This window comes from Streptomyces huasconensis, from assembly GCF_021028635.1.
Classification (GTDB): Bacteria; Actinomycetota; Actinomycetes; order Streptomycetales; family Streptomycetaceae; genus Streptomyces; species Streptomyces huasconensis.
On the sequence record NZ_CP086119.1, the window covers coordinates 6,646,888 to 6,757,887 of the forward strand.

102 protein-coding genes and 1 pseudogene (1 of these 103 only partly in view) are annotated in these 111,000 nt (G+C 72.6%); 55 read left to right on the forward strand and 48 right to left on the reverse strand.

Annotated elements, in window-relative coordinates:
• Both J2N69_RS29630 and J2N69_RS29635 read left to right on the forward strand, forming a co-directional pair.
• A protein-coding gene (locus J2N69_RS29630; RefSeq protein ID WP_127909322.1) for an SAV2148 family HEPN domain-containing protein crosses the window boundary here: on the forward strand, nucleotides 1-826 show its 3' portion. Its footprint begins 425 nt before the window's first position; 826 of the gene's 1,251 nt are visible here — the last part of the coding sequence; its start codon lies off the left edge, out of view; the stop codon is at nucleotides 824-826.
• A 136-nt stretch (nucleotides 827-962) separates the two neighbouring features.
• A complete protein-coding gene (locus J2N69_RS29635; RefSeq protein WP_230903421.1) occupies nucleotides 963-1,673 on the forward strand; it encodes a 3'-5' exonuclease in 711 nt (236 codons plus the stop codon).
• Nucleotides 1,674-1,676: 3 nt separating this feature from the next.
• Here J2N69_RS29635 and J2N69_RS29640 read toward each other — a convergent pair whose 3' ends face one another.
• On the reverse strand, nucleotides 1,677-2,540 hold the full coding sequence (locus tag J2N69_RS29640) for a phosphotransferase enzyme family protein (protein WP_230903422.1): 864 nt from the start codon (nucleotides 2,538-2,540) through the stop codon (nucleotides 1,677-1,679).
• A 180-nt stretch (nucleotides 2,541-2,720) separates the two neighbouring features.
• On the opposite strand from J2N69_RS29640, the gene J2N69_RS29645 reads away from it, so the two are divergent.
• Genes J2N69_RS29645 through J2N69_RS29655 form a run of 3 tightly spaced genes read left to right on the forward strand, consistent with a single transcriptional unit; the run spans nucleotide 2,721 to nucleotide 5,775 of the window.
• A complete protein-coding gene (locus J2N69_RS29645) occupies nucleotides 2,721-3,644 on the forward strand; it encodes a carbohydrate ABC transporter permease (protein ID WP_408056829.1) in 924 nt (307 codons plus the stop codon).
• Nucleotides 3,641-4,477, forward strand: a complete 837-nt coding sequence (locus tag J2N69_RS29650; RefSeq protein WP_408056830.1) for a carbohydrate ABC transporter permease — start codon at nucleotides 3,641-3,643, stop codon at nucleotides 4,475-4,477. The genes J2N69_RS29645 and J2N69_RS29650 overlap by 4 nt, the downstream gene beginning before the upstream one ends.
• Nucleotides 4,474-5,775: an ABC transporter substrate-binding protein gene (locus J2N69_RS29655; RefSeq protein ID WP_230903423.1), complete on the forward strand. Its 1,302-nt coding sequence runs from the start codon at nucleotides 4,474-4,476 to the stop codon at nucleotides 5,773-5,775. The genes J2N69_RS29650 and J2N69_RS29655 overlap by 4 nt, the downstream gene beginning before the upstream one ends.
• Nucleotides 5,776-6,374: 599 nt before the next feature.
• On the opposite strand, the gene J2N69_RS29660 is transcribed toward J2N69_RS29655, so the two are convergent.
• A complete protein-coding gene (locus J2N69_RS29660) occupies nucleotides 6,375-7,439 on the reverse strand; it encodes a hypothetical protein (protein WP_230903424.1) in 1,065 nt (354 codons plus the stop codon).
• 216 nt (nucleotides 7,440-7,655) lie between these two features.
• On the opposite strand from J2N69_RS29660, the gene J2N69_RS29665 reads away from it, so the two are divergent.
• The 6 genes and pseudogenes from J2N69_RS29665 to J2N69_RS29690 all read left to right on the forward strand — a co-directional run bounded on the left by J2N69_RS29665 (nucleotide 7,656) and on the right by J2N69_RS29690 (nucleotide 13,251).
• Nucleotides 7,656-8,057 carry a MarR family winged helix-turn-helix transcriptional regulator gene (locus tag J2N69_RS29665; protein ID WP_230904930.1) on the forward strand — a complete coding sequence of 134 codons (402 nt, stop codon included), beginning with the start codon at nucleotides 7,656-7,658 and terminating at the stop codon, nucleotides 8,055-8,057.
• A 27-nt stretch (nucleotides 8,058-8,084) separates the two neighbouring features.
• A pseudogene (mgt, locus tag J2N69_RS29670) lies at nucleotides 8,085-9,343 on the forward strand (macrolide-inactivating glycosyltransferase).
• A gap of 283 nt (nucleotides 9,344-9,626) precedes the next feature.
• Nucleotides 9,627-10,655: a CDP-alcohol phosphatidyltransferase family protein gene (locus J2N69_RS29675; protein WP_230903426.1), complete on the forward strand. Its 1,029-nt coding sequence runs from the start codon at nucleotides 9,627-9,629 to the stop codon at nucleotides 10,653-10,655.
• Between the two features lie 401 nt (nucleotides 10,656-11,056).
• The gene (locus J2N69_RS29680) at nucleotides 11,057-12,265 is read left to right on the forward strand and encodes a S8 family peptidase (protein WP_230903427.1); all 1,209 of its coding nucleotides are present in this window, start codon (nucleotides 11,057-11,059) and stop codon (nucleotides 12,263-12,265) included.
• Nucleotides 12,266-12,338: 73 nt separating this feature from the next.
• Nucleotides 12,339-12,890, forward strand: coding sequence for a DUF1697 domain-containing protein (locus J2N69_RS29685; RefSeq protein ID WP_230903428.1), 552 nt, complete (start codon nucleotides 12,339-12,341; stop codon nucleotides 12,888-12,890).
• Complete coding sequence (locus J2N69_RS29690) at nucleotides 12,883-13,251, forward strand: nuclear transport factor 2 family protein (RefSeq protein ID WP_230903429.1); 369 nt, start codon at nucleotides 12,883-12,885, stop codon at nucleotides 13,249-13,251. Before J2N69_RS29685 ends, J2N69_RS29690 begins: the two co-directional genes overlap by 8 nt.
• Before the next feature lie 16 nt (nucleotides 13,252-13,267).
• Here J2N69_RS29690 and J2N69_RS29695 read toward each other — a convergent pair whose 3' ends face one another.
• The 16 genes from J2N69_RS29695 to J2N69_RS29765 form a co-directional block, all read right to left on the reverse strand.
• Nucleotides 13,268-13,798, reverse strand: a complete 531-nt coding sequence (locus J2N69_RS29695; RefSeq protein WP_230903430.1) for a GNAT family N-acetyltransferase — start codon at nucleotides 13,796-13,798, stop codon at nucleotides 13,268-13,270.
• A gap of 75 nt (nucleotides 13,799-13,873) precedes the next feature.
• Entirely contained in the window at nucleotides 13,874-14,731 is an 858-nt protein-coding gene (locus J2N69_RS29700) for an SCO6745 family protein (RefSeq protein WP_230903431.1), read from the reverse strand.
• 11 nt (nucleotides 14,732-14,742) lie between these two features.
• Nucleotides 14,743-15,528 (reverse strand): sirohydrochlorin chelatase, encoded by a 786-nt coding sequence (locus J2N69_RS29705; RefSeq protein WP_230903432.1) that lies wholly within the window; start codon nucleotides 15,526-15,528, stop codon nucleotides 14,743-14,745.
• Between the two features lie 6 nt (nucleotides 15,529-15,534).
• The gene (locus J2N69_RS29710; protein ID WP_230903433.1) at nucleotides 15,535-16,473 is read right to left on the reverse strand and encodes an ABC transporter permease; all 939 of its coding nucleotides are present in this window, start codon (nucleotides 16,471-16,473) and stop codon (nucleotides 15,535-15,537) included.
• Nucleotides 16,460-17,251 carry an ABC transporter ATP-binding protein gene (locus J2N69_RS29715; protein WP_230903434.1) on the reverse strand — a complete coding sequence of 264 codons (792 nt, stop codon included), beginning with the start codon at nucleotides 17,249-17,251 and terminating at the stop codon, nucleotides 16,460-16,462. The genes J2N69_RS29710 and J2N69_RS29715 overlap by 14 nt, the downstream gene beginning before the upstream one ends.
• A gap of 81 nt (nucleotides 17,252-17,332) precedes the next feature.
• Nucleotides 17,333-18,436, reverse strand: coding sequence for an aliphatic sulfonate ABC transporter substrate-binding protein (locus J2N69_RS29720; protein ID WP_230903435.1), 1,104 nt, complete (start codon nucleotides 18,434-18,436; stop codon nucleotides 17,333-17,335).
• A gap of 246 nt (nucleotides 18,437-18,682) precedes the next feature.
• Complete coding sequence (locus J2N69_RS29725) at nucleotides 18,683-20,026, reverse strand: sulfate adenylyltransferase subunit 1 (RefSeq protein ID WP_230903436.1); 1,344 nt, start codon at nucleotides 20,024-20,026, stop codon at nucleotides 18,683-18,685.
• Nucleotides 20,026-20,964: a sulfate adenylyltransferase subunit CysD gene (gene cysD / locus J2N69_RS29730; RefSeq protein ID WP_230903437.1), complete on the reverse strand. Its 939-nt coding sequence runs from the start codon at nucleotides 20,962-20,964 to the stop codon at nucleotides 20,026-20,028. The genes J2N69_RS29725 and cysD overlap by 1 nt, the downstream gene beginning before the upstream one ends.
• 186 nt (nucleotides 20,965-21,150) lie before the next feature.
• Nucleotides 21,151-21,720, reverse strand: coding sequence for an adenylyl-sulfate kinase (cysC, locus tag J2N69_RS29735; protein WP_230903438.1), 570 nt, complete (start codon nucleotides 21,718-21,720; stop codon nucleotides 21,151-21,153).
• A complete protein-coding gene (locus J2N69_RS29740) occupies nucleotides 21,717-22,427 on the reverse strand; it encodes a phosphoadenylyl-sulfate reductase (protein ID WP_230903439.1) in 711 nt (236 codons plus the stop codon). The genes cysC and J2N69_RS29740 overlap by 4 nt, the downstream gene beginning before the upstream one ends.
• On the reverse strand, nucleotides 22,424-22,603 hold the full coding sequence (locus tag J2N69_RS29745) for a hypothetical protein (protein WP_127909339.1): 180 nt from the start codon (nucleotides 22,601-22,603) through the stop codon (nucleotides 22,424-22,426). The genes J2N69_RS29740 and J2N69_RS29745 overlap by 4 nt, the downstream gene beginning before the upstream one ends.
• A complete protein-coding gene (locus tag J2N69_RS29750) occupies nucleotides 22,600-24,297 on the reverse strand; it encodes a nitrite/sulfite reductase (protein ID WP_230903440.1) in 1,698 nt (565 codons plus the stop codon). The genes J2N69_RS29745 and J2N69_RS29750 overlap by 4 nt, the downstream gene beginning before the upstream one ends.
• Before the next feature lie 145 nt (nucleotides 24,298-24,442).
• The gene (locus tag J2N69_RS36575; protein WP_330166862.1) at nucleotides 24,443-24,526 is read right to left on the reverse strand and encodes a putative leader peptide; all 84 of its coding nucleotides are present in this window, start codon (nucleotides 24,524-24,526) and stop codon (nucleotides 24,443-24,445) included.
• Nucleotides 24,527-24,650: 124 nt separating this feature from the next.
• Nucleotides 24,651-25,238, reverse strand: a complete 588-nt coding sequence (locus J2N69_RS29755; RefSeq protein ID WP_230903441.1) for a GNAT family N-acetyltransferase — start codon at nucleotides 25,236-25,238, stop codon at nucleotides 24,651-24,653.
• 46 nt (nucleotides 25,239-25,284) lie between these two features.
• Complete coding sequence (locus J2N69_RS29760) at nucleotides 25,285-26,583, reverse strand: GAF domain-containing protein (protein ID WP_230903442.1); 1,299 nt, start codon at nucleotides 26,581-26,583, stop codon at nucleotides 25,285-25,287.
• 264 nt (nucleotides 26,584-26,847) lie between these two features.
• Entirely contained in the window at nucleotides 26,848-28,482 is a 1,635-nt protein-coding gene (locus tag J2N69_RS29765; RefSeq protein WP_230903443.1) for an acyl-CoA dehydrogenase family protein, read from the reverse strand.
• Between the two features lie 17 nt (nucleotides 28,483-28,499).
• Here J2N69_RS29765 and J2N69_RS29770 point away from each other — a divergent pair, with 17 nt between their 5' ends.
• Nucleotides 28,500-29,633, forward strand: a complete 1,134-nt coding sequence (locus J2N69_RS29770) for a YihY/virulence factor BrkB family protein (protein ID WP_230903444.1) — start codon at nucleotides 28,500-28,502, stop codon at nucleotides 29,631-29,633.
• Nucleotides 29,634-29,745: 112 nt separating this feature from the next.
• On the forward strand, nucleotides 29,746-30,471 hold the full coding sequence (locus J2N69_RS29775; protein ID WP_230903445.1) for a DUF6597 domain-containing transcriptional factor: 726 nt from the start codon (nucleotides 29,746-29,748) through the stop codon (nucleotides 30,469-30,471).
• Between the two features lie 160 nt (nucleotides 30,472-30,631).
• On the opposite strand, the gene J2N69_RS29780 is transcribed toward J2N69_RS29775, so the two are convergent.
• Both J2N69_RS29780 and J2N69_RS29785 read right to left on the reverse strand, forming a co-directional pair.
• Nucleotides 30,632-31,054, reverse strand: a complete 423-nt coding sequence (locus J2N69_RS29780; RefSeq protein ID WP_230903446.1) for a VOC family protein — start codon at nucleotides 31,052-31,054, stop codon at nucleotides 30,632-30,634.
• A gap of 77 nt (nucleotides 31,055-31,131) precedes the next feature.
• Nucleotides 31,132-34,017 (reverse strand): glycoside hydrolase family 2 TIM barrel-domain containing protein, encoded by a 2,886-nt coding sequence (locus J2N69_RS29785; protein ID WP_230903447.1) that lies wholly within the window; start codon nucleotides 34,015-34,017, stop codon nucleotides 31,132-31,134.
• A 185-nt stretch (nucleotides 34,018-34,202) separates the two neighbouring features.
• On the opposite strand from J2N69_RS29785, the gene J2N69_RS29790 reads away from it, so the two are divergent.
• Entirely contained in the window at nucleotides 34,203-34,895 is a 693-nt protein-coding gene (locus J2N69_RS29790) for a pyridoxamine 5'-phosphate oxidase family protein (protein ID WP_230903448.1), read from the forward strand.
• 19 nt (nucleotides 34,896-34,914) lie between these two features.
• Here the strand turns inward: J2N69_RS29790 and J2N69_RS29795 are convergent, their stop codons facing one another.
• A complete protein-coding gene (locus J2N69_RS29795) occupies nucleotides 34,915-36,180 on the reverse strand; it encodes a hypothetical protein (protein ID WP_230903449.1) in 1,266 nt (421 codons plus the stop codon).
• Complete coding sequence (locus J2N69_RS29800; RefSeq protein ID WP_230903450.1) at nucleotides 36,168-37,412, reverse strand: hypothetical protein; 1,245 nt, start codon at nucleotides 37,410-37,412, stop codon at nucleotides 36,168-36,170. Before J2N69_RS29800 ends, J2N69_RS29795 begins: the two co-directional genes overlap by 13 nt.
• 215 nt (nucleotides 37,413-37,627) lie before the next feature.
• Between J2N69_RS29800 and J2N69_RS29805 the strand changes: the two genes are divergently transcribed.
• Nucleotides 37,628-40,177: a polysaccharide lyase family 8 super-sandwich domain-containing protein gene (locus J2N69_RS29805; protein ID WP_230904931.1), complete on the forward strand. Its 2,550-nt coding sequence runs from the start codon at nucleotides 37,628-37,630 to the stop codon at nucleotides 40,175-40,177.
• A gap of 111 nt (nucleotides 40,178-40,288) precedes the next feature.
• Nucleotides 40,289-40,810 carry a hypothetical protein gene (locus J2N69_RS29810; RefSeq protein WP_230903451.1) on the forward strand — a complete coding sequence of 174 codons (522 nt, stop codon included), beginning with the start codon at nucleotides 40,289-40,291 and terminating at the stop codon, nucleotides 40,808-40,810.
• Between the two features lie 64 nt (nucleotides 40,811-40,874).
• Here J2N69_RS29810 and J2N69_RS29815 read toward each other — a convergent pair whose 3' ends face one another.
• Nucleotides 40,875-41,096, reverse strand: coding sequence for a ferredoxin (locus J2N69_RS29815; protein WP_230903452.1), 222 nt, complete (start codon nucleotides 41,094-41,096; stop codon nucleotides 40,875-40,877).
• Nucleotides 41,097-41,105: 9 nt separating this feature from the next.
• Complete coding sequence (locus J2N69_RS29820) at nucleotides 41,106-42,389, reverse strand: cytochrome P450 (protein WP_230903453.1); 1,284 nt, start codon at nucleotides 42,387-42,389, stop codon at nucleotides 41,106-41,108.
• Nucleotides 42,390-42,606: 217 nt separating this feature from the next.
• On the opposite strand from J2N69_RS29820, the gene J2N69_RS29825 reads away from it, so the two are divergent.
• From J2N69_RS29825 to J2N69_RS29835, 3 genes are all read left to right on the forward strand, one after another.
• Nucleotides 42,607-43,173: a GNAT family N-acetyltransferase gene (locus tag J2N69_RS29825; RefSeq protein ID WP_230903454.1), complete on the forward strand. Its 567-nt coding sequence runs from the start codon at nucleotides 42,607-42,609 to the stop codon at nucleotides 43,171-43,173.
• A 266-nt stretch (nucleotides 43,174-43,439) separates the two neighbouring features.
• Nucleotides 43,440-44,588: a ribosome small subunit-dependent GTPase A gene (rsgA, locus tag J2N69_RS29830; protein ID WP_230903455.1), complete on the forward strand. Its 1,149-nt coding sequence runs from the start codon at nucleotides 43,440-43,442 to the stop codon at nucleotides 44,586-44,588.
• A 139-nt stretch (nucleotides 44,589-44,727) separates the two neighbouring features.
• Nucleotides 44,728-46,224: a bifunctional transcriptional activator/DNA repair enzyme AdaA gene (locus J2N69_RS29835; RefSeq protein ID WP_230904932.1), complete on the forward strand. Its 1,497-nt coding sequence runs from the start codon at nucleotides 44,728-44,730 to the stop codon at nucleotides 46,222-46,224.
• On the opposite strand, the gene J2N69_RS29840 is transcribed toward J2N69_RS29835, so the two are convergent.
• The 3 genes from J2N69_RS29840 to J2N69_RS29850 are packed head-to-tail and all read right to left on the reverse strand — an operon-like array spanning nucleotide 46,160 to nucleotide 48,100.
• Nucleotides 46,160-46,531: a PPOX class F420-dependent oxidoreductase gene (locus tag J2N69_RS29840; protein ID WP_230903456.1), complete on the reverse strand. Its 372-nt coding sequence runs from the start codon at nucleotides 46,529-46,531 to the stop codon at nucleotides 46,160-46,162. The two genes, J2N69_RS29835 and J2N69_RS29840, sit on opposite strands and share 65 nt — an antisense overlap.
• Nucleotides 46,532-46,571: 40 nt before the next feature.
• Nucleotides 46,572-47,054, reverse strand: a complete 483-nt coding sequence (locus tag J2N69_RS29845) for a DUF456 domain-containing protein (RefSeq protein WP_230903457.1) — start codon at nucleotides 47,052-47,054, stop codon at nucleotides 46,572-46,574.
• A 41-nt stretch (nucleotides 47,055-47,095) separates the two neighbouring features.
• Nucleotides 47,096-48,100 carry a helix-turn-helix domain-containing protein gene (locus tag J2N69_RS29850; RefSeq protein ID WP_230903458.1) on the reverse strand — a complete coding sequence of 335 codons (1,005 nt, stop codon included), beginning with the start codon at nucleotides 48,098-48,100 and terminating at the stop codon, nucleotides 47,096-47,098.
• 528 nt (nucleotides 48,101-48,628) lie between these two features.
• On the opposite strand from J2N69_RS29850, the gene J2N69_RS29855 reads away from it, so the two are divergent.
• Nucleotides 48,629-50,131 carry a protein phosphatase 2C domain-containing protein gene (locus tag J2N69_RS29855; protein ID WP_230903459.1) on the forward strand — a complete coding sequence of 501 codons (1,503 nt, stop codon included), beginning with the start codon at nucleotides 48,629-48,631 and terminating at the stop codon, nucleotides 50,129-50,131.
• 97 nt (nucleotides 50,132-50,228) lie between these two features.
• A complete protein-coding gene (locus J2N69_RS29860) occupies nucleotides 50,229-51,971 on the forward strand; it encodes a pyruvate dehydrogenase (RefSeq protein ID WP_127912931.1) in 1,743 nt (580 codons plus the stop codon).
• A 31-nt stretch (nucleotides 51,972-52,002) separates the two neighbouring features.
• Here the strand turns inward: J2N69_RS29860 and J2N69_RS29865 are convergent, their stop codons facing one another.
• Nucleotides 52,003-55,089, reverse strand: coding sequence for an alpha-mannosidase (locus tag J2N69_RS29865; RefSeq protein ID WP_230903460.1), 3,087 nt, complete (start codon nucleotides 55,087-55,089; stop codon nucleotides 52,003-52,005).
• Between the two features lie 177 nt (nucleotides 55,090-55,266).
• Between J2N69_RS29865 and J2N69_RS29870 the strand changes: the two genes are divergently transcribed.
• The gene (locus tag J2N69_RS29870; protein ID WP_230903461.1) at nucleotides 55,267-55,752 is read left to right on the forward strand and encodes an ATP-binding protein; all 486 of its coding nucleotides are present in this window, start codon (nucleotides 55,267-55,269) and stop codon (nucleotides 55,750-55,752) included.
• Nucleotides 55,753-55,797: 45 nt separating this feature from the next.
• Here the strand turns inward: J2N69_RS29870 and J2N69_RS29875 are convergent, their stop codons facing one another.
• A complete protein-coding gene (locus J2N69_RS29875) occupies nucleotides 55,798-56,877 on the reverse strand; it encodes a DUF2637 domain-containing protein (RefSeq protein ID WP_230903462.1) in 1,080 nt (359 codons plus the stop codon).
• Nucleotides 56,878-57,056: 179 nt separating this feature from the next.
• Nucleotides 57,057-57,920 carry a (2Fe-2S)-binding protein gene (locus tag J2N69_RS29880; RefSeq protein WP_230903463.1) on the reverse strand — a complete coding sequence of 288 codons (864 nt, stop codon included), beginning with the start codon at nucleotides 57,918-57,920 and terminating at the stop codon, nucleotides 57,057-57,059.
• A gap of 166 nt (nucleotides 57,921-58,086) precedes the next feature.
• Between J2N69_RS29880 and J2N69_RS29885 the strand changes: the two genes are divergently transcribed.
• Nucleotides 58,087-58,743, forward strand: coding sequence for a GntR family transcriptional regulator (locus J2N69_RS29885; RefSeq protein WP_230903464.1), 657 nt, complete (start codon nucleotides 58,087-58,089; stop codon nucleotides 58,741-58,743).
• A gap of 199 nt (nucleotides 58,744-58,942) precedes the next feature.
• Here the strand turns inward: J2N69_RS29885 and J2N69_RS29890 are convergent, their stop codons facing one another.
• The gene (locus J2N69_RS29890; RefSeq protein WP_230903465.1) at nucleotides 58,943-59,704 is read right to left on the reverse strand and encodes a hypothetical protein; all 762 of its coding nucleotides are present in this window, start codon (nucleotides 59,702-59,704) and stop codon (nucleotides 58,943-58,945) included.
• Between the two features lie 219 nt (nucleotides 59,705-59,923).
• Nucleotides 59,924-61,600, reverse strand: a complete 1,677-nt coding sequence (locus J2N69_RS29895) for a PucR family transcriptional regulator (protein WP_230903466.1) — start codon at nucleotides 61,598-61,600, stop codon at nucleotides 59,924-59,926.
• Between the two features lie 367 nt (nucleotides 61,601-61,967).
• On the opposite strand from J2N69_RS29895, the gene J2N69_RS29900 reads away from it, so the two are divergent.
• The 5 genes from J2N69_RS29900 (at nucleotide 61,968) to J2N69_RS29920 (ending at nucleotide 68,716) form a co-directional block, all read left to right on the forward strand.
• Nucleotides 61,968-62,861, forward strand: coding sequence for an FAD binding domain-containing protein (locus J2N69_RS29900; protein ID WP_230903467.1), 894 nt, complete (start codon nucleotides 61,968-61,970; stop codon nucleotides 62,859-62,861).
• Complete coding sequence (locus tag J2N69_RS29905) at nucleotides 62,861-63,472, forward strand: (2Fe-2S)-binding protein (RefSeq protein ID WP_127912331.1); 612 nt, start codon at nucleotides 62,861-62,863, stop codon at nucleotides 63,470-63,472. The genes J2N69_RS29900 and J2N69_RS29905 overlap by 1 nt, the downstream gene beginning before the upstream one ends.
• A 4-nt stretch (nucleotides 63,473-63,476) precedes the next feature.
• Entirely contained in the window at nucleotides 63,477-65,864 is a 2,388-nt protein-coding gene (locus tag J2N69_RS29910; protein ID WP_230903468.1) for a xanthine dehydrogenase family protein molybdopterin-binding subunit, read from the forward strand.
• A 179-nt stretch (nucleotides 65,865-66,043) separates the two neighbouring features.
• Entirely contained in the window at nucleotides 66,044-67,501 is a 1,458-nt protein-coding gene (locus J2N69_RS29915; protein ID WP_230903469.1) for an NCS2 family permease, read from the forward strand.
• Nucleotides 67,502-67,546: 45 nt separating this feature from the next.
• Entirely contained in the window at nucleotides 67,547-68,716 is a 1,170-nt protein-coding gene (locus J2N69_RS29920) for an XdhC family protein (protein WP_230903470.1), read from the forward strand.
• Between the two features lie 44 nt (nucleotides 68,717-68,760).
• Here J2N69_RS29920 and J2N69_RS29925 read toward each other — a convergent pair whose 3' ends face one another.
• Together J2N69_RS29925 and J2N69_RS29930 are read right to left on the reverse strand one after the other, a co-directional pair.
• Nucleotides 68,761-69,195 carry an SRPBCC family protein gene (locus tag J2N69_RS29925; protein ID WP_230903471.1) on the reverse strand — a complete coding sequence of 145 codons (435 nt, stop codon included), beginning with the start codon at nucleotides 69,193-69,195 and terminating at the stop codon, nucleotides 68,761-68,763.
• A 29-nt stretch (nucleotides 69,196-69,224) separates the two neighbouring features.
• Entirely contained in the window at nucleotides 69,225-70,001 is a 777-nt protein-coding gene (locus tag J2N69_RS29930; protein WP_230904933.1) for a polysaccharide deacetylase family protein, read from the reverse strand.
• A 216-nt stretch (nucleotides 70,002-70,217) separates the two neighbouring features.
• Here J2N69_RS29930 and J2N69_RS29935 point away from each other — a divergent pair, with 216 nt between their 5' ends.
• From J2N69_RS29935 to J2N69_RS30000, 14 genes are all read left to right on the forward strand, one after another.
• A complete protein-coding gene (locus J2N69_RS29935) occupies nucleotides 70,218-70,895 on the forward strand; it encodes a UdgX family uracil-DNA binding protein (RefSeq protein ID WP_230903472.1) in 678 nt (225 codons plus the stop codon).
• A gap of 60 nt (nucleotides 70,896-70,955) precedes the next feature.
• A complete protein-coding gene (locus J2N69_RS29940; protein WP_230903473.1) occupies nucleotides 70,956-71,153 on the forward strand; it encodes a hypothetical protein in 198 nt (65 codons plus the stop codon).
• Between the two features lie 188 nt (nucleotides 71,154-71,341).
• Nucleotides 71,342-71,704 (forward strand): DUF6479 family protein, encoded by a 363-nt coding sequence (locus tag J2N69_RS29945; protein WP_230903474.1) that lies wholly within the window; start codon nucleotides 71,342-71,344, stop codon nucleotides 71,702-71,704.
• A gap of 269 nt (nucleotides 71,705-71,973) precedes the next feature.
• A complete protein-coding gene (locus tag J2N69_RS29950; protein ID WP_127912334.1) occupies nucleotides 71,974-72,390 on the forward strand; it encodes a CBS domain-containing protein in 417 nt (138 codons plus the stop codon).
• A gap of 232 nt (nucleotides 72,391-72,622) precedes the next feature.
• The gene (locus J2N69_RS29955) at nucleotides 72,623-73,594 is read left to right on the forward strand and encodes an NAD-dependent epimerase/dehydratase family protein (protein WP_230903475.1); all 972 of its coding nucleotides are present in this window, start codon (nucleotides 72,623-72,625) and stop codon (nucleotides 73,592-73,594) included.
• Between the two features lie 117 nt (nucleotides 73,595-73,711).
• A complete protein-coding gene (locus J2N69_RS29960) occupies nucleotides 73,712-75,412 on the forward strand; it encodes a carbamoyltransferase family protein (RefSeq protein WP_230903476.1) in 1,701 nt (566 codons plus the stop codon).
• Nucleotides 75,409-76,521 carry a glycosyltransferase family 2 protein gene (locus J2N69_RS29965; protein ID WP_230903477.1) on the forward strand — a complete coding sequence of 371 codons (1,113 nt, stop codon included), beginning with the start codon at nucleotides 75,409-75,411 and terminating at the stop codon, nucleotides 76,519-76,521. The genes J2N69_RS29960 and J2N69_RS29965 overlap by 4 nt, the downstream gene beginning before the upstream one ends.
• A 233-nt stretch (nucleotides 76,522-76,754) precedes the next feature.
• On the forward strand, nucleotides 76,755-77,696 hold the full coding sequence (locus J2N69_RS36730) for an HAD-IIIA family hydrolase (protein WP_408056831.1): 942 nt from the start codon (nucleotides 76,755-76,757) through the stop codon (nucleotides 77,694-77,696).
• Entirely contained in the window at nucleotides 77,693-78,808 is a 1,116-nt protein-coding gene (locus tag J2N69_RS29975; RefSeq protein WP_230903478.1) for a glycosyltransferase family 9 protein, read from the forward strand. Before J2N69_RS36730 ends, J2N69_RS29975 begins: the two co-directional genes overlap by 4 nt.
• The gene (locus J2N69_RS29980; protein WP_230903479.1) at nucleotides 78,805-79,770 is read left to right on the forward strand and encodes a glycosyltransferase; all 966 of its coding nucleotides are present in this window, start codon (nucleotides 78,805-78,807) and stop codon (nucleotides 79,768-79,770) included. The genes J2N69_RS29975 and J2N69_RS29980 overlap by 4 nt, the downstream gene beginning before the upstream one ends.
• Nucleotides 79,767-81,047, forward strand: coding sequence for a glycosyltransferase (locus tag J2N69_RS29985; protein ID WP_230903480.1), 1,281 nt, complete (start codon nucleotides 79,767-79,769; stop codon nucleotides 81,045-81,047). The genes J2N69_RS29980 and J2N69_RS29985 overlap by 4 nt, the downstream gene beginning before the upstream one ends.
• 143 nt (nucleotides 81,048-81,190) lie before the next feature.
• A complete protein-coding gene (locus J2N69_RS29990) occupies nucleotides 81,191-81,850 on the forward strand; it encodes a D-sedoheptulose-7-phosphate isomerase (RefSeq protein ID WP_230903481.1) in 660 nt (219 codons plus the stop codon).
• Entirely contained in the window at nucleotides 81,847-83,235 is a 1,389-nt protein-coding gene (rfaE2, locus tag J2N69_RS29995) for a D-glycero-beta-D-manno-heptose 1-phosphate adenylyltransferase (protein WP_230903482.1), read from the forward strand. Before J2N69_RS29990 ends, rfaE2 begins: the two co-directional genes overlap by 4 nt.
• On the forward strand, nucleotides 83,232-84,230 hold the full coding sequence (locus J2N69_RS30000; protein WP_230903483.1) for a glycosyltransferase family 9 protein: 999 nt from the start codon (nucleotides 83,232-83,234) through the stop codon (nucleotides 84,228-84,230). The genes rfaE2 and J2N69_RS30000 overlap by 4 nt, the downstream gene beginning before the upstream one ends.
• Nucleotides 84,231-84,730: 500 nt before the next feature.
• Here the strand turns inward: J2N69_RS30000 and J2N69_RS30005 are convergent, their stop codons facing one another.
• On the reverse strand, nucleotides 84,731-85,999 hold the full coding sequence (locus J2N69_RS30005) for an MFS transporter (protein WP_230903484.1): 1,269 nt from the start codon (nucleotides 85,997-85,999) through the stop codon (nucleotides 84,731-84,733).
• Nucleotides 86,000-86,499: 500 nt separating this feature from the next.
• Here J2N69_RS30005 and J2N69_RS30010 point away from each other — a divergent pair, with 500 nt between their 5' ends.
• The 3 genes from J2N69_RS30010 to J2N69_RS30020 all read left to right on the forward strand — a co-directional run bounded on the left by J2N69_RS30010 (nucleotide 86,500) and on the right by J2N69_RS30020 (nucleotide 89,419).
• Nucleotides 86,500-87,297, forward strand: coding sequence for an SDR family oxidoreductase (locus tag J2N69_RS30010; protein ID WP_230903485.1), 798 nt, complete (start codon nucleotides 86,500-86,502; stop codon nucleotides 87,295-87,297).
• A gap of 46 nt (nucleotides 87,298-87,343) precedes the next feature.
• On the forward strand, nucleotides 87,344-88,345 hold the full coding sequence (locus J2N69_RS30015; RefSeq protein WP_230903486.1) for an NAD-dependent epimerase/dehydratase family protein: 1,002 nt from the start codon (nucleotides 87,344-87,346) through the stop codon (nucleotides 88,343-88,345).
• A gap of 66 nt (nucleotides 88,346-88,411) precedes the next feature.
• The gene (locus tag J2N69_RS30020) at nucleotides 88,412-89,419 is read left to right on the forward strand and encodes a glycosyltransferase family 9 protein (protein ID WP_230903487.1); all 1,008 of its coding nucleotides are present in this window, start codon (nucleotides 88,412-88,414) and stop codon (nucleotides 89,417-89,419) included.
• A gap of 22 nt (nucleotides 89,420-89,441) precedes the next feature.
• On the opposite strand, the gene J2N69_RS30025 is transcribed toward J2N69_RS30020, so the two are convergent.
• The 4 genes from J2N69_RS30025 to J2N69_RS30040 all read right to left on the reverse strand — a co-directional run bounded on the left by J2N69_RS30025 (nucleotide 89,442) and on the right by J2N69_RS30040 (nucleotide 92,169).
• Nucleotides 89,442-90,206, reverse strand: coding sequence for a metallophosphoesterase family protein (locus J2N69_RS30025; protein ID WP_230903488.1), 765 nt, complete (start codon nucleotides 90,204-90,206; stop codon nucleotides 89,442-89,444).
• Nucleotides 90,203-90,457 (reverse strand): hypothetical protein, encoded by a 255-nt coding sequence (locus J2N69_RS30030; protein WP_127913069.1) that lies wholly within the window; start codon nucleotides 90,455-90,457, stop codon nucleotides 90,203-90,205. Before J2N69_RS30030 ends, J2N69_RS30025 begins: the two co-directional genes overlap by 4 nt.
• The gene (locus tag J2N69_RS30035) at nucleotides 90,454-91,077 is read right to left on the reverse strand and encodes a nucleotidyltransferase family protein (RefSeq protein WP_230904935.1); all 624 of its coding nucleotides are present in this window, start codon (nucleotides 91,075-91,077) and stop codon (nucleotides 90,454-90,456) included. Before J2N69_RS30035 ends, J2N69_RS30030 begins: the two co-directional genes overlap by 4 nt.
• A gap of 273 nt (nucleotides 91,078-91,350) precedes the next feature.
• The gene (locus tag J2N69_RS30040; RefSeq protein WP_230903489.1) at nucleotides 91,351-92,169 is read right to left on the reverse strand and encodes an SDR family oxidoreductase; all 819 of its coding nucleotides are present in this window, start codon (nucleotides 92,167-92,169) and stop codon (nucleotides 91,351-91,353) included.
• A gap of 165 nt (nucleotides 92,170-92,334) precedes the next feature.
• On the opposite strand from J2N69_RS30040, the gene J2N69_RS30045 reads away from it, so the two are divergent.
• On the forward strand, nucleotides 92,335-93,993 hold the full coding sequence (locus J2N69_RS30045; protein WP_230903490.1) for a catalase: 1,659 nt from the start codon (nucleotides 92,335-92,337) through the stop codon (nucleotides 93,991-93,993).
• Nucleotides 93,994-94,062: 69 nt separating this feature from the next.
• Here the strand turns inward: J2N69_RS30045 and J2N69_RS30050 are convergent, their stop codons facing one another.
• The gene (locus tag J2N69_RS30050; RefSeq protein WP_230903491.1) at nucleotides 94,063-94,584 is read right to left on the reverse strand and encodes a DUF1360 domain-containing protein; all 522 of its coding nucleotides are present in this window, start codon (nucleotides 94,582-94,584) and stop codon (nucleotides 94,063-94,065) included.
• A 47-nt stretch (nucleotides 94,585-94,631) separates the two neighbouring features.
• Between J2N69_RS30050 and J2N69_RS30055 the strand changes: the two genes are divergently transcribed.
• Entirely contained in the window at nucleotides 94,632-94,940 is a 309-nt protein-coding gene (locus J2N69_RS30055; protein WP_230903492.1) for a hypothetical protein, read from the forward strand.
• 319 nt (nucleotides 94,941-95,259) lie between these two features.
• On the opposite strand, the gene J2N69_RS30060 is transcribed toward J2N69_RS30055, so the two are convergent.
• On the reverse strand, nucleotides 95,260-95,751 hold the full coding sequence (locus J2N69_RS30060; RefSeq protein ID WP_230903493.1) for a DUF5709 domain-containing protein: 492 nt from the start codon (nucleotides 95,749-95,751) through the stop codon (nucleotides 95,260-95,262).
• A 227-nt stretch (nucleotides 95,752-95,978) separates the two neighbouring features.
• On the opposite strand from J2N69_RS30060, the gene J2N69_RS30065 reads away from it, so the two are divergent.
• On the forward strand, nucleotides 95,979-96,443 hold the full coding sequence (locus J2N69_RS30065; protein ID WP_230903494.1) for a DUF6098 family protein: 465 nt from the start codon (nucleotides 95,979-95,981) through the stop codon (nucleotides 96,441-96,443).
• 64 nt (nucleotides 96,444-96,507) lie between these two features.
• On the opposite strand, the gene J2N69_RS30070 is transcribed toward J2N69_RS30065, so the two are convergent.
• Nucleotides 96,508-96,975 carry an SPW repeat protein gene (locus tag J2N69_RS30070; protein WP_230903495.1) on the reverse strand — a complete coding sequence of 156 codons (468 nt, stop codon included), beginning with the start codon at nucleotides 96,973-96,975 and terminating at the stop codon, nucleotides 96,508-96,510.
• Nucleotides 96,976-97,585: 610 nt separating this feature from the next.
• Here J2N69_RS30070 and J2N69_RS30075 point away from each other — a divergent pair.
• The 3 genes from J2N69_RS30075 to J2N69_RS30085 all read left to right on the forward strand — a co-directional run bounded on the left by J2N69_RS30075 (nucleotide 97,586) and on the right by J2N69_RS30085 (nucleotide 99,720).
• The gene (locus tag J2N69_RS30075) at nucleotides 97,586-98,785 is read left to right on the forward strand and encodes a hypothetical protein (protein WP_230903496.1); all 1,200 of its coding nucleotides are present in this window, start codon (nucleotides 97,586-97,588) and stop codon (nucleotides 98,783-98,785) included.
• Nucleotides 98,786-98,792: 7 nt separating this feature from the next.
• Nucleotides 98,793-99,386: a hemerythrin domain-containing protein gene (locus J2N69_RS30080; protein ID WP_230903497.1), complete on the forward strand. Its 594-nt coding sequence runs from the start codon at nucleotides 98,793-98,795 to the stop codon at nucleotides 99,384-99,386.
• A 133-nt stretch (nucleotides 99,387-99,519) separates the two neighbouring features.
• Nucleotides 99,520-99,720, forward strand: coding sequence for a hypothetical protein (locus tag J2N69_RS30085; protein WP_230903498.1), 201 nt, complete (start codon nucleotides 99,520-99,522; stop codon nucleotides 99,718-99,720).
• 76 nt (nucleotides 99,721-99,796) lie between these two features.
• Here J2N69_RS30085 and J2N69_RS30090 read toward each other — a convergent pair whose 3' ends face one another.
• The 3 genes from J2N69_RS30090 to J2N69_RS30100 form a co-directional block, all read right to left on the reverse strand.
• Nucleotides 99,797-101,068, reverse strand: coding sequence for a phosphatase PAP2 family protein (locus J2N69_RS30090; RefSeq protein WP_230903499.1), 1,272 nt, complete (start codon nucleotides 101,066-101,068; stop codon nucleotides 99,797-99,799).
• Between the two features lie 196 nt (nucleotides 101,069-101,264).
• Complete coding sequence (locus J2N69_RS30095) at nucleotides 101,265-101,810, reverse strand: EF-hand domain-containing protein (protein ID WP_230903500.1); 546 nt, start codon at nucleotides 101,808-101,810, stop codon at nucleotides 101,265-101,267.
• A gap of 151 nt (nucleotides 101,811-101,961) precedes the next feature.
• Nucleotides 101,962-103,263: a phosphatase PAP2 family protein gene (locus J2N69_RS30100; protein ID WP_230904936.1), complete on the reverse strand. Its 1,302-nt coding sequence runs from the start codon at nucleotides 103,261-103,263 to the stop codon at nucleotides 101,962-101,964.
• Nucleotides 103,264-104,227: 964 nt separating this feature from the next.
• On the opposite strand from J2N69_RS30100, the gene J2N69_RS30105 reads away from it, so the two are divergent.
• The 4 genes from J2N69_RS30105 (at nucleotide 104,228) to J2N69_RS30120 (ending at nucleotide 108,481) form a co-directional block, all read left to right on the forward strand.
• On the forward strand, nucleotides 104,228-105,262 hold the full coding sequence (locus J2N69_RS30105; RefSeq protein WP_230903501.1) for a hypothetical protein: 1,035 nt from the start codon (nucleotides 104,228-104,230) through the stop codon (nucleotides 105,260-105,262).
• Between the two features lie 67 nt (nucleotides 105,263-105,329).
• Nucleotides 105,330-106,856: an amino acid permease gene (locus J2N69_RS30110; protein WP_230903502.1), complete on the forward strand. Its 1,527-nt coding sequence runs from the start codon at nucleotides 105,330-105,332 to the stop codon at nucleotides 106,854-106,856.
• 83 nt (nucleotides 106,857-106,939) lie between these two features.
• On the forward strand, nucleotides 106,940-107,740 hold the full coding sequence (locus tag J2N69_RS30115; protein WP_230903503.1) for a GNAT family N-acetyltransferase: 801 nt from the start codon (nucleotides 106,940-106,942) through the stop codon (nucleotides 107,738-107,740).
• Nucleotides 107,741-107,920: 180 nt separating this feature from the next.
• The gene (locus J2N69_RS30120) at nucleotides 107,921-108,481 is read left to right on the forward strand and encodes a hypothetical protein (protein ID WP_230903504.1); all 561 of its coding nucleotides are present in this window, start codon (nucleotides 107,921-107,923) and stop codon (nucleotides 108,479-108,481) included.
• Nucleotides 108,482-108,527: 46 nt separating this feature from the next.
• Here the strand turns inward: J2N69_RS30120 and J2N69_RS30125 are convergent, their stop codons facing one another.
• The 3 genes from J2N69_RS30125 to J2N69_RS30135 form a co-directional block, all read right to left on the reverse strand.
• Nucleotides 108,528-108,815 carry a hypothetical protein gene (locus J2N69_RS30125; RefSeq protein ID WP_330166839.1) on the reverse strand — a complete coding sequence of 96 codons (288 nt, stop codon included), beginning with the start codon at nucleotides 108,813-108,815 and terminating at the stop codon, nucleotides 108,528-108,530.
• A gap of 112 nt (nucleotides 108,816-108,927) precedes the next feature.
• The gene (locus tag J2N69_RS30130; protein WP_230903505.1) at nucleotides 108,928-109,782 is read right to left on the reverse strand and encodes an RNA polymerase sigma factor SigF; all 855 of its coding nucleotides are present in this window, start codon (nucleotides 109,780-109,782) and stop codon (nucleotides 108,928-108,930) included.
• Between the two features lie 535 nt (nucleotides 109,783-110,317).
• Nucleotides 110,318-110,758 (reverse strand): ATP-binding protein, encoded by a 441-nt coding sequence (locus J2N69_RS30135; RefSeq protein WP_230903506.1) that lies wholly within the window; start codon nucleotides 110,756-110,758, stop codon nucleotides 110,318-110,320.
• Nucleotides 110,759-111,000 lie beyond the last annotated feature (242 nt).

Below are 111,000 nucleotides of genomic sequence, written 5' to 3' on the forward strand. Positions count from 1 at the left end.
GCTGATGGTGCAGCACTGGCCGTGCTTCGAGCCGTATCTCGACGACCGGCGCGACGTCGAGCTGGCCCTCGACGAGCTGGAGGTCACCCGGAACGTCGTCTCGCGCAACCGCGCCCTGTCCGAGGCGGTGCTCGCCCAGGCCGAGCGCGCCTCGGCCCGGCTCCTGGACATTCTCGGCGCGGGTACGGACACGCCCTCCGCGCGACGCCTGCCCGTCGACGCCGTCGAGGACCTGGTCGGCGACCGGTACGCGGACGTGGTGGCCGTGCACGCGGACCGCGTGCGGCTGCTGCGGCAGTTTCCGGCCGAGGACATCTTCGGCGGCGCCCGCCGGCTCGACGCGATCGGCATCGGCCTCAACCTCCTCGTGCAGAACTTCTCCGGGCGCCGGCTGGTGCGGCTCGCCGAGTCCGGCTGCCGGGTGCGGCTGCTCTTCCTGAACCCGGCGAGCAGCGCGGTCAAGCGCAGGGAGCGCGAGCTGGGCATCAAGAAGGGCGAGTTGAGCCGCTCGGTCGAGATGAACATCCTGCACATGCGGCGGGTGCGGGCCCGGCTGCGCGATCCCGGCGCCTTCGAGATCCAGGTCTTCGACGAGACGCCGCGCTTCACCGCGTATCTGGTGGACGGCGACGGGGCGGACGGCATCGCCGTCGTCCAGTCGTATCTGCGCAGGACGCGCGGGATGGAGGCGCCGGTGCTGGTGCTGCGCGGCGGCGGCCGCGTGCTGAGACCGGGCGATACGGGCGATGTGGGGGAGAGCGGGCTATTCCCGACATACCGCGAGGAGTTCGAGGTGGCGTGGGCGGACTCGCGGCCGGTGTCCTGAGTGACGCCTGACCCCCGGTCCGGCCCCGGTCCGACCCAGCTGGGGCCCTGGAAGCGGAATGCGCCCCTCGGATTGTCAGTGGCGCATGGGATCGTGGTGGTCACTGGGGGAAAGCACCACGAAGAAGGGGGCGGCCATGGGCTGGCACCAGGAGCTGCTGATCGGGTTCGACCTGGAGACGACGGGGACGGACCCGGACGAGGCGCGCATCGTCACCGCGGCGGTGATCGAGGTCAAGGCCGGCGAGACGCTGGGGCACCGCACCTGGCTGGCGGACCCGGGGGTTCCGATCCCGGCCGAAGCGGTCGCGGTCCACGGCGTCACGAACGAACGCGCGGCGGCCGAGGGCAGACCCGCCGACGCCGTGGCGGACGCGCTCGCGGAGGTCCTCGTCGCGTACTGGCAGTCGGGCGTCCCGGTCATCGCGTACAACGCGGTCTTCGACCTGAGCCTGCTCTCCGCGGAGCTGCGGAGGTATGGCCTGCCGTCCCTGCGGGAGAGGCTCGGCGGCGCGGAGCCCGGCCCGGTCATAGACCCGTACACCATCGACCGCTCCGTGGACCGCTACCGCAGGGGCAAGCGGAATCTGGAGGCGGTCTGCACGGAGTACGGCGTGGTCCTGGAGGCCGCCCATGACGCGGCGGCCGACGCCCAGGCCGCGGCCCGCCTGGCCTGCGCGATAGCCGACCGCCATCCCAAGGTCGCCTCCCTCGGCCCGGCGGAGCTGCACCGCCGCCAGGTCGAGTGGTATGCGGAGTGGGCGGCGGACTTCCAGAACTTCCTGCGCAAGAAGGGCAATCCGGACGCGGTGGTGGACGGGACGTGGCCCCTGCGGGCGGTGGGCTAGCCCTCAGAAGGGGTGCCAGCGGACCGTCGCGTCACCGTCCCGCAAGGACGCGACCCGGCGCCGGAACTCGGCAAGCGCCTTCGGGTTGGCGGGCGCGTGCTGCGCGACCCACGCGCAGCTGGCGGTCTCCCGGGCCCCGCGCAGCACGGCGCACCCTTCCCACTCCCGCACGTCCCACCCGTACACCGACACGAACCCGTCGTACGCCTCGGGTGCGAGTCCGTACCGGTCGCGGGAGAGCGCCAGCACGACCAGGTCGTGTTCGCGCAGGTCGAGGGAGAAGGTCTCCAGGTCCGCGAGGATGGGGCCGTCGGGTCCGACCAGGACGTTGCGCGGCAGCGCGTCGCCGTGGATCGGCCCCGGGGGCAGGTGCGGGGTGAGCGCGGCCGCGGCGGAGGCGAAGCCGTCCCGGCGTGCGCGCAGATAGTCCGCGTCGGACGGGTCGATGGCGTCGCCCGCGAGCCGCAGCCAGCGCTCGACGCCGCCGAGCAGTTCGCGGCGCGGCAGTGGAAAGGAGGGGGGTTCGAGTTCGTGTACGAGACGGAGCAGCGCGGCGAGGTCGCGCGGTTCGGCGGGGCGCACGGCGGCCGGGAGCCGGTGCCAGAGCGTGACGGGATGGCCGTCCACGATCCGCGGCTCGCTCTCGGCGGCCCGTACGGCGGGGACGTCCGCCTGCTCCAGCCAGCGGGCCACGCCCAGCTCGCGCCGCGCCCGGTCGAGGAGTCCGGGGGCGGCGCGGCCGACCTTGACGACCAGTTCGCCGACGCCGAACACCGCGTTCTCGCCCAGCGCGAGCAACTCGGCGCCGCGTACCGGAACGGTCAGCTCCGCCGCGTCCAGTACGTCCCGCGCCCGTGCCTCGTCCATCCCCGTTCCTCCCGTTCTTGCCGCCCCCGGTGCCCCGTTCGCCGACAGTCTCGCATTCGCACAGGCCAACCACCGTGCGCGGGACGCCCAGCTGCTTGACGTAACAAGATCACATCAGCACGATGACGGGGGCCGCCGGGGCGGCCAGACCCGTACGAGCCGCCCGAAGGAGCCGATTCCGTGACATTGGCGACCGCGCCGAAGCGGCCGACGAGAGGCAGGCCGGGCCGCCCGCCCGCGGACCACGGGGCGTGGTTCCTCGTCCTGCCCGCGCTGATCCCGATCCTCGTCCTCAGCGTCGGCCCGCTCCTCTACGGCATCGCGCTGGCGTTCACCGACTCCCAGTCGGGCCGCACCGAACCCACCCAGTGGATCGGCGCCCTCAACTTCCAGGACCTGCTGCACGACACGCTGTTCTGGGACTCGTTCCGCATCGGCCTGCTGTGGGCGGTCGGCGTCACCGTGCCGCAATTCCTGCTCGCGCTCGGCCTCGCGCTGCTGCTCAACCAGAACCTGCGCTTCCGCTGGCTGGCGCGGGCGCTCGCGATCATCCCCTGGGCGATGCCCGAGGTCGTCGTCGGCATCATGTGGCGCCTCGTCTACCACCCGGACGCCGGCGTCCTCAACGAAACACTCGCCGACCTCGGCCTCGGCGACGGCAAGGACTGGCTGACCGGTACGGGCACCGCGCTCCTCGCCGTGATCGTCGTCGGCGTCTGGGCGGGTATGCCGCAGACCACCGTCGCGCTGCTGGCGGGTCTCCAGAACACGCCGCGCGAGCTGCACGAGGCCGCCGCGATGGACGGCGCGGGCACCTGGCGCCGCTTCCGCACGGTCACCTGGCCCGCGATCAGGCCGATCGCCCTCGCCATCACCGCGCTCAACTTCATCTGGAACTTCAACTCCTTCGCCCTGGTCTACGTCCTCACCCAGGGCGGCCCCGGCGGCCGCACCCGCCTACCCATGCTCTTCGCCTACGAAGAAGCTTTCCGCTACGGCCAGTTCGGCTACGCCGCGGCCATGGGCTGCGTGATGGTCGCCGTGATCTCCGTGATCCTCGCCTGCTACCTCGCGGGCCGGCTGAAGGGAGGCGACGAGGCATGATGCGCACGAAGAAGTCGACGCGCGCCGCGCAGTACGTGGCACTCGCCGCCTATCTGGTCTTCCTGGCCTTCCCGTTCCTCTGGCTGATCTCCACGGCCTTCAAGCCCGCGCGGGAACTGGGCAGCCTGCACCCCACCTGGATTCCGAAGGACCCGACGCTGGACAACTTCCGGCAGGCCTTCGACGAGCAGCCGCTCCTCCAGGCCGCGGGGAACTCCCTCGTCGCGGCGGTCAGCGCGGCCCTGATCGCCGTCGTCATCGCGACCCCGATGGCGTACGTCATGGCCAGACGCCGCACGCGCCTCGCGAAGGCGGCCACCGGCTGGGTGGTGATCAGCCAGGCGTTCCCGTTCGTCCTGATCATCATCCCGCTCTTCCTGATCCTGAAGAACCTCCACCTGATCAACTCCCTGCTCGGCCTGGTCATGGTGTACGTGGTGTGGTCGCTGCCCTTCGCGCTGTGGATGCTCGTCGGGTACGTCCGCGCGGTCCCCGCCGAGTTGGAGGAGGCGGCGGCGGTGGACGGCGCGGGCAGGGTCCGGACGTTCGTGTCGGTCGTCGCCCCGCTGCTGGCGCCCGGCGTCGTGGCCACGGCGATGTTCGCCTTCATCACCGCGTGGAACGAGTTCTTCTTCGCGCTCGTCCTGCTCAAGACCCCGGAGAAGCAGACGTTGCCGGTCATCCTCAACCGCTTCATCGGCGCCGAGGGCGTCGCGGACCTCGGGCCGCTCGCCGCCGCGGCGTTTCTCGCGACCATCCCCTCGCTGGTCATCTTCGCGATCATCCAGAAGCGGATCACGGGCGGCATGCTGGCCGGGGCGGTGAAGGCATGAGGCGCACGACACCCCGCCTGCTGGCCGCCGCCGTCAGCGCTCTCGCCCTGCTCCTGAGCGGGTGCGGCGGCGGCTCCGACGACGGCCACGACGGGAAGATCACCCTCCGGTTCCAGTCCCTCGCCTGGCAGAAGGAGTCCGTCGACGCCAACAAGGCCCTGGTCGAGGAGTGGAACGCCACCCATCCCGACGTCGAGGTCGAGTACGTCCAGGGCAGTTGGGACAGCGTCCACGACCAGCTGCTCACCTCCTTCGAGGGCGGCGAGGCGCCCGACATCATCCACGACGCCTCGGACGACCTCGCCGACTTCGCGTACGGGGGCTATCTCGCGGACCTCGGCGAGCTGCTCCCCGACCGCCTCAAGTCCGACATCCCGCGGCGCAGCTGGGAGACGACGACCTTCGGCGGCAAGGTGTACGGCGTGCCGTTCCTCCAGGAGCCGCGCGTCCTGATCGCCAACGCGAAGTGGCTGAAGAAGTCGGGCGTACGGATTCCGACCCCCGAAAAGCCGTGGAGCTGGCGGGAGTTCCGGGACGTCACCAAGGAGCTGGGTGACGGCGAGGACGGGAAGTACGGCGTCGCCTGGCCCCTGAAGGAACCGGTCTCCGCGACGCTCAACCTCTCCCTGTCGGCAGGCGGGCGGATGTTCCACCGCGGCGCGGACGGCAAGGTCGACGTCCGCTTCGGCAAGGCCGACGAGATCATGCCCCGCACGGTCCACGACCAGGTCAACAACGACAAGAGCGCCTCCGGCACGACCCTCGGCATGGGCGGCTCCGACACCCTGCCCGGCTTCTTCGGCGGCAAGTACGCGATGGTCCCGCTCGGCTTCTCGTACCGTCAGCAGATCGCGCAGCAGGCCCCCGAGGGCTTCGACTGGCAGGTGCTTCCCGCGCCCGCCGGGTCCGAGGGGCTCGCGCAGGGGGTCAGCCCGCAGACCCTGTCCGTCTCCGAGGACAGCCCGCACAAGAAGGAGGCGGCCGCGTTCATCGACTTCTTCCTCCAGCCGCAGAACATGGTGAAGCTGGCGCGCGGCGACTGGATGCTGCCGACCGGCGAGAAGGCCCTGAAGGACCCCGCCCTGCGCACGGAGAAGAACGACTGGGCGGTGGGCACGGCCCTCGCCAAGGCCTTGCGCCCGGCCCCCGCCCAGTCGGTGCGGGGCTACCCGGAGTGGAAGGACAAGGTCGCCACCCCCGCGTTCCAGGAGTACTACAGCGGGGCGATCGGCCTCGACGAGCTGCGGAAGCGGCTGGTGAAGGACGGCAATCTGGTGCTGGCGCGGTATCAGCGGTAGGGGGTTGTGTCTCGGGGGAGGGGGGTGCGCTGCCGGCGTCCCCCCGAGGGCCACTTCGCCTGCGTGCCGCTCCACGGCCACACTGGCGGGCCGGGACCACCGCGAGCGCGGCCGCCCGGACGACCGCCGCCCTGGCTCTCACCGGGCTACCGGGGCTGCCCGGCCTGCCTGGCCTGCTCGGCCTACCCGGGCACCCGGGCTACCCGGGCACCCGGCCTACCCGGCCTGCCTGGCCTACTTGGCCTGCTTGGCCTGCCTGGCCTACTTGGGCTGCTCGGCCTACCCGGGCACCCGGGCTACCGGGGCTGCCTGGCCTGCTCGGCCTGCCTGGCCTGCTCGGCCTACTCGGGCTGCCTGGCTTACTCGGCCTACCCGGGTCTACCGGGCTCCCTCTGCCTCCTCGGCGCATGCCTGACGGTCGTACAGACACGCCTGGCGCTCGTACAGGCACGCTTGACGGTCGTACGGACACGGTCCGGTCGAACCCACGATCTGCCGGGTACACGCTGCCGCCGCCCGACGCGGCTGTCGGACAGCGGCAGCGTGACGTACGCGCCTGGCGGGGTCCTGATGCGGCCGTCGGCGGGGAGCCGGAGTCGTCACACCCCGACCGACTCCTCCATCTCCTCCTCCTGGTCAGCCCGCTCCGCCGCGCGGGAGGCCGCGACCCGCGCCGCCCCGCGCCCGCGCCGCTCCCAGAGCCCCGCGACGGCGACGAGCAGCAGCCCGAGCGCCAGCCAGCCGGCCAGCGTCCAGACGTGCGAGCCGAGGTCGTGGCCGCCGAAGTAGAGGTGGCTGCGGACGCCCTCGACGAAGCCTGCGCCGTTCCAGAACGCGTGCAGTGAGCCGAAGAAGCCGTTCTGCAGCTCGGGCCGGAACAGGCCGCCGGACGTCGTGAAGTTGAGCATTACGAACAGCACCATCATCGTCAGCGTCGTCCAGCGCTTGAGGAAGGTGTGCAGGCCTACGCCGATGAAGAGGACCCCGGCCGAGTAGAGCCAGCACATCGCCCACACGCCCCACAGGCCCTGGTGCGCCAGGTGGAAGATCGGCCCCGCGAGCGCCGCGCCGATCAGGCTGACGGCGAAGGAGACCCCCACGACCAGGCCCGCGCGGGCCCGCATCCGCAGCCCCGCCCCGGCGGCGCCGAGCACGGCGACGGAGGCGTACGAGCCGATGCTGACGGCGACGAGCAGGAAGAACAGGCCCTGCCCCGTCGGGTCGTCGGCGACCGGCGCCGCCACATCGGTGACCTTCAGCGGAGCGCCCTGCTTCGCCGCGATCGGCGTGAAGATCTTCTGCGCCGCCAACGCGCTCATGTCGGACCCGGCGGAGGCCACGATCAGCTCGGGCGTCCTGGCGTCGGGCACGAAGGCCCCGGCGACGTCCAGGGACTTGAGCGCGTCGACGGCGTGCTCGCGGTCGGGGAGCGTGCGCACGTCGAGCGCGTCGCCCGCCTTGTCCTCGACGGTCTGCGCGAGGACCTTGGCCTGCGGACCCGAGCCGACGACGGCGACCGGCATGTCGTTCGGCTCGGGGGTGACGAAGGCGCCCATGTAGGCGAGGCCCATGCCGAGGCACATGAGGAGGGGTGTCACCAGGTGGAGGAGTACGTGACGCAGGACGTCGCGTGTTCGAGGGGCGGCTTCCGCGGTGGCGGACATGGAGCACTCCGGTTCGGGTGGTCGGGACAGATGGGCACGGCAGTCGGGTGCGGCAGATCGGCACAGCCGATGGGCGCAGATGGTTGGTATATGCAACCCTTCCTTATGTTGTACTCTACAACCATCTAGGGAGAGGGAGAAATCGTGACCCAGCGGGACAGGTCCGGGCCGGGCGGCGGGGCGCGGGACGACTCCATCGAGATCATCCAGCGGGAGATGACGGCCTTCGCCCGGCGGGCACGTGCCACCGCCGCTCGGATGCATCCCGAGCTGTCACTGGTCTCCTTCACGCTGCTCGGCCACCTGGAGCACCAGGGCGGCTGCCGGGCCACGGATCTGGCCGCGCACTACACCCTCGACAAGTCGACGATCAGCCGGCAGGTGGGGGCGCTGGAGAAGGCCGGTCTCGTCGAGCGGCGGCTCGACCCGGCCGACCACCGGGTGCACGTACTGCACCTCACCGAACGCGGCCACGAGGTGCTGGCGCAGGTCGGCGCCGCTCGCCGGGTGGCGTTCCAGGAGCGGTTGGCGGAGTGGAGCGGGCCCGACCTGGCGCGGTTCGCGGGGTATCTGCTGCGCTACAACGAAGCCGCGGAGCGCGAGGCGGAGGGCGAGTAGGCAGGGGCGGCGGAGGGGGACGACCGATTGCACGAGACGTCTCGTCTCGTTAGAGTGGGCGCATGACCACGCCTCGTGCTGCCCACATAGCCATGTTCTCCATCGCCGCCCACGGGCACGTGAACCCGAGCCTGGAAGTCATCCGGGAACTCGTCGCCCGCGGCCATCGCGTCACGTACGCCATCCCGCACGCCTTCGCGGCGAAGGTCGCCGAGACCGGCGCCGAACCCAGACCCTACGAGACGACCCTCCCGTCACCGGACGACGACCCGGAGGCCTGGGGCACGGAACTGGTCGACAACCTCGAACCGTTCCTCACCGACGCGATCCGGACGCTGCCGGAGCTGGCCCGCGCCTATGAGGGCGACGAACCCGACCTCGTCCTGTACGACATCACGTCCTACCCGGCGCGCGTCCTGGCCCGCCGCTGGGGCGTCCCCGAGATCTCCCTCTCGCCGAACCTCGTCGCCTGGGACGGATACGAGGAGGAGGTCGCCGCGCCGATGCAGGCGCAGCTGAAGGCGTCCGAGCGCGGACAGGCCTACCTGGCGCGCTTCACCTCCTGGCTCGCGGAGAACGGCATCGCCCAGACCCCCGACTCCTTCGTCGCCAGGCCCCCGCGCTCCCTGGTGCTGATCCCCAAGGCGCTGCAGCCGCACGCCGACCGCGTAGACGAGAGTGTGCACACCTTCGTCGGCGCCTGCCAGGGCGAGCGCGCGGAGCAGGGGGAGTGGCAGCGGCCCGCCGGCGCGCGGAAGGTGCTGCTCGTATCGCTCGGCTCGGCCTTCACCAAGCAGCCCGACTTCTACCGCGAGTGCGTCAAGGCCTTCGGGGACCTGCCGGGCTGGCACATGGTGCTCCAGATCGGCAAGCACGTCGACGCGGGCGACCTCGGCGAACTGCCCGCGAACGTGGAAGTGCACCCGTGGGTGCCGCAGCTGGCGGTCCTCAGGAAGGCGGACGCGTTCATCACCCACGCCGGCGCGGGCGGCAGCCAGGAGGGGCTCGCCACCGCGACCCCGATGGTGGCCGTGCCGCAGGCCACCGACCAGTTCAGCAACGCCGACATGTTGCAGGGGCTCGGTGTCGCCCGGCATCTGCCGAAGGAGGAGGCGACCGCCGAGACCCTGCGCGAGGCGGTGCTCGCACTGGTCGAGGACGCGGAGGTCGCCCGGAAGTTGGCCGGCATCCAGGAGTCGATGGCGGCGGAGGGCGGGACGCGGATGGCGGCCGACCTCATCGAGGCGGAGCTGGCGCAGGCGAAGGCACGGGTCGAGCGGTACTGAGGGGACGCCCTGCGGCGCGGCCTTGACGCGTCACCCTGCGACGCGGCCCCGGCGGGACGCCTCGCGACTCCGCCTCGACCTGACGCTCCGTAATGTAGTTGGCCGTTCCCGCCATTCGATAACGCTCTGGTAACGCACCAATGTCCTGGAATGGCCATGGACTCGATTCGAAAGGTTGACCGTTACCCCCGGTGAAAGGTTGCACTCCGTAGATCTTGTTCCTTGGGCGAAACCCTCCTTAGCGTGAGATGAACTTTCGTCGAACGCCAGGAAGTTGACCCCCATGCGTCGAGATATACCGCCCCTCGCCGAGGTGCGTCGCATCACTCAGAAGAAGCGCGACGCGTGGTGGACCGTGTTGCTTGTCGACCCGGTCGCCACGCCGCTCGTGCGGTTCACCGCGATGCACACGAGGATCACGCCCAACCAGATCACGTGGGGCGCGTTCCTTCTCGGTCTCGGCTCCGCCGCGTGCTTCGCGTTCGGCGACTGGAAGTGGCTCGCCCTCGGCGCCGTCATCTACCACCTGAGCTTCATCCTCGACTGCATGGACGGCAAGGTCGCCCGCCTCACCGGGCAGGGCTCGGTCTTCGGCGCCTGGCTCGACTTCGTCTTCGACCGCATCCGCGTCATGGTGTGCGGCGTCGCCCTCATGGGCGGCCAGTACGAGCGCACGGGCGACACCCTGTACATCTGGCTCGCGCTCGCCGTGGTCGCGCTCGACACCCTGCGGTACATCAACTCGCTGGAGATCTTCAAGATCCGCCACACCATGCGCAAGCAGATCAAGGCCCGCATGCGGGCCGCGCGGCGCGCGCAGAACGAGGCGGAGCTGGCTTTCATGGAGGACCTGCTGCGGGACAACCCCTCGGCGGACATCGAGCAGGACCTCCAGCGGGCCGCGGGCGAGGCGCCTTACGACCCGCAGGCGCCCTACGACCCGCAGGTACCCCATGACCCGCAGGCGCCCGGGGACGCCGGTGCCGACGGGGAGGCGGCACCGGTGGCCCGCAAGCCTCAGGTGATCGACCTGCACCAGGAGTTCCGGCGCAAGTTCCCGGCCTATCTGCGGGCCCGCTCCTTCCTGCTGCGCCACCGCATCCGCGCGCACCTGGTGAGCGGCATCGAGTTCCAGATGGGCGTCTTCATGATCGGCCCGCTCTTCGACGTGGTGATGCCCGCGACGATCGTGTCCGGCGCGCTCCTCCTCGTCTTCGAGCTCGCCATCATCTACAAGCTGCTGCTCTCCACCCGGGACTTCACGCGCACCATCGACTCCTTCGAGGAGCAGAAGGCGCCGGTCGCGGTCTGACCGTGCCGGGCCGGTGCGGCCGGTGCGGGCTGCGGAGCCGGTGCGATGCCGGGCTGCCGGGGACTTCCCCCGGCAGCCCGGCATCGCGCGTATGGCGCAAAGTGCTTGGCGCAAAGTGCTTCGTGTTACCCGGAGTTGGGGCGAGTGGGCCCCCGGATGTCCGTTCCGTAGCGACCGCAACCGGTTTGTGATTACAGAACCTTGTTGAGCAAGTCACAGCTGCATGTAGGTATTGATCTGCGCGCGTCAATCGGTCAGGGTTTCGTCCCAACACCCGGAGATCTTCCGGGCGTCAGGGCGCGTCGCGATGAACTTGTCGTGGCGGCACGCGCCCGACAAGACAGCTGAACATCTGAATACCCCCCACAACCCCCCACACAGCACTGAGGAGACCCCTCTTCATGGCAACACACAAGCGTGCCCGCACGATGAAGCTCACCGCCGCGATAGCCACCGCCGCCACCGCGGTCGGTGTGAGCGTCTTCGCCACCTCCTTCGCCGGCGCGGCCACCCCCGCCGAGGGCAAGGTCTACGGCGCGGACGCCAAGGGCGCCGTCGCCGGCAGCTACATCGTGATGCTCGACGAGAAGGCGGACAAGGACGCCAAGTCCGACCTCGCCGAGGAGTACGGCGGCGAGCTGAAGCGGAACTACTCCTCCGCGATCAACGGCTTCTCCGCCAAGGGCCTGAGCGAGACCGAGGCCAAGCGCCTGGCCGCCGACCCGGCCGTCGGCAAGGTCGTCCAGTCGAAGAAGTTCACCATCGACGCCACCCAGGACAACCCGCCGTCGTGGGGCCTGGACCGCATCGACCAGGCGGACACCGCGGCCGACAAGAAGTTCACCTACCCGGACGCGGCCGGTGAGGGTGCCACCGCGTACGTCATCGACACGGGTGTCCGCGTCAGCCACAAGGACTTCGGCGGCCGTGCCGTCTCCGGCTTCGACGCCATCGACAACGACGACAACGCCGACGACGGCAACGGCCACGGCACGCACGTCGCCGGCACCATCGCCGGTGAGGCGCACGGCGTGGCCAAGAAGGCCAAGATCGTCGCCGTTCGCGTGCTCGACGACAACGGCTCGGGCACCACCGAGCAGGTCGTCGCGGGCATCGACTGGGTCACCAAGAACCACCAGGGCCCCTCCGTCGCCAACATGAGCCTCGGCGGCGGCGCGGACGAGGCGCTCGACGCGGCCGTCCAGAAGGCGATCGCCTCGGGCGTCACCTTCGCGGTGGCCGCCGGCAACGAGTCGGCCGACGCCTCCCAGGGCTCCCCGTCCCGCGTGAAGGAGGCCATCACCGTCGCCTCCTCCACCAAGGACGACCAGCAGTCGGACTTCTCCAACTTCGGCTCCGTCGTGGACATCTACGCCCCGGGCTCGGACATCACGTCCGCCTGGAACACCGGTGACGACGCCACCAAGACGATCTCCGGTACGTCGATGGCGACCCCGCACGTCGTGGGCGCCGCCGCCGTCTACGTCGCCGCCCACCCGGACGCCAAGCCCGCCGACGTCGCCAAGGCCCTGACCGACGGCGCCACCCCCGACAAGATCACCAACCCGAGCGAGGGCACGCCCAACAAGCTCCTGAAGGTCGTCGAGTGACCCTCGGCACCCGCTGAGCCGCGGTTGTCGTGCCCACCCCCACGGGGCACGGCGGCCGCTCTATCGTGTGCGCATGGTGACGAAGACATATGCGGCGCTGCTGCGCGGCATCAACGTGAGCGGCCACAAGAAGGTGCCGATGGCCCGGCTCCGCGCGCTCCTTGAGGGGCTCGGGCACGGCGGCGTACAGACGTACCTGCAGAGCGGCAACGCCGTCTTCACCGCGGCCCACGGGGACGAGGAGTCGCTCGCCGCGCGGCTCGGGGCGGCGATCGAGGGGAAGTTCGGCTTCGCCGTGGACGTCCTGGTGCGGGACGGCGCGTATCTGCGGGCGGTGGCGGACGCCTGCCCCTTCCCGGCCGCCACCCTTGAGGCCAAGCAGCTCCACGTCACCTACTTCTCCGCGCCGGTCGACGCGGACCGTTTCGCCGCCATCGACCAAAGCACGTACCTCCCCGAGGAGTTCAGACTCGGCGACCGTGCCCTCTACCTCTACGCGCCCGACGGGCTCGGCCGCTCCAAGCTCGCCGCACAGCTGTCGCGGCCCGGCCTGACCAAGGGCCTCGTCGCCACCACCCGCAACTGGAACACCGTCACCCGGCTCGTGGAGATGACCCGTGACTGACCGCACCCCCGCCGTGGCAGCCGCCATCGAGGGCGAACTGCGCCTCTTGGACCCCGAGGTGCGCGCCTCGCCCGACCTCTTCGGGGCGCTGCTGCACCCCGAGTTCACCGAGTTCGGGGCGTCCGGGACACGCTGGGACCGGAACTCGATCGTACGGGTCCTCACGGCCGCCCCCGAGCCCGCGAGCCGCCCCACGACGACCTCGCGGATGCGGGGCGTCCAGCTCGCCGACGACCTGGTGCACCTCACCTTCGACACGGACGACAACGGCCGTCGGGCGCACCGCAGTTCGCTGTGGCGGCGCACGGACGACGGGTGGCGGCTCTGGTTCCACCAGGGGACGCCGTTCACCGAAGGCTGAGAGGTGCGGGGCGGTCTCAGCCGCCGACGGGCGGCGGCGCGGCCGGCCGGGAGGTGAGCAGCAGGGTGGTCCTGCCGTTGTCCTCGGGCACCGTACGGTCCTGCGTGTAGCCGAGCCGCTTGAGGACGGCGAGGGAGGCGGTGTTCTCCGAGTCCACGGTCGCGTGCACCTCGGTGAGCCCCAGCGTCTCATGGCCGTACGCCGTCAAGAGCTGCGCCAGCTCGGTTCCGAGCCCGAGCCCCCAGCTCTCCCTGGTCAGCCCGTAGACGATCTCGTGACCGTCGAGCCAGCTCTCCGGGGAGGGCTTGATCTCGGCGTGCCCCACATAGCGCCCCGCGTACCGGACCGCCCAGACGGGAAAGCGCTCCTCGGCGTAGACGAGGCTGAATATCCGCCCGAACAGAGCCCGGTCCTCGGCGGCACTCTGCACCCCGTCCCCGAACCAGCGGCCCACCGCCGCGTCCTGGAACAGCGCGACAAAGTGCGGCTCATCGGCGGCGACATAAGCCGAGAGCAAGAGACGTTCGGACCGCAGTTCGGGTGTCATCCGCGAGACGGTAGGGGGAGGGACGGGGAGGGGCAAGCGGTTTCACCGTGCCCTCTGGTCACCGGGCCGCGCCTTTCACCCCACCACCCGCGGCAACCCGATCGGATTGGGGAACGGCATGATGCCGGAGTTCACGATGGCGCGGGAGGCCGGGTGGAGGGCCTTCAGGAGGGTGTCCGTCGTGGGGGTGGGGAGGGGGCGCAGGAGGCGGTCGGTCAGGCGGTCCGTGTCGTCCTCCACCGACTCGCGTTCCGTCAGGCCCCGTTCGGTCACCCGGCCCGCCGCGTCGATCAGGCCCCGGCCGCGCAGGCGGTCCGCCGCGGTGTGCCACTCCTCCTCGGTCCAGCCGCGGTCCTGCCGGATGCGGGACGCGTCGACCCGGCCGGTCGCGGCGGCCAGGGCGAGGGCCTCGCGGGCGTCCAGGCCGTGGTCGGCGAGGACCGCGATGTGGGCGTCGCCGCGGAACTCCCGTACGCAGGTGACCAGTTGCCAGAGGCGCTCGACCGGGTCCACACGGTCCGTCAGGTCGCGGTTGGCGGCGAAGAGCGGACGGGCCAGCGGGGGAGCCTCCTCGACCAGGGCCGTCAGCGGGCCGTTGGCGGAGGTCGTCAACACGGCGATGTCCGGGACCAGTTGGCGCAGGGCGCGTGCCGCCAGGCGGGCCCGCTCCTCGACCACGCGGTCCGGCGAGGCGTACTCCCAGGCCGACGGCAGGGCGCGCGCCACCATGGCCGGCGCGAAGACACCGAGCGCCGCCGAGGCGACACCGGGCCCCACGCGGCCCATCGGCGCGGTGCGGGCGGCGAAGTACCCCATCCAGAAGCCCTTGAGGCCCACCGCCCGGCCGAGGCGGCGGCAGCGCTCATCGAAGTAGATCACCGCGTGCAGGGGTTCGGTCCGCAGCCAGAGCGTGCGGGAACGACTCGGGGTCATGAACCCACAAGCTAGGCCAGTGCGGGAATCCGCGCCAGAGGAGCAGCAGGGCAGGTGTCCGGCGCGTACGCCTCGTCGTAGCGCCGCACGAGCAGCCGGGCCACCGCCGGCGCGGGGCCGAGCACGTCCGCCAGCACGTCGGCCTCGGCGGCGCCCCGCGCGATGCGATCCGGCAGGAAGCCGGGCGCGAGGACATAAGGCGCGACGGCCACCCGCCGCACCCCCGGTACGTCGCGCAGCGCGCGCACGGCGTCTTCCGTGCGCGGCAGGGATGCGGAGGCGAACGCAGGCCGCACGGCGCACCAACCGGTGTGCCGCCACTCCCGCGCGATGTCAGCGATCACTGCGATCGCCTCCGGGTCGGAGGACCCCGCCGAGGCCAGCACGACCCCGGTCGAGGACTTGTCGGCGGGGTCGAGCCCCGCCTCGTACAGCCGCTGCTCCAGAGCGGAGAGGAGCAGGGGCGACGGGCCGAGGACCGGTGCCCGGCGGATGCGCAGGGAGGCGGGGGCCTCCCGCAGCACCGACGGGATGTCGGCCTTCGCGTGGAACGCGCGCGTCAGGAGGAGAGGGAGCGCCACGACGTCGCGTATGCCTTCCGCCGCGAGCCGGTCCAACGCGGCCGGTACGGAAGGGGCGTTGAAGTCCAGGAAGGCCGTCTCCACCCGCAGCCCCGGGCGCAGCGACTGCACCCGCCGCGCCAGCGCGTGCACGGTCGTGGCGTGCCGCGGGTCGCGGCTGCCGTGGGCGATGACCAGGAGCACGGGGCGGTGCGGGGCGACAGTGGCTCGGCGCATGGCGGGTCAGCTCTTCACGAGGAGCCCGCGGCCGCGCAGCACGCGCCGCTCCAGCGGGCTGAAGATGAGCAGGTCGATGGCGATGCCGACGATCAGGATGAGGAAGATGGCGAGGAAGATCATCGGCATGGAGCTGGCGTTGCGGCCGTTCTCCAGGAGCTGGCCGAGGCCCACGCCCAGCTCCGGCGAGGACGCGATGATCTCGGCGGCCATCAGCGAGCGCCAGGAGAACGCCCAGCCCTGCTTGAGGCCCGCGAGATAGCCGGGCAGCGCGGCCGGGAGCACGATGTGCCAGGTGTGCCGCAGCCCGCTCGCGCCGAGCGTGCGGCCCGCGCGCAGGAACAGCGGCGGCACCTGGTCGACGCCGGACACCAAGCCGTTGGCGATGGAGGGCACCGCCCCGAGCAGGATCACCGCGTACATCATCTGGTTGTTGAGCCCCAGCCACAGCACCGCGGGCGGCACCCACGCCACCGACGGCAGCGACTGGAGTCCGGAGAGGATCGGGCCGATCGCGGCCCGGATGAACCGCACCCGGGCGACGATCAGGCCGAGCGGCGTGCCGATCACCAGGGCGAGCAGGAAGCCGAGCAGGCCGCGTGAGACCGATGTCCAGATGTAGTCGAGGAGCGTGCCCGCAAGCCACGCGTCGCGCACCTCGTCCCACACCGCGGACGGCGAGGGCAGCTTGCTCGGGTCGTCGACGACGTCGAAGGCGACCAGCGCCTGCCAGACCACCAGGACCAGCAGCACCGCGGTGAGCGGCGGCAGTACCTTCTGGGTCAGGACCTGGCGCACCGGCGTGCGGGCGGGCCCGGCGGCCGTCTCCAGGGCGTCGAGGCCCGCCTCCAGGCCGGCGAGGTCCTGGCCGTCCGCGGGCTGCTTCCGCGCGCCCCCGGGCGCCGTCGTCCCGGCATCCGGACCGGTCGTCTCAGTGCTGGCCATGGCGGCGGATCTCCCCACGCAGTTGTTCGGTGATCTCGACGGACAGTTCCGCCACGGCGGAGTCCTCGATGCGGCGCGGGTGCGGGATGTCGACCCGCCACTCGTGCGCCACCCGGCCGGGACGCGACGAGAGGAGCACCACGCGCTGGGCGAGGCGCACGGCCTCGCGGACGTTGTGCGTGACGAAGAGGACCGAGACGTTCGTCTCGCTCCAGACCCGGGTCAGCTCGTCGTGCAGCACGTCGCGGGTGATCGCGTCGAGCGCTGCGAACGGCTCGTCCATCAGCAGGAGCCGGCTGTCCTGCGCCAGGGCCCGCGCCAGCGCCACGCGCTGACGCATGCCGCCGGACAGCTCGTGCACCCGCTTGCGGTACGCGCCGTGCAGCCGGACGAGTTCGAGCAGTTCCTCGGCCCGCGGGCGGCGCTCCGCCTTCGGCACGCCGCGCAGCTTCAGGGCGAGTTCGATGTTCTTGCCCGCGGTCAGCCACGGGAAGAGCGCGTGCTCCTGGAACATCAGGGCCGGGCGGCCGTCGGTCGTGATGGCGCCCGCCGACGGCTTGTCGAGCCCGGCGACCAGGTTGAGCAGCGTCGACTTCCCGCAGCCCGAGGCCCCGAGGAGGGTGACGAACTCGCCCGGCGCGACATCGAGCGTGATGTCGTCGAGGACGAGCTGTGACCCGGCGGGTCCGCCGAAGGACTTCGAGACGTGCTCGATCCTGGCGGCGTGCGTGGTCGCGGGGCTGATGTCCTCCGCGGCCTTGGCGAGAGCGGTCGCCATGGTCGTCACCTCCTGGGAACTCAGGAACTCGGGATCTCGGGGATTCGGGAACTCGGGAACTCGACGTCTGTTTTCTACGGGCTACTTGACGCCGAGACCGGCGTCGTCGACCGGGGACTCGCCCGCGGCCCGCAGGACCTTGTTCAGCGGCCGGAGGTCGTAGATGCCCCGCAGGTCCGGCTTCTCCAGGAGGCCGGCCTTGACCGCGTGGTCCGCCTCCGCCTCCAGCGTCGCGGCCAGCGGGTCGTCGGTCGTCCGGATGGACTTCCACGCCGGGTCGAGCACCTCGGCGGGCAGCGCCTTGCCGGAGTCCGCCTTGAGCTGGGCGTTCGCGGCGGCCTTCGCCTTGCCGGGGTTCTTCTCGATCCACGCGTTGGTCTTCACGGCGCCGCGCAGCACGGCCTCGACGGCCTTCGGGTGCTCCTTCAGGAAGCTCTGCTTCACGATGATGTTCGTGATCACGAACTTCTTGTCCGGCCACAGGTCCGCCTCGTCGAGGAGGACCTCGCCGCCCTCGGCGACCAGCTTGGAGGCGGTCGGCTCGGGCACCCACGCGCCGTCGATGGAACCGGACTTGTAGGCGTCCGGGGTGATCTTGTTGTCGGTGCGGACCACCGACACGTCACCCTTGCCGCTCTCCGCGTCGACGTTCCAGCCCCGCTCGGCGGCCCAGTTGAGGAACGCCACGTCCTGGGTGTTGCCGAGCTGCGGTGTCGCGATCTTCTTGCCCTTGACGTCGTCCAGGGACTTGATCTTCTCGGGGTTCACCACGAGCTTGACGCCGCCGGAGGCCGAACCGCCGATGATGCGCAGGTTCTTCCCCGCCGACTTGGTGTAGCCGTTGATGGCCGGGGAGGGGCCGATCCAGCCGATGTCGATCGAACCGGCGTTCAGCGCCTCGATCTCCGAGGGACCCGCGTTGAACTGCGAGTACTTCGCCTCCGTGCCCCCCAGCTCCTTCTGGAAGAGCCCCTCGCGGTTGCCCACAAGGGCGGTGGCGTGGGTGAGGTTCGGGAAGTAGCCGATCCGCACGCTGTCCAGGCCGTCGACCTTCTTCGCGCCCGCGGCGATCTCGGCCTTGCCCTCGTTCTCGACCGACTCGGAGCCGTAGCCGCAGGCGCCGAGCGTCAGGGCCAGCAGGGGCAGCGCCAGCAGGGCGGCGCGTCGGATGCGTGGTGCAGGCACGGGAGGTGTTCCTCTCGTCGGCCCGGGCGCACGCCGTCAGGTCGTGGCCGGGAGGTCGGCAGGTCTTCGTCTTCGCGTACGTCGTACGGGGCCACCCCGCAGGGCGGGGTGGCCGTGGGCGCGCAGGCGGTGCGCGTACGTCAGCGCGCACATCGCGCGACTCCGCCCTGCCCGCTGCCGAGGGCGCCGCTGCCGATGCGGCCGCCCTCCTTCGCGAAGGTCGAGAACATGTCGAGGCGGGCCATGTCAGAAATCCCAGCCCTCGTCGTCCGCGGCCGGCGCGGCCTCTTCGGCGGCGGTGGCGAACGCCTCGCCCGCCATGCCCGCCGCGAGCGTCGTGCCGTCGGCCGGGTCGATCAGGAGGAACGACCCGGTGCGCCGCGAGTCGGCGTAGGAGTCGAGCGCCAGCGGTTCGGCGGTACGGACCTTCACGCGCCCGATGTCGTTGGCGACGAGCCGGCCGGGCTCCGGGTGCTGGGACAGGTCGTCCAGGGTCAGCCGCGAGGGGATCTCCTTGACGATCGCCTTGACCGTGCGGGTGGTGTGCTTGAGCAGCACCCGCTGGCCGACGTTGAGCGGCGTGTCGGCGACATGGCAGACCGTCGCCTCGATGTCCTGCGAGGTCGGCGGGGTGTCCCCGCTCGGCACGATCAGGTCGCCGCGCGAGATGTCGATGTCGTCCTCCAGGAGCAGGGTGATGGACTGCGGCGTCCACGCCACGTCCACCGCCTTGCCCAGCAGGTCGATCCCGGTGATCCTCGAGGTGCGGCCCGAGGGCAGGACGGTGACCGACTCGCCGACGCGGAAGGTGCCGGCGGCGATCTGGCCCGCGTAGCCGCGGTAGTCGGGGTGCTCGGCGGTCTGCGGGCGGATCACGTACTGCACGGGCAGCCGCGCGTGGCACGAGGTCAGGTCGTGGCTGACCGGGACCGTCTCCAGGTGCTCCAGGACGGTGGGGCCGCCGTACCAGTCCATGGTGGCGGACGGCTCGACGACATTGTCGCCGGCCAGCGCGGAGATGGGGATCGCGGTGATCTCCGGGACGCCCAACTCGGCCGCGTACGCGGTGAATTCCTCGGCGATCTCGGCGAAGACCCGCTCCTCGTAGGCGACGAGGTCCATCTTGTTGACGGCGAGGACGACGTGCGGCACGCGCAGCAGGGCGGCGACCGCGGCGTGGCGGCGGGTCTGCTCGATGACGCCGTTGCGGGCGTCGACCAGGACGACGGCGAGGTCGGCCGTGGAGGCGCCGGTGACCATGTTCCGGGTGTACTGCACGTGCCCGGGGGTGTCGGCGAGGATGAACCGGCGCCGGGCGGTGGCGAAGTAGCGGTAGGCCACGTCGATGGTGATGCCCTGCTCGCGCTCGGCGCGCAGACCGTCGGTGAGCAGCGCCAGGTCGGGGGCGTCGGCGCCGCGGCTGGCGGACACGCGCTCGACGGCCTCAAGCTGGTCGGTGAGGACCGACTTGGAGTCGTGCAGGAGCCGCCCGACCAGGGTGGACTTGCCGTCGTCGACGGACCCGGCGGTCGCGAAGCGCAGCAGCGTGGTCGCCGAGACGTCGGCGAACTGCTCGGTGGACGTGCTCATTAGAAGTACCCTTCGCGCTTGCGGTCTTCCATCGCGGCCTCGGACAGCTTGTCGTCGGCCCGGGTCGCCCCGCGCTCGGTCAGGCGGGAGGCGGCGATCTCGGCGATGACGGCGTCCAGCGTGGTGGCGTCGGAGTCGACGGCGCCGGTGCAGGACATGTCGCCCACCGTGCGGTAGCGGATCAGCCGCTTCTCGACGGTCTCGCCGTCCTTGGGGCCGCCCCACTCGCCCGCGGTCAGCCACATCCCCGAGCGCTTGAACACCTCCCGCTCGTGCGCGAAATAGATCTGCGGCAGCTCGATGTCCTCACGGGCGATGTACTGCCACACGTCCAGCTCGGTCCAGTTGGACAGCGGGAAGACGCGGACGTGCTCGCCGGGGGCGTGGCGGCCGTTGTAGAGCTGCCACAGCTCGGGGCGCTGGCGGCGCGGGTCCCACTGCGAGAACTCATCCCGCAGCGAGAACACCCGCTCCTTGGCGCGCGCCTTCTCCTCGTCGCGCCGCCCGCCGCCGAAGACCGCGTCGAACTTCTCGCTCTGGATCTTCTCCGTGAGCGGCACCGTCTGGAGCGGATTGCGCGTGCCGTCGGGGCGCTCGCGCAGCTTTCCGGCGTCGATGTACTCCTGCACGGAGGCGACGTGCAGCCGCAGCCCGTGCCGGGCCACCGCCCGGTCGCGGTACTCGATGACCTCGGGGAAGTTGTGCCCGGTGTCCACGTGCAGCAGCGAGAAGGGGACGGGCGCGGGGGCGAACGCCTTCAGCGCCAGGTGCAGCATGACGATGGAGTCCTTGCCGCCGGAGAAGAGGATCACCGGCCGCTCGAACTCGCCCGCCACCTCGCGGAAGATGTGCACCGCCTCGGACTCCAGGGCGTCCAGGTGGCTGAGGGCGTAGGGGCTGCTGGTGCCCTCGCCGGTCGTCGTGGCGACGGTCGTCATGCTGCACCCCTTTCGTTCGCTTCTCCGCCTGCGCGGCGCAGGGGTGCGGGCTTCGTGGTCGTCCGCGGCCGGGCGGCCGCGCATGCGTCGCTCACAGGACACCCCTTTCGTTCGCTTCTCCGCCTGCACGGCGCAGAGGCGCGGGACTCGTGGTCGTCCGCGGCCGGGCGGCCGCGCATGCGTCGCTCACAGGACACCCCTCTCGGTGAGCAGCGTGTACAGGGCCGCGGCGGACTCCGCCACCGTCTGGTCCTGCGACTCGATGCGCAGGTCGGGCGAGGCGGGCTCCTCGTAGGGGTCGTCGACCCCGGTGAGCCCGGATATCTCACCCGCGGCCTGCTTGGCGTACAGGCCCTTCACATCGCGTACGGAGCAGACCTCGACCGGTGTCGCGACATGCACCTCCAGGTACGCGGTGCCGTTGGCCTGGTGGCGCTTGCGCACCGCCTCACGGCTGTCCGCGAACGGCGCGATGACCGGCACGAGCGCCAGCACGCCGTTGCGGGCGAGGAGTTCGGCGACGAAGCCGATGCGCTGCACGTTGGTGTGCCGGTCCTCGCGGCTGAAGCCGAGCCCCGCCGAGAGGAACTCGCGGATCTCGTCGCCGTCGAGGACCTCGACGCGGCGGCCCTCCGCGCGCAGGCGGCCCGCCAGTTCGTACGCGATGGTCGTCTTGCCGGCGCTGGGCAGGCCGGTGAGCCAGACGGTGGCTCCGGTCACGTGGTTCTCCTGAACTGCTCGTCGTGCCGCGGTCATCCGTGAATCCCGCACTCGGTCTTGGCGTTCCCGGCCCAGCGGCCGGCGCGCGCGTCCTCGCCCTCCAGCAGACGGCGGGTGCACGGAGCGCAGCCCACCGAGCCGTAACCGTCCATCAGGAGGGGGTTGGTGAGCACGCCGTGCTCGGCGACGTACGCGTCGACGTCGTCCTGCGTCCAGCGGGCGATGGGCGAGACCTTGACCTTGCGGCGCTTCTCGTCCCAGCCGACGACCGGCGTGTTCGCGCGGGTCGGCGACTCGTCACGGCGCAGCCCGGTGGCCCAGGCGGCGTACCCCTTGAGGCCGTCCTCCAGGGGCTGCACCTTGCGCAGCTTGCAGCACAGGTCGGGGTTGCGGTCGTGCAGCTTCGGGCCGTACGCGGCGTCCTGCTCGGCCACGCTCTGACGGGGCGTCAGCGTGATGACGTTGACGTCCATCACGGCCTCGACGGCGTCGCGGGTGCCGATCGTCTCCGGGAAGTGGTAGCCGGTGTCGAGGAACACGACGTCGACGCCCGGCCTGGCCCGCGAGGCGAGGTGGGCGACGACCGCGTCCTCCATGGAGGAGGTCACGCAGAACCGCTCGCCGAAGGTGTCGGCCGCCCACTGGAGGATCTCCAGGGCGGACGCGTCCTCCAGGTCGCGCCCCGCCTGCTCGGCGAGCGCCCTCGACTCCGCGTCCGTACGCATTGTCTGAGTGGACGTCATATCTGATCCCCTCCGCCGTCGGTGTGCTGAACCCCCCGGGCGAGGAGCCCGAGGAACTTCAGCTGAAAGGCCCGGTTGCACGCCGCGCATTCCCAGGCGCCGTGCCCGGTCTCGTTCGGGCGCAGGTCCTCGTCGCCGCAGTAGGGGCAGTGGAAGGGGGCGGCTCGCTCGCTCACTTCAGGGCCTCCTCGGAGGCGCGGGCGGTCCAGGTGGCGAAGCGCTCGCCGTCCTCGCGCTCCGCCTGGAAGCGCTTGATGACCCGCTCGACGTAGTCGGGAAGCTCGTCGGCGGTGACCTTCAGGCCGCGGACCTTGCGGCCGAAGCCGGCGTCGAGGCCGAGCGCGCCGCCCAGGTGCACCTGGTAGCCCTCGACCTGGTTGCCGTCGTCGTCCAGGACCAGCTGGCCCTTGAGCCCGATGTCGGCGACCTGGATGCGGGCGCAGGCGTTCGGGCAGCCGTTGATGTTGATGGTGATGGGCTCGTCGAACTCCGGGATGCGGCGCTCCAGTTCGTCGATGAGCGAGGCGCCGCGCGCCTTGGTCTCGACGATGGCGAGCTTGCAGAACTCGATGCCGGTGCAGGCCATCGTGCCGCGCCGGAACGGCGAGGCCTTGACCTTCAGGTCGAGCGCCTCCAGGGCGGAGACGAGCGAGTCGACCTGCTCCTGCTCGATGTCGAGCACGATCATCTTCTGCTCGGCGGTGGTGCGCAGCCGCCCCGAGCCGTGCGCCTCGGCGACCTCGGCGATCTTCGTGAGGGTGGCGCCGTCCACGCGGCCGACGCGGGGCGCGAAGCCGACGTAGAAGCGGCCGTCCTTCTGCCGGTGCACGCCGAGGTGGTCGCGCCAGGTCCCGGCGGGCTGCTCGGGCGCGGGACCGTCGGCCAGCTTCCGCTTCAGGTACTCGTCCTCCAGGACCTGGCGGAACTTCTCGGGGCCCCAGTCGGCGACGAGGAACTTCAGGCGGGCGCGGTTGCGCAGCCGGCGGTAGCCGTAGTCGCGGAAGATGCCGATGACGCCGCCGTAGACGTCCGGTACGTCCTCCAGCGCCACCCAGGCGCCGAGCCGCACGCCCAGCTTGGGGTTGGTGGACAGGCCGCCGCCGACCCAGAGGTCGAAGCCGGGGCCGTGCTCGGGGTGGTGCACGCCGACGAAGGCGACGTCGTTGATCTCGTGGGCGACGTCCAGCTGCGGGGAGCCGGAGATCGCCGACTTGAACTTGCGCGGGAGGTTCGAGAACTCGGGGTTGCCGATGAAGCGGCGCTGGATCTCGTCGATGGCGGGGGAGCCGTCGATGATCTCGTTCTCGGCGATGCCCGCCACGGGCGAGCCGAGGATGACGCGCGGCGTGTCACCGCAGGCCTCGGTGGTGGAGAGCCCCACGGCTTCGAGCCGCCGCCAGATCTCGGGGACGTCCTCGATGCGAATCCAGTGGTACTGCACGTTCTGCCGGTCGGTGAGGTCGGCGGTGCCGCGCGCGAACTCCTCGGAGATCTCGCCGATGACGCGCAGCTGCTCGGTGGTCAGCCGCCCGCCGTCGATGCGCACGCGCAGCATGAAGTACTCGTCGTCCAGCTCCTCCGGCTCCAGGATCGCCGTCTTGCCGCCGTCGATCCCGGGCTTGCGCTGGGTGTACAGCCCCCACCAGCGCATGCGGCCGCGAAGATCATTGGGGTCGATGGAGTCGAAGCCGCGCTTCGAGTAGATCGTCTCAATGCGTGTCCGCACATTGAGACCGTCGTCGTCCTTCTTGAACTGCTCGTTCCCGTTGAGCGGGGTGAAGTGGCCCACGGCCCACTGGCCCTCGCCGCGGTGACGGCTCGCCTTGCGGCGGGGCGTGGCTGGGGCGGGGTTCTCTGGGGTGGCGGGCATGGGAGTACGTCCTTCGGGGCAGCGGAAAGCCAGCTCTGACCTGCGGATACGGGCACATGCGGAGATGCGGACATGCGCGCGCGGCGCTGCGCAGGGAGGGAAGCGGGGAAGTCGAGTGATCAGATGTGCGGCGGTGCTGAGCTGGTCAGCGAGCCGGACACATGGCGCTGGACATGCGGCCGAGGTCGACGTGACGCCGACTCACCAAGGCAATTCCAGTGCGATCCATGACGGAAGCGTGTCACGGGACTTTCGGCCCAGTCCAGCATTATCCAGAATGTGGACACCCCTGTCCCGGATGATGGACAGGGGTGTCATGGGTCACAGAGATCAAAGGAGCGGGGCGGGGTGCGTCAGTCGCGCAGGGCCCCCGGCCACGGGCCCGGAGCGGCCACCTCCGGTTCCTGGTCGACCTTGGTGTCGAAGAGCTTGAAGCCGCGGCGCAGATAATTGTCCATGGCGTGCTCGCCGTCCAAGGAACAGGTGTGCAGCCAGACCCGCTCCGTCGGCGGCAGCTGTGGCCACCGCCCGGCCAGGTCCCAGGCGCGCGCCACCCCGTACGAGAGGAGGTGCCCGCCGATCCCGCGGCCCCGGAAGGCCGGCAGCAGCCCGAAGTACACGATCTCGACGACGCCGGGCGCCGCGTCCCCCCGCTCACCCCGCGCCGCCAGTTCCACGTACCCGGCGGGCGTCCCCCTGTCGTACGCCACCCACGTCTCCACACCCGGCCGCGCCAGCAGCTCCTGCCACTCGGCATAAGTGAGGGACAGCCGGTCGGTCCAGCTGATGTCCCCGCCGACGGACGCGTACAGGAACCGGCTGAACTCGGGCGAAGGGACTTCGGCGCGCACGATCCGTACGTCGCCCTCGGGCGCGGCGGCGGGCAGCAGATCGGTGGGAGACGTCTGCTCCAGCGACCACGTGGTGACAGTGAGACTCATGGGGCTCAGCGAATCACGGCCCCGCGACGGGACGCCATGAGGGGGCTCAAGGCTCCGCCACGCTCCGCGCCCGCCGGATCGCCGGCGCCGTCGAGTGCGGCAGGAGGTTCGCGGGGTGGTCCGGGAGGACCAGCTCCACCTCGACGTCCTCGCGGAAGCGGTAGGGGCGGTGGGCGAGCAGAGGGCCCAAGTAACGGCGCATACGGGAGAGTTCGGCCCGAACCGTCACCGTACGCTCCGGTTCGCCGAACATGTCCTCGGCCAGGCCCGACGCGGTGCGCCCCTTGCGGTGCGTGGCCAGGAGGTAGAGCAGCTCCGCGTGGCGCGGGCTCAGGTCGTGGGTCCAGTCACGGGCCCCGCCGAGCATCGCGAGCGTCCACCGGCGCGCCCCGCTCACGTCCAGCACGACCCGGGTCGCGGGCAGCGGCTCCGGCGTCTCCCACGGGTCCTCCGGACGCAGCAGCCAGCCGCCGGGCAGCGGCTCCACCCGGCAGGTGCCCAGCGACGGCAGCCAGGCGCGGCCCGCCGCGAGGGCCTTGGGCAGCCGCAGCCGGTCCGCCGCGGGCATGCCCGTCACCGCGGCGGTCCAGCCGTGCACATCCACGGCGAGGGCCCGGCCCGCCAGACGCGCGAGGACCGGGGCGGCCACCGCGCGCAGCCGCTCCAGCGCCGCCACGTGCCGCTCGCGCAGCCGGGCCTCGGCGAGCTTGGCCACCGAGTCGACCAGCGCCAGCGTCGCCGGATGCATGGTCCGCAGCGGGCCACTGACGTCGACGACGCCCAGCAGCGTGCCGTCCCGCGGATCGGTCACCGGCGCGCCCGTGCACGTCCAGGAGTGGTGGGTCCGCACGAAGTGCTCGGCGGAGAAGACCTGCACGGGGCGGCGCACCACCAGCGGGGTGCCGACGCCGTTCGTGCCGACGACGCCCTCACTCCAGTCCGCTCCGGGTTCAAAACCGAGCGTGTCCGCCTTGCGGAGCACCGCGGAGCTGCCCTCGCGCCACAGCACCCGGCCGTCCGCGTCGCAGACGACCATGATGTGCTGCGCGGCGTCCGCCACCGTCACCAGGGCCTCGCGCAGCCCCGGCAGGATCGGCAGCAGCGGCGAGGCGCGGCGGCGCTCCTCCAGTTCCTCCTCGCTCAGCAGCCGGGATCGGACGTCGCGGTCCGGGTCGACCCCGCCGGTCAGCATGCGCCCCCAGGACTCGCCGATCACCGGCCGCGGCATGACGCGCGGGCGCTGTCCGGAGAGCGTCGCGTCCCGCACCCCCTTCAGGAGCCGCGCGGCGTGCGCGAGGTCCATGGTGGAGATCCGCGCGAGATCGATCGTCGAAGGGGCGTTCATCACCACTGGGTCCTTTCCGGCCAGACCAGTGCGTACGAGGCGTCCCCTCATCGTGCCTTGTGCGCGCGGCCCGCAGTGATGGTTCGACGATGAATCAAGTGACGTCGGGCGCCGTCCACGTTGCAACCTCATGCAACTCTCGCGAACGGCTGTGCGGTGACTGAATCTGGTCACCACACCGCCCGTGCGGTGTTCATGCTCCTCAAGGGGCCTGAAGTGCGGGGGTGGTGCCGTGTCGGCGCGGCACCACCCCCGTGTCGGCGGTCAGGACCGCGGAGCGGCCCGTTCCACCACCGAGGCCAGATCCAGGCTGTGCGGCAGCGTGCCGAACGCCGCGCCCCAGTCCCCGCCGAGCCGCGAGGCGCAGAACGCGTCGGCCACCTCCGCGGGCGCGTACCGCACAAGCAGCGACCCCTGGAGCACCAGCGCCATGCGCTCCACGAGCCGCCGGGCCCGCGCCTCGATGCCCTCCAGGTCGGCCAGTTCGGTCAGCAGCCCCTTGATCGCGCCGTCCAGCCGGTGATCGGCGCCCCGGGCCCTGCCGACCTCCTGGAGGAACGCGTTCAGGGCCTGCGGCTCACGCTGGAGCGCCCGCAGGACGTCCAGGGCCTGGACGTTGCCCGACCCCTCCCAGATGGAGTTGAGCGGCGCCTCCCGCAGCAGCCGCGGCATCCCCGACTCCTCGACGTAGCCGTTGCCGCCCAGGCACTCCAGGGCCTCGCCGACCATCGGCGTGCACCGCTTGGTCACCCAGTACTTGGCGGCCGGCACCGCGAGCCGCAGGAACGCCCGCTCCTGCTCGCTCCCGTCGTCGTACGCCGCCGCCAGCCGCAGCGCCAGCGTCGTGGCCGCCTCCGACTCCAGCGCCAGGTCCGCCAGGACGTTGCGCATCAGCGGCTTGTCGATCAGCTTGCCGCCGAACGCCTCCCGGTACGTGGCGTGGTGCACCGCCTGCGCGACGGCCTGCCGCATCAGCGCGGCCGAACCCAGCACACAGTCCAGGCGGGTCGCCGCGACCATCTCGATGATGGTGCGCACCCCGCGCCCCTCCTCACCGACCCGCCGCGCCCACGTCCCGTCGAACTCGACCTCGCTGGAGGCGTTGGAGCGGTTGCCCAGCTTGTCCTTGAGCCGCTGGATCGCGAACGGGTTGCGCGTGCCGTCCTCCAGGACGCGCGGCACGAGGAAGCAGGTCAGCCCCTGCTCGGCCTGCGCCAGCACCAGGAAGGCGTCGGACATGGGCGCCGAACAGAACCACTTGTGGCCCTTCAGCTCGTACGTCCCCTCCTCCGAGAGAGCCGCTGCGCGCGTCGTGTTGGCCCGTACGTCGCTGCCGCCCTGCTTCTCCGTCATGCCCATCCCGAAGAGGACGCCCGCCTTCTGCGACGCCGGGCGCAGCCCCTGGTCGTAGATGGTGGAGGTCAGGCGCGGCTCCCACTCGGCGGCGAGCGCCGGATCGGCGCGCAGCGCGGGCACGGCGGCGTGCGTCATCGACACCGGGCAGCCGTGGCCGCCCTCGACCTGCGTCCACACCAGGAACCCGGCCGCGCGCCGCACATGCCCGCCGGGCCGCGACCAGGCCGTGGTCAGGCCCCCGCCGACCGCCTTGCCGAGCAGCCGGTGCCAGGACGGATGGAAGTCGACCTCGTCGATCCGGTTGCCGTACCGGTCGTGGGTGCGCAGCACGGGCGGGTACGCGTTGGCGAGTGCTCCCCACTCCTGCGCCTGGGCGGAACCGGCGCTGCGGCCGAGCAGCGACAGGTCCTCGCGGGCGGAATCGAGGAGCTCCGGGTCCAGATGCCGCTCGACGCCCTCCACGAGGGCCCGGTCGGACGCGAATACGTCATATCCGACCAGGGGCGGAGCCTGGTTGGTCACTGTGTGGGTGGTGGCTGCCATGCCGCTACGGTAAGGAGGTGCACCAGGCAAATGAAACACCCGGGCGGCCCTCCGGACGCTGGAAACGGGCCCGCGCTCTGTACCGCGACGTCTCCAAGCGCAGGACCGCCTGGCTGCTGCTCAAGGACACCGTCAACTCGTGCATCGAGTACCGCATCCTGGGGCTCGCGGCCGAGGCGGCGTTCTTCACGCTGCTCTCCGTGCCGCCGCTGCTCCTGAGCCTCATCGGGCTGCTCGCCTACGTCGACCGGTGGACCGGCGCGAACACCATCGCCAGCGTCGAGAACAACATCCTGGAGGCGTCCCGCACGGTCCTGTCCGACCGGGGGGTGAGCCAGATCGCGCAGCCGATACTGGAAGACGTCATGAAGGTCGGCCGTCCCGACGTGATCTCCATCGGCTTCGTCTTCGCCCTGTGGTCCGGCTCGCGCGCCGTCAACGTCTTCATCGACACGATCACCGTGATGTACGGCCTCGACGGCGTGCGCGGCATCGTCAAGACCCGGCTCCTCGCCTTCGGCCTGTTCATCGTGGCGCTGCTCATCGGCTCGGTCGCGCTGCCGCTGATGGTGGCGGGGCCCGACGCGGTGGTGAAACTGCTGCCCGGCTCGACGACGGTCGTCCAGATCCTCTACTGGCCGGTCGTCGTCATCCTCTCCGTGGTCTTCCTGACGACGCTGTACCACGTGTCGGTGCCGGTGCGTTCGCCGTGGGTCGAGGACATGCCGGGCGCGCTGATCGCGCTCGCCATGTGGGTGCTGGGCAGCTTCCTGCTCCGCATCTACCTCACCAGCACGGTGGAGGGCCCCACCATCTACGGCTCGCTGGCGGCGCCGGTCGCCGTGCTCCTGTGGATCGGCGTCTCGGCCTTCGCGGTCCTCGTGGGCGCGGCCGTCAACGCGGCGATCGACCGCGTCTGGCCGTCCGTCGCCACGGCCGCGGCGCGCGCCGCCAACGACCGCATAAGGGAGGCCCAGGCCGCCGAGGTCATCGCCCGCGCGGCCGCCGCGCGCGAGGGACTCGACCCCGACGACCCGGAGATGCCCTCCGAGTTCCCCGAGCGGTGGTCCCGCTTCCTGCCGCCGGACGACGTGACGGCGCGGCTGCGGACGCACGCGAAGAAGAACGGCACGGAGCAGCCTCCGGAGTGACGCGTCGGCCCCCCGGCGTTGGTGTGCGGGGGGCCGCACCCCCTCGGAGAGCACCGCGTTGCGGCCGTCGAGGGTCTGAAGTCGTCAGGTCGCGCGGCGTAGCCTTCCCTGCGTGGCGCACGAGACCGGCGACGAGGGAGCCTACCGGGAGCGGCCGTCCCGGCTGGCCGGCGCCGTCGTGTGGACGCGCACGGCCACCGGCACACCCGGCGACGACCGCCCCGTGCTGCCCGACGGCTGCATGGACCTGCTGTGGACGGAGGGCAGGCTGTTCGTCGCGGGCCCGGACACCCGTGCGTACGTCCCCGGCGCCACGGAGCCCGGCGCGCGCTACGTCGGCATCCGCTTCCACCCCGGCACCGCCCCCGCCTTCCTCGGCGTCCCCGCCCACGAGCTGCGGGATCGGCGCGTGGCGTTGGCCGACCTGTGGGGCACGGCGACGGCGCGCCGCCTGACGGACCGGGTGGACGGCGCGCCTGATCCGACGGCCGCCCTGGAGGCCCTCGCGATGCGGCGCGCCGCCGGCGCCGGGCCGCCCGACCCGTTTCTCGCGGAGGTGGTCAGGTCCCTGGACGCCGGCCGCTCCGTCGCCGGGACGGCGGCCGCCCTCGGCGTCCACACCCGCCTGCTCCACCGCCGTGCGCTGCCCGCCTTCGGGTACGGCCCGAAGACGCTCGCCCGCGTGCTGCGCCTCCAGCGGGCCCTCGCACTGGCCCGCGAAGGACTGCCGTACGCGGACACCGCGGCCCGGGCGGGCTTCGCCGACCAGGCCCACCTGGCGCGCGACGTCAGGGAGCTGACGGGCCGGTCGCTCACCGGGCTACTGGGCGGCTCCTAGGGCCTGTCTGACAATTCCCGTCTGCCTCGCGACGCCATGCACGCACTCTCGCCGCACCGGGCGCAGAGCCAAGTACATCCAGTACGAGGCCCTACGCCCGGCACGCCGAGAGCACGCACCTGACGCCGCGAGGCCGCCCTCCGGGCGACGACGGGAATTGTCAGACAGGCCCTAGCGGCGCGAAGAGGTCGACGCCGTTGCCGTCCGGGTCGAGCACGACCGCGTACCGCTGCCCCCAGGGCGCGTCGAAGGGCGTCAGCTCGCTCTTGTACCCGGCGGCCGTCAGCTCCTCGTGGGCCGTGTCGACGCCCTCCGGCGTCCCGCAGTGGAAGGCGAGCCCGATCCGCCCCCCGCCGCCGGGCGGACGCCGACCCTCGTGGAAGGACCGCACGGTCTCCTCCGTGTCGAAGGCGATGCGCAGGCCGCCGGGGAGCGCCGCCTCGACGTGCGGCGCGCTCTCGGAGCCCTCGGGGAACTCCAGGCCGAGGCGGCGGTAGAAGGCGAGCGACGCGGCCATGTCGGAGACGACCAGGCCGATCAGATCGAACCGGGGGGCGGGCGTGGGAGTGGGTGTGCTCTTCATGGTCGCGAGCCTATGAGCCCCCTGCTGACGGGTCTTGAAGGAATCGGACACGCCTCCCCACTGTCCGCGAGTCCTTCTTACCGGGCACCTGCCGGGGCGGGCGGCACGGCGGTGGAGAAGGTGACCCGCAGCTGTTCACGGCGGGCGTGCAGTCGGTACTTCGGCAGGGCTCCGGGACCGCAGGACCCGGAGCCGATGCCGTGCTGGCCGATGTCCAGGTTGACCCAGACGGTGTCGCCGGGGGTGAGGTCGGTGCGGTGCCGGGCGGCGTCGAGCTGCTCGGTGGTCCAGCGGCGGGCGGTGAACCAGGGGCCGTCGGCACCGCAGTCGATCCGCAGCCCGCCGACCTCCGCCCAGCGCAGACCGGGACGGGCGCCGTTCTCCTGCGGGCGGACGTACGGGGTGTGCAGGGCGTCGAGGTCCGCCTCCCAGACGCCGACGCGCGAGGCCGCCCCGGTGTCGGGGTACGCCTCGCCGGGGCCGCCGCCGAACCATCGGACCGGCCCGGAAGCGCCCGGCAGCCCGAAGCGGATGCCCACGCGCGGCAGCGGCACCGTCCACTCGCCCTCCGGCTCCACGTCCAGCGTGAGCAGCAGGCGGCTGTCGTCCGCCTGCCAGCGGTACGCCACCCGCAGGCCGAGGTCGCTCGCCGCGGGCGCCACCCTGGTGCGTACGGTCAAGGCGTCCTCGCCCAGCTCGACGCCCGTCCACCGGTGTCGCATCCGGTGGAGGCCGAGGGTCCGCCACTGCGCGGCGGGCGGGGTCTCGGGGCGCCAGGGCATGCCGTTGTCGTTGTCGGTGGGTGCCCGCCACACGTCCAGGCGCAGGTCTTCGATCTCCCTGCCGCCGAGGGACAGCAGTGCTCCGCGGGCGTCGAACACGGCCGGACCGAGGAGGAGGTGACGATCCTCGCGCACCGGAGCCGCGCCCCCCGGCAGCGGCGGCAACATACCCACGGCGTCCGGTAGTTGGGCCCACGCCACCTCATGACCGCGCCCCGCCCACGCCGTGTCGTCGGCGAGCACCGCCCGCACCGTCCACCGGGTCTCCGCGCCCCGGCCGTGCTCCGGGGCCGGTGGCAGCCTCACCTCGGCGCGCTCACCGGGGCCGGTCGCGGGCACCGGCAGAGTGCCGTCGGCGACGCTCACGCCATCCACCTCGTACGACCAGGTGAAGGCCAGGTGGGCGAGGTCCGCGAAGTCGTGCAGGTTGGTGACGCGGACGGTGCCGCCGCGGCCGTCGCCCTCGATGCGGACCGGCTCGATCACCTTCTTGTACTCGACGAGGCCCGGCGACGGCGTCCGGTCCGGGAACAGCAGGCCGTCGCAGACGAAGTTGCCGTCGTGTAGCTCCTCGCCGAAGTCACCGCCGTAGGCGTAGCCGTACGCGGGATGCGCGAGGCCGTGGTCGATCCACTCCCAGATGAAGCCGCCCTGGAGCCGCTCGTACGTCTCGAAGAGGCGCTGGTACTCGCTGAGGCCACCGGGGCCGTTGCCCATCGCGTGCCCGTACTCGCAGAGGAGGAACGGGAGTTCACGGCGCCTGCCGGGGCCCTCGTCCTCGCCCCGGCCGATCCGCTCGACCTCGGCGTGATCGGCGTACATCCGGGAGTAGAGGTCGGTGTCCGCGCAGGAGCTGTCACCCTCGTAGTGCAGGAGGCGGCCGCCGTCACGCGCCCGAATCCACGCGGCCATGGCGGTCAGGCCGCGGCCCGTCCCGCACTCGTTGCCCAGCGACCACATGATGACCGAGGAGTGGTTCTTGTCGCGCTCGACCATGCGGGCCGCGCGGTCCAGGAGCGCGGGTGTCCAGCGGTCGTCGTCGACGGGGTTGCCGCGCCAGCCGACCGCCTGGAAGCCGTGGGTCTCCAGGTCGCACTCGTCGATGACCCACAGGCCGTACTCGTCGCACAGGTCGAGGAAGGCGGGGTGGGGCGGGTAGTGGCTGGTGCGGACGGCGTTGATGTTGTGCCGCTTCATCAGCAGGACGTCCGCGCGCATGGTGTCGAGGTCGAGTGCGCGGCCGGTCCGCGGGTGGAACTCGTGCCGGTTCACGCCCCGGAAGAGGAGGGGCCGTCCGTTGACCTTGATGAGCCCGTCCTCCAGGGCGACCGTGCGGAAGCCGACGCGCAGCGGAACGCGCTCGCCCGCCGTCGCCAGGACCCCGTCGTAGAGCCTCGGCGTCTCGGCGGTCCACGGCTCGACGGGCACGGTGACCTCCTCGCCCGTCGCCACGTCGATGCCCAACTCGGCGACGCTGACCCGCCCTTGGACGTCCGCGTCGACCCGCAGCGTGCCCGTCCCCGCGCGATGGTCGTACGAGGCGTGGACGAAGTGATCGCTCACGCACCCCTCGGGCCGGTGCAGCAGCGTCACGTCGCGGAAGATGCCCGGCAGCCACCACTGGTCCTGGTCCTCCAGGTACGACCCGGCGGACCACTGGTGGACGCGGACGGCGAGGACGTTGCCCTCGGGGCGCAGCAGCGCGCCGACGTCGAACTCGTGGGCGAGCCGGGAGCCCTTGAAGTCGCCCAGTGCCGTGCCGTTGAGCCAGACGCGGGCGCAGGACTCGACGCCGTCGAAGCGCAGGACCGCGGTTCCGGTGGCCGGCCAGTCGGCGGGGAGGCCGAAGGTGCGCAGGTGGTCGCCGGTGGGGTTCTCGGTGGGCACCCGAGGCGGGTCCAGCGGGAAGGGGTAGAGCTGGTTGGTGTACTGGGGCGCGCCGTGGCCCTGGAGGACCCAGTGGCCCGGGACCGTGATCTCGTCCCAGGACCCGCTGTCGTGGGGGCCCGCGGCGGCGAACGTGTCGTCCTCGGCGTCGGCGGTGGGGGAGAGGCGGAAGCGCCAGGTTCCGTTGAGGGAGAGGGCGGGGGCGTCCGACGTCGCGTACCACGCGCGGGGCGGGAGGCTGCCGGTGCCGGGGGAGACGTCCTCGTGGTGGTCTTCGGGGGAGCGGAGATCCATGCGTTCCATCAGACCGCGCCGGGGCGGCGGCTCACAATTGTTTCGGAGCGGGAGTCGATGGACTCTTCGGGCGCCGTTTGGACGCGTGCGCACAGGAATGCGGATAGCGCGGCACGGGCCGCCGGGGGAGCCGGATTTCGTTGAAGTCTGGCCACTGCGACGCGGTATCGGTAACTTGTCGCCGTGTGAACAGACGATCTCAGCCGTCGGTGCTGCCCCCGGACCTGCCCGTGACCGACCGCACGCGCCTCCGCAGGCTCCGCGAGCAGGGCAGCTTGGCCCGCGCCGACCTCGAAGCGATCCTGGACGCGGGCTTCGTCTGCCACCTCGGAGTCGTCGTCGACGGACAGCCGATGGTCGTGCCCACCGTCTACGGCCGTGACGACACCGAGCTGTTCCTGCACGGCTCCGTCGCCAGCCGCAGCCTGGCCGCCGACCCGGCCGCGCCCGTCTGCGTCACGGTCACCCACGTGGACGGGCTGGTCCTCGCCCGCTCGGTGTTCGAACACGGCGTCAACTACCGCAGCGCTATGATCCACGGCGTCCCGCGCAAGGTGACCGACCCCGACGAGAAACTGCGCGGCCTGCGCCTGCTCACCGAGCACGCGGCGCCCGGCCAGTGGGACTACGCCCGCCGCCCCAGCCGCAAGGAACTCGCCGCGACCACCCTGCTCGCGCTCTCCCTCGCCGAGGCCTCCGTCAAGACGTCCGTCGGACCGCCGGAGGACGGCGAGGGCCCGGACGCCGCGCTAGGCATATGGGCGGGCAACCTCCCCCTGACCACCACCTGGGGCATGCCCGTCGCCGATCCACTGCTCCCACCGGGCATCGAACCACCGCCGCACATCGCGGGGCGCGGCGGCACCCGGCAGGGGTGAGGGGACCCACGGCGGCGGGTCAGGGCAGCGTCGGTGCCGCGCAGTCGTGGGCCTTGGTCGAGCGTCGGGCGAACTCCCGCAGCGCGGTGCGCTCGTAGGCCAGGTCGGCGGCGGTGGGCTTCGGGGCGCGGTGTTCACCGACCGACTCGTCCGTCCCGTACGCCTCTCCGTCCGTCGTGCCGCTCAGCCGCACCGTGAACAGGGCGGGCCCGGAGCCGTCGCGGCACGTGGCGGTCGCCCAGTGGCCGCCGCCCGGCAACCGCCCCGCCGGGGCCTCGCCGGGCACGGGCTTCTCGGAGTACCCGCCGTGCCGCTCCCGCTGACGCAGCCGCTCGGCCTGCGCGTACGGCCCGTAGTACGCGACGAGGCGGTGACCGCGCGCTTCACTTTCCGGGGCTCCGGCCGGCATGCCGGTACGGCCGCCCGCGACCACGCACACCTCCAACGGGCCGCCCACGGGCCTGCCCTCCCACGCCCGGGACACCCGCGCGCCCCGCCCGGGAACGCCGCGGCAGGAGCCGGACGCGTCGGCGAGCGGAACGTCCTCGTCGGCGTTCACCGGCAGGGCCACGGTGCGCAGCGGCTTGCCGAGCGGGGCGTCGCAGCCCCACTGCCGCGAGGCCTTCGCGGCCGTCGCCGTGGCGATCCGCGCGTAGGCGGTGCGGCGGCGCGGGTCGTCGAGCGTGCCGTCCTCCTCCTCGACCTCGACGGTGACGAGCAGGCCGCCGCGGTCGCGGGCGCAGTCCAGGAGCACCGTGGTGGTCACCGACTCCCCGTCGGCCCGGTGCGTGAAGCTCTCGCCCGTGGTGAACAGGCCCTGCCAGCCCCGGCCGAGCGCGGCGGGCGGCAGCTCGGCCGGCACGTCGGGGTACAACGGCCCATGGCCCTGCGCCACTTCGCCCGCGCCGTCCTCGGCGGAGCCGCCGCGCCGCTCCGGCACGCCCTGCACGGTGACCTCGACCGACGCGTCGTGCGTCGGATGACCGGCGTGGTGCTCGGTCGCGCGGCTGACGGCGCACGTCACCTGACGCCGGTCGCCGTGCGCCTCCCGCAGATCGGTCCGGCCGGGCCCGCTCCTGAGCGGCCCCTCACCGAGGAAGTCCAGCAGTTCGGCCGAGGGCAGCACGCCGTCGCAGGCCCCGGCGAGCACCTGCCGGGCCACGCGGCGCTCATGCGGCCCGCCCCACCAGTAGAAGCCGCCCGCGATCAGGGCCAGGGCGGCCAGCGCCCCGCAGGACGTGAGCACCACCCGCCCCGCCCTCGTCCCCCACGTCAGCCGCGCCACTGCGCCACCTCTCCCATGACCTTCGTGTCCCGGCAGTGTGCGCGTCGCGGCCAGCCGTCCGGCGCCGCGAGATAGCGGTCGAGCACGGCCCGTGCCTTCCGGGAGAGCTGCCGCCGCTCCTTCGGCTCCAGCACCGCCGTGCCCTCCCGCGTCCCTTCGGTGAAACTGAGCTGCGGGGTGACCGTGACGCGGTGATACGTCGGGCCCGCCACGCACTGCGACCGCGCCCACAGGGCGAGCAGCGGGTCGTCGCCGGACTCCTGGATGGTCACCGGCTCGCCGGCTGCGGCCGGGTCGTCGGCGCCGGGGACCCGGGCGTTGCCCCGATGGCTCTCGTACGCGCCGCCCGCGAGCACGCCCGACCAGCTCTCCGCGCCCACCGCCTTGACCGTCAGCTCCGCGGGGCTCCCGGCGGGGTCGTCCCACCGGCCGCCGCACGCCCCGGTGCGCCTGCTGTACGTCGACATGTTCCCGTCGAACGTCCACTCGCCCGGCGCGAGCGGCAGCGCCTTGGCGGAGAGCCAGGCGCAGAGCTTCGAAACCTTGGCCGGGGCGGCGGCGCCGGACGCCGACCGCAGGGGCGCGCCGCCGCAGCCCTGCTTCTTCGCCACCCAGTCGGCGACGCGCACCGCCGTGCGGGCCGCGAGGAGACGGTCGGCTTCGGGGACGTCGTACTCGTCCTCCGCCGACGGCAGGTCGACCGTGACGAGCAGGTCCCGTGAGGGACGTACGCGACCGGTGAGGCCCTTGGGGCAGTCGGCGAGCAGGGAGGCCGACACCGTGCTGCCGGTCAGCCGGTCGTCGGTCGACACGGTGCCGAGCGCGCTGTCCGGCAGCGGCAGCCCGAAGGAACCGTCGGACGGCGGCGGGGCGGTGCGGGTCAGCGCGGCCTCGGCCCGCACCCGCGCCTGCGCGTCGGGCTCCCAGGCGTCATCGCCGCCGCCCCACGACAGCGTGCAGTCGAGCAGCGCGCGGCTCTCCTCGCGGGGCGACAGCATCGTGCCGAACTCGTCCAGTACGCCGCTCTTGTCGTCCGGCACGAACGCACCCAGCTCCCGCGGGAGCAGCCCGGCACACGCCCGCGCCAGCTGCCGCTGATTGGCCGCGAGCCGTTCCTCGCGGTCCCCGGCCCGGGACACGACGAGCCATGTCACGGACGAGGCGACCACCGCCAGGGCCACCAGGCCGGAGACGATCCAGGTGCGCCGTCGCGCCGCGCCCACCCCGGGCATGGTGCTCCCCTTCCCCCGTGTACCGCAGCAAGATCAGGGAGGGACGGTATCAACCGCGGTCCGCGCGTCGGCGCCGGGACCCTTGTCGCGGCCGGGGGCATCTGCTTGACTCCGCCCGCCTGAAGACCCGCCTGAAGACCCGCCTGCACACCCGCCCGAGCCAGCCCCGCAGCAAGGAACACCAGAACGCCCGTACGCCGCCGGTGGAGGCCGCCATGGAGATCACCCGCAGACGCCTGCTGTCCGCCCTGTCGGCCGCCGGACTCCTGGCGGTGATCCCCGCCGGCCGCGCGGACGCCGCCACGGCCGCGAAGGGCCGCGTCCAACTGCTCGCCAACACCGTGGCGGTCCTCGCCGGGACCGCCGCGTCCAACGCCCGGCCGGAGACCGCCGCGAAACTCGCCGCCGTCGACCGCGCCGCGCGGGCGAACCTGAAGGCGATGGACGACGCGGGCGAGGGCGAACTCTTCGCCGGTCTCGCGCTCGGCACCGACGAGGCCAACCTGAACACCGCCTACCGCCGCCTGTACGAGACCGCCCTCGCCACCCGCACCCCCGGATCAGGCGGACTGTACGGCGACACCGCCGTACAACGCCGCGTGCTCGACGGCCTGGCCTGGCTCCACGAGCGCCACTACGGCGACCAGTCCAAGGGCTACTACGGCAACTGGTTCCACTGGGAGATCGGCATCTCCCAGCACATCACCAAGACCCTGGTCCTGCTCGCGGACGAGACGCGCGCCCACCGCCCGGAGCTGGTGCGCGCCTACGTCTCCTCCATGGACGCCTACCTGCGCAACGGCACCGACGGCGACGTCAACCTCGACTCGCGCTTCCACACCGGCGCCAACCTCGCCGACATCACCACCAACCGCGTCCTCCAGGGCGCCCTCCTGGGGGACGACGCGGGCGACGCCCGCATCCGCAAGGCCCTCACCGACCAGCTCACCGTCTTCCTCACCATCGACCCCTACCACCTGCGGCACGGTGTGACGGACGGCCACTACGCGGACGGTTCCTTCATCCAGCACGCCTCCGTCGCGTACACGGGCTCGTACGGCAAAGGCCTGCTCAGCCGGGTCGTGCAGACCCTCAAGATCCTCGACGGTACCGGGTTCGCGCACGGCGAGGAGCTGGTGCCGACCGTGTACGGCTGGGTGAAGGACGGCTTCGCCCCGCTGATCTTCGAGGGCTGGATGATGGAGATCGTCAAGGGCCGGGCCGTGGCGCGCACGGAGTCCGGGTACGCCGACGTGGCGGTGGTCGTGGAGGCCGTCGTCGACCTCGCCTCCCTCGCGACCGGCACCGAGGCCACCGCCCTCAAGAGCTACGTCAAGCACCTCAGGGCCACCTCGCGCACCCCGCTCGACCCGGCCCGCTTCGTCTCCCCGGTCAGCATCGTGCGCTACGCCGACATCATCGGCGACCCCTCCCCGCCCCCCGCCGACCTCAACCCGGCCACGCGCAGCGTCGCCTTCAACGCCATGGACAAGACCGTGCACCGCAGGCCCGGTTACGCCTTCGCGCTCGCCCGCAGCTCCGACCGGATCAGCAAGTACGAGTACATGAACGGCGAGAACCTCATGCCGTGGTTCCAGGGCGACGGCGCGCACTACCTCTACCTGTCGGGCCAGGACCAGACCCAGGCGTACGGCGTCGACTACTTCACGACGGTCTCGCCGTACGGCCTCGCGGGTGTCACGGCCCCCGTCGAACAGCGGCGCACCATCCCCGAGTTGTACGGCAAGGCGTACTACGACAACCCCGGCCACCCCCTCCACTTCACCTCGTCCTCCGAGTCGCAGAACACGTACCTCTACTTCCCGCGCGGCACGAACGCCTGGTCGGGCGGCGCGGTCCTCGGGGCGTACGGCGCGGCGGGCCTCGTGCAGTCCAGCGACGCCGCCTACCGCGACCGGGCGCTGCTCCCCGACGACTTCGTCGTGTACCGGGGCGCGCGGGCGACGAAGTCGTGGTTCCTGTTCGACGAGGAGATCGTGGTGCTCGCCGCGGGGGTCGGGGATGCCGCGGGGCGGGCCGTGACCACGACCGTCGACGCCCGCGTCGCCGCCCCCGACGACCGGGTCACGCTCACCGGGACGCGCCGCGACGGCCGCGCCTGGTCCGGCCCCGGCACGGCGGACCTGCGCCGGCTGCGCTACGCCAACGCCACCCAGAACACCGCCGTCGGCTACGTCTTCCTCGACACCCCGCCGGTGCGGGTCACCCTGGAGCGGGTCACCCGCAGCCGCCGGGCCGTGCGCACCGCCAACCCCGATACCGCCGTGACGCGTTCGGTGTGCGGCGTGACGGTCGACGGGGCCGCCGGGGCCCGGCCGGCGCGCCTGGCCTACGCGCTGGTGCCGAACGCCACCGAGGACTGGCTGCGCGCACACCACCACGGGCCGCTCAAGGTCCTCGCCAACTCACCGCGCCTCCAGGCCGTCTCCCATTCCGGCCTCGGCATGACCGCCGCCAACTCCTTCACGCCGGGGCGGCACGAGACGGCCGGGCTGTGCGTCGAGGGACCGGCCTCCGTCATCGTGCGCCGCCGGGGCCGCGGCGGCGCGGCCACCACCACCGTCGCCGTGTCCGACCCGACGATGGACCGGGACAGGATCACGGTCCTGCTCCGGGGCCGCCGCCTCGGGAAGGTCACCGCGGACGAGGGGGTGCGGGTGAGCCGGGACCCGGGCGGCACGCGGATCGACGTGGACACCCGGCACGCGTACGGCAAGAGCTTCACGGTCACGCTGCGCGGCTGAACCCCCCGGCCGCGGTGCCCCGTCCGGCGCATGGCCTCTCCGCCACGAGGGGGAGGCGGAGGAAACCACGGCCTGATGGCAGGGGGCATCGGGTCCACCATCGTGGATCACATGCCGAGAACGAACACGCCACCGAACGTTCCCCGTTGGGCCCGGCTCGCCGCCACCGGGGCCGCCCTGACCAACGTCCCCTCAGGGCTGTGGCGCGTCGCCATCGCCGCGGGTGTCCCCGTGGGGCTGGCCCAGTCCGAGTACGACCAGATGCACGCTCCCGGCTGGGGGTCCTTCTCCCTCATCGGCCTCAGCCTGATCGCCGAGGTCTTCGGGTTCCTCGCCCTGGGGCTGGTGCGGAACTGGGGGGAGACCTGGCCGCGCTGGGTCCCCGGCTTGCGCGGGCGCCGGGTGCCCGTCCTGCCGGTGACCGTGGCGGCGGGCCTCGGCGCGCTGGCCGTGACGGTCTACGGGGTGCTGTTCGTCTACACCTCCCTGGGCGCGGAGATGGCGGCCGACCCCTGGGGCATCTGGCTGCTCAACGCCGTCTACGCCCCGCTGCTCCTCTGGGGCCCGCTGCTGGGCGCGGTGACGGTGCACTACTACCGGCGCCGGACGCGCATCGACCCCGTACGGGTGTGAGGGGCCGCCGCCGAGAGGCCGGGGCACATGTCCGTGACCCGGCCCCTCGGCAGCCATGCGATGCCTAACCGGCCGTCCCCTCCACGCTGATGGCCTGCACCGGGCACGCCCGCACGGCTTCCTTCACCATCGGGTCGCCGCCTCCGTCCTCGCGGCCCGCCAGCACCTGGCTGAAACCGTCGTCGTCCTGCGTGAAGACACCCGGCGCGGTGAGCGCGCACATGCCCGCGCCCACACACCGGTCGCCGTCGACGCGGATCACCTGGCTCGTCATCTCGTTCGCCATGGTCAACTCCTACCAGGTCACGGGGAGTTCCAGCATTCCCTGGATCGTGTCGCCCGGCTTGAAGGGGATCTCCTCGGCGGGCGCGGCGAGGCGCAGCCCCGGCAGCCGTCCGAAGAGGGACCCCAGGGCGATCTCCAGCTCCATGCGGGCGAGGTTCTGGCCCAGGCACTGGTGGACGCCGAAGCCGAAGGCGAGGTGGTGGCTGGACCCGCGGTGCCAGTCCAGCTCGTCCGGGGACGCGTACGCCGCGTCGTCGCGGTTGATGAGGGAGGTGGAGAAGACGACGCCGTCACCGGCACGCAGGGTGCTGCCGGCGATCTCGATGTCCTCCTTCACCAGCCGCAGCAGCCCGTCCGCGATGGACAGATAGCGCAGCAACTCCTCGACCACGGCGGGCGCCATGGGGCGGCCGGCGCCGAGATCCGCCTTCAGCTCGGCCAGCCGCTCCGGGTGCTGGAGCAGGGTGAACGTACCGAGGGAGATCATGTTCGCCGTGGTCTCGTGGCCCGCGACGAGCAGGATCGTGGCCAGGCCGACCAGTTCCTGGCGGTCCACCTTGCCCTCCGCGAGCTGCCGGTGGATCAGCTCGTCGAGGAGCCCGTCGCCCGGCTCACGGCGCTTGCGGTCGATCAACGCGTAGAAGTAGTCGTCGAGTTCGTCCCGCGCCGCCTGCGTGTCCTCGACGGTCGGGCCGCGCAGCAGCCGCCGTGAGCTCTCCTCGAAGTGGTCGTGGTCGGCGTAGGGCACGCCGAGCAGGGCGCAGATCACCATGGACGGCACGGGCAGCGCGAACGCGTTCACCAGCTCCGCGGGCGGCCCCTGGGCCTCCATGGCGTCCAGGAGCCGGTCGACGGTCTCCTGCACGCGGGGGCGCAGCGCGGCGATGCGCTTGACGGAGAAGCTCGGGATCAGCATGCGGCGCTGGGTGTTGTGCCGCGGGTCGTCGACGCCGAGCAGCGCGGTGCCCCGCTTGCGGATGCGGGCGAAGCGTTCGTTGGGCGAGGGGAAGTCGGCGTGTCGGCGGTCGGTGGAGAGCCGGGGGTCGGCGAGGAGTTCGCGGGCCACGGCGTGACCGCTCACCAGCCATACCGGCCGCCCGTCGAAGAGGGTGACGCGCGCGAGCGGGCGGGCCTCCCGCAGGGGCGCGTAGCCGGTGGGCGGGTGGTAGGGGCAGGCGCGGTCCTGGGGGAAGGTGGTCGCGGGGGCGTCGACTGTGGGGGAGTCGGTCGCGGGGAGAGTGGTCGCGGGGGAGGCGGAGAGGGTGGTGGGTCCGGACTTCGTCGATTCCGTCATGGACGTACCTCACAAGCGCAGATGTTTCCGTACAGGCCCGATCCCTCATTCGATGCCTGGGGCATCTATCTCGTCCACGGCAAGACCGGCCAGATCGTCGCCGGGGCGGAACTGTCCGGAATTACCCTCTCCGTTCAACTGTTCCGCGTCCGCGCCCGCTCGGGGGTCATGCGAGGATTCCGGGGACCAAGTGCGGCCACTGTGGAGGACGAAGAGGATGTTCGCGATACCTCTGGGCGACGGAGCCGAACTGGGCCCGCTGGAGCCCTGGCAGGCGGAGGAGTTCCTGGCCCACATGGACCGCGGCCGCGACTTCATCGGCCGCTACGTGGGCCTGCCCGACATCACGGCCGACCTGGCGGCCGCCCGCCGCTGGCTCCAGGTGTACGCCGACAAGGCCGCCGCCGACACCGGCCGCCTCTACGGCATCCGGCTCGACGGGCGCCTCGTCGGCGGCGTCCTCTTCCGGGTCTTCGACACGGCGACCGGCACCTGCGAGGCCGGCTGCTGGCTGGAACCCGCCGCTTCCGGCCGCGGTCTGGTGACCCGTGCCGTGCGCGTCATCGTCGACTGGGCGGTCGACGTACGCGGCATGCACCGCGTGGAGTGGCTGGTGGCCTCCGGGAACCAGCCGAGCATCAACGTCGCCAAACGGCTCGGCATGACCCTCGAAGGGGTCCAGCGGGAGAACGACCCCTACCGGGGCGTGCGGCAGGACACCGAGATCTGGGCGGTCCTCGCACCCGAGTGGCGCGCGGCGCGGGCCGGGGGAGCGGGCCGCTGAGCGCCCGCCCGGTGCACCGCCGATAAATCGGTGGCGCGCCGCGGAAGGCCCGGTCTAAGCTGCGTCTCGTTCCTCGGCGGCCGATCTGTGGCCGCCGGTGTCAGCAGTTCAGGACCAGGAGGTGTGACCGATGGCTGTCGTTGCGACGGGCGCTGCCCGCATCCGGAAGTTCATCAAGTCCACCACCGTGGCCACCGGCTGACCGGACATCCTTCCCGCGCGTCTTCGTACGCGTGCGCCGGGGCCACCCTGTGAAGGGTCACCCCTTGTCCTACTCCTCTCTTCCGTTCTCCTCTCTCCTCGGTTCGTCCTCGCTTCCGGGCACGTCCGCTTCCGTCCCGCACCCCCTGGCCCCGTACGGCTGGGACGCGGAGTGGGAGGCCGAGTTCGCGCCGTACGCCGCGCAGGGGCTGCTGGCCGGGCGCGTCGTGCGGGTGGACCGCGGGCAGTGTGACGTCGTCACCGCCGACGGGACCGTGCGGGCCGACACCGAGTTCGTCACCCCGCGCGACCCGCTGAAGGTCATCTGCACCGGCGACTGGGCCGTCGTGGACCCGGAAGGCGGTGACCCGCGCTACGTACGCGCGTATCTGCCGCGCCGCACGTCCTTCGTGCGCTCCACCTCGTCCAAGCGGTCCGAGGGGCAGATCCTCGCGGCCAACGTCGACCACTCCATCATCGCGGTCTCGCTCGCCGCCGAGCTGGATCTCGGGCGGATCGAGCGGTTCCTCGCGCTCGGCTGGGAGTCGGGCGGGCAGCCGGTCGTCGTGCTCACCAAGGCCGACCTCGTGCCGGACGAGGCCACGCTCGCGCACCTCGTCCAGGACGTGGAGACCGCCGCGCCCGGCGTGCAGGTGCTGACGGTCAGCGCCGCGTCCGGGCAGGGCGTCGACGTCCTCGCCGCGGTCGTCTCAAATGGCACGTCGGTGCTCCTCGGCCAGTCCGGCGCGGGCAAGTCGACGCTGGCGAACGCGCTCGCCGGGGCCGACGTCATGGCGGTGCGGGCGATCCGCGACGTCGACGGAAAGGGCCGTCACACCACGACGACCCGCAACCTCCTGCCGCTGCCCGCGGGCGGCGTCCTCATCGACACGCCGGGACTGCGCGGCGTCGGCCTGTGGGACGCCGAGACCGGCGTCGGACAGGTCTTCGCCGAGATCGAGGAACTGGCGGAGGACTGCCGCTTCCACGACTGCGCCCACACGGCGGAGCCCGGCTGCGCCGTCCTCGCCGCGGTGGAGGACGGCACACTCCCCGAACGCCGCCTCGACAGCTACCGCAAGCTGATCCGCGAGAACCAGCGCATCGTCGCCAAGACCGACGTGCGCGCCCGCGCGGAGCGGCGGCGCGAATGGCGGCTGAAGATGGCGGAGGGGCGCGCGGCGGTGGAGATCAAGCGGGGGCGCGTGCGCTGAGCTCGGGCGGGTCAGGGTTGTGGGGAGCTGCGGGCCGGTCGTGGCTGAGCGCGCAGTTCCCCGCGCCCCTGCGGACGCTCAGCGCCGTGTCCGAATTCCGCCAGCCGGGGCGTCCTCGCGGCTCCACAATGGAGGCGTGATCGATGAGGAGACCCGGTACGAGGCCGTGCGCAGCAGGGACGCCCGCTTCGACGGCGTGTTCTTCTTCGCCGTCGAGACGACCGGCATCTACTGCCGTCCCAGCTGCCCCGCCGTCGCCCCCAAACGGCAGAACGTCCGCTACTACACGACGGCCGCCGCCGCCCAGACGTCCGGGTTCCGCGCCTGCCGCCGCTGCCGCCCGGACGCCGTCCCCGGCTCCGCCGAGTGGAACGTACGCGCCGACGTCGTCGGCCGTGCCATGCGCATGATCGGCGACGGCGTCGTCGACCGCGAGGGGGTGCCCGGGCTCGCCGTACGCCTCGGCTACAGCGCCCGGCAGGTACAGCGCCAGCTCACCGCCGAACTGGGCGCGGGCCCCGTCGCGCTCGCCCGGGCGCAGCGGGCCCACACCGCGCGCGTCCTGCTCCAGACCACGGACCTGCCGGTCACGGAGATCGCCTTCGCCGCCGGGTTCGCCAGCGTCCGGCAGTTCAACGACACCATCAAGGCCGTGTACGCCCTCACCCCGACCGCCCTGCGCGCCGCCGCCCCCCGGCGCGGCACCGCCCGAGCCACCCCGGCCGCCGGCATCCCGCTGCGCCTCGCCCACCGGGGCCCCTACCAGGCGGCGCCGGTCTTCGACCTGCTCGGCCAGGAGGCGGTGCCCGGCATCGAGGAGGTCACCGGCGAGCGCGGCGCCCGCACCTACCGGCGCACGCTGCGACTGCCCCACGGGACGGCGATCGTGGCCGTCGAGGAGGCGCCTTCGCCGCCGGCGGCCGCAGAGGGCCCGGGCCCGGGGGCCGTGCACCGCGGCGGCTGGCTCGACGCCCGGCTGCACCTCACCGACCTGCGTGACCTCACCACGGCCGTGCAGCGCCTGCGCCGCCTCTTCGACCTGGACGCCGATCCGTACGCGGTGGACGACCGGCTCGGCGCCGACCCCCGCCTCGCCCCGCTCGTCGCCGCCCGGCCCGGCCTGCGCTCGCCCGGCGCGGCCGACCCCGAGGAGTTCGCGGTGCGCGCCCTGGTGGGGCGGGCCGGCGCACAGCGGCTCGTGGAGCGGTACGGCGAGGCGCTGGACGCCGCGTGCGGGCGGCTCACCCACGCCTTCCCGACCCCCGCCGAACTGGCCGGCGAGCCCGGCCCGCTCGGCGCGCTGGCCACGGCGCTCGCCGACGGCACCCTGCGCCTGGACGCGGGAGCCGACCGGGACGACGCCGAGGCGGCGCTCCTCACCCTGCCCGGTCTGGACGCGCGTACCGCCGCGCTGATCAGGACGCGCTCCCTCGGCGACCCCGACGTGGCCCCACCCGACGAACCGGAACCCGTCCCTGACGCCTGGCGCCCGTGGCGTTCCTACGCCGTGAGCCATCTGCGCCACCTGCGTCATCTGCGCCACCCGAGCCCTCCGCGGCCGGAGCAGGCGCTCACTCCTCCCCGAGGCCCCAGCTGTGAATCCGCCGGGGGTGAATCCGGATCAGCTCCTCGCTGAAGCCGGGCCCCAACGCGTGCGGGCCCGTGAGGAGTTCGGCCTCGCCCCGGATGTCGATGCCCCGCACCCGCCACGGCTCCAGGCTCACGATGTCGTCGACGACGAGGGACACCTTCGGGTTCGCCTGGAGGTTGCGCCACTTCTTGGTGTTGCCGAGAGCGTGGCCGCCGACCAGGATCGTGCCGTCGTCCTGCGGGAAGAAGCCGACGGGGTTCGCCTGCGGCTGGCCCTTCGGGTCGACCGTGGCCATCCGCCCCAGCCGCTGGGACCTGAGATAGGCGCGCTCGGCCTCGCTGAATTCGGTCATGCGGCGAGCCTCGCACGCCGCCCTTCCCGAGGGCAGCCCCTCAGCCCCAGAAGACCGCCCCGAGCCACGCCCCCAGGATCAGCAGACACGCGAACAGCTCCGTCAGCACGCTGGTCCCGCCCATCCGCATCGCCGTCCGCGTCGCCGCCACCGCCTCGCCGTGGCCGCCGAGCCGCAGCCGCTCCCCGGTGTAGATCCCGCCGACGAAGCCCGGGATCGCGCCGATCACCGGCACCACGCAGAAGCCCAGCAGCGCCCCGGCGCCCGCGAAGACGGCCATCCGCCGCGTGGCGCCGCTCTGCCGCAGCCTGCGGGGCGGCAGCTGCCAGCGCACGGCCTGGGCGGCGAGCAGGACGACGGACGCGCCGACGAGGAGGCCCCAGGCGAGGCCGTTCGGATCGTGCAGCGCCCACCACAGGACGGCGGCCCACACCAGCCACGGCCCCGGCACTCCGGGCACCAGCACTCCGCACAGGCCGAGCATCATGACGACGCCGACCAGCAGGAGTTCCCACGCTCCCATCTGCCCAGGGTGCAGCAGATCCGGCGAAGGCGCAGGTCAGATCAGCCCTGGGAGGTACGCGGGCGGCGCGCCACCCAGCCCCGCTCATACGCGTGCCAGCCCAGTTGGAGCCGCGTCGTCACGCCGGCCAGCTCCATCAGCCGCTTCACCCGGCGCTGCACCGTGCGCAGCCCGAGGTCGAGCTGTTTGGCGGCGCTCGCGTCGGTCAGCCCCGCGAGGAGCAGCGAGAGGATCTCCAGATCCGTGCCGTCCGGACCCTCGGGGGCGTCCTCGCGAACCGTGCCGCCGTCCGCCCCGAGGCGCAGCGGCAGCGCCTCCCGCCAGACCGCCTCGAAGAGCCCCGTCAGCGAGGCGAGCAGCCCGCTGGCGTGCACGACGAGGGCGGTGGGCTCGGCGGTCCGCGAGGTGAGCGGCACCATGGCGAGCGAACCGTCGGCGATGACCAGCTTGGCCGGGACGCGGTCGACGACCCGCGCTTGTTCGCCGCGGCCGATCGCCGCCGTCAGCTCCCCCAGGCCGCCGGGCAGGTCGAGGACGGCGCGCTCGACCACCACGCGGCAGCGGACGCCACGGCCCGCGGCCTGCTCCCCGGCGCTGATCGCCATGCCGGTGACCGCGACGGGGCTGCCGGTCACCAGCGCGCACACCTCACCGCGCGCACCCAACTGCAACTGGCGGAAGCGCTGCGAGACCGCGGCCGCCCCGGTGACCACCTCGACCAGGTCGTGGACGGCGGGCTCGGCGGCCCGCGCGCGGTACTCCTCGGCGAGCAGGGCCGCCGCCAGCTCCGCCTTCTCCAGCTCGTGCCGCTGCCGGGTGAGCAGCGCGCCGAGCGCCACGCCGGGCGGCGCGGCCACCCAGCGGCCCGCCCTGCCGGAGGCCCGCGCGGCCAGGCCGTGCCGCTCCAGGCGGCGCAGCGTCCGTACGGTCTCGGGCTCGCCGAGCGTGAGCCTGCGGGCGAGATCGGAGACGTCGGCGGCGCCCACCGACACCAGCGCCCGGTAAGCGGCCTCGTGCGTCTCGTCCAGACCTATCGCTGCCAGCATGCGGCGACGCCCTCCTCGAAGCTCCGTTGCGACGGTGCGTGAAGCTCCGCCCCGACGGCGCCGTGGCGGGAAACAGCCACGGCGCGAACCCGCCCCGGACATCATTCCCGTACCGCCCTCCCCGATGACAAGGTGACGCCGCGCGGCGGATTGAACTCGGCGCCACGGGGCACGCGGGCTACAGGCCGGGTGCACTCACCGAGGTGACGTTGTCGTACCTCCTACGACGAGGGCGACACAGGGAAGGCGGCGACGACCGCCGAGCACGCCGGCAGGTGGAGCGCGACCGTGGACCACGCGGGCGCGTCCGGCGAACAGGTGCCGCTGAAGGCGCGCCTGACGGACGCTCACGGCGACTCCGAACTCAGACCGTGGCCCGCGCCTACGAACACGCGCCGGCCACACAGACGCCGCCGGGCGGTCCTCCTGTGGGGGGTGGGCCCGCCCGGCGGCCCCTTTCGTCGCCATGACCGCCGAAATCTCCGGATGCCCCGTTTTCGTACGGCCCCCGCGGTGGAAAATAGGGGCATGAGCCAGCAGGGGGAGAGGCGCACCGGCCGCGACGACGACTGGTGGGGGCAGCTGTACGACGACGCCACACAGGACACGGGCCCGGCACCCGCACCGGACACCCTCGACGACAGATTCGCCTCGGCGGCGGACGCGGTGAGCGAGGAACGCCCGCCCCTCCGCCCCGAACACCCGCCCCCGGCCCCCGAGTTCACCCCAGACCCTCGAAAGGCGCCGCCCCGCCCAGAACGCGCCCCGGCCGACGCGCCGCCACCCCCGGCGAACACGCCCGCCCCGTCGCCCCCACCGGCCGCTCCCACCTCAGCCGCGCCACCCGGCTCGCCAGACCCGTCCATCCCACCAAGTCCCTCCGCTTCACCCGCCCCACCCAAACCGTCCCCCCGCGCCCCCGCCCCCTCCGTCCCCGCCGCCCGCCGCGCCCCCTGGGAGCCGCTCACGGGGCCCAGGGGGCCGGTCACCTTCGGGGCCGGGGCGGGGGAGGAAGCGCCGGGGGTGCCCGGAGCGGGGCGGGTTCCCGTGCCGAGGCCTGGCCCCGCCGGGCCGGACCACGTCGGTGACGGGCCGCCCACCTACGAGGCCGAGCCCACCGCCCTGCCCGCCGCCGACCCGGACGACCTCGGCGACCTCATCGCCGACACCGTGCTCGACGGGGCCCGGTACGGAACGTCCACCCTGCGTGCGGCCTCCGTGCGCGGCGACTCCGCGCGGTTCCGCGGCGAGCCGCGCCGCGACTCCCTGCTGACCGCCCGCTTCGGCGACGGCGAGGACGCGCTGGTGCTGGTCGCCATGGCCACCGGCGCCCGCGCCGCCCCGGGCGCCCACCGCGCGGCCGCCGATGCCTGCGCGTGGATCGGCCGGGCCGTGGGCCGCAGCCACCAGCGGCTCGCCGAGGACATCAGGGCCGCCCGGCGCGGCGACCTCAAGTCGGGCCTGCACCGCCTCACCGACCGCACCCTCGGCAAGCTGCGGGCGCGCGCCACCGACCTCGGCCTGGCCCCGGACGAGTACGCCGCCTCGCTGCGCTGCCTCCTCCTGCCCGCCGACCCTCGGTGCCGTACCCGCGTCTTCTTCGGCGTCGGCACGGGCGGCCTCTTCCGGCTGCGCGACGGGGCCTGGCAGGACATCGAGCCCCGCGTCGCCGAGGCCACCGGCGACGCCGTGGTCGGCTTCGGCTCCCCGCCTCCCCGGACGCCCGAGGGCGACCACCTCACCATGGACCTCGGCATCACCACACCCCCGAGCCCCTACGAACCGGCGCCCGAGCCGCCCCGCGACCCGTTCCGCTTCCGGGCCTCGGTCGCCCGGCCGGGGGACACGCTCCTGCTCTGCAGCGGCGGCCTGGCCGACCCGCTGCGCGGCGAGCCCGCGCTGGCCGAGCACCTCACGGACAGGTGGCTCAAGGGCCCCGCCCCGGGCCTCGCGGCCTTCCTCGCCGACATCCAGGTCCGGGTGAAGGGCTACGCGGATGACCGCACGGCCGCCGCCGTCTGGGAGGCATGACCGCCGCACCTGTGAATTCATGGACCCGAGGGTGTTTGAACGCGATCACAGCGAGTACCGGGTCCGAGAGTTCCAAGGATGAAGAGGTGCGTGCAGCATGGCCAAGCAGAACGTCGCCGAGCAGTTCGTCGACATCCTCGTCCGCGCGGGCGTCGAGCGCCTGTACGGAGTCGTCGGCGACAGTCTCAACCCGGTCGTGGACGCCATTCGTCGTACGAAGGGCATCGACTGGGTCCAGGTGCGGCACGAGGAGACCGCCGCCTTCGCGGCCGGCGCCGAGGCGCAGATCACCGGGAAGCTCGCGGCCTGCGCGGGCTCCTGCGGCCCCGGCAACCTCCACCTCATCAACGGCCTGTACGACGCGCACCGCTCCATGGCCCCCGTGCTCGCCCTCGCCTCGCAGATCCCCTCCAGCGAGATCGGCCTCGGCTTCTTCCAGGAGACCCACCCCGACCGGCTCTTCCAGGAGTGCAGCCACTACTGCGAGCTGATCTCCAGCCCGAAGCAGATGCCCCGGCTGCTCCAGACCGCCATCCAGCACGCCGTCGGCCAGTCCGGCGTCAGCGTCGTGTCGCTGCCCGGCGACCTCGCCTCCGAGCCCGCCCCGGAGAAGGCCGCCGAGACCGCCCTGGTGACGTCGCGGCCCACCGTGCGCCCCGGCGACGCCGAGATCGAGCAGCTCGCCCGGATGATCGACGAGGCCGGCAAGGTCACCCTCTTCTGCGGCAGCGGCACGGCGGGCGCGCACGCCGAGGTGATGGAGTTCGCCGAGAAGATCAAGTCCCCGGTCGGTCACGCGCTGCGGGGCAAGGAGTTCATCCAGTACGACAACCCGTTCGACGTCGGCATGAGCGGCCTGCTCGGCTACGGCGCCGCGTACGAGGCCACCCACGAGTGCGACCTGCTGATCCTGCTCGGCACGGACTTCCCGTACAACGCCTTCCTGCCCGACGACGTCAAGATCGCCCAGGTCGACGTGCGCCCCGAGCGCCTCGGCCGCCGCTCGAAGCTGGACCTCGCCGTGTGGGGCGACGTCCGCGAGACGCTGCGCTGTCTGACGCCGCGCGTCTCGCCCAAGTCGAACCGCAAGTTCCTCGACAAGATGCTGAAGAAGCACGCGGACGCCCTCGAAGGGGTCGTCAAGGCGTACACCCGCAAGGTCGACAAGCACGTCCCGATCCACCCCGAGTACGTCGCCTCGGTCCTGGACGAAGTCGCCGCGGACGACGCGGTGTTCACCGTGGACACCGGTATGTGCAACGTCTGGGCGGCCCGCTATCTCACCCCCAACGGCAGGCGCCGCATCATCGGCTCGTTCAGCCACGGCTCGATGGCGAACGCCCTGCCGCAGGCGATCGGCGCGCAGTTCACCGACCGCAAGCGCCAGGTCGTCTCGATGTCGGGCGACGGCGGTTTCTCCATGCTGATGGGTGACTTCCTCACCCTCGTCCAGCACGACCTGCCGGTGAAGGTCGTCCTCTTCAACAACTCCTCCCTCGGCATGGTGGAGCTGGAGATGATGGTCGCCGGGCTGCCCAACTACGGCACGGCCAACCACAACCCCGACTTCGCCGCCGTCGCCCGCGCCGCCGGGGCCTACGGCGTCCGCGTGGAGAAGCCCAAGCAGCTCGCGGGCGCCCTCAAGGACGCCTTCGCGCACAAGGGCCCGGCCCTCGTCGACATCGTCACCGACCCGAACGCCCTCTCCATGCCGCCCAAGATCAGCTCGGACATGGTGACGGGCTTCGCGCTCTCCGCCAGCAAGATCGTGCTGGACGGGGGAGTGGGCCGCATGCTCCAGATGGCCCGCTCCAACCTGCGGAACGTGCCGAGGCCGTAAGAGCGTCGGCCCCGGCACCTGCCCGCCCCGGTCAGGCGGGCCGCAGCCGCAGCGTGACGATCTGGAACGGCCGCAGCGCCAGCACGAGCCCCGTCTCGCCCGTGTCGGCCTCCCGCAGCGGCCGTTCCAGGAGGTCGGTCACCTCCGCCCGCGCCACCGGGAACGACGTGCCGAGCGTCGCCGCCGCCCGCCCGCCGCGCGACTCGTAGAGCCGTACGATCACATCGCCGCTGCGGTCGTCGGCGAGCTTCACCGACTCGACGGTGACGGCCGGGTGGTCGACGCTCACCAGCGGCGCGAGGACGGGCGCGTCGGCCACCCGGAGCGGCAGGTTGAGCGCGAGCCCCTCCGCCACCGCGTCACCCGTACTCGCGCCGGGCAGCAGCGCGTAGGTGAAGTGGTGTGTGCCCTGGTCGGTCTCCGGGTCCGGGCTGTGCGGGGCCCGCAGCAGCGTCAGCCGCACGGTGGTGCCGAGCGTGCCGCCGTGCTCCGCGCGCGTCACGTCGTGGCCGTACGTGGAGTCGTTGAGCAGCGCGATGCCGTACCCCTCCTCGGCGACCCGCAGCCAGCGGTGCGCGCAGATCTCGTAACGCGCCGCGTCCCAGGCGGTGTTGGCGTGCGTGGGCCGGTGCACATGGCCGAACTGGATCTCGGCCGCCGACCGTTCGGCGTGCACGTCCAGTGGGAACGCGGCCTTCAGCACCTTCTCCGACTCCCGCCACTCGACGTCCGTGACGACGTCGACGCGCCGGCTGCCCGCCGCGAGCCGGATCTCCTGGACGATCCGCGACGCCGCCCCGAAGGAGCGCACCACCCGCACCGCCACCCGCAGGGGCCCGTCCTCGACCAGCTCCACGGACTCCGCGTCCGTGAGGTCGGTGTGCCGGTTCCGGTAGTGCCGGTCGAGGTCCCAGGCGTCGTAGTGCGTGGGATGGTCGGGGTGCAGCTGGAGGAGGTTGCCGGGCGCCGCGAGGACCTCGCGGTCCGCCGCCAGGTCGCGTACGGAGGTCAGCAGCCCGGCGGCGTCGACGGCCACGCTCAGGTGCTCATTGGTCAGGAGGATCGCGTCACCGGTCGTGTGCGCGACCGCGCCCGGCCCCGCCGCCCCCGCGCCCTCCAGGCTCCCCGTGCCGAGCGCGGGAACCGCGACGCGCACCAGCGTGCCGTCGCCCGGGTCCACCACCTCGTCGCGGGCGTACGGCGAGGCGTTCAGCACGGCGGGCCCGCCCGCGCCGAGGGAGCGCACGGCGGACGCGGTGATCCCGTCCAGCTCGGCCAGCACCCGCCCGTAGGTCTCCCGCGCCTCCCGGTGCACCCACGCGATCGACGACCCCGGCAGGATGTCGTGGAACTGGTGCAGCAGCACGGTCTTCCACAGCCGGTCCAGGGCCTCGTACGGATAGACGTACGCGGCGTCGCGCACCGCTGCCGCCGTGCACCACAACTCCGCCTCGCGCAGGGCGTGTTCGCTGCGCCGGTTGCCGCGTTTGGTCGCCGCCTGGGTGGTGTACGTCGCGCGGTGCAGCTCCAGGTACAGCTCGCCCGACCAGACCGGGGCCTTGGCGCCGTACTCCTCCTCGGCCGCCGCGAAGAACGCCGACGGCTTCTCGATCTCGACGCGCGGCGAGCCCTCCAGGGAGCGCAGCCGCCGCGCCCGCTCCATCATCTCCCGGGTGGGCCCGCCCCCGCCGTCGCCCCAGCCGAACGGCACCAGGGAGCGGGAGGCGCGGCCCTTGTCGGCGAAGTTCCGCTCCGCGTGGGCGAGTTCGGCGCCGTGGAACTGCGAGTTGTAGGTGTCCACGGGCGGGAAGTGGGTGAAGACCCGGGTGCCGTCGATGCCCTCCCACCAGAAGGTGTGGTGCGGCATCTTGTTGGACTGGTTCCAGCTCAGCTTCTGGGTCAGGAACCACCGGACGCCCGCGAGCCGCGCCAACTGCGGGAAGGCGGCGGTGTATCCGAAGGAGTCCGGCAGCCAGATCTCCTCCGTCTCGACGCCCAGCTCCTCCCGGAAGAACCGCATGCCGTGCGTGATCTGCCGGGCGAGCGCCTCGCCGCCGGGCATGTTGGCGTCCGACTCGACCCACATCGAGCCCACCGGCGCCCAGGTGCCGTCCCCGACCGCCTGCTTGATGCGCTCCCAGATCAGCGGCTGGTGCTCCTTCACCCACGCGTACTGCTGGGCCTGCGAACAGGCGAAGACCAGCTCCGGGTACTCCTTCGCCAGCGCCGTCACGTTGGCGAAGGTCCGCGAGGCCTTGCGCACCGTCTCGCGCAGGGGCCACAGCCACGCCGAGTCGATGTGGGCGTGACCGGCCGCCGACACGCGGTGCGCGCTCGCGTGGGCGGGCTTCGCGAGGACGTCGGCGAGCGCCGCGCGCCCCGCGGCCGCCGTGCCCGGCACGTCGTGCAGATCGAGCGCGTCGAGCATGTCCTCCAGGGCGCGGAGGATCTCGTGCCGCCGCGGACGGTCGGCGTCCAGTTCGGCCATCAGCTCGGACAGGACCTCGATGTCCAGCGTCAACCGCCATACGTCCTCGTCGAGTACGGCGAGATCGGCAGACGCGAATCGGTAGATCGGACCAGTCCCCGCGGTCAGTACGTCGCCCAGGGGGGTCGGCAGAAAGTCGTGCAGAACAGCGGGGTTGGCCGCCGCCTCCAGGAGGAGGTGCACCGGCTCACCGCCCCGGGCGGGCGAGGCCACGGGAATATGCCGGTTGCGCGGGTGAACGCCCTTCAGCGGCACGCCCGAAGCGTCGTACACCAGGCCCTCCGCCTGGAACCCGGGCCCATCGCCCGTGAAACCGGGGTCGACGACCACCTCGACGCGGCGCCCGCGCCACTCCTCGGGCACGTGCCCCCGGAGCCGGAACCAGCTGGTCGACCAGGGACTTCCCCATTCCGTGCCGGCCTCGAAGGGTTCGTACGCCGCCTCCAGCGCGGCCGCGACGGGGACGGTTCCCCAAACCCCCGGCTCCGCTCCAGCAGGGGAGGCCCCGCCGCCCGGCACGTGCCAGACGGAGAGGGCGAGCGGCACCCGGTGCGGGTACTGGGCGGGGCGGATGAACTGGCGCAGCGCCCGCTCCAGGCGGCCTTCCACCAGCAGTCTGTCGTCGTGCACTCGGGCTCCTCGGAACGCTCGGTGGCGGGGGTCCACCGCTTCACTTCCCCGCGCGGCTCCGGTGCACCCGCGCCACTGTTTGATGGGCCGAGCAGGAGTGCCGCCTGTGCGCCGGGGCATGCATTCCGTGAGGTTGTTCGAGCAAGGAGGCAGGTCATCGCTTTGTGGGCGGGGGTCATGACGAGGCAGTCACGCGGGGGAGGCTCCGGTGGAATCGGGACCTCCTCGCCGAACGTACGGGACGAGTTCATCGACGGCGCGCAGGCGGGACCGGACCGGGTCCAGCTCAGGCGCAGACTGGGGAGGGCCGACCTGGCAGCGGTGTCCGAGGTCAGGGGCGCCCTGCGGGAGTTCCTCCGGCGCTGGGGGAAACCGGCCCGGGCCGACATAGCCGAGCTGCTCACCAGCGAACTGGTCACCAACGCACTGGTGCACACCGATCACGACGCGGTCATCACCGCGACCCTGAGCCGGCGCGGCCTCTGCGTCGAGGTGCGGGACTTCGTGGGACGCCGCCCGGAGCCGCGCGTACCGGACGCCGACAGCGGTACGAACGGCCGGGGCCTCATCCTCGTGCAGTCCCTCGCCGACGCGTGGGGCGTGCGCGCGCACGGCGTGGGGAAGGTGGTGTGGTTCGAACTGAACGGCGGCGGCACGGCGTGAGCTGGACCGGCCCCGCCGGGGCGCCTCGGCGTCGTCGCCTTCGCCTCAGCCGAACTGCTGTTCAAGGTCCTTCAGCTTCCGCTCCAGCGAGTCGAGCCGGGGCAGGGCCTGGGTGTCGTCCTCCGCGGTGAGATCTACGGTGACGGGGGCGACGGGAGTGCCGGGGGCGGCAGCCTCGGAGTCGGCCTTGACGGCCTGGAGCGAGGGCCGGGTGCGCACCGGTGACGGTTCCTGCGCCGCTATGGCAGGGTCCGCGCCGACCTGCGCGGACCCGGCGGCCGGGGCGACGGCCTGCACCTCCACCTGACGGCCGCCGCGGGCGTACCCCCGGTGGCCGCGGCTGATCGCCTTGAGCCGGGCGCGGTCCAGCTTCTCCTGATCGCGCCTGCGCGTCCGCGTGCGCTCCTTCTCGCGGCGGTCCTCCCGCACCTCTTCCACGGCCTCCTCAAGAGTGCGTACGCCTTCGAGAAGCATCAGCGACCAGGCGCCGAACGTCTCACGGGGAGCGCGCAGCCAGCGCACGATACGGATCTGCGGCAGCGGACGCGGCACCAGCCCCTGTTCGCGCAGCGCCGCCCGGCGGGTCTGCTTCAGCGCGCGGTCGAAGAGCACCGCCGCCGACAGCGACATCCCGGCGAAGAACTGCGGGGCACCGGCGTGGCCGAGGCCGCGGGGCGCGTGCACCCAGTTGAACCAGGCCGCGGCTCCGGCGAACGTCCATACGAGCAGACGCGAGCCGAGCGCCGCGTCACCGTGACTGGCCTCGCGGACGGCGAGGACGGAACAGAACATCGCGGCGCCGTCGAGGCCGAACGGCACGAGGTACTCCCAGCCGCCGGAGAGGCTGAGGTTCTGCCGGCCGAAGCCGACCAGGCCGTGGAAGGAGAGGGCGGCGGCGACCGCCGCACAACAGAACAACAGGACGTATGACGCGGTGCCGTAGATGGCTTCCTTGCGCCTGCGGCGCTCCTCGCTGCGCTCCCACGAGTCGTCGCCCGCGCCCGTCTTCGCCGCCTTGTCGTGGCCTCGCCTGCCACGCGCGAGCACCGCAACCGCCACCAGCATGCCCAGGAGCAGGACGCCGCCGGGGAGCAGCCAGTCCAGCGATATGTCGGTCAGTCTCATCGGGGGTCCCTTGCATCGCGGTAGGGCGTTTCGGGCGCCATAGTGACCCGAACGGAGCAGCCCTCAAGGGGGTTTCGGGGCAAGAGAACGCCAAGGGGGCGCGAGAGAGGGAACAGAATCCGGTTTTTCTCGAACTGGCTTCCGGAAGACGGTCGTTGAGTTCGACTTCTTAGGAGGATTCAGCCAGCCGTGGCGGCCGCGCTCAGCCGCGCGACGCGCTCGGCGTCGCAGGTACGCGGGCAGGTGACGCAGGCGTCCTCGGGGCGCAGCGTGTAGAACATGCAGCAGCTCGCCCGGTCCCGGGTCGGCAGCGTCTGGCCGTCCGGGCCCGTCAGCTCGCGGAAACCGGCCGTGCCCACGTACGGCTTCGTGGCGCCGGGCAGCAGCAGTTCCAGCTCCGTCATCGCGCGGCGCTCGTCGCCGAGGAGGTGCGCGATGTACCACAGCCCCTCGACGATCTCGTCGGTGGCGACGCTCCACAGGGCGCGGGAGCGGCGCCGCATCCGCGGGCCGAAGCCGTCCAGGAGCGGACCCATGTGTGCGGCGACGGCCGCCCGTACCTCCGCGCGCAGCGCCTCCTCGTCCGGTACGACGCGGGCGCCGGGCAGCGCGGCGGCCGGGTCGTCCGGCAGGCAGGCGAAGCCGTCCGCGCGCACGGCCATCCGGCCGAGGGCGCGGTGGAAGGAGACGTCCGCCACCGGGAAGCGCGGGACGCGGCGGTGCAGGAACCACGGGACCGTGATCAGCAGCGTCGCGGGCCAGGCGTACCGGTGCAGGCCGAAGCCGGCGACCACGTCCGGCCGGGCCCGCGTGCCGTAGTCCTTCAGGACCTGCGCGCTGTCCCACGCGAGAAACGCGTCGAGGTCGGCCCCGCCCTCCGCGAGCCGGGCGGCGGTGACCCAGCCGCCGCCCTGGGGGGCCTGCTCCTCGGGACCGAGCTCGATGACGCGCAGTCCTGGGAACACCTCGGTGAGGCGGGCATAGGAGTCCGCTACGGCGCTGGAGGCGCTCCGGGCGGGCGCGGCCAAGGTGGGAACGGACATGCGGGGGACCACCGAATCACGATCGATTGCAGGTTAGCCTTACCTTACCCGACGTGATCGAGGTTTCAACCGCGGTCCTGTCCGCCTATGGTGCCTCTCGTACCTTTCAAGTGCAGACCATCGGGGCGGGGCTCCGGGTCGGGCGAGTGGACGCGGGTGGACGCGGGTGGACGTCGTGGAGCAGGCCGGGGCCGGGGCGGGAGTCATACGACGCAACTCCGTACGGGGGCAGATCCTCGACGCCCTGCGGAGCGCGCTGGTGGACGGTGAGCTCACGCCCGGCGAGGTGTACTCGGCGCCGGTGCTCGGTGAGCGCTTCGGGGTCTCCGCGACGCCGGTGCGCGAGGCGATGCAGCAGCTGGCGTCCGAGGGCGCGGTGGAGGTCGTGCCCAACCGCGGGTTCCGGGTCGTCGAGCGCGGCGCCCGGGAGCTGGCGGAGCTGGCGGAGGTGCGGGCGCTGATCGAGGTGCCGGTGATGCTGCGGCTCGCCCGTACGGTGCCCGCGGCGCGCTGGGCCGGGCTGCTGCCGCTCGCGGAGGCGACCGTGGCGGCGGCGGCCCGCGGGAACCTCGCGCGCTACGCCGAGGCCGACCGCGCCTTCCACGGCGCGGTGCTCTCCCTCTCCGGCAACCGGCAGCTGGTCCAGGTCGCGGAGGATCTGCACCGGCGGTCGCAGTGGCCGCGGGGCGGGGGCTCCGCGGCGGGGCGGCGGGCGGGGCTGGTGGCGGACGCGGCGCAGCATGTGGCGTTGCTGGAGGCGTTGGTCGCGCAGGATCTCGCGGTGGTTCCGGGGTTGGTGGGGGAGCATTTCGCGGGGGCGTAGGGGGGCCGGGTGATGCTGTGCGGTCACGTCAGCTTCCCGCAAGGGCCTCTCCCACCCACCCGCCCGTGCGGGGTGGCTTTGCAGCTTCAAGGCCGTGCCCGCACGGCACTCTCGAAGCTGTCCTCTGTGGGCGGGTGGGTGGGAGAGGTCTGCGGGGAGGCACCGCCAAGCCGAGCCGGCAGCACCCCCGGACGCGTCGTCACACCGCCGGTGCCGGAGGCGTGAGGTGGTGGGAGAGCCAGGCGGGCACCCCACCGAGCAGCCGGAACAACCGCGTGGCCTCGGCCCGCAACCGCGTGGCCTCCGGCTCCGGCTCCGCCTCCGCGAGCGCCGCCAGCGCCGGCGCCGTCCCCACCAGGTACCCCAACTCCTCCCTGATCCGCAGGGATTCGGCGAAGCCGTGCCGCGCCTCCGCCAACTCCCCGTCCCGCAGGGCGAGTCCGGCCAGGTGCCGCCAGGTGAACGAGAGCAGCAGCCAGTCGTCGTGCGCCGTGGCCCCGGCATGCGCCCTGCGGTACGCGGCCTTCGCGGCCTGCGGCGCGTCCGCGATGTGCTCGGCGATCAGCCCCCGGCGGAAGTCGAGCAGCGGCCGCCCCGCCGCGTTCGGGGCGAGCAGCGCGGCCGCTCTGCCGAGCGCCGTACGCGCCTCGTCGGCCCGGTCGCGTACCCCCAACACCGTAGAAGCGTAGGCGAGTTGACCGCGCTCACAGGCCGCCGCGCCGCGGTCGCCGTCGTCCTCGGCCAGCGCCTCCGCGGTCCGCAGTCCGTCCTCGGCCTCGCCCCAGCCGTCCCCGGTGAACAGGCAGCGCTCGACCAGGAGGGCGGCCCGCTGGAGCGCCGGAGCCGCCCCGGTCCGCGGGGCCAGCAGCGCGGCCGCGTCGGTCCAGCAGCCGCGCGAGCGCAGCCGCCATACCGCGGTCTGGAGTGGATCGTTCCCTGCAATCGTTCCGGTACCAGACATGGCGGTATGCGCCACGTTGCCCTCCCCGAGCACGCCATTGAGCTGTTGAGTCAGAGCTGTTGAGCCGGAGGTGTCGCGTCCGAGCCGTTGAGCCGTGGGCGAATCTCAGCATGGATGGCGGGGTCCGGCCAAGAGGCCGGGTGAAAGAATTCACAAAGGGCGGGCAGGGGGAGAGACTCCGGGGCGCCACGGCCTTCCGGGCGCCCCGGACCGATTTCCTCAGCTCATCCGCAGGGCGAGGAAGAAATCGAGCTTGTCCTCGAGCCGCGAGAGGTCGCGGCTCGTCAACTGCTCGATACGGCCCACCCGGTAGCGCAGCGTGTTGACATGCAGGTGCAGCCGCGCCGCGCACCGCGTCCACGACCCGTCGCAGTCGAGGAACGCCTCCAGGGTGGGGATCAGCTCGGCCCGGTGCCGCTGGTCGTACTCCCGCAGCGGGTCCAGAAGCCGTGCCGTGAACGCCCGGCGCACGTCGTCGGGGACGAAGGGGAGCAGCAGCACATGCGAGGCCAGCTCCTGATGCCCGGCCGCGCAGACCCGGCCGGGGCGGGCGGCGGCGACACGGCGGGCGTGCCGCGCCTCCTCCAGGGCGCCGCGCAGCCCTTCCGCCGAGTGGACGGAGGCGCTGACGCCGAACGTGAGGCGGCCGTCGCCGTCCAGGCCCGCCGACAGCGGCTCGCGGACCGACTCCAGGAGGGCGTCGGCGAGCAGCCCCGTCTCGGGGCCGTCGTGCTCGGTGGAGACCGCGGGGAGCGGCACCAGCGCGATGGCCTCGTCGCCGGTGTGCGCGACCGCGATACGGTCGGACGGCTCGGGCCCCGCGGCGACGGGGTCGACGAGGATCTCCTCCAGGAGGGCCTGGGCCACCGGCCCGCCCTCGATGGCACCGCCCTCCCACTCGACGCGGGCCACCACGACCTGCCAGTGCGGGGCCGTGCCGAGCCCGGGCAGCAGCACGGGCGCGGCGACGCGCAGCCGCGCGGCGATCTCCGCCGGGGCGGCGCCGGTCTGCACCAGCTCCAGGACCTCCTGGGCGAGGCGGCGGCGCACCGTGCGGGCGGCGTCCCGCCGGTCCCGCTCCACCGCGATCAGCTGCGTCACGCCCTGGAGCAGGTCGAGCCGCTCCTCGGGCCAGTCGCCCGCGTCGGCCTCGACCGCGAGGACCCAGTCGGAGAGCACCGTCTCGCGCACGTCGCGCGAGGCGCCGCCCGCGCCTCGCCCACTGGTCCGGACGGGGAACAGCGAGTACGTCACGCCCTCCACCGCCACGCGGTGCGGCCCGCGCCGCCCGGTGCGGGCGGCGGCCAGGTGCTCCCCGGCCAGCCGCGCGCAGACGGCGCCGGGCAGGGCCGTGCCCGCCGCGCCGGACCCGGCGATGGTGCGCCCGGCGGGCGAGAGGACCCAGGCCCGCAGGTCCAGGTCGGTGCCGAGCAGGTCGAGGACGACGTCGGGGCCGCCGCCCGCCGGGCCCGAGGTCATCAGGCGGCGGTGCCGGTCCACCACGGCCGCGAGGTCGCCCGCGCGCTCGCCGGAGACCTGGCGCACGACGTGTTCGGTGATGGTCGCGAAGGCCACGGACTCGTTGACCGCGAAGAGCGGCAGGCGGTGGCGGGCGCAGGCCTCGACGATGTCGGCGGGGATGGCGCCCAGCTCGGCCTCGCCCGCGGCGAGCGCCGCCACCCCCGCGCTCGCGAGGATGCGGACGAACGGCTCGGTGTCGGAGGCGTCGCGGCGCCAGGCGAGGCCGGTCAGGACCAGTTCGCCGCCCGCCAGATAGCGGCTCGGGTCCCGCAGGTCCGTGGTCATCACACCGCGCACGGTGCGGTCCAGCTCGTCCTCGCCGCCGAGCAGCCGCAGGCCCAGCGCGTCGGTGTCCAGGAGTGCGCGCAGCCGCATGGTGTCGTCGCCGCCGATCTGTCTCGAATGTGGTCTACAAGCAGGTGGGCTCGTCAGGCCCGGGGCCGTGTGCCGCCGGGGGTCCGCGGTTTCCCGGGGGATTCCGCGAGGTTACTGAGGCCCGTTCTTCATACGAATCTACAAGACGCGCGGCGTGGCCAGCCAACTCCTTCATGGTTTCGGTGACTGACCCCACGGGAGGAGCGAGCGGTGTACTTGCCCCACTCCGCGTTAACAGCAGATGAACGAGCAGTCGAGGGGCGAACGGCCCGAGTGGCCGATACGGAATCCCCGATACGGAATCTCCGATACGGAACTTCCGGGTCCCCTCGCAGCGAACGACCCTCGACACGAAGAAGAGAGCCTCATGGACTTCCTTCGCCCCGCCAGCTGGGAGGAGGCGCTCGCCGCCAAGGCCGAGCACCCCACGGCTGTGCCGATTGCGGGTGGCACCGACGTGATGGTCGAGATCAACTTCGATCACCGTCGTCCCGAGTACCTGCTTGACCTCAACCGCATCGCCGAGCTGCGCGAGTGGGAGACGGGCGAGGAGACGGTCCGGCTCGGCGCCTCCGTCCCGTACACCCAGATCATGGAGGAGCTGCGCACCGAGCTGCCCGGTCTGGCCCTCGCCTCGCACACGGTCGCCTCGCCGCAGATCCGCAACCGCGGCGGCGTCGGCGGCAACCTCGGCACCGCGTCCCCGGCCGGGGACGCCCACCCGGCCCTGCTCGCCGCCGGCTGCGAGGTCGAGGTGGAGTCGGTGCGCGGCTCGCGCCTGATCCCGATCGACGACTTCTACACCGGCGTGAAGCGCAACGCCCTCGCCGAGGACGAGCTGATCAGGGCCGTCCACATCAAGAAGGCCGACGGGCCGCAGCAGTACTCCAAGGTCGGCACGCGCAACGCCATGGTCATCGCCGTGTGCGCGTTCGGCATCGCGCTGCACCCCGAGACCCGGACCGTGCGGACCGGCATCGGCTCCGCGGCGCCGACCCCGATCCGCGCGAAGGCCGCGGAGGAATTCCTGAACGCGGCTCTCGAAGAGGGCGGCTTCTGGGAGAGCAAGAAGATCATCACCCCCTCGATCGCCAAGCAGTTCGCGGAGCTCGCCTCCGGAGCCGCCAACCCGATCGACGACGTGCGCGGCACGGCGAACTACCGCCGCCACGCCGTCGGGATCATGGCCCGCCGCACGCTGGGCTGGACCTGGGAGTCGTACCGCGGCACGAGCCGCGGCAGCACGGAGGGAGTCGCGTAATGCGTGTCAACTTCACGGTCAACGGCCGTCCGCAGGAAGCCGACGACGTATGGGAGGGCGAGTCCCTGCTGTACGTGCTGCGCGAGCGCATGGGTCTGCCCGGCTCCAAGAACGCCTGCGAGCAGGGCGAGTGCGGTTCTTGCACCGTCCGGCTCGACGGCGTGCCGGTGTGCGCGTGTCTGGTCGCCGCCGGACAGGCCGAGGGACGCGACGTCGTCACCGTCGAGGGCCTCGCCGACTACGCCAAGCAGCGCGCCGAGCACGGCGGTTGCGGCACCGGCGCGTGCGGCACCCCCGGTGGTACGTCGCTCCAGGACGCCCAGCAGTGGCAGGCCAAGCCGCTGGACTCGCAGACGGGTGAGGGCGGCGAACTGTCGCCGATCCAGCAGGCGTTCATCGACGCCGGCGCCGTCCAGTGCGGTTTCTGCACCCCCGGTCTGCTCGTCGCCGCCGACGAGATGCTGGAGCGCAACCCGAGCCCGTCCGACGCGGACATCCGCGAGGCGCTCTCGGGCAACCTGTGCCGCTGCACGGGCTACGAGAAGATCATGGACGCGGTACGCCTCGCCGCCGCGCGCCAGTCCGAGACCGCTCCGAGCCAGGGAGCCTGACGCCATGGCCGACACCCGTACGACCGGTATCCCCGCGAAGGTCACCCAGGGCGCCAAGAGCAAGGGCGGCATCGGCGAGTCCACGCTCCGCCCCGACGGCACCCTGAAGGTCACCGGCGAGTTCGCCTACTCCTCGGACATGTGGCACGAGGACATGCTGTGGGGCCAGATCCTGCGCTCCACGGTGGCGCACGCCGAGATCGTGTCCATCGACACCTCCGAGGCCCTCGCGACGGCCGGCGTCCACGCCGTCCTGACCCACGAGGACCTGCCCGCCGCGAAGAACTACGGCATGGAGTACCAGGACACCCCCGTCCTCGCCTACGGCAAGGTCCGCCACCACGGTGAGCCGGTCGCCCTCGTGGCCGCCGATCATCCGGAGACCGCGCGCCGCGCCGCCGCGAAGATCAAGATCGAGTACCGCGAGCTGCCCCTCGTCACCGATGAGGCCTCCGCGCTCGCCCCGGACGCGATCCTGGTCCACGAGGACCGCGGCGACCACCACGCCGGCCACGTCACGCACCCCAACATCGTGCACCGCCAGCCGATCATCCGGGGCAACGCCGCCGAGGCCGCCAAGCGGGCCGACGTCATCGTCACCGGCGAGTACACCTTCGGCATGCAGGACCAGGCCTTCCTCGGCCCCGAGTCCGGCCTCGCGGTGCCCGCCGAGGACGGCGGCATCGACCTGTACGTGGCCACCCAGTGGCTGCACTCCGACCTCAAGCAGATCGCACCCTGCCTCGGCCTGCCCGAGGAGAAGGTGCGGATGACGATGGCCGGCGTCGGCGGCGCGTTCGGCGGCCGCGAGGACATCTCGATGCAGATCCTCGCCTCCGTACTCGCGCTGCGCACCGGCAAGCCGGTGAAGATGGTCTACAACCGCTACGAGTCCTTCTTCGGCCACGTCCACCGGCACCCGGCGAAGCTCCACTACGAGCACGGCGCCACCAAGGACGGCAAGCTCACGCACATGAAGTGCAAGATCGTCCTGGACGGCGGCGCCTACATGTCGTCCACGCCGTCGGTCGTGGGCAACGCCGCTTCCCTCTCGGTCGGCCCGTACGTCGTCGACGACGTCGAGATCGAGGCGATCGGCCTCTACACCAACAACCCGCCCTGCGGCGCCATGCGCGGCTTCGGCGCGGTCCAGGCCTGCTTCGCCTACGAGGCCCAGATGGACAAGCTGGCCGCGAAGCTCGGCATGGACCCGGTGGAGTTCCGGCAGAAGAACGCCATGGAACAGGGCACGATCATGCCGACCGGCCAGCCGGTCGACTCGCCCGCGCCGGTCGCCGAACTGCTGCGCCGCGTCAAGGCCCGCCCGATGCCGCCCGAGCGCCAGTGGGAGTCCAGCGAGGGCGCCGACGTCCGCGCGCTGCCCGGCGGTCTGTCCAACACCACGCACGGCGAGGGCGTCGTCCGCGGCGTCGGCTACGCGGTCGGCATCAAGAACGTCGGCTTCTCCGAGGGCTTCGACGACTACTCGACCGCCAAGATCCGCCTGGAGGTCATCAACGGCGAGGCCGTCGCCACCGTCCACACCGCAGCGGCGGAGGTCGGCCAGGGCGGCGTCACCATCCACGCGCAGATCGCCCGTACCGAGCTGGGCGTCCAGCAGGTCACCATCCACCCCGCCGACACCCAGGTGGGCTCGGCCGGTTCGACCTCCGCGGGCCGCCAGACGTACATGACCGGCGGCGCCATCAAGAACTCCTGCTCCCTCGTCCGCGAGAAGGTGCTGGAGATCGGCCGGCGCAAGTTCGGCTCGTACCACCCGGCGTGGGCGAGCGCCGAACTCCTCCTGGAGGGCGGCAAGGTCGTCACCGACGGCGGCGAGGCCCTCGCCTCCCTGGTGGACGTCCTGGAGGACGAGGCCGTGGAGATCGAGGAGGAGTGGCGCCACCGCCCCACCCAGCCCTTCGACCTCGCCACCGGCCAGGGCAACGGCCACGTCCAGTACGCCTTCGCCGCGCACCGCGCGGTGGTGGAGGTCGACACGGAGCTGGGCCTGGTCAAGGTCATCGAGCTGGCCTGCGCGCAGGACGTCGGCAAGGCGATCAACCCGCTCTCCGTCATCGGCCAGATCCAGGGCGGCACCACCCAGGGCCTGGGCGTGGCGGTGATGGAGGAGATCATCGTCGACCCGAAGACCGCGAAGGTGAAGAACCCTTCCTTCACGGACTACCTGATCCCGACCCTCCTCGACACGCCGACCATCCCGGTCGACTACCTCGAACTGGCCGACCCCAACGCTCCGTACGGAGTGCGCGGGATCGGCGAGGCCCCGACCCTCTCGTCCACCCCTGCGGTCCTCGCGGCCATCAGGAACGCGACGGGTCTGGAGCTCAACAAGACGCCGGTACGGCCCGAACACCTCACCGGCACGTAACCCCTGGCCGGGGTGGAGGCGGAGAAGAAGTGGCCGGGGGACCGCCGTCCCCCGGGCCCCCTCCTTCGCACACCTCCGACGTCGTTCGTCTCGGGCCGTCCCCCGGGTCGTGCAGCCAACGCACCATCCCAAATCCCGCAGCTCTGCGGGTGCCCCTGTGAACCTTGGGAGTAGGCACCATGACCCAGTCGTCAGTGGAGCCCAAGACCACCGCAGAGGACGCGGGCCACGGCTCCCGCGTCCCGGCCGGCAGGTCTTGGCTCGACCGGTACTTTCACATATCCCGGAGAGGATCCACGGTCGCGCGCGAGGTGCGCGGCGGAATCACCACCTTCATGGCGATGGCGTACATCGTCCTGCTCAACCCCGTTCTGCTGTCCGGCAAGGACGCCGCGGGCAACACCATGAGCCATCAGGCCCTGGTCACCGCGACGGCGCTGGCCGCCGCGGCCACCACGCTCCTGATGGGCTTCGTCGGCAAGGTGCCGCTGGCCCTGGCCGCCGGACTCTCCGTCTCCGGAGTGATCGCGTCCCAGGTCGCGCCCGAGATGACCTGGCCGCAGGCCATGGGCATGTGCGTGATGTACGGCGTCGTGATCATGCTTTTGGTGGTCACCGGGCTCCGCGAGATGATCATGAACGCGATCCCGCTCGCCCTCAAGCACGGCATCACCATGGGCATCGGCCTGTTCATCGCCATGATCGGCCTGGTCAAGGGTGGCTTCGTCCACCCCGGCAAGGCGACCCCGCTCTCGCTCGGCCCGGCCGGCGAACTCTCGGGCTGGCCCGTCCTGCTCTTCGCGGGCACCCTCCTCCTCATCTTCATGCTGCAGGCGCGCAACACCCCCGGCGCGATCCTGATCGGCATCGTCACCGGCACGGTCGTCGCCCTCATCCTCAACGCCCTGGATGTCATCGACCCCAAGCAGTGGGCCAACGGCGCCCCCGAACTGCACGGCAGCGCGGTCTCCTCGCCCGACTTCTCACTCTTCGGCGCCGTCGAGTTCGGCGGCTGGGAGAAGGTCGGCGCGATGACGGTCGGCATGATCGTCTTCACGCTGGTGCTCGCCGGGTTCTTCGACGCGATGGCCACCATCATCGGCGTCGGCACCGAGGCCAACCTCGCCGACGACAAGGGCCGCATGCCCGGCCTGTCCAAGGCGCTGTTCATCGACGGCGCCGGCGGCGCCATCGGCGGCGTGGCGGGCGGCTCCGGCCAGACCGTCTTCGTCGAGTCCGCGACCGGCGTCGGCGAAGGCGCCCGCACCGGCCTCGCCTCGGTCGTCACCGGCCTGTTCTTCGCGGCCTGCCTCTTCTTCACGCCGATCACCGCGATCGTGCCCCAGGAGGTCGCCTCCGCCGCGCTCGTCGTCATCGGGGCGATGATGATGATGAACGCCCGGCACGTCGACTGGGCCGACCGGGCCACCGCCATCCCGGTCTTCCTGACCGTCGTCCTCATGCCCTTCACGTACACCATCACCACCGGTGTCGCGGCGGGCGTCATCGCCTGGGTCGCCATCAAGATCGCCCAGGGGAAGGCCAGGGAGATCGGCGCCTTCATGTGGGGCCTGACGCTGATCTTCCTCGTCTACTTCGCCCTCAACCCCATCGAAGGATGGCTGGGCGTCCACTGAGGCGCCGAGCCCTCCGCACATCCGCCGAGCCTTGAGGAGGCCGACATGCTGGACATCGCCGACGAGCTGCACCGGTGGGTCGCGCAGGGACGTGACTTCGCCGTCGCCACGGTCGTGGCGGTCGGCGGCAGCGCGCCCCGGCAACCCGGCGCCGCGCTCGCCGTCGACGCGTCCGGCACGGCCATCGGATCGGTCTCCGGCGGCTGTGTGGAGGGCGCCGTCTACGAACTGTGCCGACAGGCGCTGGAGGACGGCGAGACCGTCCTCGAACGCTTCGGCTACAGCGACGAGGACGCCTTCGCCGTGGGTCTGACCTGCGGCGGAGTCATCGACATCCTCGTCACCCCGGTCCGCGCGGACTCACCCGCGCGGCCGGTCCTCACGGCCGCCCTGGCCGCCGCCTCCTCGGGGCAGGCGGCGGCGGTCGCCCGCGTCACCTCCGGGCCGGCCGAGCTGCTGGGCCGCGCCCTCCTCGTACGTCCTTCGGACGGCGTCGCTTCTTCCGGGGAGTACGAGGGTGGCCTCGGCGGACATCCGGAGCTGGACCGCGCGGTCGCGGGCGAGGCCCGGGCCCTGCTCGACGCGGGCCGCACGGCGACCGTGGAGATCGGCGAGGACGGGTCGCGGTGCGGATCGCCCCTCACGGTCCTCGTCGAGTCGAGCGTGCCGCCGCCCCGCATGATCGTGTTCGGCGCCATCGACTTCGCGTCGGCGCTCGTACGCGTCGGCAAGTTCCTCGGCTACCACGTCACCGTGTGCGACGCGCGGCCCGTCTTCGCGACGGCCGCGCGCTTCCCCGACGCCGACGAGATCGTCGTCGAGTGGCCGCACCGCTACCTGGAGACCACCGACGTCGACGCCCGCACCGTGCTGTGCGTGCTGACCCACGACGCCAAGTTCGACGTACCGCTGCTGCGCCTCGCGCTGCGGCTGCCCGTCGCCTACGTCGGCGCGATGGGCTCGCGCCGCACCCACGAGGACCGCAACGCCCGGCTGCGCGAGGTCGGCGTCACCGAGCTGGAACTGGCGCGGCTGCGGTCGCCCATCGGCCTCGACCTCGGCGCCCGTACGCCGGAGGAGACCGCCCTGTCCATCGCCGCGGAGATCGTCGCGGGCCGCCGCGGCGGCAGCGGTGTCTCGCTGACCGGCGCGCACACGCCGATCCACCACGACGGGGCGCACAAGCCGGCGGGGCGGATCGGGTCGGTGGCCTGAGCCGCAGGAGGCACGTCCGGGCGCTGCCGGGCTGCCGGTCGCACTCACACCTTCGTGAGGCGCGTGACGACCCGGGCGAACATCGGCCGGGCCACCGCGGACAGCACCCCGTCGAAGAGCGGCGGCAGCAGTCGGAGCCGCAGCTCCTCGTGCCAGACGACCCGGGAGCCCACCGGACCCGGCCCCACCTCGATCTCCGCCCAGCCCAGGACGGCCCCGCCCCGCTTCTCCAGGCGGCACCGGCCCGGCGCCGTGCCCTCCGGAGGCCGCCAGTCGACGACCTCCATCACGTCGTCGAAGCCGACGGGGCCGAGCGCGGTACGGGCCACGAAGACCGTGCCCACGCGTGTGGGCGGGGGAGTGCGCACCGTGACGCGGGTGAGCGGGACCGCCTCGCCGTGCCGCTCCCACGTGGTGAGACGGCGCCATGCCTCGGCGGGCGGCAGGGACGTTTCCCTGGTGAACCGGAAGAGTGCCACGCCACCGAGGTTAGTCACCCGAGGGGCGACTAGCGGTAGACCTTGCCGGGCTCGGCCTTGCCGGGTGCGAGCAGCTGGGAGACCGTCACGAAGACGTAGCCGCGCTTCTTCAGCTCGGTGATGACGCCGGGGACGGCCGGCACGGTGCCCTTGTAGATGTCGTGCAGCAGGATGATGCCGTCCCGCTTGGTCTGGTCGATGACCCGCTGCTGGATCAGCTCGGAGTCATTGGTCGTGTAGTCCTTCGCGGTGACGGTCCACAGGACCTCCGAGAGCCCCAGCTCCTTGGAGAGCTTGTTGATGTCCTCGTTCGTGCGGCCCTGCGGCGGCCGCATCAGCGTCGGCTTCTTGCCTATGAGCTTCTCTATCGCCTTGTTGGGGCGCTCCAGCTCCTCGCGCGCCTCGTCCAAGTCGATCTTCGTGAGGATCTTGTGCGACCAGGTGTGGCTCGCCACCTCGTGGCCCTCGGCGTCCATCCGCTTCACCAGCTCGGGGTACTTCTCGATGTGGTTCTTGCCGAGCGTGAAGAAGGTGGCGGGGACCTTCTCCCGCTTGAGGATCTTGAGCAGCCTGGGCGTGTTCTCGCTCGGTCCCGCGTCGAACGTCAGCGCCACGCACTTGGCCTTGCGGCAGTCGACGGTGCCGAACTTCCCCTGGTCGGCGGCCTTGGCGGCCGCGCCCTCCTTGCGCACGGTGCTGGGCGAGGTGGTGTCGAGCTTGGTGCACCCGGTCAGCGCGAGGACGAGGGCCGCGCCTGCCGCGAGGACGGAGGCGGTGCGAGGCAACCTTTTCGGCTGGCACGGCATCTTCAAGGCTGCGAAAGGCGTGTTCACGGCAGGCATGTGAGCACTATACACATCGCGTATACAGTCGGTTCATAGTGGCTGCCGGGGCTGCCGGGGCTGCCGGGGCTGCCGGGGCTCCGGCGGGGCCTGGGGCTCCCGGGTTCCTGGGGCCCGGGGTTTCGAGGTCTCGGTTGGCCGAGCGATGGGCGCGGTGGGACGCTTTCGGTAGGAGGCGCCATGGCGGGCTCGGACCAGGAAACACCCGAGGGGGCGCGGCCCTACGTGCCCACGCGGGGCGGTCTCCCGGCGTTGCGCCGTGCCGCCGCCGACTGCCGTGGCTGTCCGTTGTACGAGAACGCCACGCAGACCGTGTTCGGCGCCGGTCCCGCCCGCGCGCGCCTCATGCTGGTCGGGGAACAGCCCGGCGACCAGGAGGACCGGGCGGGGGAGCCCTTCGTGGGTCCGGCCGGGCGGCTGCTCCGCTCGGCGCTCGGCGAGGCGGGGCTCGACGAGGACCAGGTGTACGTCACCAACGCGGTCAAGCACTTCAAGTTCGCGCCCGTCACCGAGGGCCGCAAGCGCCGCATCCACAAGGCGCCGAACCTCCGGGAACTGACCGCCTGCCGCCCCTGGCTCGCGGCCGAGCTGCGGCGCGTGAACCCTGAGTTGGTCGTGGCCCTCGGCGCGACGGCCGGGAAGTCACTGCTGGGCAGTTCGTTCAAGGTGACCGAGTCGCGCGGCGCCCTGCTCTCCCTGGCGTCCGGCGCGGATCTGCCGCTGGCCACCGGGGGCGACGGCGGCCGCCGCCTCCTCGCCACCGTGCACCCTTCGGCGGTCCTCCGCTCGAAGGACAGGGACGAGGCGTTCGCGGGGCTCGTGACCGACCTGCGGGTGGCGTCCCGCTTCCTCGGCTGAGGGCGGGACCGGCCGACCGGCGAGAGCCCCCCCGTAGGAGAACCCGTAAGGAGAACAGAAATGTCGAATCCACAGCAACCAGAGCTGCGGCGCAGCCGCAAGGGCGGCGCCACACCACAGGAGAGCGGTTCGGCCAAGGCGTCGCAGCCCCCGACCTCGCGGGGCAAGGGCGGCGAGCCGCACGGGACGGACCGCGGGGCCAAGGGCGGCGGGAAGGGCGGCGGCACTCCGCCGGAACAGAAGCCCGACCACCCGTAAGGCGTCACCCGTAAGGCGTACCCGTGAGCGTCACCCACGAGGCGCCGGTCGGCCGGCCGGACGTGCCGCTTTCCGGCGCCGCTGGTTTTCTCGGCGTCGCCGGAAATATCCGTTCGGTGAATCGTCCGGATGAATAGAGCTGACCCCACCCCCAGCTATTTTTCGGAGAGGGCGGGTACAACACTCATATGGAAACCATGGAGTGGGAACTCGCTGACGGGCACACCGGCTCCCTCCTGATGTGGGCCGCCGGTCTCGTCGTGGTCGCTGTCCTTCTCGGCGCCTTTCTCTGGGGTCAACGGGTACGCGCCCGCGAATCCCGCCCGCCGAAGCCGGAGGAACAGCCGAAACGGCCTTACGAAGGCCCGGTCAGGGAAGAGCGGGAGTACCGCGAGCCGGACGAGGTGCCCAGGGACGGCGGCCGGCTCCTCCCGCATGAGCTGAAAGAGGGGTACGGCCAGTCGAGTACCCACCGCTGTGCCTCGCAGGACCCGGCGGACCACCGCAAAGGCGACGGCGGCAGCTTCGGCAGCGGCGGCCTCGGAAGCTGAGCCGGCACTCGACCGTGCCGCGCCCAACGGCGCCGCACGGCGCTGAACCATGCCGTACTGCCGACCCGCTCCGCCCGGGCAATTGCCGCCCGCCGAAGCCCCGCCCCCGTTCCGCCCCGACTCCGCATTTGGCGGACCTTCTTTTCCCCCTTGCCGGAAGCACGCCGAAGAATAGGCCGCGGCGGCCGTTGTCCCCCACGAGAAGCCGCCGCGCACGCACCCCCCACCAGAGGCCCCTTTTCCCGGGCCGCTCACAGCAATGGAGTGACATGACTACGGCGAGAGACATCATGACCGGCGGCGCGGAGTGCATCGGCGCCGACGAAAGCGTCCTCCTGGCCGCCCGGAAGATGGCCGAACTCGGCGTCGGCGCGCTGCCGATCTGCGGTACGGACAACAAACTCAAGGGCATGCTCACCGACCGCGACATCGTCGTGAAAGTCCTCGGCAAGGGCAAGGACCCCGAATCGACCACCGCGGGCGAACTCGCCCAGGGCGAAGCCGTCACCATCGGGGCGGACGACGACACCGCGGAGATCCTGCGCACCATGACCACCCACAAGGTCCGCAGGCTGCCCGTCATCGACGGCCACGACCTGGTCGGCGTCGTCGCCCAGGCGGATGTCGCCCGCAACCTCCCCGACCCCCAGGTGGGCGACCTCCTCGAAGCGCTCTCCACCGACTGACCCAGCCCCTCCGCACGCTTCCGGGACCCGGCGCAAGCGCCGGGTCCCGTCGCTGTGCGGAGGCGCCCGACTCCCCTGCCTCACTCAGCGCGACTCACCCGTATGCCGTACACCGCCGGGCCGTCCCCGCTCAGGTGACAGAGGCTGTTGCGGGACTGGACGGTGCCCCGGCGCCGTCGGAGCGGCCGGTGAGCGGCGCCGCACGCCGTCACCGCGTACGGAGGAGAGCTGCATGACCGCACCTGTGTCGCGTACCTGGGAACACGCCGTCGTCACCGGCGGCGCGGGCTTCGTCGGCTCGCACCTGTGCACCGCCCTGCTGGCCGCGGGCACCGCCGTCACCTGCGTCGACGACTTCAGCACCGGACGGGCGGAGAACGTGTCGGCGCTGCTCGACCGCCCCGGCTTCCAGCTGATACGGGCGAACGTGGCCGAAGGGATCGAGGTCGACCGGCCGCCCGACCTCGTGCTCCACTTCGCGTCCCCCGCCTCCCCGGCCGACTATCTGCGCCTGCCCCTGCACACCCTGGAGACCGGCAGCCTCGGCACCCGCAACGCCCTCCGGCTCGCCCACCGCTCCGGCGCCCGCTTCGTGCTCGCCTCGACCTCCGAGGTCTACGGCGACCCGCAGCAGAACCCGCAGGACGAGCGGTACTGGGGCCATGTGAACCCGGTGGGCCCGCGCAGCGTGTACGACGAGGCGAAACGGTTCGGCGAGGCGTTCACCACGGCCCACGCCGAGGCCGAGGGCACCGACACCGCCATCGTGCGGCTGTTCAACACCTACGGGCCGCGCATGCGGGGCCACGACGGCCGCGCCGTGCCGACCTTCATCCGCCAGGCCCTGGAGGGCGAGCCCCTGACGGTCACCGGCGACGGCCGGCAGACCCGCTCGCTGTGCTACGTCGACGACACCGTGGCCGGCATCCTCGCGGCGGCCGCCCACGGCATGCGCGGCCCCGTCAACATCGGCAACCCCGCCGAGATCACCATGCTCGAACTGGCGCGCCTGGTCATCGACCTCACCGGCGCCGACGCCGCCGGCACGGAGATTCGCTTCATCGACCGGCCGACGGACGACCCCGCCGTCCGCTGCCCGGACATCACGCTGGCGCGCGACAAGCTCGGCTGGGAACCGCGCGTGGACGCCGTGGCAGGCCTGCGGCGCACGATCGACTGGTTCCGCGCCACGGCGGAGCACTGACCGCGGACCCCTGACCGGACCGGCCACGGCCTTACCGCCGGACCCCGGCCCGCGCAGACCCCGGCCTCCCGCACCCGGCCCCGCGCCCTGTCCCGCCAACAGAACCCCGGACCCCTCATGCGCATCCTCGGAATCAACGCACTCTTCCACGACCCCGCCGCCGCCCTCGTGATCGACGGCCGTACCGTCGCCGCCGCGGAGGAGGAACGGTTCTCCCGACGCAAGCACGGGAAACGCCCCGTGCCGTTCTCGGCCTGGGAACTGCCCGAGCAGGCCGCCGCCTGGTGCCTGCGCAGGGCCAACCTGCGGCCCGAGGACCTCGACGCCGTCACCTACTCCTACGACCCCGAACTCGCCCGACCGGCAGGCGACATGGGGCTCGACGACCCCTGGGACCACCTGCGGCAGACGTACGCACGCGAGGCCCCCGGCTTCCTCAAGGCCGCGCTGCCCGGCCTCGACCCCGCCATCGTGCGCTTCGTACCGCACCACATGGCGCACGCCGCGTCGAGCGCCTTCGCCGCGCCCGACGCCGAGGAATCCTCCGTCCTGGTCCTGGACGGCCGGGGTGAACGCGCCTCCCACCTCGCCGCGCGCCGGGTCCGCGACACGCTGGAGCCGCTGTACGCGCAGGACCTGCCGCACTCCCTGGGCCTGGTCTACGAGGAGCTGACCGCGCATCTCGGATTCCTCCGCTCCTCCGACGAGTTCAAGGTGATGGCCCTCGCCTCCCACGGCACCCCGCGCATGCTCGCGGAGCTGCGCCGCCACGTGTACCCCACCGGCGACGGAGGATTCCACGCCACCGCCGTGCCCTGGCACGAGCTGTGCCCGCCGCGCGGCGCCGACGAGCCGTGGACGCAGGCCCACGCCGACGTGGCCGCCAGCGCCCAGGCCGTCCTGGAGGAGACCCTCCTCGACCTGGCGCGCTGGCTGCACGGCAAGACCCACCACCGCGTCCTCACGCTCGCCGGCGGCGTCGCCCTGAACTGTGTCGCCAACTCCCGCATAGCCCGCGAGGGACCCTTCTCCCAGGTGTGGGTGCAGCCCGCCGCCGGTGACGCGGGCACCGCCCTCGGCGGCGCGCTGCTGCTCGCGGCCGGACACGGCGACGACCCGGAGCCCATGACCGGCGCCGACCTCGGCCGCGACTGGTCGGAGGCGGAACTCGGTGCCTGGCTGAAGACGGCCGTCGTGGTGTTCGAACGGCCGCCGGACATCGCCGCGACCGTCGCGCGGGCGCTGGCGGAGAACCGCATCGTCGCGTGGTTCCAGGGCCGCTCCGAGTACGGCCCGCGGGCCCTCGGCCACCGCTCGCTGCTCGCCCACCCCGGCCACGCGGGCAACCTCGAACGGCTCAACGACGTCAAGGGCCGCGAGCAGTTCCGGCCCGTCGCGCCGATGGTGCTCGCCGACCGCGCGCCCGCGATCTTCGACGGGCCGATGCCGAGCCCGTACATGCTCTTCGTGCACGACGTGGCCGAGGAGTGGCGGGAGCGCATCCCGGCCGTCGTCCACGTCGACGGGACGGCCCGCATCCAGACCGTGGACCCGGCGCGCGAACCCCTCGTCGCCCGCATGCTCGGCGAGTTCGAGAAGCTCACCGGCCTGCCGGTCGTCGTCAACACCAGCCTGAACACGGCGGGCCGCCCCATGGTCGACGACCCGCGCGACGCCCTGGAGTGCTTCGGCTCCTCACCCGTCGACCTGCTGGCCATCGGCCCCTACGCGATCCGGCGCCAGGACCTCTTCCGGACGTCCGGACCCCGGGACCCCGAACTCGAACCCCAGGCGTCCGGGGGAGGGGGACCGCGATGACCGAGCACGCCATGGACCCGCACGACACCGGCGCCGTCGAGGGCGCGTACGCCGTGGTGGTACCGACACTCGGCAGGCCGAGCCTGGCCGCGACCCTGCGCGCGCTGGCCGCCGCCGAGGGGCCGCAGCCGGAGCGCGTGATCCTCGTCGACGACCGCCCGGGACCGGACGGTGGGACACCCCTGCCGGTCGAGATCCCGGCCGCCCTGCGCCCCCTCACCACCGTCGTGCGGGGAGAGGCCCGCGGCCCCGCCGCCGCGCGCAACACGGGCTGGCGCGCGGCCGGCCGGGTGCCGTGGATCGTCTTCCTCGACGACGACGTGGTGCCCGGTGCCACGTGGTGCGACGACCTCGCCCTCGACCTCGCCGCGGCGGCGGCGTCCGAAGAGGGCGCGGTCGGCGCGGTCACCGCCCGCATCGAGGTCCCGCTCCCCGCCGACCGCCGGCCCACCGACTGGGAACGCAACACCGCCGGGCTCGCCACCGCGCGCTGGATCACCGCCGACATGGCCTACCGCCGCGAGGCCCTGGAGACCGTCGGCGGCTTCGACGAGCGGTTCCGGCGTGCCTTCCGGGAGGACGCCGACCTCGCGCTGCGGGCGCTCGCCGCCGGCTGGTCGGTGACCGCGGGCACCCGCACCACGGCCCACCCGGTGCGTCCGGCCGACCGCTGGATCTCCGTACGCCTCCAGCGGGGCAACGCCGACGACGTGCTCATGACCCGCCTGCACGGCCGCGACTGGTGGACCAGGGCCGCCGCGCCCCGCGGCCGCCTGCCCCGCCACCTCGCCGTCACCGCGGCGGCCCTCGCCACCCTGGGCTGCGCCGCCCTGCGCAAACCCGCGGCGACCGCCGTCTGCGCGACGGCGTGGCTGGCCGGCACCGCCGAGTTCGCCTTGGCGCGCGTCCTGCCCGGCCCACGGGACCGCGAGGAGATGCTCACCATGGCCATGACCAGCGTCCTCATCCCGCCCGCCGCCGTCTGGCACTGGCTGCGCGGCCAGGTCGTCCACCGCGGGGCGACACCGCTCGACCCCTACGCGGACCCGCACGGCCACCCGCCCGCCCCGCCCCTGCGCCTGGCCGGCGAGGAACGGATACGACGATGAACGGCCACGCCGCGCCGAAGCGGCACCCGGCGGCACCCGCCCCGCACCGTGCCCGGCCTCGGCCGACCGCTGAGCCGGTCGCTCCAGGGCCCGGCACCGGCCCCTGGACGGCCGGTGGGCTGGTTGCTTCCGCGTCCGGTGGCGGTCACCGGCCGGCCGGTGGCACGGCCGCTTCCGCCCCGGGCGGCGACGGTTCCTGGCCGGCCGGTGATCCGGCTGCCCGCGTGTCCGGCGTGGCTGCCTCCGGCCCCGTTGACGGCCGCTGCCTGCCCCGTGGCCCGGCCGCTTCCGCCCCCGGTGGTGACGGGCCCCGCCCGGCCGACGGCCCGCCCGCCGAGCACCTGGCCCCGCGCGGTACCGACGCCGTCCGGCGCGCCGAAGCCCCCCGGGGCGCCGGCGGCCGTACCCCCGCCGGTGGCGCCCGGGAGCCCCACGGCGCCGACCGCGCCCCGCTCGCCTCGGCACCCTGCGGCTCCCTCGCACCCGGCGGCGGCTCCGGCACCCCCCTCGCCCCCGCACCCCGCGGCGGACCCGCCGGCCCCCTCATCCCCGCGCCCGACAACGGCCCCTGGCTCGCCCACGGCCCCGCTGCGGGGCGGCCCGTGCCGCACCGCGTCCTGCCCGCGGCCGTCCTCTTCGACCGGGACGGCACGCTCGTCGTCGACGTGCCCTACAACGGCGACCCCGCGCTGGTGCGGCTCATGCCGACCGCGCGGGAGGCCGTCGACGCCGTGCGGGCGGCGGGTCTCCCCGTCGGCGTCGTCAGCAACCAGTCGGGCGTCGCCCGGGGCCTGCTGACCCGCGCCCAGGCCGAGGCCGTGCGGCGGCGCGTGGACGAACTCCTCGGGCCGTTCCAGGTCTGGGCCGTCTGCCCGCACGGCCCGGACGACGGCTGCCGCTGCCGCAAACCGGCACCGGGCCTGGTCCTGGCCGCCTGCGCCCGGCTCGGTGTCCCGGCCGCGCGGACCACCGTCATCGGCGACATCGGGGCCGACATGACGGCCGCCCGCGCCGCCGGGGCCCGCGGCGTCCTGGTCCCCACCCCCGTCACGCGCGCCGAGGAGATCGAGGCCGCCGACACCGTCGCCCCCGACCTGCTCACCGCCGTACGCCTGGCGCTCGGCGCCGACCCCGGCGACGTACGCCACCGCCCGCTGGAGGTGGAGGAGCGATGACCGTCTCCCGACTGCCGCGCAGCCTCGTCGTACGCCTGGACAGCGCGGGCGACGTGCTGCTGGCAGGACCCGCCGTGCGTGCCGTGGCGGCCGGTTCCTCCTACACCGCGCTGCTGTGCGGTCCGCAGGGCGCGCCAGCGGGCCGGCTGCTGCCCGACGTCGACGATGTCCTCGTGTACGACGCCCCCTGGGTGGGGCTCGAACCCGCGCCCGTCTCGCACACGGCCACCCAGCAGTTGCTGACGCAGGTCACGGAGGGCCGGTTCGACCGCGCCCTGGTGCTCGTCTCGTACCACCAGAGCCCGCTGCCCGTCGCCCTGCTGCTGAAGCTCGGCGGCGTCGGCTGGATCGCCGCCGACAGCGAGGACTACCCCGGCACCCTCCTCGACCTCCGCCACCAGCGGCTGCCCCACCGCCACGAAGCCGTGGCCGCCCTCGACCTCGCCGAGGCCAGCGGCTTCGCGCTGCCGCCCGGCGACGACGGGGCACTGCGCGTGGAGGCGACACCGGACACCCTGCCCCTGACCGGCGGCAAGCCGTACGTGGTGCTCCACCCCGGCGCCGCCGTCCCCGCGCGCGCATGGAGCCCCGAGCGGGCCGCGCGCGCCGCGGCGGCCCTCAGCGCCGCCGGCCACCGGGTCGTGGTCACCGGCGGCCCGGACGAGCGCGACCTGACCGCGCGAGTCGCCGGGCGGCACGCGCTGGACCTCGGCGGGGCCACCGACCTGCGGCGCCTGGCCGGTGTCATGGCCCGGGCGCAGGCGGTGGTGGCCGGCAACACCGGGCCCACGCACCTCGCCGCCGCCGTGGGCACCCCCGTCGTCTGCCTCTTCGCGCCGGTGGTGCCGGCCGAGCGCTGGGCGCCCTACGGCGTGCCCCACGTCCTCCTGGGCGACCAGCACGAGGCGTGCGCCGGCAGCCGGGCGCGCCGGTGCCCGCTGCCGGGCCACCCCTGCCTCGACGGGGTTGACGACGCCGAGGTGCTCGCCGCCGTGGCGACGCTCACCGACCGCGAGCCCGGCCCGGCCGGCCGCGCCCGACCGCCGAGACCCACCGATCCGATGACCGCGCCGGGCCGCACGCCCGGGACGGAACGAGGAGCAAGCGTATGAACATCCTGCTGTGGCACGTGCACGGCTCCTGGACGACCGCGTTCGTCCAGGGCCCCCACACCTACCTCGTTCCCGTCACACCGGACCGCGGCCCCGACGGACTCGGGCGGGCCCGAACCTTCACCTGGCCCGCGTCGGTGCGCGAGCTGACACCGGAGCAGCTGCGGGACGCCGACGTGGACCTGGTCGTCCTCCAGCGCCCCCACGAAGCGGAGCTGGCCAAACGCTGGCTCGGCGGCCGCCGCCCCGGGCAGGACGTGCCCGCCGTCTACCTGGAGCACAACGCGCCGGACGGCGACGTCCCCGACACCCGGCACCCGTACGCGGACCGCGACGACCTGACGCTCGTCCACGTCACCCACTTCAACCGGCTGTTCTGGGACTGCGGCAGCACCCGCACCGAGGTCATCGAACACGGCATCGTCGACCCCGGGCACCGCTACACCGGACGCCTCGCCCGCGCCGCCGTCGTCGTCAACGAACCGGTGCGCCGCGGCCGTCACACCGGCACCGACCTGCTGCCCGCCCTGAGCGAGGCGGCCCCGCTGGACGTCTTCGGCATGCGCACCGAAGGGCTCGCCGCGCACCTCGGCCTGCCCGAGGACCGGTGCCGCGCCGCCGACCTGCCGCAGGGCGAACTGCACGGCGCGCTCGCGGAGCGGCGCCTGTATCTGCACCCCATCCGCTGGACCTCCCTCGGTCTCTCCCTCCTCGAAGCCATGCACCTGGGCATGCCCGTCGTGGCGCTCGCCACCACGGAGGCCGTCGAGGCCGTGCCGCCCGGCGCGGGAACCCTCTCGACCCGGCCGGAGGTCCTGGCACGGGCCGCCCGGCGCTACCTGGAGGAACCGGAGGCCGCGGCCGAGGACGGGGCCCGCGCCCGCCAGGCCGCACTCGAACGGTACGGACTCAAGCGCTTCCTCCACGACTGGGAGCGCGTGATGACGGAGGCGTGCTCATGACCCACTCTCTTCGCCCCGCCGGCTCGCTCGGTTCTCCGGGCGCCTTCGGCTCCGGACGGCTTTCCATCGCCCTCGTCTCCGAGCACGCGAGTCCGCTCGCCGCACTCGGCGGCGTCGACGCGGGCGGCCAGAACGTGCACGTCGCCTGCCTCGCCGGCGCCCTCGCCGACCGCGGCCACCGCGTCACCGTCTACACCCGCCGCGACGCACGCGACCTCCCCGAACAGGTGCCGCTGCGCGACGGGGTGGCGGTGCACCACGTGCCCGCGGGCCCGCCCGAGCAGATCCCCAAGGACGAACTGCTGCCCCACATGGGCGCGTTCGGCCGCTACCTCGCCCGCACCTGGCGCGGCCGGCCGCCCGATCTGGTGCACTCGCACTTCTGGATGTCGGGGCTCGCCTCCCTGTGGGCCACGCGTGAACTGGGGCTGCCACTCCTGCACACGTATCACGCGCTCGGCACCGTGAAGCGGCGCCATCAGCAGCTCGCCGACCCCAGCCCGCCGCAGCGGATCGCCCTGGAGACCGAGGTGGGGTTCGGCTGCGACCGGGTCATCGCCACCTGCCGCGACGAGGTCGTCGAGCTGGGCAGGATGGGCATCCCCGCCACCAAGGCGGGCATCGTGCCGTGCGGGGTCGACACCGAACTGTTCACCCCGCGCGGGCCGGTCGCCGAGCGCGGCACCCAGCGGTACCAACTGCTCCAGCTGGGCCGCCTCGTCCCGCGCAAGGGCGCCGCGGTCTCCATCGCCGCGCTCGCCCGCCTGCCCGAGACGGAGCTGGTCGTGGTCGGCGGCCCGCCCGCCGACCGGCTCGACCAGGACCCGGAGGTCCGGCGGCTGCGCGCGCTCGCCCGTGAGGCGGGCGTCGCCGACCGGGTCCGCTTCACCGGCGGCGTCCCGAGCACCGACGTGCCGCCGCTGCTGCGCGCCGCCGACGTGGTGCTGTGCCCCGCGGACTACGAGCCGTTCGGCATCGTCCCGCTGGAGGCCATGGCCTGCGGCAGGCCCGTCGTCGCCAGCGCGGTCGGCGGCCAGCTGGACACGGTGGCCGACCCGGCGACCGGCCGCCTGGTGCCGCCCCGCGACCCCGAGGCGCTCGCCGCCGCCGTCGCCGAACTCCTCGCCGACCCCGCCGCCCGCGAGGCCTGCGGTGAGGCGGGCCGCCGCCGGACCCTGCGCCGGTTCGGCTGGGGGCGGGTCGCGGCGGCGACCGAGGCGGCGTACTGCGACGTCCTGGAGACGCAGCCCGTCGCCACGGGGGCGGGGGTGGTGTGACCCCGCGCCCCGCCCGCGACCCGGGCCCCCGGGGAGCCCGCCCGCCCCCGTTCCCGGCCGACCGCGGAAGCACGACATCCGAGACATCCGAAGGAGGTGCGGGCCCGTCGCCGTCCTCAGGGACGCGCGGCAGCCCGATCAGCATGACCGAACACCCTGCACTCGATGCCGCGCATCTGCACTGCCGGTCACTGGAACACGCCCTGCGCCGACTGCGCCGGGACAGCCTCGGCCGGATCGCGGAGTGGGGCGGCCGGCTCGCCGCCGCCCTGCCCGCCGGCAGCCGTCTGCTGGCCGCGGGCAACGGGGGCAGCGCCGCCCAGGCCCAGCACCTGACCGCGGAACTCGTGGGCCGCTACCGGCAGGAGCGGCCGGCGTACTCGGCGATCTCCCTGCACGCGGAGACGTCCAGCATGACCGCCATCGGCAACGACTACGGCTTCGACCACGTCTTCGCCCGGCAGGTCTCCGCGCACGGCCGGCCCGGCGACATCCTGATCCTGCTCTCCACCTCGGGCCGCAGCGCCAACCTGATCACCGCCGCCGTCGCGGGCCGCGCCGCCGGGCTGCGCGTCTGGGCGCTCACCGGGCCGGGCCCCAACCCCCTCGGCGAAGCCGCCGACGAACGGCTGTACGTCGACGGCGAGACCACGGCGACCGTGCAGGAGGCGCACCTCGTCGCCGTCCACCTGCTCTGCGAGGCCTTCGACGCGGCCCTCACCGAACGCCCCGCCCCGGTGCCCGCCACCGTCACCCGGACCGCGCCGCCCGCCGCGGTCCCCGTCAACGGGAGGACGCCGTGACCGGACCGAAGCCGCTGGTCGTCGTCGGAGACGTACTGCTCGACGAGGACATCGAAGGGGTCGCCACCCGGCTCTCCCCGGACGCCCCCGCCCCGGTCGTCGACGTGACCGCCGACCGCCGCCACCCCGGCGGCGCGGGGCTCGCCGCCGCGCTCGCGGCCCGCGGCGGCCGCGAGGTGATCCTCGTGACCGCGCTCGGCGACGACCCCGCGAGCGAAGCCGTCCGCCGCGAACTGAAGGGCCGCGTGCGGCTGGTGGAGCTGCCGCTCGACGGCACCCTGCCCGTGAAGACCCGCGTCATGGCCTCCGGGCGCCCCCTGGTCCGCATCGACCGGGGCGGCGGCACACCGGGCGAGCCCGACGCCGCCGTGCGCGACGCGCTGGCCCAGGCCCACGCCGTCCTCGTCGCCGACTACGGTCGGCACACGGCGAGCGCCGTACGCGAGCACCTGGCGGCCGTCACCCCGCGCATCCCCCTGGTCTGGGACCCGCACCCCAAGGGCGACACCCCCGTCCCCGGCGCCCGGCTCGTCACCCCCAACGCGGCGGAGACCCGCGCCCTGTGCCCGGGCGACGGCGAGACCTTGCGTTCGTACGCCGAGCGGGGCGCGGAGCTGGCCGACCGCTGGCGGGCGGCCGGTGTCGCCGTGACCCTGGGCGAGCGCGGCGTCCTGCTGACCCGGCCCGGTTCCGGTACGCCGATGCTCATCCCGTCGCCGTACCACGCCACCGGAGACCCGTGCGGCGCGGGAGACTGCTTCGCCGCGACGACGGCCGCGGCGCTCGCGGACGGCTCGCTCCCGGAGGAGGCGCTCCAGCGGGCGGTGGCCGAGGCCGCCGCGTTCGTGTCGGCGGGCGGCGCCACGAACCCGGCGCTGTGGCGGACGACGCCCGCCTGCGGCCCGGAGGAGACACCGGGCACCGACGCGTTCGCCCTCGCGGAACGGGTGCGGGCCCGCGGCGGCACGGTGGTGGCCACCGGCGGCTGCTTCGACCTGCTGCACGCCGGCCACGTCGGCCTCCTGGAGAGCGCCCGGCGCATCGGCGACTGCCTGATCGTGTGCCTCAACTCCGACGCGTCCCTGACCCGCCGCAAGGGCCCCGGCCGCCCGCTCAACCAACAGGCGGACCGCGTACGGGTCCTGGAGGCACTCGGCAGCGTCGACGCCGTCGCCGTCTTCGAGGAGGACACCCCGCAGGAACTGCTGAACAGGCTGCGGCCCGACGTGTGGGTCAAGGGCGGCGACTACTCCGTCCAGGACCTGCCCGAGGCGCAGGCGCTGCACGCGTGGGGCGGCCAGGCGGTCGTCCTGCCCTACCTCGACGGCCGCTCCACGACCCTGCTGGCGCGCCGGGCCGCCGCGGCCGTCGCGCCACCGTCGTGAGCGAGGCGGCGGGGGTCCGCCCCCGGGTGCTGGTGCTGCGGGCGCTCGGCCTCGGGGACCTGCTGACCGCCGTACCCGCGCTGCGCGCCCTGCGGCGTCGGCTGCCGGACCACGAGATCGTGCTGGCCGCGCCCGAGAGGCTGGCCGCGCCCGCCGCCGCGACCGGCCTCGTGGACCGGCTGCTGCCCGCGTCGGCCCCCGGCCGGGCGGTGCCGGGCGACCTGCCCTGGACGGGACCGCCGCCGGACCTCGCCGTGGACCTGCACGGCAACGGCCCCCCGAGCCACCTGCTCCTCCAGCGGCTGCGCCCCAGGCGCCTCATGGCGTACGCGCATCCGGGCACCCCCGACATCGAGGGCCCTGCCTGGCGGGACGACGAGCACGAGCGGGAGCGGTGGTGCCGCCTGCTCTCCTGGTACGGGGTCCCGGCGGACCCCGCGGACCTGCGCATCCCGGTGGCGGCCACGCCCTCCCCGGCGCCCGGCGCGGTCGTCGTCCACCCCGGGGCCGACGCCGGGGCCCGCCGCTGGCCCCCGGAGCGGTTCGCCGCCGTGGCGCGGGAGCTGGCCGCCGACGGTCACCAGGTCGTCGTGACGGCGGGGGCGGGGGAGGAGGCCACCGCGCGCCGCGTGGCGACGGGGGCCGGGCTGCCGGCGGACGCCGTGCTGGGCGGCGCGCGGGACGTGCCGTTCGACCGGCTGACGGCCCTGGTGGCGTCCGCGCGGTGCGTGATCGTGGGGGACACGGGGCTCGCCCACCTGGCGACGGCGCTCGGGACTCCGTCGGTCGTCCTGTTCGGCCCCGTGGCACCGCGCCTGTGGGGGCCACCACCGGACGCGCGGCACCGGGTGCTGTGGCACCCGGACGGCACCGGGGGCACGGCCAGACCGGGCGACGCGCATGGGCTCCGCCCGGATCGGCGGTTGCTGCGGATCTCGGTGGAGGAGGTGCTGGGGGCGGTACGGGGGTTGCCGACCCCGGCCCCCGCGAGCTGACGTTTCGTTCGGGCGCGGTTGCGTCTGCCGGGTGCGGGTGGGGTTCGCGGGCGCGGCGAGTGGCTGGTTGCTCGCGCAGTTCCCCGCGCCCCTAAGGGCGGTGCGGGGCTGGGGCTCGTTCTGCGGGTGCAGGCGCGTCGTGGTCGCTCGCGCAGTTCCCCGCGCCCCGTCAGGGGCGCGAAGAACTGCGCGCCCAGCCACGGCTTACCCGCACCGCAGAACAAGCGCAACCCGGCAGCTCCCCAGGGGCGCGAGGAACTGCGCGCGCAACCACGACTTACCCGCACCCGTGAAACAAGCGCAACCTGGCAACTCCCTAGGGGCGCGGGGAACTGCGCGAGCAACCACGACCTACCCGCACCCCTGAATCAGGCGCAACCCGGCAGCCCCCCCAGGGGCGCGGGGAACTGCGCGACCAGCCACCACCCACCCGCACCCGCCGACAAACCCCCACCCGGCAGCTGCAACCGCGTCACCACACCGCCACCCCCCCGGCAGGGTCACGCAGCCGTGCCCAACACCCCCGCCCCCGCCCCCGCCTCGCGCACCAGCACCGGCACCGCGACATCCCGCCGCCCCCGCAGCAAGAACCCCGCCCCAATGGACCCCGCGATGATCAGCCCGCCCACCACAAGCGCCCCCCGCGCACCGGCCAGTTCCATGAGCAGCCCCAGCGCCGGCGGCCCCGCGAGGCCCCAGCCCGTGCTGACGCTTCCCCACACGCCGAGCACCCGCCCCCGCAGATGGGCGGGCGGATCGGTCTGGAGGACGGTCTTCCCCGCGGTGTCCGAGACGGACTCGACGACGGCCATCGGCAGCACGAGGACGAGCAGCACGGCGAACGACGGCGAGAACCCCGCCACCACCTGGAGCAGGGCCCCCGCCGCGGCCAGCACGCCCACGAGCCGCACGGACGGCCGCCGCAGCCGCGCACCGAGGACCGCGCCGACGATGCCGCCGACGGCGAGCACCGTGGAGACCGTGCCGAACGACCCGGCGCCCCCGGCGAGCGGCCCGGTGACGAGCACGGCCAGCGTCAGCGTGTAGTTACGTCCGAAGACCGCGCTGATGCCGGTGACACCCGCGAGGGCCATCAGACGGGGCCGCCGCATGAAGAACATCAGGCCTTGCCGCACGGTCATGTCGGCCGCCGCGTCCTGTCCCGTGCCCCCGACCCCGGCCCCGCTCCCGCGCCTCGCGGGCGCGTCCTGCCGCAGCGCCCCGTACGCGGGCCGCAGGAACGGGATGACGGCGGCGACGAAGAGGAAGGACACGCCGTTGGCGGCGTACGCGGCGGCCGTCCCGAGGAAGGCGACCGTGACACCGCCGAGGGCCGCGCCGGCGAGGCGGCCCGCGCTGTGGACGAGCGAGCCCACACCGATCGCCGACGGCACGTCCTCCGGCGGCACGAGGTCATTGCCCAGGAGCGCGCAGGCGGGTCCGTCGACCGTGGCGATGACACCGGTGACGGCGGCCAGCGCCATGAGCACGGTCAGGTTCAGCCCCCCGCACGCCACGAGGATGGCCGTCGTGAAGGCGACGGCGCCCAGCAGGGCCTGGCTGACGGCGGCCGTGAGCTTGCGGGGCCAGCGGTCCACGGCGGCGCCGCCCACCAGGCTCATCAGCAGCGCGGGCGCGGCCTGTACGGACATGGACAGGCCCGTGGCGGCGGCGGACCCGGTGATCTGCAGGACCAGCAGGTTCTGCACGGTCAGCTGCATCCACGTACCGGCGTTCGACACGAAGTTGGCGACGGACCACCAGCGCATGCTGCGGTACTTCAGGGAGCGCCACGGCGAACGGGAGGCGCCCGCGGCGGCAGGGGCAAGGGGAGAGGAAGACACAGGCACTCGGAGACTCGGAAGCGGTCCGCAGGGACACGGGCGGAGGAGATCGGCGGGAGCAAGGGGCACCGGCAGCACTGCGCGGTCACTCCACCGAGGGGGGCGCCGCGGCGCCGGAATGACGTCTTCTCGGCGCGCCGGGGGCGGGCGGACGTTCCGGGTGTACGGCGTTGACCATGCTGACAGACGGTGCTCACGGGCCCGGCCGCCACCCCGCCCGGCGCCGCACCGATCGACCCCAACTCGCCAACGCCATAAGCGGTTTGGCGCTTCTGGTGTGCTTGCTCACACGGTCACGGAAAGAGGTCCGCGCACGGGTGCCGGGCGCACCCCCGTGGCGCGGGCCACAGCCGCGTGCCGTGCGCCGGGTGGCCCGGCCCGAGGTGCCGGAGCGCCCACTCGGCGTCACAGTGGGAAGCGGAGCGGTGGCCGACAGCGAGCCGCCGGCGAGCGTACGTACGAAGGAAGGCACGGGCATGGGCGGCGGAGCGCAGGTCGACCTCCACGGCAAGCAGGCGCTGGTGACCGGCGCCGCCCGCGGCCTCGGTGCCGCGATCACGAGGAAACTGGTCGGCGCGGGCGCGTCGGTCGTGGTCGCCGACGTCCGCAAGGACCTGGCGCAGGAGCTCTGCGACGAGCTGGGCCGCGACGGCCTCGACGCCCGCTTCGTGGAGATGGACGTGCGCGACGCCGCCGCGGTGGCCGCCGTCTTCCGTGACCTGGAGGAGGCCGGCGAGGCCGTCGACATCCTGGTCAACAACGCCGCCGTGGACGTCTCCAAGCCGATCGAGCACCTGACGGCGACCGAGGTGACGCGGGTCGTCGAGACCAACCTCCTCGGGCCCATGTACCTGTGCCTGGAGAGCTACCGGCGCATGATCGCCCGCGGCGGCGGCCACATCGTGAACATCCTGTCCACCGCCGCCAACCGCACCTGGACGGAGGCCGGACCGTACGCGGCCAGCAAGTCGGGTCTGCGCGCGTTCACCCACACGCTGTTCAAGGAGGCGCAGCGCGACTGCGTGGGCATCGGTGTCACCGGGATCATCGCCGGCGGCATGGAGACCCCGTTCATCATGGAGCGCTTCCCGGACGCCGACGTGTCCATGCTGCAAAGCCCGGACATCGTCGCCGACACGGTCCTGTACGCCCTGTCGGTCCCGGCCGGCAGCGCCGTGTCCGAACTGGTCGTCGTCCCCCGCAAGGAGCCGTCCTGGCCGTGACGCGCCCCGACCCCGCACACCTCGTCGGCGGAAGGAAGGTCGTCCCATGACATCGGCGATGTTCTCCATGGCGCCGGTGGTTGCGCCTCCGTGGGAGAAGGCCGTGGTGACCTCGGGCGCTGGCTTCCTCGGCTCCCACCTGTGCGAACGCCTGCTCGACGCGGGCGTCGACGTGGACTGCGTCGACGACGTGCCGGCCGCCGCCGCCCACAACGTCGAGCACCTGGCGGGCCACCCCGGCTTCCGCTACCTGGAGCGGGACATCGCGCGGCCCGGCTGCCCCGACACCCTGCCCGGGCCGTACGACCTCGTGCTCCACCCCGCCTGCCCCGCCCCCCGGGCCGTCTTCGCGCCCCGCCCCCCGGGCCCGCCCGACCCCGACACCCTGGGCACCCGCAACGCCCTCGCCATGGCCGACCGGGACGGCGCCCGGTTCGTCCTCGCCTCCACCTGCCACACCGCGGCGCGCCCCGACGGGACCGGCCCGGCGCAGGACGGGGCCCAGCGCTTCGCCGAGGCGCTGACCACCGCGTTCGTCAGCGCCAGGGAGGCCGACGCGGGAATCGTCCGGCTCTTCCCCGCGTACGGGCCCCGCATGGCGCCCGACGACGGCCCGCTGATCCCGGACCTCGTGAGGCAGGCACTGGGCGGCGGGCCGGTGACCGTCCCCGGTGACGGCGGCCGCAGGCCCTCGCTGTGCTACGTCGACGACACGGTCGAAGGCGTGCTCCTCGTCGCCGCGAGCCGGTCGGTGCGGCCGGTCGACATCGGCGGCGAGCCGACGGCCACCGTCGAGGAGATCGCCCGCCGGGTGATCGACCTGACCGGCTCGGAGGCGTGCCTGCGGTTCACGGGGGCCCCGGACGGCCATGCCGAGCCGCGGCCCCAGACCGGTTTCGCCCACGAGATCTTCGGCTGGACGCCCAAGGTCTCCCTGGCCGACGGGCTCAAGCGCACCGTCGCCGACCTCATCGACCGGCCCGCGCGGAGCGGGCCCCGGAACGTGCCGAGCGCAGAGGGAGGCGTACACCGTGCGTGCTCGTGGTGACGATGTCCGTTCTCGGGGTGACGGTGTCCGCGTTCATGGCGGCGGTGTCCGCGAGGAGGCGGGCCGGTGAGGGCGATCGTCGTCTGTCTGGACGGCATGACCGGAGTCCTGCTGGCCGGTCCGGCGATCCGCGCGGTCGCCACCCGGGCCGACCATGTGACGCTGATGTGCGGGCCGCGCGGCGAGGAGGCGGCGCGGCTGCTGCCGCACGTCGACGACGTCCTCGTATGGGAGGCGCCGTGGACCGGCCCGCGCCCGCCGACGGTGGACGAGGCGGACGTCGACGGCCTCCTGGAGCGGCTGCGCGACGAGTCGTACGACGTCGCGCTCGTCCTCACGTCCTTCGAACAGAGCCCGCTGCCCGCGGCCCTCCTGCTGCGGATGGCGTACGTACGCCACATCGGGGCCGACAGCGCCGACGACTCCGGCAGCCTCATCGACGGCCCCCACCGGCGCCTTCCCGGCCGCCACGACGCCGAGGCGGCGCTCGACACGGCCGCCGCCCTGGGCTTCCTGCCGAGGGCCGGCGACGACGGACGGCTCCGCGTCCTGCCGACCCCCGACACGGCCGCCCTCACCGGCAACGGCCCCTACGTCGTCCTGCACCCGGGGGCGGGCACGCCCGCGCGCTCCTGGGGCGCCGACCGCGCGGCCGAGGCGGTCTCCCTGCTCGCCGACGCCGGGCACCGCGTCGTCGTCACCGGCGGCCCCCGCGAGGCCGCCCTCACCCACGAGGTCAGCGGTGGCACCGCCGTGGACCTCGGTGGGCGCACCGACCTGCGGACCCTGGCGGGCGTGCTGCGGGCGGCCGACGTCGTCATCACGGGTAACACCGGCCCCGCCCATCTCGCCGCCGCGACGGGCACCCCGGTGGTCTCCGTCTTCTCCCCGGTCGTCCCCGCGGAGCGCCGGGGCCCCTACGGCGTGCCCGCCGTCCTCCTCGGCGACCAGAACAGCCCCTGCGCGGCCACCCGGGCCCGCCACTGCCCGGTGCCCGGCCACCCCTGCCTGAGCGAGGTCACCGCCCAGGACGTGGTGCGCGGCGTACAGAAACTGCTCGCCGAGGGCGTCTGACCACGAGCTGCCAGGGGGGCGGCTACGCGCTGCCGGAGGCGGCCGCCGCTGTCTCGGCCGAGCGGCCGCCCCTCAGGTGGTAGACGTTGAAGGCCTTGCGGATCACGGGCTGCGCGACGTTGCGCACCGGGACGCCGCCGCTGGTCATGCCGTGCTCGGTGCCCGCGTGCGCGTGGCCGTGGACGGCCAGGTCCGCGCCCGCCTCGTCGACCGCCTCCGCCAGCAGATAGCTGCCGAGGAACGGATAGATCTCCAGGGGTTCGCCCGCGAGGGTGTCCGCGACCGGCGCGAAGTGCGTGAGCGCCACCCTCGTGTCGCACCCCTGCTCGGCCAGTTCGGCCAGTGAGGTCCGCAGTCCCTCGGCGCAGCGGCGGGTGTACCGGATGAACTCCTTCATCAGCGGCTCGCCGAACTCGCTCCCACTGCGCCCGACGAACCCGCCGCCGAACCCCTTGGTGCCCGCGATGCCCACCCGCGCCCCGTCGACCTCGACGACCGTGCCCTCTCCTTCGAGCACGCGGACGCCCGCGTCGCGCAGGGTGGCGGTGACCTCCTCGGGCCGCTCGTCGTGATGGTCGTGGTTGCCGAGCACGGCGACGACCGGCACCGGCAGGCCGGCCACCTCCTCGGCGACCACCCGCGCCTCCTCCACCGTGCCGTGCCGGGTGAGGTCACCGGCGAGGAGCAGCAGGTCGGCGCAGTTCGGGAGCGTCTCGAAGGCGGGCCTGAGCACGCCCTTGCTGTCGAGGCCCATGTGAATGTCGCCCACGGCCGCGATGCGGATCATGCGACTTCCTCCGGGTGGTCGGGGGCCGCCGCATCGGCCACCACGATGTCGCAGTGGACCGTGAGACCGGCCAGCTGGTCGTTCACGGTCCGCAGCAGTTCCTCACGGCAGTGCGAGGTGGGCACGGTCCCGACGACGTTCACGGATGACCCGCGGTGTTCGATGCGGATGCCGAGTTCGCCCAGTTCCTCCGCGGCGAGCCGCTCCTTCAGGTGGGCGATGCGGTACTCGACGTTGGCCGGGTCGTTCATCGGTCTCCTCCTTGCGGTGCGATGACGTCCAGGCGCTCCAGGAGGTACAGGAAGGCGGACGGCATCGGCGCGTCCCCGCACTCGTCGCGCACCGCCTCCCAGTCGACCATCTCCCGCAGCTGCCGCGCGATCGGCAGGACGGCGCCGAAGTCGCAGTGGTGCTCGGAGAAGGCGGCGAGCAGGGCCCGCATCAGGTCGGTGGGCGCCAGGACCGGCATGCGCACCGAGTCCACCGGCAGCTCCACGGCCCGCCCCAGCAGCTCGGCGGTGACCGGCTGATGGGCCAGCTCGAAGATGAGGTCGATGTCCTGGCCCAGGCACTTGGCCTTGAGGAGCCAGTCCTCGGGCGGCGCGTACACCGCGAGGCCGGCCTCCTCCAGGGTGGCCGCGACCGCTTCGGCGTCCTCGGGCTTGATGCAGAAGTCGGCGTCGTGCTGGAGGTTGCCGGTACCGCCGTGCGCGTAGACGGCGACGCTGCCGGCGAGGGCGAAGTCGTGGTCGTTCCTCTTGAGGACGGCGGCGACCTGCTTGGTCGCCTCCAGGATGGCCTGGTTGAGGTCGGGGGGAAGCTCCTGCGTCCCCACGACGTGCTGCGGGTCCCCCAGGACGGGCCCGCCCACCGGTTTCCGTCCGTCGGGGGCGGTGTCCGGTGCGATGTCTTCTGCGTTCGGCGTCACCTGCTGCTCCGTTTCCGGACGCCGGCCGCCGCACTGGTCGTGCGCGTCCGGCAGTCTTCGACGTTCCCTGCCCAGGCAGCACCGGTACCCGGACCGCCGGGTTCGACACGGGCCAGTTCGCTGTGCGGCGGTGGTGCACGTATGTGCGTATCCGTACGTGATGGTGGATTTCCCTTATACCGCAGGCGGCGGCGCCCCACCTCTTCTCGCTCGCGGCTACGGCCGCCGCCACTCGTCGCTCCGCAGATGCGAGCCGGCCTGCGGGCCCATGCGCACCATGCCGCCGTCGGCGACCCAGGACGCGCCGGTGACGTACGAGGAGTCGGGACCGGCGAGGAAGGCGATGACGGCGGCGATCTCCCGGGCGTCGCCGGGCCGGCCGAGCGGGATGCCCGGGCGGGACTCCTCGTGCACGTCCGTGTCCTCCTGGCCGGTCATGGGCGTGGCGATCTCGCCGGGCGCGACGGAGTTGACGGTGATGCCGTGCTCCGCGAGCTCCAGGGCCATCACCTGGGTCAGCAGCCCGAGACCGCCCTTGGCGGCGCAGTACGGGGCCGCGCCCACGCGCGGCTGGTGCTCGTGGACGGAGGTCACGTTGACGATGCGGCCGCCGTCACCCTGGCGGATCATGCGGCGCGCGGCGTGCTGGCCGCACAGGAACGGCCCGACGAGGTCGACGTCCAGGACGCGCCGTACGTCCTCGTGTCCGAGGTCGAGGTAGGGGGTGGCGGTGCCCGTCCCGGCGTTGTTGACCAGGACGTCGACGCGGCCCAGCCGCTCGGCGAGGTCGTCGACCACGCGGGCGGCATCGGGCAGCCGGGTCAGGTCCATCTGGGCGACGGCCGCACGCCGGCCGTGCCTGCCCACCTCCTCGGCCGTCCGCTCGGCGCCTTCCTCGTCGCTGTGCCAGGTGATCCCGACGTCCATCCCCGCCTCGGCGAGCCGGACGGCCGTGGCCCGCCCGATGCCGGAGTCGGCGCCGGTCACGATGGCCACCTTGGCGGCGGGAGCGGCGGGGTCGGTGGGGGCGGTCATGCGGCCTCCTGCTGGATCGCGTCGCGGGACGGATGGGTGGGTGGACGCCGGGCGGGTACCCGGGCGGCTCCGGCACGAACAGCTGAGCGGCGCCCGGCGGGCAACACGCTTAGCTTGATGAATAGCAGCAAAAGGAACAAATAGGGCTGAAGGAGTCGACAGATCGTGACGGACGTATCGAGCAAGGGCCCCGCCCCGGACGACAACCGCGAGACGCTCACCAACCGGCAGGGCCACCCGGTCTACGACAACCAGAACCAGCGCACCGTCGGCGCCCGCGGCCCGGCGACGCTGGAGAACTACCAGTTCCTGGAGAAGATCAGCCACTTCGACCGCGAGCGCATCCCCGAGCGCGTCGTGCACGCCCGCGGCGTCACCGCGTACGGCTACTTCGAGGCGTACGGAAAGTTCGGCGACGAGCCGATCAGCCGCTTCACCCGCGCCAAGCTCTTCCAGGAACCCGGCAAGCGCACGGACGTCGCGGTCCGGTTCTCCACGGTCATCGGCGGCCGCGACTCCTCCGAGGCGGCCCGCGACCCCCGCGGCTTCGCGGTGAAGTTCTACACCGAGGACGGCAACTGGGACCTCGTCGGCAACAACCTCGGCGTCTTCTTCATCCGCGACGCCATCAAGTTCCCCGACGTCATCCACGCGCTCAAGCCGGACCCCGTGACCTTCGAGCAGCAGCCCCGGCGGATCTTCGACTTCATGTCGCAGACCCCGGAGTCCATGCACATGCTGGTCAACCTCTTCAGCCCGCGCGGCATCCCCTCGGACTACCGCCACATGCAGGGCTTCGGCGTCAACACGTACAAGTGGGTCAACGACGAGGGCCGGACGCTCCTGGTCAAGTACCACTGGATGCCCAAGCAGGGCGTGCGCAGCATGACCGAGGAGGACGCGGCCAACGTACAGGCCGAGGGCCTCGGACACGCCACCAAGGACCTGTACGAGGCGGTCGCGCGCGGCGACTACCCCGAGTGGGAGCTGCTCGTCCAGGTGATGGAGGACGGCGACCACCCCGAGCTGGACTTCGACCCCCTCGACGACACGAAGACCTGGCCCGAGCAGGACTTCCCGCCGAAGCCGGTGGGCCGGATGGTGCTCGACCGGATGCCGGAGAACTTCTTCGCGGAGAACGAGCAGATCTCCTTCGGCACCGGCGTGCTCGTGGACGGCCTGGACTTCTCCGACGACAAGATGCTGGTCGGCCGCACCTTCTCCTACAGCGATACCCAGCGCTACCGGGTCGGCCCCAACTACCTCCAGCTGCCCGTCAACCAGGCCAAGAACGCCCGCGTGCGCACCAACCAGCGCGACGGCCTGATGACGTATCACGTCGACGGCGGCGGCGAGAACCCGATCGTCAACTACGAGCCGTCCATCACCGGCGGCCTGCGGGAGGCGCAGTACCCGACCCACGACGAGCAGGGGCCGGAGATCCGCGGCAGGCTCACGCGCAAGCGCATCCCGCTCACCAACGACTACCTCCAGGCCGGTCAGCGCTACTGCCTGATGGAGCAGTGGGAGCGGGACGACCTCGTCAAGAACTTCGTCGACCTGCTCTCCCAGTGCCCCCGGGAGATCCAGGAACGGATGGTCTGGCACTTCCTGCTCGTCGAGAACGAGCTGGGCCTCAAGGTCGGCGAGGGCATCGGCATCACCCCGAAGGACGTGGCGCACCTCCAGCCGCTGGCGAGCCAGGACCTGACCGACGAGGACCGCAAGCGGCTCGCAAACCTCGGCGAGAACCCGCCGCGCGACGTGAGCGGTCTGACGATGACGCACTGCGTCCCGAACGAGCGGCACGAGGTCACACGCTGAGGCGTTGAGACTCCGGTACCGGAAGCGGCCGGCCGGCCCGCGCGGCTGGCCGCTTCCGGTGCGCGCCGGTCAGCCCTCGGCGTTCTCCTGCGTCCAGGTCCAGGCGTACTGCAACCAGTCGGCGAGCGTCATGGCGCTCAGCGCCGCACCCACCAGCCGGGCGCCGCGAGGCGCGAGGACGTACGCCCCGACGAGACCCGTCGCCGACCACGTCGACGCGCAGAACGGGCAGGTCACCAACTCGCCCACCGCCTGCTTGACGGCGTTGCCGCCCAGCGGCTCGTCCATCACCTCGCCCGCCTTGGTGTCCTCCACGCGGCGGGTGACCGGCGCCCGCAGAAAACCGGTGATCTTGGCCTTGGTGAGCAGCCGGGCCGTCTTGTACGTCGCGACACCCAGGAGCAGCACGTCCCACGGCGGCACCCGCTCCGGCAGGGTGACCCCGCGCCGCCGCGCCAGCACCGTGAGGGCGCCGGTGGCCGCCGTGAAGGCCGTGGCGAGGGTGGCGTAACCCGCGAGGGGCACGGCTTCCTGCTCGTCGTAGCGCCGGTAGCCGCGGCAGCGGTGTTCATGGGTTTCGTCGGCCGTCATGGCGCCTCCAGGGGGAGCGGTGAGTCTGATGAGAGGTGGTGGTTCCGATGGCACGACGCACGACGTACGCGGTGGCGGCCTCCGGACAGTGGGTCGACGAGGAAGAGGGGCGTCGGCGGCTGCCCGCGGGCGAGGCGCACGCGTGGCGGCCCGGCCGCAACGAAACCGTCTGCGGTCTCTCCCTCGCCACGTCGCGGCTGACGCGCTTCCCCCACGTGCCGTGGACGGACGCCCTCCCGGCCTCCGGCGGCGCCGCCGACCGCGTACAGCGCCTGTGCCCGAGGTGCGCGTCCGTGGCCGGCCGGACCGGCACCGACGCGCGACCTCCGTGGCGGCGGGAGAACCCGCGTCCGTGAGGGGGGCCGGAAAGGGTGGTCCTGGGGCTGGGGGTGCGGTCGGTGCCCTGCGGTGCCCCGGCCGACGCCGCCCGGCGCGTCGGCGTGGCGGTGCGCGGGACGATGCCGTCCGTCGCCGTCGCCGTCGCCGTCGTCGGAGCGTCGAGCCTCGCCGGTCCGGCGCCCCGCGGCGGCCGGAACTCGCGCGCCGCTGTCGTAGGCCGAAGGGCGGTGATGACGCCGGGCCTCACCGGCCCGGCATCCCGCAGCGGCCCGGCCGCCTTGGCCCCGGCCGTCCGCCTCGCCCAACGAGAGACGCCGCCCCGCCCCCACTGGCCCCTCAGCCCCGCTCATCCGGCGCCGGTGGCAGGTCCTCGTCGGGGATGACGTGGACCGCCGCCTCCTCGGCGGACGCCGCGCCGCCGTCGATGCCCTCGTCCGTCGCGACGACCTCCTTGGTGGTGTCCGGGTGCGCGCCCTCGTCCGGGGCCACCAGACGGCCCGCGCGGTCCGCGCCCGCCTCCGGGTCGATCGGCTCGCCTTCGCCGCCCGGCAGGTCGCCGATGCCGTCCCCGGCGTGCGGCTGCGTGTCGGGCACCTCCTGCCGCAGCCGCTCGTCGAGCGATTCGCCCTCGTGCTGCTCGGCCGCCGTGGTGCCGGTCTTGGTGACGCCCAGCGGCTTCTCCGGCGGCGAGTAGCCCTCGTCGAGCATGTCGTCGTAGTCGCGCTCGTCCAGCGCGTCCTGGAGGTCCAGCGGTGCCGCGTCCTCCTGCTCCTCGTTGTTGCCGGTGGGCTGGTAGGCGTCGTCCGCCATGGTCTGGTCGTCGCTCATGACTTACCTCGTGCTGTGTGGTCCGGATGGTCGCGCTCGTTCCCTGATGGTCGCGCGCTGGTCTTCCGAAGTGCCCGCGACACACTCCTCCAAACGATCTGGCCGCGAGGCCTGTCCGACGATGATCAGGGCACTCTTCGGACGTGGCGAAGAGAACGTATCGGGACATACAAGAGAACGTATCGGGATATATCTGAACGTATCGAACAGAGAAAGTGACCTCTCGGATGAGCAGTGCGGACGACAGCGCGGCCGACGACCTGCCGGTCCTGCGCACCCTGCGGGAACTGGCCCGCCTCGTGGAACGGCACGAGGGCCTGTACGTACGCTGGTCCCGCGGACCCGCGACGGACCTCGGCAAGGTGATGAGCAGGGACGACCTGACGGGCGTACGCATGCCCGGCCTCTCGGCCAACCCCCTCGGCGTCGAGCCCTGGTGGGAGGACCGGCCCGTCGAGCTGTGGGTGGCGCGTCGGCTGCACGACTACTCGCACCTGCCGCGCGAGAAGGGACCGGGAGTGCGCCCCTGGGTCCTGCTCGGCCACGAGTGCGCCCGTGGCCCGGACAACGAGCCGCTGGTCCAGGACGTCGAGCCGCTGGCCTGGATCGACGCGAAGATGATCGACGAGGCCCGCGAGGAAGTGGCCCGCGCGGCAGGCCCCTGGGGACCACTGCGGCGTACGAGCGACTGACAGGGGCGCGCCCCCGGCACCGGGGTTGGTGCCGGGGGCGCGCCATGGTCCGGCCGGTCGGCGGTCAGCGGGGGCCGGCCCGGTAGGCCCGCGCCCTGCCGCGCCCGGCGGATTCCGACTTGTCTCCCGCGCGGGCGGCCATGGCGGCGACCAGGCCGAGGAGCAGCATCACCGCACCGGTGATGACGTTGCTCCACACGGACCTCGTGGTGTTGACGTCACCGGCGATGACCCACGGGGCGACGATCGTCCACACACCGAGGGCGCAGCAGGCCCACGCCATGCTGTGGGTGCGCTCGTAGGCCCGGCCGAAGCCGCCGCTCATGAGCAGGGCGTAGGCGAGGCCGACGATCAGGTTGGTGACCGTCAGACGCGTCAGGCCGTTGAAGCCCGCGATCCACGGCGAGGCCGCCAGGTAGAGGCCGGTGAGGAAGGCCATCGTCTCGACGGCCTGGACCTTGGGCGTGCTCGCCGCGCGCTCCGCCATCTCGTGGCGTTCGCGTATGTCGACGATGTCGGGGTGGGTTTCCATGGAGGACTGGGTCCTGGGGGACGTTGATGACATGACGTCCACCTCCAGCTGAGTGGTGGTTCGGGGTGCGTGGTTCGGGGTGCGGACGGGGCCACGCGCGTACCGCTGTCGCGCGGCCGGACCAGGACGGGGACTCGGGGCAGCGGGTGGGTTCGCGGCAACTGCCCGGGCCACGGGGACTATCCGGTGCCGTGTGGGTGCTGACCGGAGCGCGCGCAGCCCTCCAGTTGGTGCTTCGACCCGTCGTCCTTGCGCGGCCTCACCGGGTTGCTGCCTCGGTATCGGTCCACGGCAAGCACCTCCCTCTCTCGCGGGCACGGGGTGCGCGGGGCGTCCCTATGCCGCCTCCTGCATAGCCGGTACCCCTCGCAAAACGGGGCAAACTACCTCGCATGCCTCGCGGATGATCCACGACGACCTCCGCATCCGCACGGTGCGGTGACGCAAGCGGCCCATGGACCGCACCGGTCGGGTCAATTGTCGCGCCCGGTGGACCATCACCGCCACGCGAGGGCAGGCATGACAGAGGGCTCCCGCACATTTCCGCGGGGGTGGACCGCCGCAGCAGGGGTACTCCGCCCTCCACATCTCTCACCGAGGAGAGCACGCCATGACGTTCAATCCCCTGGAACAGCGGGGCATCCCCCTGGACCGCCAGCTGCGCAACTGGCGCGAGCTGAATGTCCAGCCGATCGACCCCGACCACTGCGATCCGTACACCCGGTGCCGGATCATCACCATGAACGGCATCGAGGTCGAGGCGATCCTCTTCAGCCACCAGCTCGCCCGGAACACCGTGGACCCGGAGGTGAAGCGGCAGCTGGCGAGCGTGCGCTACATCGAGGCGCAGCAGCAGAAGGCGGTGAACTGGCTGCTGCCCGGTGTGTCGTCGGTCCTGGAGACGACGATCGCCTACGAGCAGGTGGCCGTCGACCTGACCGCCTGGATCGCCCGCATGGAGCCGGACCCGTACCTGAAGCAGGCGTACCAGTTCGGTGTCCTGGAGGACTTCGACCACCTGTACCGGTACGCGAACCTGTACGAGATGATCGAGCACCGCAAGGCGGAGTCGATCGTCGACGGGCTGACCGAGGTCATGCCGGGCCGCCCCACGAAGTACCACCACCGTGACCCGGTCGACAACGTCCGCGACCCGTACGACAGGACCGCCACCGACCCGCTCTCCAAGCTGCACGCCCTGACGGTCCTGTCGGCCGAGCAGCAGACGATGAACTTCTACATGAACACCGGCCCCACCTACATGGAGCCGATCGCCCGCCAGCTCTACCAGGAGATCGGGCTCATCGAGGAGGAGCACGTCACCCACTACGAGTCCCTCGTCGACCCCGGCGAGACGTGGTGGGAGCAGCTGGTCAACCACGAGTACAACGAGTGCTACCTCTACTACTCCTTCATGGAGCAGGAGAGCGACCCCAGGGTCAAGGCGATCTGGGAGCTGCACCTGAACATGGAGCTGGAGCACCTGCACATCGCCTGCGACCTGATGCGCCGCCACGACGGCCGCGAGCCGCAGGAGGTGCTGGCGCCGCAGCTGCCGAACGTCCTCACCTTCGAGCCGAACAAGCAGTACCTGCGCGAGCTGCTCGACACGCAGATCGACCTGACCACGCTCGGCGCCGGCTACGTCCGCGAGGCGCACGAGCGGTTCGAGGCGATGCAGGAGCAGATCCACGGCGGTGAACAGCCGCCGAGCGAGCGCGTGATGGCGCAGCACGACGAGATGTTCGGCCGTGAGTACCGCGTCCAGTCCGAGGGGGAGCACCCCGACCCCTCCCAGCGTGAGAAGTGAGGCGGACATGTCCACCCTCCACACCCCCCACGCCGGGGACGACCACGCCGCCGACGATGACGTGGTCTCGCTGCTCATGCGTCAGCACGGCGACATCCGCAACCTCTTCGACGAGGTGGAGCAGACCACGGGCGAGGAACGGCGTGACGCCTTCCGTCGCCTTGTGCGGCTGCTCGCCGTGCACGAGACCGCCGAGGAGGAGGTCGTCCACCCCTTCGCCCGGAGCTCCCTGCCCGGCGGCGGGCAGGTCGTCGAGGACCGCCTCGCCGAGGAGCGGGCCGCCAAGGAGACGCTCGCCGCGCTCGACGACACCGACACGGACGACCCGAAGTTCATGCCGCAGCTGATGAAGTTGCGCAGGGACGTGCAGGAACACGCACGCGCCGAGGAGCGCTACGAGTTCACGCACATCCGGCGCGGCACCGATCCCGCGAAGCTCGCCACCATGGCCAAGGCGGTCAAGGCGGCGAAGGCCATGGCTCCGACCCGCCCCCACCCGGGCGTGGAGTCCGGCGCGGCGAACATGGCGCTCGGCCCGGTCGCCGCGCTGATGGACCGCACGAAGGACGCCGTGCGCAAGGCGATGGGCAAGGACGGCTGACACGCCGCCCGCGGTTAAACCGGTGGCTCCTCAGCGGCCTCATGGCCCACACTCGATCGCAGACGGTGACGGAGCGCTTCAGCGCGTAGCGGAGGACGCCGTCAGTCCGAGCGCGACGAGAGAGGGGGACCCCATGACGAAGCCCGTGCGGGTGGAGTACGTCTTGAGCAAGCCCAGCGCCCCGTCGTGGTGGAGGCGGAACCGGCACCTGGTCCTGCTGGTCGTGGGGCTGATCGTCGGCGCGTGGCTCGTCGACGGCGGACCGGGCGGCGCGGCCGCGCCCGCTCCCGACCAGCCGCGGCCGGCCCGCTCGACGGTCTCCGGCGACCGCTGAGAACGCGAAGGGGGAGCGGGGCGGAACACCGCCCCGCTCCCCCCACAAGCGCTCAGCCCCTCTGGACCGGCGTGACTCAGACGAGTTCCGGCTGCGGCTCCAGCGGCTTCGCGGGCGCGGCCTTCGGCTCCCACAGCCTGGCGGTCCGCAGATAGCCGTAGACCACCGAGGACATCGCCACAAGGAGAAGCGGTCCGAACAGCCACGGATACCTGGCCATTTCCATCGGCAGAAAGCGATAGGAAAGCAGGAACGCGGTGAAGACGACCGTGCCATAGGCGACCAGCTGAATTCCGGCTCGGTCCCAGCCCCGGTCGTACGCGCGCAATGCCGCGTCGATCGTGTACGCGAAGACCACACCGGCGACGATATCGGCGCCGTAGTGATATCCGAACCCCAGCGTCGCGCCCAGCGTGGCGATCAGCCAGAAGACGCCCGCGTACCGCAGCGCGCGCGGGCCCTTGCGGGAGTGGATGAAGATCGTCGTGGCCCACGCGGTGTGCAGGCTGGGCATGCAGTTGCGCGGGGTGATCTCGTTGAACGGCATGTGCTGCGGGGTGACCACCGAGGGCGGGGTGTTCGGCCACAGGTTCGCCACGGCCCAGTGCCCGCCGTCGGCGCCGTACGCGAAGATCGGCCCGACCACCGGGTAGATCATGTAGATGCCCGGCCCGAGGAGGCCGATGACCAGGAACGTGCGCACCAGGTGGTGGCCGGGGAAGCGGCCCTCGGACGCGACGTTGCGCAGCTGGTAGAGCGCGACGACGACCGCGGCCACCGCGAGCTGGATGTAGACGTAGTCGAGGACGTGAGCGCCGACCGCACCCGTGGCATCGACGATCTTGCCCGCGACCCACGAAGGGCTGCCGAGCGCGTGGTCGGCGGTCGCCACGTACTGGTCGAGCACCTGCGGGCGGGTCTTCGACGTGATGAGCAGCCAGGCGTCACCGGTCTTGCGGCCGGCCACGAGCAGCAGGCCCAGACCGACGCCCTTCAGCAGCAGGACGCGTTCGGGGCCGGTGCGGCGCGTGACGGCGATGACCGCACAGCCGATGATCACCCACAGGGCGCCGTTGCCGAACATCATCTTGGCGTCGACCGCCCACCGCACCAGGAAGAAGACGATGTCGATGCCGACCGCTGCGCCGATCGCGATGAACCGCTGCCGCCAGGGCAGCACCACCAGCATCAAGGCCATGCTGGCGTACAGCAGCGGCCCCGATTTGGGAGCGAATATCACCTCGCGCGCCTGGTTGGTGATCGGCCCGGGCACACCGTAATGGCGCGCGGCGATTTCCAGCGCGATGAGGAAGGCGAGGGTCACCACGGCCGCCGCGGTCCACAGCATCGGCTTTGGCTTGCGCCATGCGGCGAACAGGCTTCTGAGGTTTTCGCGCGAGAGTATTCGCGATGATGTAGTCAGCAATTGTCTGGCCGATGTTTTCTGGAGAAGGGCGGAGGTCGGGGCGGGCATCGTGGCTCAGGTCATGTTATAGGAGCGGTCGGGCGGGTCCGGCGGGTGCGGTCGCCGCCCGCGGGGGTGCTCAGTGGAGGCCGAGAAAGATGCCGCCCGGGGCGTGGAGGCCGTCGTTGTTGAGGTGGAAGGCGCGCAGCGAGCGGGCGATCTCACGCTGCGAGAGGTAGGAGTCGCGGTCCAGGTCGAGGCGCTGGAACACCAGCGGGGCGTCGTCGCGCGAGACACCCCTGAAGTCGAGGTACGCGGCGAACTCGTCGCTGCTGATCCTCTTGTCGCCGTCGGAGTCCAGGACCGCGAAGAGCGCCTTCGCCAGGTTCTCCAGCAGGTCGGGACGGTCCGTGTCGTAGCCCACCGCGCGGTGGGCCGCGACGTACTCGTCCTGGGACAGCCGGAACCGTCCGGGCGTCGACTTCGCGAGAAGGCCCAGCCACTGCGCCCAGTACGCCTCCGCGAGCGCCCCGAGCCGTGGGTCGCCCGGCCCGAGCGAGTAGTTGTCCGCATACGCCTCCACCATCCGCTGGTGGTCCTCCCACGTGACGAACCCGTCGTCGTCGGTGTCCAGAACGGCGAAGAGCTGCCGGAGCCTTCGCGCGATCGGATCGAGTCTCACCATTCGTCCCTGTCCTTCCGCTCCTTGTGCCGGAGCTGCCGGAGAGCCACCGCACACGGTCGTGGTGTATCAGACGCGTCGGGGTGCCCGAAGGTTCACCGGCACAGCACGGCGAGGCGAGCGGGGAGTGCCGCCCCCGGGGGGCGAGCCCGGCTCAGACTGGTTCGGGCTGCGGTTCCGGTCGTGGCGCCGGTGCGGCGGACTCCGGCTGCCGCGGTTTGGTGGTCCGTACGTAGCCGTAGATCACCGAGGCCATCGCCAGGAGCACGAGGGGGCCGTACAGCCACGGGTGCGCGGCCATCTCCATCGGCAGGTAGCGGTACGCCACCAGGAGCGCGGCGAAGACGGCCGTGCCGTACGCGACCAGCGCGACGCCCGGCCTGTCCCAGCCGCGGTCGAAGGTGCGCACCGCCCCCTCGACGGTGAGCGCGAACACCACGCCGGCGACGAGGTCGACGCCGTAGTGGTAGCCGAAGCCCAGCGTCGCGCCGAGGGTGGCGACCAGCCAGAACGCTCCGGCGAACCGCAGCAGCCGCGGGCCCGTGCGGGTGTGGAGGAAGATGGCGGTGGCCCACGCTGTGTGCAGGCTGGGCATGCAGTTGCGCGGGGTGATCCCGTCGTACGGCACCGGGTGCGGGAGGGTGATCGGCGGCGGCGTGTGCGGCCACAGGTCGGCCACCGCCCACTCCACGCCGCCGGTGCCGGAAGTGCCCGGACCGTAGGCGAAGATCGGCCCGACCACCGGGAAGAGCATGTAGACGCCCGGCCCGAGGAGGCCGATCAGGAGGAACGTGCGCACCAGGTGGTGGCGCGGGAAACGGCGCTCGGACGCGACGTCGCGCAGCTGGTACAGGGCGACGACGACCGCGGCGACCGCGAGCTGGGCGTAGACCAGATCGAGTACGTGGGTGCCGACCGGGGCGGTGGCGTCGAGGATGCGGCCCGCCACCCACGACGGGTTGCCCAGCGCGTGATCGGCCATGGCCACGTACGGGTCGAGCACGGTCGGGCGGGTCTTCGACGTGATGAGCAGCCAGGCGTCACCGGTCTTGCGGCCCGTCACGAGAAGCAGGCCCAGACCGACGCCCTTCAGCATCAGCAGGCGTTCGGGGCCGGTGCGGCGCGTGATCGCGACGACCGCGCAGCCGAGCATCGCCCAGAGCGCGCCGTTGCCGAAGTACTGGTCCTCGGGCACGTGGGCGTCGACCGCCCACCGCACCAGGACGAAGACGAGGTCGACGCCGACCGCGAAGGCGGCCGCGACGAACCGCTGCCGCCAGGTGAGCACGACCATCATCAGCGCCAGGCCGCCGTACAGCGGCCCCGGCTTGGGCGCGAAGATCACCTCGCGGGCCTGAGCGGTGATCGGCCCCGGGACGCCGTTGCGGCGCGCGACGACCTCCAGGGCGATCAGGAAGCCGAGGGCGACCAGGGCCGCCGCGGCCCACAGGATCACGCGGGGCGCGCGCCACGCGGCGGGCCCGCTGCCGCCGGGGCCGGTGCGCGGAGCCTTCCGCGCGGATATAGGTATCAATGGTTTGACCGTTTTGTTAGATGTATTCCTTCAGCACGTGCATTGAATCACTGGCGGACGAGACATCGGTTCTCCGTGCCCCTCGCCGGAGCCGGCCCGCAAGGCCCCTTCGGGCCCTGTCCTGCCCTGTCGTCGCCGGTGCCCGCACGTTTCGGTCCACCGTGACAACCGCTCACAGTCAGTGACCACCGCTCCGAACTGGCCGAATGATCGCGAGCCCCGCAGAACCTCACCAGGACACCCGCATACGCCTGCGCGCGGTGCCTCTCGCGGCACCCGCGCGCCGTTGGCGCACCTCAACTCACCTTCTCCGTAAGCGACTTGTTCTCACGGCTCGCAATCTCCCGAACACGCTGGGGAGTTGGTGGCAGCCTCCCGTCGGGCAGCGGTGGGCGCGGTGTGACGAAAGGCGGCATCGGCTTCCCCGGAGGAGCGGCGCACCGTCCGAGTGCTGCGGTCGGCGGGGCGGCCGACGGGTGCGGTCACGGATCGCGACGCCCGCCTGGCGCATGGCCGAAACCTGTAGCCGAGCAACGGGACAATCCCGGGATTCTCTGGTCATGCGCCTCTCCAGGCACTTAAGTACCTGTCGGGCACTCGCTACCGGCCGAAAGCGAAAGCCACCGGCCAGAAGCGAAAGCCACCGGCCCGGTAACGCGCCAGCGGCCGACCGTGCCGCCCGTCCCGACTGTCCCGAGGTTCCTCTGCCTATGCTCGCCCGTGCACACCATTCAGTGTCGTGCTCACACCACCCGGCGAGCCGCAGCGCTCACGGCCTCGGCCCGCGGACGGCCCGCCGCCGCGCGCGGGAGCGCCGCCTCCCCGTGACCCCGGCCGGCGGCTCCCGGCGGCCCGCCTCGTGCCCGGCAGGCCGAGGGGTGCGCTGATGGAGAGCCCGAACCCGGCCGGCCAGGCGAACCCGGCCGGCCGAGACGCGGACCTGTACACGGCGGTGCAGGACATCCAGGCGGGTTACTGGATGCAGATGCGGCAGGTGCTGGCCCGCACGGGCAACTGGCCGCAGTGGACCTCCCGCACACAGGTCCTCGGAGTCGTCGCGGCTCAGGCCAACGTCGTGGAGCTGTGGCTGCAAGAGGAACCGGAGAGCCTCGCCGCCCGCGTGATGTACGCCCGAGTCGCCACCGAACGGGTGCTCCAGGCCCACCGAAGGAACTGGGCGCGTGACTACCGCCGGGCGGGGGACCTGGAGAAACTGGTGGCCAGGGCGCGGGACGCGTGCCACAGGGCGAGCGACGGGAATCCCGACGACGCGGTGCCGTGGATCTGCCGCCTGGCCCTGGCCGAGGCGGACACGACCGGACGCCACCCGGAGCACCACGTGGCTCCACCGCCCCACGAGTACCTGCTGCCCGCCGGGCCATGGGGCCTGCTGGGGGAAGTGCACCGACGAGATCCGTTCAACCGCGAGGCATGGCACCGCATGTCCCAGGCGCTCCAGGCCCGCCCGGGCCCGGCGGGCCGCCAGGCCGTCGCGACGGACTTCGCCCGCTGGACGGTCTCCTTCGCGCCGCCCGACTCGCCCCTGCTTCTGCTGCCCCTCTACGCCCGGGTGCAGGAGCACAGGGAGCGGCGGGACAACGGCTCCGAGGTCATGCTGAATCTGCTGTGGACCAGAGAGGACACCACCCGCGCCGTCACACAGGCGTACGAGGGCTGGTTCCGTAAGTGCGATCCGGCCACCGGTTCCCAGCTGGACCTGAACTACCTCGCGTACGCCCTGGCGAGGGGCGGCTTCGCCCAGTGGGCCACCGAAGTGTTCGACGCCATCGGCGACTTCGTCACCCCTGCCCCGTGGCAGTACGACGCCCGGCACCCCGACGGCCAGTGGCGGAAGGCGTTCGAGGAGGACCGCATCGCCTGCCGGAGGTCCCACCCGCGGCGCCCGGGAGACGGTCCGTGACCGTCGGCCGCCCGGCAGGCATCACCCGCCCCTACCCCCTGTTTCAGCTTCCCCGTGCGGAGAACCCATGACTTCGGTAAGAGCAGCGCGCCAGCAGCCGATCCCGTCCGACGACGACGGGGAGGACGCACGCATCCTCCAGTCGCTGGGCTACACCCAGCAACTCCACCGCCGTATGGGGGCGTTCGGCAATTTCTCGGCCTCCCTCTCGGTCATCTCGATCATGTCGGGGACCTTGCTGCTGTTCGGCTACGGCCTGAACTCGGGAGGCCCCGCGGTGATCACGTGGGGGTGGCTCGCCGTAGGGCCGCTGGTGCTGTGCCTGGCCGCGTCGCTGGCGGAGATCACCTCCCGGTACCCCACCAGCGGCGGCCTGTACTACATGGCCCGCCAGCTCGGAGGCGAGCGGTGGAGCTGGTACACCGGCTGGCTCAACCTCCTGGGCCTGCTCGGCGGCATCGCCGCCCAGGACTACGGCATCGCCACGTTCACCGCCGCCTGGATGAACCTCCAGTTCGGCTACACGCCGGCCCCGGGCTCCCTGCTGGCCCTGTACGCGGTCATTCTCGCGCTGCACGCGGTCCTGAACCTCTTCGGCACCCGGCTGATGAACATCCTGACGTCCCTGAGCGCGTGGTGGCACCTGGCGGGGGCCGTCGTCATCATCGGCGCCCTGACGTTCGTGCCCTCCCACCACCAGTCGGCCGGCTTCGTCTTCTCCGAGTTCACCAACAACACGGGCTGGGGCGCACCGGTCTACGTGATCCTGCTGGGCATGCTGCTGCCGGTGTTCGCCCTGGCCGGTTACGACACCTCGGCCCACTTGAGCGAGGAGACCAACCATGCCTCCGTCGCCGCGGCCCGCGGGGTCTTCCGCTCGGTGGCGGTGTCCTGGATCGCCGGCGGCATCCTGCTGACCACGCTGCTGTTCGCCGTCCAGGACTACACCGCGACCCTGGGCAGCCCGACCGGCGTACCGGTGGCGCAGATCCTGCTGGACGCGCTGGGCATGGCGGCCGCCAAGGCCCTGCTGCTGGTGATCATCGTGGCCCAGTTCCTGTGCGGTTACACCGTGACCGCCAGCGCCAGCCGGATGATCTACGCCTTCGCCCGGGACGGTGCCCTGCCCGGATCGGGACTCTGGAAGAAGATCAGCCGCCGCTCCGCCATCCCCGCCAACGCGGTCTGGCTCGCGGTCGCCGTGGCGTTCGTGCTGGCGCTGCCGTCCCTGTACTCCTCGGCGGCGTTCGCCGCGGTGACCGCCATCTCGGTCGTGGGATTCACCTCGGCCTACGCCATCCCGGTGCTGCTGCGACTGCTCCACCGCGACCGATTCACCCCGGGGCCCTGGCACCTGGGCCGCTGGAGCCGGCCGATCGGCTGGGTCGCGGTGGTGTGGGCGGCCGCGGTCACGGTGCTGTTCCTGCTGCCGCAGAGCAGCCCGATCACCGCCACCTCCTTCAACTACACCCCCGTCGCCGTCGTGGTGGCCTTCCTCATCGCCGCCCTGTGGCGGCGCTTCGGACGCGACTCCTACCACGTGCCGCGCTCCACTTCCCCCGCCGAGGACAGGCAGTTCGAGGGCATCATCTGATGACGGCTACACCGCGCGCTTCCGGCCGCGGAGCGCCGACGACCCGAACGACCCCAACGACCCCCACGATTGGCGGGAGCACGGTGACCGACCTCACGGCGTCCATCGAATCGGCACAGCAGCTCACCGTGGCCTGGCGCGCCCTGGTGCTCGACCGCGCTGCGGACGCGGATGTGCGCGACCTCCCCGGCATCGCCGTCCGCTGGGCCGACTGCCGGTTCTCGTTCTACAACTGCGTCACGCTGACCGAACCGGGGACGGGAGCCGATCTCCTCGTACGACGCCTGGGCGAGGCGGCGGACATCATGCGCGCGAAGAAGCACCCGGGCTTCCTGTGGCTCTTCGAGGACCTCCTCGACGACGAGGCACGCGCCGCGCTGCCCACGGCGGCCGCACAGGCGGGCCTCCAGTACGCCTTTCCCGGCACGGGCATGGCCGGAGACCTGCTGCCCGTCCCCGACCCGGTCCACCCGGACCTGACGTTCGCGCGGGTGCGCACCGACGAGCACCTGCGGGCCTACGCGGACCTCCAGTCGCGCGCCTACGGGTTCCCCGTGGAGGACGGCCGCGACGGTCTGGTCGGGTCCACGTACTGGAAGAACGAGATGTACGCCTACCTGGCCATGCGAGGCGGTGTTCCGGTGGCCTGCGCCGCGACGGTCGAGGCACAGGGCCGCCTGTTCGTCGCCTTCGTCGCCACCGACCCGCAGTGGCAGCGCAGGGGCTACGGCGAGGCGGTCACGCGCAAGGCCTTGCACGAGGGCGCCCGAGCCACCGGGCTGACCCGCGCGACCTTGCACGCGACCGTCGCCGGGGCCCCCGTATATCCGCGCATCGGTTTCACGCCGAACTCGCCGATGCACTTCTACAACGTGGGGGAGTGAGGCTCCAGACAGTCGCGCCGCTTGCGGACGAGTCTCGCGGCACAGAGCAGGAGCGGGGCGCGGCGTGGAGATCCACTGGCATGGCGCGCTCGCGAGGGGGGCGAGTGCCCGCCCGATAGGCTTCTGGCAGCAGCGGCCCGGCCTGGGGCCGCACCTCGCGGCGCAGGAGACAATCAACCGATGGCCAGCCGGATACCGACCTGGGCAAGTGTGTCAGGTCTTACCGTGTCAGCACTGGCTGTGGTTGCGGTACTCGCGGTGCAAGCCGAAGGGTCGTCCCATGAGCCCGCCGCGCACAAAGAACCCTCGGCGAGTTCGGGCAAGCCGGGCCGCGGCGGTGAGAAGCGGGACAGTCCTCCGCCGCTGCCGAAGGAATCGGGTGCGGGCAAGCGCGTCGTCCATTGCCTCGGCCAGGACCGGATATGGCTGGTCGACGGAAGCGGAGACAAAGACCTCGAGACCTTCCCGGTGCGGCCCGGGAACGTGCGCCCGAGTGTGGGTGAGCACAAGGTGACGGGTCTGCGGAATGCCACCGTGGGCAGTGACGGGGTCCCGGTCGTCCGGGTCGTCTACTTCTCCGGTTCCGGCGGCGCGTCGGCCGCTTTCTCCTCGGCGCGGGACGGGGCGTCGTCCGAACCTGCGGCCGGGAAGAAGACCGGAGCCATACGTCTTCGGTCCGATGCCTCCCAGAGCCTGTGGCGCTTCGCGAAACTCGGTACGAGCGTCGTCGTGGTGCGCTGACGGGTGCTGGCACGCCCCGGCGTCATGGAGTAACGGGCCGCTGCGGTCAGCGGCCGAAGCGGGCGCGGACCATGCCCAGCATCCCGTTCAGTTCGTCGACCTTCAGGCGCCGGGCGACGGCGGCGTAGCCGACGAGCAGGACGAGCCCGCCGGCCACCAGTGCCGTGGCGGAGCCCAGGACCCCCGTCCCGAGGGCGCCGATGACGAGGAAGGCGATCGTGCCGCCCGCGAGGGAGGCCGGGACCGAGGCGGCGATGAGACGGGCGTACGTGCGAACCACGCGTGCCCCGTCCAGGTCGCCGCCCAGCCGGGTGCGCAGGCGGCGCCAGGCCACCCCGACGCCGACCGCGAAGGCCAGGCACCCGCCGCGGCCTCCCCCTGATCGTCACCCGGTGCCGCCTCTCCCGTCGGTGCCGGGCGAAAGCAGCCGTGCGGGACTTGCGCTGTCAGCCGGTGGTCAGCCCAGTACGCAGCTTGGCGATGATCCGGGTGATGAGCCGGGATACGTGCATCTGTGAGCAGCCGAGGATCTCGCCGATCTGCGCCTGCGTCCTCTCCTCGACGAAGCGCATGTGGATGACCTGGCGGTCGCGTTCGTCCAGTTCGGCGATGAGCGGTGCCAGGCTGTGGAAGTTGTCGACCAGCTCGAAGCGCTCTTCCTCCACTCCGACGAAGTCGGCCAAGGCCGTGTCGGATTCGTCGTCCTTGCCGATGGCCGCGTCCAGCGAGACGGACGTGTAGCCGTTGGATGCCCGCTGCGCCTCGGCGACCTCGGCGGGGGTGAGCTGCATCAGCTCGGCGAGCTCCGCCGTGGAGGGTGTACGGCCCAGGCGCGTGCGCAACTCCTCGGTCGCCTTGGACAGCTCGATACGCGCTTCCTGAAGGCGGCGCGGCACGTGAACGGCCCAGCTCGTGTCGCGGAAGAACCGCTTGATCTCACCGGTGATGTACGGCACGGCGAACGAGGTGAACTCCACCTCGCGGGTCAGCTCGAACCGGTCGATCGCCTTGATCAACCCGATCGTGCCGACCTGGACGATGTCCTCCATCTCCTGCACACCCCGGTGCTTGAACCGCGATGCCGCGTACTTCACCAGGGACAGGTTCATCTCGATCAGGCAGTTCCGCACGTACTGGTACTCGTGCGTGCCCTCTTCCAGCTCACCAAGCCGGTCGAAGAAACGCCGGGAGATCGCCCGGGCGTCTTTGGGAGCCACTGAGGACGGGGCCACGTACGCGCGGTGTGCCACCTTCTCCACTCGGTGCGCCTGCGTCTGCTCTCCGACCGCCACAGTGACCATGCCTTCCGTCCCCTTTGTGATGGCTACTACCGCGCTTCCGGGGCATCATCTGCCCGGCATGCCGCGCTTCACACAAAATATGTACGCAGTTTCTTCACTTCTTCTGCGTCGGTCTCGAAGCTCGTCGGGCGACGGCGGGCGCACGCTCGCTGCCGGGGGGCCTACTGGTGTGGCCGCCGGGCAGTCGTGGCCGACAGTGCGAGGTCGAGGAGCTGGCCGCCCGCGAGTCCGAGCAGCAAGGGAGGGACGCGGCCGCGACCTGCGCTGGTCGGCGCGGGAGCCGGCCCGGGGTGTGGTTGACCGCTGCCAGGGAGGCGTTCTCCCGCTGGAGTACGCGAGTTGTTCGGGGTGCCGCGGTCGGTCGGGCCGCGAAGGCCCGTACGGGCCGGGGGCGCGTCCGGGCTGCATGCCGTCCGGGGGTGTGGTTGCGCCGGCATGACGGTCCGGTTCCGTCAGGAAGGCGCCGCCCGCCCTCTTCGGCAGGCGCGGTTCGCATCCACTCCGCTGTCCGCCGGATCTGGAGTTGTTGTTGTCGTCATCGCCAGGGGAGGAAGGCATGCACGGTCTTGCCCACGTCTTCGGGCAGGGTGATGGTCTGCTCGGCGATGGCGTTGATCAGGTGCCATCCAATGCCGCCCCGACCGGCGAGATCGGACGGACGGGGCTCCGGCGTTGCGGGGCTGGTATCAGTCAGAGCGACCTCGACGGTGTCGGCCACTGCGCGCAGACGGAGGCTGAAGGGGCCGGGCGCATACGTGAAGGCGTTGGAGGCCAGTTCGGTGACCACCAGGAGTACATCATCGTAGGCCTCCGGTGAGGCCGGTGGCTTCACCAGCACCAGAGCGTGAAGAAAGACCGCTGCCCTCTGGCGTGCCTGGGTCACGTCGCTCAGTTCTCCCGCGAAATTCCAGGTCCGTTCGATGACCAAGGCGCTCAGGTCGGCTTCGTCTTGCAGGTGTTTGCGTTCGGCATCCATGGCACTCCGTCTCGCTCTCGGGCTTTGCAGGGCTGCTTCTGCGGGTCTCCGATCTCCGAGCGGGCATGTCTGTCCTCTGGATGTTCGTGGGCACAGTCGGCATGCCGAGGCCTGCAGCCGACGAGGGCCGTCCCTCTCAAGGCACGAGGGCTTCTCATGCCGGCGGGAAGCCAGGTCAGGAATGCTCCGGCTGCACAAGGCCGAAGAGCGCCGGATTCGCTGTTCGATAGGGTTTTGGGGTT

What these genes read in the sequence shown, in the direction of transcription:
- J2N69_RS29635 (WP_230903421.1), top strand. Translation starts at nt 963, where the DNA reads ATGGGCTGGCACCAGGAGCTGCTGATCGGGTTCGACCTGGAGACGACG.
- J2N69_RS29640 (WP_230903422.1), bottom strand. Translation starts at nt 2,540, where the DNA reads ATGGACGAGGCACGGGCGCGGGACGTACTGGACGCGGCGGAGCTGACC.
- J2N69_RS29650 (WP_408056830.1), top strand. Translation starts at nt 3,641, where the DNA reads ATGATGCGCACGAAGAAGTCGACGCGCGCCGCGCAGTACGTGGCACTC.
- J2N69_RS29655 (WP_230903423.1), top strand. Translation starts at nt 4,474, where the DNA reads ATGAGGCGCACGACACCCCGCCTGCTGGCCGCCGCCGTCAGCGCTCTC.
- J2N69_RS29660 (WP_230903424.1), bottom strand. Translation starts at nt 7,439, where the DNA reads ATGTCCGCCACCGCGGAAGCCGCCCCTCGAACACGCGACGTCCTGCGT.
- J2N69_RS29665 (WP_230904930.1), top strand. Translation starts at nt 7,656, where the DNA reads ATGACGGCCTTCGCCCGGCGGGCACGTGCCACCGCCGCTCGGATGCAT.
- J2N69_RS29675 (WP_230903426.1), top strand. Translation starts at nt 9,627, where the DNA reads ATGCGTCGAGATATACCGCCCCTCGCCGAGGTGCGTCGCATCACTCAG.
- J2N69_RS29680 (WP_230903427.1), top strand. Translation starts at nt 11,057, where the DNA reads ATGGCAACACACAAGCGTGCCCGCACGATGAAGCTCACCGCCGCGATA.
- J2N69_RS29685 (WP_230903428.1), top strand. Translation starts at nt 12,339, where the DNA reads ATGGTGACGAAGACATATGCGGCGCTGCTGCGCGGCATCAACGTGAGC.
- J2N69_RS29695 (WP_230903430.1), bottom strand. Translation starts at nt 13,798, where the DNA reads ATGACACCCGAACTGCGGTCCGAACGTCTCTTGCTCTCGGCTTATGTC.
- J2N69_RS29700 (WP_230903431.1), bottom strand. Translation starts at nt 14,731, where the DNA reads ATGACCCCGAGTCGTTCCCGCACGCTCTGGCTGCGGACCGAACCCCTG.
- J2N69_RS29705 (WP_230903432.1), bottom strand. Translation starts at nt 15,528, where the DNA reads ATGCGCCGAGCCACTGTCGCCCCGCACCGCCCCGTGCTCCTGGTCATC.
- J2N69_RS29710 (WP_230903433.1), bottom strand. Translation starts at nt 16,473, where the DNA reads ATGGCCAGCACTGAGACGACCGGTCCGGATGCCGGGACGACGGCGCCC.
- J2N69_RS29715 (WP_230903434.1), bottom strand. Translation starts at nt 17,251, where the DNA reads ATGGCGACCGCTCTCGCCAAGGCCGCGGAGGACATCAGCCCCGCGACC.
- J2N69_RS29725 (WP_230903436.1), bottom strand. Translation starts at nt 20,026, where the DNA reads ATGAGCACGTCCACCGAGCAGTTCGCCGACGTCTCGGCGACCACGCTG.
- cysD (WP_230903437.1), bottom strand. Translation starts at nt 20,964, where the DNA reads ATGACGACCGTCGCCACGACGACCGGCGAGGGCACCAGCAGCCCCTAC.
- cysC (WP_230903438.1), bottom strand. Translation starts at nt 21,720, where the DNA reads ATGACCGCGGCACGACGAGCAGTTCAGGAGAACCACGTGACCGGAGCC.
- J2N69_RS29740 (WP_230903439.1), bottom strand. Translation starts at nt 22,427, where the DNA reads ATGACGTCCACTCAGACAATGCGTACGGACGCGGAGTCGAGGGCGCTC.
- J2N69_RS29750 (WP_230903440.1), bottom strand. Translation starts at nt 24,297, where the DNA reads ATGCCCGCCACCCCAGAGAACCCCGCCCCAGCCACGCCCCGCCGCAAG.
- J2N69_RS36575 (WP_330166862.1), bottom strand. Translation starts at nt 24,526, where the DNA reads ATGGATCGCACTGGAATTGCCTTGGTGAGTCGGCGTCACGTCGACCTC.
- J2N69_RS29755 (WP_230903441.1), bottom strand. Translation starts at nt 25,238, where the DNA reads ATGAGTCTCACTGTCACCACGTGGTCGCTGGAGCAGACGTCTCCCACC.
- J2N69_RS29760 (WP_230903442.1), bottom strand. Translation starts at nt 26,583, where the DNA reads ATGAACGCCCCTTCGACGATCGATCTCGCGCGGATCTCCACCATGGAC.
- J2N69_RS29765 (WP_230903443.1), bottom strand. Translation starts at nt 28,482, where the DNA reads ATGGCAGCCACCACCCACACAGTGACCAACCAGGCTCCGCCCCTGGTC.
- J2N69_RS29780 (WP_230903446.1), bottom strand. Translation starts at nt 31,054, where the DNA reads ATGAAGAGCACACCCACTCCCACGCCCGCCCCCCGGTTCGATCTGATC.
- J2N69_RS29785 (WP_230903447.1), bottom strand. Translation starts at nt 34,017, where the DNA reads ATGGATCTCCGCTCCCCCGAAGACCACCACGAGGACGTCTCCCCCGGC.
- J2N69_RS29800 (WP_230903450.1), bottom strand. Translation starts at nt 37,412, where the DNA reads ATGCCCGGGGTGGGCGCGGCGCGACGGCGCACCTGGATCGTCTCCGGC.
- J2N69_RS29805 (WP_230904931.1), top strand. Translation starts at nt 37,628, where the DNA reads ATGGAGATCACCCGCAGACGCCTGCTGTCCGCCCTGTCGGCCGCCGGA.
- J2N69_RS29810 (WP_230903451.1), top strand. Translation starts at nt 40,289, where the DNA reads ATGCCGAGAACGAACACGCCACCGAACGTTCCCCGTTGGGCCCGGCTC.
- J2N69_RS29815 (WP_230903452.1), bottom strand. Translation starts at nt 41,096, where the DNA reads ATGGCGAACGAGATGACGAGCCAGGTGATCCGCGTCGACGGCGACCGG.
- J2N69_RS29820 (WP_230903453.1), bottom strand. Translation starts at nt 42,389, where the DNA reads ATGACGGAATCGACGAAGTCCGGACCCACCACCCTCTCCGCCTCCCCC.
- J2N69_RS29825 (WP_230903454.1), top strand. Translation starts at nt 42,607, where the DNA reads ATGTTCGCGATACCTCTGGGCGACGGAGCCGAACTGGGCCCGCTGGAG.
- J2N69_RS29840 (WP_230903456.1), bottom strand. Translation starts at nt 46,531, where the DNA reads ATGACCGAATTCAGCGAGGCCGAGCGCGCCTATCTCAGGTCCCAGCGG.
- J2N69_RS29845 (WP_230903457.1), bottom strand. Translation starts at nt 47,054, where the DNA reads ATGGGAGCGTGGGAACTCCTGCTGGTCGGCGTCGTCATGATGCTCGGC.
- J2N69_RS29850 (WP_230903458.1), bottom strand. Translation starts at nt 48,100, where the DNA reads ATGCTGGCAGCGATAGGTCTGGACGAGACGCACGAGGCCGCTTACCGG.
- J2N69_RS29855 (WP_230903459.1), top strand. Translation starts at nt 48,629, where the DNA reads ATGAGCCAGCAGGGGGAGAGGCGCACCGGCCGCGACGACGACTGGTGG.
- J2N69_RS29860 (WP_127912931.1), top strand. Translation starts at nt 50,229, where the DNA reads ATGGCCAAGCAGAACGTCGCCGAGCAGTTCGTCGACATCCTCGTCCGC.
- J2N69_RS29870 (WP_230903461.1), top strand. Translation starts at nt 55,267, where the DNA reads ATGACGAGGCAGTCACGCGGGGGAGGCTCCGGTGGAATCGGGACCTCC.
- J2N69_RS29875 (WP_230903462.1), bottom strand. Translation starts at nt 56,877, where the DNA reads ATGAGACTGACCGACATATCGCTGGACTGGCTGCTCCCCGGCGGCGTC.
- J2N69_RS29880 (WP_230903463.1), bottom strand. Translation starts at nt 57,920, where the DNA reads ATGTCCGTTCCCACCTTGGCCGCGCCCGCCCGGAGCGCCTCCAGCGCC.
- J2N69_RS29890 (WP_230903465.1), bottom strand. Translation starts at nt 59,704, where the DNA reads ATGTCTGGTACCGGAACGATTGCAGGGAACGATCCACTCCAGACCGCG.
- J2N69_RS29895 (WP_230903466.1), bottom strand. Translation starts at nt 61,600, where the DNA reads ATGCGGCTGCGCGCACTCCTGGACACCGACGCGCTGGGCCTGCGGCTG.
- J2N69_RS29900 (WP_230903467.1), top strand. Translation starts at nt 61,968, where the DNA reads ATGGACTTCCTTCGCCCCGCCAGCTGGGAGGAGGCGCTCGCCGCCAAG.
- J2N69_RS29905 (WP_127912331.1), top strand. Translation starts at nt 62,861, where the DNA reads ATGCGTGTCAACTTCACGGTCAACGGCCGTCCGCAGGAAGCCGACGAC.
- J2N69_RS29910 (WP_230903468.1), top strand. Translation starts at nt 63,477, where the DNA reads ATGGCCGACACCCGTACGACCGGTATCCCCGCGAAGGTCACCCAGGGC.
- J2N69_RS29915 (WP_230903469.1), top strand. Translation starts at nt 66,044, where the DNA reads ATGACCCAGTCGTCAGTGGAGCCCAAGACCACCGCAGAGGACGCGGGC.
- J2N69_RS29920 (WP_230903470.1), top strand. Translation starts at nt 67,547, where the DNA reads ATGCTGGACATCGCCGACGAGCTGCACCGGTGGGTCGCGCAGGGACGT.
- J2N69_RS29930 (WP_230904933.1), bottom strand. Translation starts at nt 70,001, where the DNA reads ATGCCGTGCCAGCCGAAAAGGTTGCCTCGCACCGCCTCCGTCCTCGCG.
- J2N69_RS29935 (WP_230903472.1), top strand. Translation starts at nt 70,218, where the DNA reads ATGGCGGGCTCGGACCAGGAAACACCCGAGGGGGCGCGGCCCTACGTG.
- J2N69_RS29940 (WP_230903473.1), top strand. Translation starts at nt 70,956, where the DNA reads ATGTCGAATCCACAGCAACCAGAGCTGCGGCGCAGCCGCAAGGGCGGC.
- J2N69_RS29945 (WP_230903474.1), top strand. Translation starts at nt 71,342, where the DNA reads ATGGAAACCATGGAGTGGGAACTCGCTGACGGGCACACCGGCTCCCTC.
- J2N69_RS29950 (WP_127912334.1), top strand. Translation starts at nt 71,974, where the DNA reads ATGACTACGGCGAGAGACATCATGACCGGCGGCGCGGAGTGCATCGGC.
- J2N69_RS29955 (WP_230903475.1), top strand. Translation starts at nt 72,623, where the DNA reads ATGACCGCACCTGTGTCGCGTACCTGGGAACACGCCGTCGTCACCGGC.
- J2N69_RS29960 (WP_230903476.1), top strand. Translation starts at nt 73,712, where the DNA reads ATGCGCATCCTCGGAATCAACGCACTCTTCCACGACCCCGCCGCCGCC.
- J2N69_RS29965 (WP_230903477.1), top strand. Translation starts at nt 75,409, where the DNA reads ATGACCGAGCACGCCATGGACCCGCACGACACCGGCGCCGTCGAGGGC.
- J2N69_RS29975 (WP_230903478.1), top strand. Translation starts at nt 77,693, where the DNA reads ATGACCGTCTCCCGACTGCCGCGCAGCCTCGTCGTACGCCTGGACAGC.
- J2N69_RS29980 (WP_230903479.1), top strand. Translation starts at nt 78,805, where the DNA reads ATGAACATCCTGCTGTGGCACGTGCACGGCTCCTGGACGACCGCGTTC.
- J2N69_RS29985 (WP_230903480.1), top strand. Translation starts at nt 79,767, where the DNA reads ATGACCCACTCTCTTCGCCCCGCCGGCTCGCTCGGTTCTCCGGGCGCC.
- J2N69_RS29990 (WP_230903481.1), top strand. Translation starts at nt 81,191, where the DNA reads ATGACCGAACACCCTGCACTCGATGCCGCGCATCTGCACTGCCGGTCA.
- J2N69_RS30005 (WP_230903484.1), bottom strand. Translation starts at nt 85,999, where the DNA reads ATGCGCTGGTGGTCCGTCGCCAACTTCGTGTCGAACGCCGGTACGTGG.
- J2N69_RS30015 (WP_230903486.1), top strand. Translation starts at nt 87,344, where the DNA reads ATGACATCGGCGATGTTCTCCATGGCGCCGGTGGTTGCGCCTCCGTGG.
- J2N69_RS30025 (WP_230903488.1), bottom strand. Translation starts at nt 90,206, where the DNA reads ATGATCCGCATCGCGGCCGTGGGCGACATTCACATGGGCCTCGACAGC.
- J2N69_RS30030 (WP_127913069.1), bottom strand. Translation starts at nt 90,457, where the DNA reads ATGAACGACCCGGCCAACGTCGAGTACCGCATCGCCCACCTGAAGGAG.
- J2N69_RS30040 (WP_230903489.1), bottom strand. Translation starts at nt 92,169, where the DNA reads ATGACCGCCCCCACCGACCCCGCCGCTCCCGCCGCCAAGGTGGCCATC.
- J2N69_RS30050 (WP_230903491.1), bottom strand. Translation starts at nt 94,584, where the DNA reads ATGACGGCCGACGAAACCCATGAACACCGCTGCCGCGGCTACCGGCGC.
- J2N69_RS30055 (WP_230903492.1), top strand. Translation starts at nt 94,632, where the DNA reads ATGGCACGACGCACGACGTACGCGGTGGCGGCCTCCGGACAGTGGGTC.
- J2N69_RS30060 (WP_230903493.1), bottom strand. Translation starts at nt 95,751, where the DNA reads ATGAGCGACGACCAGACCATGGCGGACGACGCCTACCAGCCCACCGGC.
- J2N69_RS30065 (WP_230903494.1), top strand. Translation starts at nt 95,979, where the DNA reads ATGAGCAGTGCGGACGACAGCGCGGCCGACGACCTGCCGGTCCTGCGC.
- J2N69_RS30070 (WP_230903495.1), bottom strand. Translation starts at nt 96,975, where the DNA reads ATGGAAACCCACCCCGACATCGTCGACATACGCGAACGCCACGAGATG.
- J2N69_RS30075 (WP_230903496.1), top strand. Translation starts at nt 97,586, where the DNA reads ATGACGTTCAATCCCCTGGAACAGCGGGGCATCCCCCTGGACCGCCAG.
- J2N69_RS30080 (WP_230903497.1), top strand. Translation starts at nt 98,793, where the DNA reads ATGTCCACCCTCCACACCCCCCACGCCGGGGACGACCACGCCGCCGAC.
- J2N69_RS30085 (WP_230903498.1), top strand. Translation starts at nt 99,520, where the DNA reads ATGACGAAGCCCGTGCGGGTGGAGTACGTCTTGAGCAAGCCCAGCGCC.
- J2N69_RS30090 (WP_230903499.1), bottom strand. Translation starts at nt 101,068, where the DNA reads ATGCTGTGGACCGCGGCGGCCGTGGTGACCCTCGCCTTCCTCATCGCG.
- J2N69_RS30095 (WP_230903500.1), bottom strand. Translation starts at nt 101,810, where the DNA reads ATGGTGAGACTCGATCCGATCGCGCGAAGGCTCCGGCAGCTCTTCGCC.
- J2N69_RS30105 (WP_230903501.1), top strand. Translation starts at nt 104,228, where the DNA reads ATGGAGAGCCCGAACCCGGCCGGCCAGGCGAACCCGGCCGGCCGAGAC.
- J2N69_RS30110 (WP_230903502.1), top strand. Translation starts at nt 105,330, where the DNA reads ATGACTTCGGTAAGAGCAGCGCGCCAGCAGCCGATCCCGTCCGACGAC.
- J2N69_RS30120 (WP_230903504.1), top strand. Translation starts at nt 107,921, where the DNA reads ATGGCCAGCCGGATACCGACCTGGGCAAGTGTGTCAGGTCTTACCGTG.
- J2N69_RS30130 (WP_230903505.1), bottom strand. Translation starts at nt 109,782, where the DNA reads ATGGTCACTGTGGCGGTCGGAGAGCAGACGCAGGCGCACCGAGTGGAG.
- J2N69_RS30135 (WP_230903506.1), bottom strand. Translation starts at nt 110,758, where the DNA reads ATGGATGCCGAACGCAAACACCTGCAAGACGAAGCCGACCTGAGCGCC.